Consider the following 81,633-nt stretch of genomic DNA (forward strand, 5'->3'; position numbering starts at 1 on the left):
ATGACATCATTGAGCGTCATCGCCATCGTTATGAAGTGAACAATTTGTTGTTGAAACGCATTGAAGATGCAGGTTTGCGTATTGCAGGCCGTTCAGTCGATAACAAATTGGTGGAAATCATTGAAAACCCTGCGCATCCATGGTTTGTGGCATGCCAGTTCCACCCGGAATTCACTTCAACGCCTCGCGATGGTCATCCGCTATTTGCTGGCTTTGTTGAAGCTGCTGGTAAATATCAGAAAGGCCAGTTGAAATAAGATATGGGGCAATAGGTTGGTTTTAAGCTGATGACTCTTAAGATAATTGTTTTTAGTTTCAATCTATTGCCCGGAATTTAACTTGTACTGAGGAAAACCTAATGTCCAAAATCGTTAAAGTGCTTGGCCGTGAAATCATCGACTCCCGTGGTAACCCAACTGTAGAAGCAGAAGTGCATCTGGAAGGGGGCTTTGTCGGTCTGTCTGCTGCTCCGTCAGGCGCATCAACGGGTTCTCGCGAAGCACTGGAACTGCGTGATGGCGATAAATCCCGCTTCATGGGTAAAGGTGTACTGAAAGCCATTGCTGCGGTTAACGGCCCAATTGCACAGGCTCTGGTTGGTCAGGATGCGAAAGATCAGGCTAACATCGATAAAATCATGATCGAGTTGGATGGTACTGAAAACAAATCTAACTTCGGTGCTAATGCGATTTTAGCCGTTTCCCTCGCGAACGCCAAAGCAGCGGCAGCAGCGAAAGGTATGCCTCTTTACGAGCACATTGCTGAGCTGAACGGCACTCCGGGTCAATTCTCTATGCCATTGCCAATGATGAATATCATCAACGGTGGTGAGCATGCTGACAACAACGTAGACATTCAAGAATTCATGATTCAGCCAGTGGGTGCAAGCACTCTGAAAGAGGCTGTGCGTATGGGTTCTGAAGTGTTCCACAATCTGGCAAAAGTGCTGAAAGCAAAAGGCATGAACACTGCGGTAGGTGATGAGGGAGGTTATGCGCCTAACCTGGAATCTAACGCAGCAGCGCTGGCAGCAATCAAAGAAGCGGTTGAAAAAGCAGGTTACGTACTGGGTAAAGATATTACTCTGGCTATGGACTGCGCAGCTTCTGAATTCTATAACGAAGAAACTGGCAATTATGAACTGAAAGGCGAAGGCAAGACTTTCACCTCTCAGGAATTTACCCATTATCTGGAAGATTTAACCAAAGAATACCCAATCGTTTCCATCGAAGATGGCCTGAACGAATCTGACTGGGAAGGTTTTGCTTACCAGACTAAAGTTATGGGTGACAAGATCCAATTGGTTGGTGACGATCTGTTTGTAACCAACACTAAGATCCTGAAAGAAGGTATCGAAAAAGGTATTGCAAACTCCATCCTGATCAAATTCAACCAGATTGGTTCTTTGACTGAAACTCTGGCTGCAATCAAGATGGCAAAAGATGCAGGTTACACCGCAGTTATTTCTCACCGTTCTGGTGAAACTGAAGATGCAACCATTGCTGATTTAGCAGTAGGTACCGCCGCGGGTCAAATCAAAACTGGTTCTATGAGCCGTTCTGACCGTGTTGCTAAATACAACCAGCTGATCCGTATCGAAGAAGCATTGGGTAACCGTGCACCTTTCAACGGTCTGAGAGAAGTAAAAGGTCAGGCATAATTGCTGGCTGATTTCGGTAAAAAATAAATTTTATTTATGTTTAGGCGAAAGGGTTTAAACCCTTTCGCCTTTTAGCAAAAGAAAATTTTATTTTTCCTGATAGCTATCGATACAATTACAACGCTAAAATGTGACATAACAACAGAAATTGAGTCTATTTTTTGAACGGTTACTCGATAATTAGTCAAATCCCGCGTAATAGATCCCAAAATCACACAACTCGTATTTTCTTCCTTGTTGATACTCCTTATTATTTCACATGTAATGTAATTCTTTAACATTTATGGCAATGATTCATCAATTATTCTTTTTACATTACAGAGTCATGTATCATTGTTTTATGGAGTCTTCATGGACGCTTCTGAATCTTTAACCCCAGCGATTGGGCCTACTCTCTCAAATAAAAGAGGCTTAATTATTCTTGCGCTGGATATCATCTTGCTTATAGCGCTGCTTAAGTTTTTGCCTTATGGCGAAAAAGCAAATGCAGGCTTGGCATTGATGGCATTTGTTGGTGTGTTATGGCTGACCGAAGCTATTCACGTCACGATTACTGCACTGTGTATTCCGATTCTGGCTGTAGGAATGGGATTGATGAATACCGGTGACGCACTGGAATCTTTTGCAAACCCGATTATCTTTTTGTTCTTCGGTGGCTTTGCACTGGCAACGGCGTTACATATCCAAGGTCTGGACAGATTGATCGCTAACCGCCTGTTGATGATTGCCCGTGGGCGTTTATCTGTGGCGGTATTGCTGATATTTGGTATCACTGCATTACTTTCCATGTGGATCAGCAATACAGCGACTGCCGCAATGATGCTGCCATTGATTCTCGGTATTCTGGCTAATCTGGATGTTCGTTCTGAGCGTAATACTTTTGTATTCGTCCTGTTAGGCGTGGCATATAGTGCCAGTATTGGTGGCTTGGGTACCTTAGTAGGAAGCCCGCCAAATGCCATCGCAGCGGCGCAATTGGGCATGGATTTCTTTACATGGATGAAATACGGTGTGCCGATGGTGATCATTCTACTGCCTGTCATGGTTGGGGTGATGTACTTCATGCTGCGTCCAAATCTGAACCACAAATTTGATTTGAAATTGGAACAGTTGGAATGGAATAGTAACCGCTTGATTACCATGGTTATTTTCCTGTTAACCGTCGTGTGCTGGATTTCCAGTTCATTGATCAGTGATGCACTGGGTGGCGTAAAAGATCTGGATACCGTTATTGCGGTCAGCGCCGCTATTCTGATTGGTATCACGGGGGTATCAACGTGGTCACAGATTCAAAACAACACTGAATGGGGCGTGCTGATGCTGTTCGGTGGTGGCCTGACACTGAGTGCGGTCTTGAAAAATTCCGGTGCCAGTGAAGTGATGGCGAATAGCATGGCGGCAACTTTTGGCACAAGCCCCTGGTTTGTTATTATCATCGCGATTGCAGCGTTTATTATTTTCCTGACAGAATTCACAAGTAACACCGCGAGTGCAGCGCTGCTTGTGCCTATTTTTGCCACAGTTGCAGAAGCGCTGGGAATGCCGGTCATGGTTTTGACCATGATCATTGGTATCGGAGCATCCTGTGCATTTATGCTGCCTGTAGCAACACCACCTAACGCGATTGTTTATGGCTCCGGCTATATCAAACAGGCAGAAATGGTCAGAGTCGGTATAGTGCTAAACGTGGCGTGTATTGCCATTATTTCTGCGGTTGCCTGGTTCTTCTGGCTGTAATAATTAAATAAATCATAAGAATCGCCACCTGTAAGGGTGGCGATTATTTTAATCTTCTTTGGTACTGATATAGATGTTTTTCACTTCGGTGTAAGCATCCAACATCATCTTGTGAGTTTCACGCCCAAGCCCTGATTTCTTATAGCCGCCGAAAGGTGTATGAGCAGGCAGTTCGTGATAAGTATTAATCCACATACGACCTGTCTTGACCGCTTTGGCGACGCGAAGAGCACGGTTAATGTCCTGAGTCCATACGGCACCCGCCAAACCATATTCGGAATCATTGGCCATTTCGATGACCTCTTCTTCATTGCTGAATGGAATGACACACAGCACCGGCCCAAAAATTTCTTCCTGAGCAACCCGCATTTTATTGGTGACATTGGTGAGAATAGTGGGGTGGATGAAGAATCCATCATCATATCCTTCACCTGTCATACGCTTTCCGCCAGTCAGAACGGTTGCCCCTTCCTGTTTAGCAAGATCGATGTAACCCAAAATGGTATTCATCTGTTCTTCACTGACCTGACTGCCCATCTCGGTTTCTGCCAGCATCGGATCGCCCACTTTGACTGATTCAAAGACCATTTTCAGCGATTTCAGGAACTCATCGTGAATATCTTTATGCAGGAACAGGCGGGCACCGGATTCACAGGCTTGTCCCTGATTCAACAAAATTGCGTAGGCAGCATGTTTGACTGCTTTTTTCATATTGGCATCAGGGAAGATGATATTGGCAGATTTACCACCTAATTCCAGTGTTGCTGGAACCAGTCTTTTCGCTGCTGCTGCGGCAACGTTGTAACCGACTTCTGTTGATCCGGTAAAGGCTACCTTGTCAATGCCTTCATGGTCAAGGATAGCCTGGCCGACGATTGAACCACGCCCCGTGACGATATTGACAACGCCCGCTGGCAGAACCTGATTCATTATGCGCCCCAGCTCAAGTAGCGTTATTGGGGTCAGGCTGGCAGGGTTGATAACAATAGTATTACCGGCTGCAAGGGCCGGAGCGAGTTTCCAAGCCGCCATTAATAATGGAAAATTCCATGGAATAATCTGCCCGACTACGCCAATAGGTTCTCTGATCACTAAGCTCAGGGTCTCATTATCGATAATATCACTGGTATCAGAATGAGCACGGATAACGCCGGCAAAATAGCGGAAATGATCAACGGAGAAAGGAATATCAAAATTACGGCATAGCGCCTGAGTCTTACCACCATCTAATGTTTCAAGGGTAATAAAACGCTCCGCTTCCGCTTCCAGTAGATCAGCGATTTTCAGCAACATGGATTGTCTTTCTGCGGCAGAGGTTTTACTCCATGCTGGCAGGGCTTTTCGGGCAGCTTTGACGGCAAGCTCGACATCTTCGGCGTTACCCGCAGCATATTCTGTGAGTAACTCACCGGTTGCCGGGTTATAACTTTTTAGCGTATTTTTTGAAACACTATCGACCCATTCTCCGTTAATCAACATCTTATAAGATTTAGCGGGTAACAGTTCTTTGGCAATATCATGTAATTTTTTCATTATCTTCTCCGGGTACTTTGGTTTTTTGTATGCTAGAACATAAGTTTTTAAGTTATTATAGGACTAACGCTTAATTTTTAACAAAATTGTATTGAAATATAAAACGATCGTGTCAATAAATGAGAGATATAAAATTTAATTCCTTGTTAAAACGATAAGTCAGTAAAAAAGGTGGCCTGATTTAATAAAATATCCTAAATATATTTCTGATAATAAGTGAAAATTACAGTTTCAAATATTAATTATTTGATTTATTTAAATGAGCAACTGTAATTATATGATTTTTCTAATTAAATTCTATATGAAATTATAATTTGTTTTTCTTGTGTGAACAGAGACAAAAGCCATCTGATTATTTGATGGCTTTTAGCATGATTTGTTGAGGTAGGATTATTTATATTTATTTTCTGAAGATGAATTTAATGCCATTTCTACAGATTTATTTACCTCGCCATTTAATACGTTATGAATTTTTTCTTCATCAAGCTGGGTAATGCTGTTTCAGAAGATGATGTTTCCAAAACTAACCACAATTCATCTTTGATATATTTAATTAGTCGGATGATAGAAAACCCATTATATTTGGCAACAGCACCCAAGATAATAAGCACAAAGAGTAATGATGTAATGTAAAAGGTTACAATCAGCATCATCTTGGAAGAAAATTATTTTGCTGTTACCCAGAAAACGCCACTGCCATCAAGTGCTGTGAATGTTTTATGCACATAAATATTGTCAGCGTGAGGATCGATGTCCTTGAAGAGATTAGGGTGTAACCATTTTGCAATGGCTTCTACGGCGATAATATTAAATGGAGTATCATAATATTGATGATAAATCGCCATGACGCGTTTTTCGCGATACGATTTCAAAACCTTCAGCTTGGAGCGCGAGAGCAATTTTTGAAAACGTTTCTCTGCTGTTGCCAGATCTCCTGTATAGCCCAACGGAACTGATTGGCTGTTTGAGTGCACTGTATCCCAATCTGCTACGGTCATCAGGTAATAATCGGGATTGCTGGTCAGCAATTGCTCCTCGTTAATTTTTCCACCCATGCCTGAAAACCACTTGCTGCCCATATTATCGCCACCCGCGGCAGCAACAAACTCCCCGAAATTATTGGTGGCAAAAGTATTGCAGCAATCTTCAGCACCTAACATACCGGCATGACGCTCAATAAAAATGCCGGGGAGCTGTTCTGGAGATAATGCCGCAATACGCTCATTAATCATAGATAAGCGATTTTCGTAAAACTGAATGAATTTATTGGCATTCTCTTCCTGCTTAAAAACTTTTCCTAGTAGTTTCATACTGGGGACTGTATTAGACAGGGGATTTTGGCGAAAATCGATGAAAATAACAGGGATACCCATTTTTTCTAATAAGTTAATGGTGTTGCTGCTATCCAGTTTGGATTTCAGGCCAATATCAAAAATAACCAGATCTGGCGAATAAGTCATGGCTTTTTCGACACTGAAATCACTGGTGTAAGGGTTAGGAAAGACCGGAATGTTCCTTAATTGAGGAAATTTCTTTTCGTAGGCAGTGGCAAGGTCAGGCGCTTTTTTCTCCAGTGCATTATCCCACGCAACAATGCCTTTAAGTGGCTCTGAGGGATGTAAAATATTTAGGGCGATAAGTACCCGGCTATCCGCCAGCATGGCTCGTTCAACAGGCGCATTGGCTGTGACTGTGCGACCAGCAACATCTTTGACTGTAATTTTTTCTGCCTGAGCATATAACGGTAATGATATGAATAATGCAGATAGAAAATATTTTATAGCGTTATGAATAGAAGGCATTTTTTCTCCTTTTGTCATAATTCATCTTCATTTTGACGCCAATTTTTGATGCCAATGATGAAGAGTTAATAAAGACAGCCCACTGGTATAACATAAAAACAGTGTCTGGATACTCATTGATTGGAATTTATTTATCGTTAATTCAGCAAGGTAATCAATAATGAAATTATGAATATCTCTGATTTAATAATAAAAATTTTTATTAGAACGACTTATTTGTTCACCATCTGCTATTATTACCCTATCGGTAATAGGTGGGGTTGAGCATGAAAAAATTGTTGGCAATTTGTTTATTGGGTGTTGCATTGGTGGGGTGTGATAATCAACTCAAAATTGATGGAACAAATGAAATAGCGGCAAAAATATCCATTGAGAAAATCAGAGATACTTTACCAGAAGATAAAAAATTACAATTTGATGATTCATTAAATATTACCATGATAAATAGTATCGACTTTGATGATTTGTTCAAGGATAACAAGAACGGGAATATCAAATATGGAGATATCCAAAAGTTAGAACAGCGATTTTATCAATCCCTTAATGGGAAAACGGCAGATCAGGTTATTGAAGAAGCAGAAAAAATTAAAGCGCATGGCGTGAACAGTAGATAATGATATTCGTAGCCCACTTATGGTGATATTGCGCAAGGTTGCTTAATAAGGTGCTCTGATTGCGGGGGCATCTGTTTATGTTGGTTTCAATAATATTAATTTTTCTCCACATTGCCGACAAACGTAGCAACTCTTTCCTTTAAGAACTTTGTTGTGTTGTCTTATTGTCAGCTCATGTTGCTGGCAGTGACAAGTGTAAGTGAATATTTTACTGCGGACAGAATTGACTGAAAATTGATGCGTCCGGTTAGCCGGAACTTTAAGCACGGTTTCCATAAGGAAACGCCACTCTTTTCCGTGTGGGACGACTTTGCCAAACTGATGATAAGCCAATAAATGGGCCAGTTCATGAGGGATCACTTGATCAATAAATGCTTGCTGATTTTCTATCAACAAAACTGGATTCAGTCGGATTTCCCAATCTTGCAACCGGGCGCTGCCTGCGATTGTGCCTCTCTGCCGATAGGTTACGCTGGGTTCAGGAAAAGATTTTTGCAGAAAATCACTTGCCAGTGCCAGCTTTTGTCTCATGGTACGCATAACAGCTTGCTGTAAGGAAAGGGGAACTCTGACGGATTTCATCACGGTTACATACTGTATTTTTGATATAAAATTGATTGTAACTGACTGACTAGTTATAAAAAAACCCGCAGAGTATTTGCGGGTTTTGTAGATTAGCAAAGAATTATTTCAATCCTGCCGCTGAACGCAGAATTTCTGCTTTATCTGTTGCTTCCCACGGGAATTGTTCACGACCAAAATGGCCGTATGCCGCAGTATCACGATAGATTGGGTGCAGAAGATCCAGCATCTTAATCAAACCGTAAGGGCGCAAATCAAAGAATTCACGTACTAACTGAGTCAACGTTGCTGCTGGCACTTTCTCTGTTCCGAATGTTTCTACCATGATGGATGTTGGTTCTGCAACACCGATGGCATAGGACACCTGGATCTCACAGCGATCAGCCAGACCAGCTGCAACAATATTTTTGGCAACATAACGTGCTGCATAGGCAGCGGAACGGTCAACTTTGGATGGATCTTTACCTGAGAATGCACCACCACCATGACGAGCCATACCACCGTAGGTATCTACGATGATCTTACGGCCAGTCAGACCACAGTCACCCATTGGCCCGCCAATAACGAAACGACCCGTTGGATTGATGAAATATTTGGTCATTGGAGTCAGCCATTCAGTTGGCAGTACAGGCTTGATAATTTCATCCATCACGGCTTCTTGCAGCACTTTTTGATCGATATTTTCGGCATGCTGGGTAGAAAGCACAACGGCATCAATACCGACGATTTTGCCGTTATCGTACTGGAATGTAACCTGACTTTTCGCATCAGGGCGTAGCCATGGCAGGGTGCCGTTTTTACGGACTTCAGCCTGACGCTCAACCAAACGGTGTGCATAAGTGATAGGTGCCGGCATGAAAACATCGGTTTCATTGGTCGCATAACCAAACATCAAACCCTGATCACCTGCACCTTGCTCCAGAGGATCTGCGCGATCAACACCCTGATTGATATCAGGGGATTGTTTACCAATTGCACTGATAACGGCGCATGAGCTGGCATCAAAACCCATATCTGAGCTGGTATAGCCGATTTCACGTACTGTACGGCGAGTAATTTCTTCGATATCAACCCAAGCACTGGTAGTGATTTCGCCACCCACCATGACCATGCCAGTTTTAACATAAGTTTCACAGGCAACACGTGCTTTAGGATCTTGTTCTAAGATTGCATCAAGGACGGCGTCGGAAATTTGATCGGCAATTTTGTCTGGATGTCCTTCTGAAACAGATTCAGAAGTAAAAAGATGTGTTGTCATTATATTTTATTACCTTAAATATAATCTTGGTTTAAGGGTGGATGTTTTACCATCTAGATGGCCATTTTAAGTTACTCTTGCTAAGGTTACCAGTCTTTTTAATTTTAAATATCTTTAATGGTGTGACATTTTAGTTCTCATGACTAAAAACTATGGGGTTGTTGAGACCCGTTTAAATAAATTTCATTTTGCAATTTTATTGGATTGAAGGTATAAACTGCGCGCGTAGCATAAGTCATTTTTGCACTTGAAGTTACGGGCGTTTGCAGGAGATGTACATGTGTCCTGCTTCTCAATTGAGAAACGGCTTGCCATAGGTGAGCTATGTGGGGTGAATGGGGTTATGAACCATTATCTGCTGATTATTAACGGCCAACAGTCACATTGTGCCATTGATGTATCCACATCTTGTTTCTTCCTTTCAGATATGAATTCATTTCGATGTTACCCGCAGTATATAAGCAAGCAGGCAATATCGAGTTGGCATCATGTAGTCACACAGTAAGTATATTGTTTAGTTTCTTCTAAACGTTCCTATAATTTTAGAGCATGCTGTTCCCTGACATTTTTTAATGCGCAAGATACGCACGATAAAATAGTGTCTTGGGTGATTGACTTTACAGGTGAAGGCAAACCTCGACTCCATGTAAGGAGACTGCCATGAATGATAATATCGCTCGCAAAATGCGACAGACCTATAACATCGCGTACTGGGGCGGCAGTTATTACTATGTCAATGATCTGGGCAATGTTAGTGTTTGTCCAAACCCTGATTTGCCGGAAGCTCAGATTGAGCTTGCCGATTTGGTGAAAAAAGTCCAGGAAGAAAAAAAACAGCTGCGCTTACCGGCGTTGTTTTGTTTTCCCCAGATTTTGCAACATCGTCTGCGTTCCATTAATGCAGCGTTCAGACGTGCGCGTGAATCTTACGGTTATAAGGGGGATTATTTTCTGGTGTATCCGATCAAGGTCAATCAGCATCGCCGTGTTATTGAAACACTGGCAAACGCTGATGAACCTGTTGGATTGGAGGCAGGCTCTAAAGCAGAATTAATGGCAGTGTTAGCTCATGCTGGTATGACAGGTACTGTAATTGTCTGTAATGGTTATAAGGATCGCGAATATATTCGTTTGGCATTGATCGGTGAAAAGCTGGGACACAAAGTGTATCTGGTTATTGAGAAGATGTCTGAGATTGAGATGGTGCTGGAAGAAGCCAAACGTCTCAATGTGATCCCCCGTTTGGGCGTTCGGGCGCGTTTGGCGTCTCAAGGTTCAGGTAAATGGCAGGCCAGCGGCGGTGAAAAATCCAAGTTTGGTTTGGCGGCGTCACAGGTATTGCAATTGGTTGAAACCCTGCGTTCAGCAGGTCGGTTGGACAGTTTACAACTACTGCATTTCCATTTAGGTTCCCAATTGGCAAATATCCGTGATGTGGCAACTGGTGTGCGTGAATCTGCCCGTTTTTATGTCGAGCTGTCTAAGCTGGGTGTTAATATTCAGTGCTTTGACGTTGGCGGTGGTTTGGGGGTTGATTATGAAGGCACACGCTCTCAGTCAGAATGTTCCGTTAACTACGGCCTGAATGAATACGCGAATAACGTTATTTGGGGAATTGGTGACGCATGTGAAGAGCATGGCTTGCCTCATCCAACCGTTATTACGGAATCCGGTCGCGCATTGACCGCCCACCATACGGTTTTGGTCTCTAATGTTATTGGGGTAGAGCATAATGAGTTTACCGAAACAACGCCGCCAGCCGAAGATGCCACACGCCCTCTGACCAGCCTGTGGGAAACATGGTTGGAAATGCAGTCTGACGGCAGCCGTCGTTCCCTGCGTGAGTGGCTGCATGACAGCCAGTTTGACCTGCACGAAGTTCATACCCAATATGCCCACGGTATGTTGAGTTTGTCGGAGCGGGCATGGGCAGAAGAACTGTATTTAAATATTTGCCGCCACATTCAGCAGGATCTTGATCCAAGCAACCGTGCTCATCGTCCGATCATTGATGAATTGCAAGAACGCATGGCAGATAAATTCTATGTGAATTTCTCGTTGTTCCAGTCAATGCCGGATGCCTGGGGAATTGATCAGTTATTCCCTGTACTGCCAATTGAAGGATTAGATAAGCCACTGGATCGTCGTGCTGTTCTGCTGGATATTACCTGTGACTCTGACGGTACGATTGATCATTATGTTGACGGCGATGGCGTGGCAACAACAATGCCAATGCCCGCTTACGATCCAGAAAATCCGCCATTGATTGGTTTCTTTATGGTTGGGGCGTATCAGGAAATTCTGGGTAACATGCATAATCTGTTTGGCGATACAGCAGCTATTGATGTTTATGTTGCAGAGAATGGTACGGTGACTTATCGGCAGAGTGAAGAAGGTGATTCTGTCGCCAATATGCTCCAATATGTCAAACTGGAGCCGCAGGTACTGTTGACCCACTTCCGTGATCAGGTGAAATCGGCCGATCTGGATGAAAATTTGCAGGAGCAATTCCTGCAAGAGTTTGAAAGTGGCCTGTATGGTTACACCTATTTGGAAGACGAGTAAGCTTGATTAGTTATTGAGCTTTTATAAATAGTCATTCTTAATCATGTGTTTTATGTAATGATTTTGAATGGCTATTTTTTCTCCTGATGGAGAACCTTATGGTATGCTGAAGGCGTGTTTAAAAATCGTAGCATAGATATAGATACCGGAGAGTTCTGTGTGGAGCAATCACTCTGATATATTATTCGCAATCGTATAAAAATAGAGGATAACATGACTCAATCTTTATTAATTTATATATTGGCTATAAAATCGTTATCCTCGACTGTTAAAATCATTTCAGAAAATGAAAAAGTTAATTTTTTAACAGATGAAACTTCTGCCATTGAAGATAAAGAAATTATTTATACATTTGATAACGGAGTAAGAGTGCTTTATCTGGAAGAGTCCGAAAAACTGGATAACGAATATATTGAACAATCATGTCAGGAGAAATGGATGAGTTATAAGGTATTAGATAGTAACGGATTGACAATTACTCCTCAAGAAAAAAATTTCTATAATATATGTCAGGAAAAATATTGGATTAAAAACCAGATGCTTGAAAATAGGGTGTCATAGCTTGTTTGTTGCAGTTATGTCAGATCCTCATCAGAAAATTTCCATTGATTTACCTTTGATGGTGGTAAAGAGATAGCGTCTTGAATCATTAAGTTGGATTCTGTCAAAGATATCCTTTTATCTCCAGCATTAATATTCCTTCCTCAACCCCTTTCGTATGCTTAAGGTAACCACCTGTCACCGTGTTTGGGTGAGTTTGTAACTTGTTCTTTATTCTGGAATTGGTTGCTATCTTCGCAAGTACCTTAAATGCCTGTTTAATATTTTGTGGGATGAACTTCTCAAAGTTGTGGCAAGCAGAAAACATGTCTAATACTATATGATTAGTCGTTAAACGGAAGATGTTTTGGGGATTTTTCTTGTTTGTACGTGAAAAGTGCGCATTTGTTTCTTTCGTTTTGGATTAATTGCTAACATTTTGTTTTATTTGAATTTAAAATGATAGCGTATTCGGAAGATTAATCTTCTGGCGTAAATAAGCCTCTGTACCACTTGTTATTGCCATCATTGAATATTGTCAATATTGGGTATCGATAACAGGCTGGTATGGGACTTTTGAGGATATATCATGAGTATTAGCTCCTTAGGAAACCAAATTGATAATTCTTTGGTTTCAAATGCCTTTGGCTTCCTGCGTTTTCCGTTGAACTTTCAACCCTATTCCAGTGATGCGGAATGGGTGATTACCGGCATTCCTTTTGATATGGCAACATCGGGACGTGCGGGTAGCCGCCACGGGCCGGCCGCCATTCGTCAGGTATCGACTAATCTGGCGTGGGAAAGCAGCCGTTGGCCGTGGAACTTTAACTTACGTAAGCGCCTGAATGTGGTGGATTGCGGGGATCTGGTATTTAACTTCGGTGATGCCCAGGATATGAGCAATAAGTTGCAGGCGCATGCTGAAAAGGCGCTGGCATCGGGTAAACGTATGCTGTCTTTCGGTGGTGATCATTTTGTCACTTTGCCACTGTTGCGTGCCCATGCGAAACACTTCGGCAAAATGGCGCTGATCCATTTTGATGCTCATACGGATACTTATCCAAATGGCAGCAAATTTGATCATGGTACGATGTTTTACCATGCACCCAATGAAGGGCTGATAGATCCTCATCATTCAGTACAAATCGGTATTCGTACTGAACATGATACTGATAACGGTTTCACGGTGCTGGATGCTGGTCAGGTTAATGATCGCGGTGTTGATAGTGTTGTTGAACAGATCAAAGCTGTGGTTGGTGATCTGCCAATTTATCTGACATTCGATATTGATTGCCTTGATCCGGCCTTTGCTCCGGGAACAGGAACGCCGGTGATTGGTGGATTGACATCAGATCGCGCATTGAAAATAGTGCGTGGCTTGCAGCCGCTGAATATCGTTGGCATGGATGTGGTGGAAGTAGCACCGGCTTATGATCAATCCGAAATTACGGCGCTGGCTGCTGCTACCATTGGATTGGAGCTGCTGTACTTGCAGGCTTCTAAGAAAAATGTTTAGTGTATTGAGCCAATAGATTATTTGTATCTATTGTAAACTGTTTTTGAAGGCTCACTTTGCATGTGGGCCTTTATTATTTAATTTTGTGATTAAATTTAACTCACAATATATGTCAGCACTTGCTGTCGGGGCATGAGAGCAAAATTTCCATTAAATTGCGAGCCAGTTTGATACTCATCAGATAATGTTTGCAGCAGTTGGATGCTCACAGAGCGGTCATTACAATTAATGGATGTAATTTCAGCCGCATGGAAATCAAAAAAGCGTTTGACATGGGGATGAAGTGCTTTAAAAAGGCTTTCTTTGATGGAGAACGCAAGGGTGAATGCCTGTTCAAAAGGCAATGCACATTCCTTTAGTAGTGTTACTTCGTTATTATTGATGATGCTGGATGAAACGCTTTCGACGATGTCTGATTTAATCTCTTGTTCGATATCCACACCGATTATCCGGTATTGATTACAGTGAGCGGCAAACGCAATAGCACAGTTGGTTGAGTGAGAAATGGAGCCACAAATATTGTCAGGCCAGATTGGGGAGCGGTCTTGGGCATTGGTTACCTGAAAATCAGGGTAACCCAAATTATTTAAAACTTGTCGGGTACAGTAGCGGGCTGCCAGATATTCCGCCCGCCGTTTATTAACTGCATTCTGTAATTTGGCCGGATAGGTAATTCCATATTCATCAAATAAGGCATCCCGATAGCAGGTCTGATCAAAATAGGTTTGCATGATTTGAATATCAGGATGTTCTGGCAGTATTCCTGTTTGTATTTCTTTGAAAAAACTATCATTTATGGTAGTGGCTTGGGCAGGGGTAAAAGTGATTTTTTTCATCATGGTTTTTTTATTGTTAACTGTAATTATCAGATAGTGGATCATTCGAAAATGGTTATTGCTTGATTTTGCCATATTCTAGTTTTAGTTCACTAATGCGCTGACTCTTTTTATACTCTGCCTTGTTATCATTTTTAAAAAAGAGGTTAATGTGGAAATATTAGTGACAGGTGGAATGGGATATATCGGTAGCCATACTTGTGTTCAAATGCTTGAAGCAGGAATGACGCCGATCATCATTGATAATCTGTGTAATGCCAATCGTGAAGTACTGGCGCGAATTGAGGCATTGACGGGTGTTCAGCCCCTGTTTTATGAAGGGGATATTCGTGATGAATCATTCCTTGATGCTATTTTCGCCCGCCATCAAATTCAGTCGGTTATTCACTTTGCCGGTTTGAAAGCTGTTGGTGAATCTGTCACTAAACCCATCGAATATTATGACAACAATGTCAATGGAACGCTGGTACTGGTGCGCAGCATGCACAAAGCAGGCGTAAAAAGCATCATTTTCAGTTCATCCGCAACGGTATATGGCGATCCTGATATCGTACCGATTACTGAACAATCTGCTGTAGGAAATACGACGAATCCTTATGGCACCAGCAAGTATATGGTGGAGCGCTGCTTGTCTGACCTTCATCATGCAGAAAATGATTGGTCTGTGGTGTTATTACGTTATTTCAATCCGGTTGGTGCTCATCCGTCAGGTACGATGGGAGAAGATCCCCAAGGTGTTCCGAACAACTTAATGCCTTATATTGCTCAGGTTGCGGTAGGCCGTCGGGAAAAACTGTCTGTTTATGGAAATGATTATCTGACTTCTGACGGTACAGGAGTGCGTGATTATATTCATGTGATGGATTTGGCTGACGGACATATTGCCGCACTCAATGCTGTTGGCAAGAAATCAGGCTTGCATATCTACAATCTGGGAACAGGAAAAGGCACGAGCGTACTGGAAATGGTAGAAGCTTTCAGCAATGCGTGTGGCAAACCCGTTCCTTATGAAATCTGTCCTCGTCGTCCGGGGGATATTGCCGAGTGTTGGTCAAGTCCAGAAAAAGCCGGGCGTGAATTGGGCTGGAAAGCAAATCGCACCATTGTGGAAATGACCGCAGATGCGTGGCGCTGGCAGTCCCAAAATCCCAATGGTTATAGTGTGAAATAACAAAAAAGTGTGAAATAACAAAAAATTCTGGCTCTCGGTGGTGTGGTGAAGATAAAGAGAATCCAATGATGCCAAAGATGCAGTTCAATCCCGTTGATTGTCCACATAGGCGATATAACCCGTTGACGGGGAAATGGATTATTGTCTCACCACACAGGGCTGGACGGCTGTGTCGTGGCATTGATCGCTCGCGGTAAAAGGAGAGTGCCAGCTTATCCAAGCAAAATTGAATGTTTGAAAACAGGTGGAATACCTAGTTTTAACTACAAAAAAGGAGTATGACTATGAGTTCTGATCTGCAACAAGCAACGCTATATCAACAAATGCTACAACAACAATGGACAGACGTTGATAATTATCTTAAGAAAACGCTGTTACCCCCATCTCCACATCTTGAACAGACACTTGAATACAATGCCAGCCAAGGGTTGCCAGCCATTGATGTTTCTGCGTTACAAGGGCAATTTTTGATGATGATGGTGCAAATAAGTGGCGCAAAACGTATTCTCGAAATTGGTACGTTAGGGGGATATAGTACTCAATGTATGGCACAAGCATTACCCGATGACGGCCTGCTGATCACACTGGAAAAAGATCCCAGAACAGCCGCAGTGGCTCAGCATAATATCGAACGTGCGCAACTTGACCATAAGATCAACATTATTGTGGGAGATGCCGCTGACACTTTGCAGAAACTGGATGCAGAAGCCTCCTTTGATTTGATTTTTATTGATGCTGATAAGCAGAGCAGTTTGTTATATCTCGATTGGGCAATCAAACTAAGCCATCCGGGAAGCGCTATCATCATGGATAATGTGATCCGTGAAGGTGAGATTTTGCATGAGCAGCGTAGTGAGCTTGTTGAGGGAGTGCGTCAGGCACTGGATAGTATGATTAACCGATCCGATGTCACTGTCACCGCCTTACAAACTGTAGGGGACAAAGGTTGGGATGGATTTGCATTATTACGGGTAAATGAACGGGTAAATACGGACAAAGAGCTTATCCAATAAATTTTTAAATTATGGCAATAATAGGTTACAAAAAGGATGGTTTAGTTTTAATAAACCATCCTTGATTTAATATTATGGCTTTTGAGTTTCTGTTTTATTTATCGGTGTGGATTTCCGGGCTGACTGGCACGCTTTACGCTCATCGGGTTCACGCTCTTGAATGATTTTCGCTGTTTCATCTACGGCGGGAAGGGAAAAGCCCATATCATCATAAGCACCAAAACCAATTAAACGATAACTGCTTAGTGGGGTATCCATTGGGACACGAAACTCTTTTTTCTCTTCCGGTGCCAATGACTGAAATGAATGTACTGCCAGTGCACCCGGTTCACATTTAGCATTAAGAGGCAAAACCGCCAGATAACCACCTGCCACAGGTTGGTCGCCTTTATTTTGCAGTGTACCGCCTACAAAAAATTTACCATTTGCGCCCAAGCCCATATGAAACAACAGATGTGCTTCTCCTTTTGCCCATAATGCAGGGGTGAACAAACTACCCGCTAATAACATTGCACTGTACGTATAACCACGCCATTTCATCTTTATGCTCCTATATAAGGTTCTCACATTTCCTGACGGAAATAGGTATTACAGTGGTTGGCAAAAAAATCAAGCAGTCAATAACCCTGCACATTGATTTAACATGTTTCGCATTGATAACGGCCATTTCTGAAATGCCATGTAGATCGGTTTCGTTAGCGTAAATTCCATTTTTGAATATAGTAAATTCCATTTTTGAATATAAAGGTGCTTGGTCTATACCTCTTAAGGTGTTTATCTATCAATATAGAATTAGTTAATTACCTTTTGTTATATGTAGTTTGTATTTATTCTTTCAAATTAATTGCTATGCGGCGTTATTCTTCCCCACTCTGAAAGTTTTTATTCGCAAATTGTACCGATTATCAAGAGGCTAATATGGCAGCACCACGTTCGGTTCTTGAACTTATAGGGAATACACCGTTACTCGAACTTACACATCTGGATACAGGTCCATGCCAGTTGTTTATTAAGCTGGAAAACCAAAATCCAGGTGGTTCGATTAAAGATCGTGTTGCGCTTTCAATGATTGAGCAGGCCGAAAAGCAGGGGTTATTGAAGCCGGGAGGCACTATCATTGAGGCTACGGCGGGGAATACTGGTATCGGTCTGGCATTAGTCGCTGCGATGAAAGGCTATAAATTGATTTTAGTCGTGCCTGATAAGATGAGCAGGGAAAAAATTTATCACCTGCGTGCTCTGGGAACGGATGTGCGCCTGACTCGCTCTGATGTGGGAAAAGGGCATCCTGAGTATTATCAGGATTACGCGCTGCGCCTATCGAAAGAAATCAGCGGAGCTTATTATATCGATCAATTCAATAATCCTGCGAATTCATCCGCTCATGTTGCAACGACCGGCCCTGAAATCTGGCAGCAGATGGAACAAAATGTCGATGCTGTAGTCGTTGGTGTCGGTTCCGGTGGTACGCTGGGAGGCCTGAGCCAGTATTTTAAGGAAGTCTCTCCTCAGACTGAGTTTGTCCTTGCCGATCCTAAAGGCTCCATTCTTGTCGATTATGTTGAACATGGTCATTATAACGAAGCCGGCAGTTGGTTTGTGGAAGGTATTGGGGAGGATTTTGTCCCACCTCTTGGCGATTTTTCTATGGTTAATTATGCCTATAGCATTACTGATGCAGAGGCATTTTCTAGTGCGCGGGATTTATTACTGACAGAAGGCATTTTGGCCGGCTCCTCTTCGGGGACATTGCTGGCTGCGGCACTGCGCTATTGTCGTGCTCAGACAACGCCGAAACGCGTGGTCACGCTTGCTTGTGACAGCGGTAATAAATATTTGTCTAAGATGTTTAATGATTACTGGTTATTGGAGCAGGGCTTACGATCACAGCCAAAAGAAAATAACTTAAGTGATTACATCACCTATCGTTACCGGGATGGTGCGACGGTTTCAGTTTCACCGCAAGATACTTTGCAAATTGCTTATGGCCGTATGCGCCTTTATGACATCTCACAGTTACCCGTAATCGAAAACGAACAGGTCGTTGGTATTATTGATGAATGGGATCTCATGAATACGATTCAGGCCAATTTCCACAACTTCTCTCTGCCTGTGACTCAAGCAATGACCAGCCAGATTCAGACACTTCATAAAAAAGCATCATTGGAGCAGTTAATTGCTACTTTTGATGCCGGTCATGTGGCTTTGATTGTTGATGATGGCAATCAATTCCTCGGCCTTGTAACTCGTACTGATGTGCTGAATACATGGCGTCAACAACTCAATTGAATTCTTTCAGGAATAAATTAATGACTAAGTTTGATAAGGCTAAGCTTAATAAGACCAAGGTTAACAAAATTAAATTTGATACAAAAAGCGTTCATGCTGGCTATGTACCTGATCATACAGGAGCAGTAATGCCAGCAATCTACGCCACCTCGACTTATGCTCAACCCGCACCTGGCGAGCATACAGGATATGAGTATTCCCGCAGTGGGAACCCGACACGTCATGCGTTGGAAAATGCAATTGCTGAGTTGGAGAATGGCACTCGTGGTTATGCTTTTGGTTCGGGTCTGGCCGCTAGTTCGACCATTCTGGAATTGCTGGATAAAGATAGCCATATCATTGCGGTGGATGATCTTTATGGCGGTACTTATCGACTGCTGGAGAAAGTGCGTCGCCGGACGGCGGGTTTACAGGTCACTTACGTTGAAGCAGGAAATACCGCGGCTCTGGAAGCTGCGATTCAGCCCGATACTAAAATGATTTGGGTGGAAACGCCGACCAATCCATTGCTGAAATTGGCTGATTTGGCCGCTATTGCACAGATTGCCCAGCGCCACAATATTATCAGTGTTGCGGACAATACCTTCGCTTCCCCTTATATTCATCGTCCGCTTGATTTAGGGTTTGATATCGTTGTTCACTCGGCAACCAAATACCTTAATGGTCATTCTGATGTTGTCGCTGGCCTTGCTGTGGTAGGGAACAACGCTGAATTGGCGGAGCAGGTCGCTTTCCTGCAAAATTCCATTGGTGGCATTCTTGACCCATTCAGCAGTTTCCTTGTCCTGCGTGGTATTCGGACATTGGCGTTGCGTATGGAACGCCATATTGCCAGTGCAGAGAAGATTGCTCATTGGTTGGAACAGCAGCCGCAAGTTGAAAAAGTATACTATCCGGGCCTGATTTCCCATCCTCAGCATGAACTGGCAAAACGTCAGATGCGTGGCTTTGGCGGTATGATTTCCATTGTACTGAAAGGGGGTGAAGATTATACGCGTCAGGTCATTAAAGAATTGCAATTATTCACATTGGCGGAAAGTCTGGGTGGCGTGGAAAGCCTTGTTGGTCAGCCATTCACTATGACCCACGCATCTATTCCGTTGGAAAAACGTCTGGCAGCAGGTATCACGCCACAGTTGATCCGCATTTCAGTGGGCATTGAGAATGCTGATGATTTGATTGCGGATTTATCTCAGGCGTTTGAAAATGCGAGTCTTTAACAGACGGTAAAAATAATATAATAAAAAACATTATGCCAAACGATATCTTTTCGTTTGGCATTTTTTTGTCTGATTAATTTATAGAGGGATCTCTTAAAAGTCGCATTTCATTTATGTGGAAAAATATCAATCTTGATAATTACTGATCTCGCATTGAGAATAAGATATATTTAATCTCAATCAGGAATATATACTCAATCGTTGACAGACGGCATGTAAAACTTCAGCTTGAAAGAGGGTATATGGTTAAGGGTATTAAAAGAGGGTAATCAATTATGGCGATTCTAGATATACTGACAATTCCGGATGAAAGGCTAAGACAAAAATGTGTCGATGTTACTGATTTTGACAAAGTTCAGACGTTAATTGATGACATGTTGGAGACGATGTACAACACCAATAATGGTATTGGTTTGGCAGCGCCACAGGTGGGTCGGAAAGAAGCTGTTTTGATTATCGATCTTTCGCCAAACCGTGATCAACCGTTGGTTTTGATCAACCCCAGGGTTGTTGAAAAAGAACGTCGTGTGTTGAATCAGGAAGGCTGTCTGTCGATACCGGGGTATTACGCAGATGTCGAACGGTTTGAAAGAGTGAAAGTAGAAGCATTCGATCGGCATGGTAAATCGGTTACAGTAGAGAGCGAAGATTTTTTATCGATTGTGATGCAGCATGAAATCGATCACTTACATGGCATTCTTTTCATCGATTATTTATCCCCCTTGAAGAGACAAATGGCGCTGAAAAAAGTAAAAAAATATCTCAATAGCAGGAAAAGCTAACAAATAGAGAATAAAAAAATAGGTGATTATTTCTTAATGGCATCGTATTTTTTCCTATTTTGGGATATCTCATTGTTATTCGATTGACTAATGATAAATATACGTAAAAAATCTTAAAATTCAGTTAACGGATAGAATTTAAATGATTTGATGTTAATGATATAGGCAGGGGAATAATTGTGACCGGAACAGGTGATATTGCATATTATCAACAACCTAATTTTTCCATTGAACTGAGTCTGATAGATACAACGGATGCTAAAGAGGGGACTTATTTGATGATACTGGATGCAGAGGGCATTAGAAATGCCCGGGTGCCCTCAGTTAAAGTTGGTGGTGAAATCGAATATGTTAATATTCCATCAACTGCCAGCAGCAACAAGGTTGTGTGTGCTATTTATATCAAAGATAAGGGTAATAGCAGTTACCCACTGGTTGGCACTATTTATCTTAACTATCATCCACTATCAGAACTTGTTGATATTACTACAGTAAAGATTTCTCCAGAATCTCAATTAGGCTTAAATGTAGATAGAGTGGATCGCACCAAGTTTAATTTTAAACTGAAAGCAAAATAGAGAATTCAGGGGCTTTCCAGCGGGTGGTCAGTCAAAAGGCCACCAAATGATTGCATGATTTATTTGTTATGTACCGTGGGATGAAACGATTTGGCTGTCTGTTTGCGGGTTCATCGCAATTTTCGGCAAGTGAGACTTGCGAAGGTGATTGCCATTTGGCGGGTGTGGTGCACCGACTGCCAAGCGGTGCCACTGACACCGCTACAATCTGTACAGAACTTATTATTTCTTGTCTGCTGCAATACGATCACGAACGTGTTGAGCACGCTCTTTTGAAGGCGGGTGTGAATCAAACATGCTGCTTTCACCACTGCCCAGTTTAGCCAGTTTCTCGAAGCTGGTTGCTAAACCTTCAGTGTTGAGATTGCGTTTTTTCAGCAGATCATAAGATAAGTCATCAGCCTGACTTTCCTGATGCTGCGAGAACTGCGAGTTGATCAGTTTTTCACCCAGTGCTGCAAGCTGAGAATCGCTCAGCTGTGCGGCTACACCACCGGCTGATGCAGCTGCGGTACGTGCAGCAACTGTAGCATAAGCAACCTGCATTGCTTTACGGGTGTGGCCCAGTGCAACGTGACCCATTTCATGGCCCAGAACGCCTTCGACTTCATTGTCGTTCATCATGTCCATCAGACCGCTGTATACACGCACACAACCGTTAGCCATTGCCCATGCGTTCACATCATTAGTCAGATAAACTTTATAGTTAACTGGTGTACCGTTAATTTCGTTACCTAATGCTTTGGCGATTTTATTCAGACGCTTAGTGTATTGGCTGGATGCTGGTGCAACTTTATTCTGTGCATCCATATCCTTACATGCTTGGTCAGATAACTGTTTGACATCAGAATCACTTAGTGTCGCCGCCTGGAATAATTGCATTCCGGAGTGAGCCAGCATTCCCTGATCAATATTCTTACAACCTGTCAGAATTACAGCAGAAACAGCTACTGCAACAAGAGTTTTAATTTTCATAATGTTTTTTTTCCTTTGCAATACATGCAACTATAGTATTTTAAGAGCGTTAAAAGACTATGGATTCTGCTAAAAATAACAACAGGAATAAACTCTAATATTTATGATTATGTGAATTTGGTAACATTTTTAAAAAATAATCAAATCATAAGTAAAATAATTTAGTTTAAATTTTTTTAACAAAAATTACTCCCTACAACACGATTACTATGATCAACTACTGCTGCAACGTGCAGGTCTTTATGTGTATCGACAGTAAAGAGACAAGCCGTCAGGCCCTTCCTGAGTCACGCGTACTGTAAGGAGAGTCCTTTTGGCGTATTCTTGTCACCGACAGATCAAAGGCAGGATACGATTTTGGTCAATCACCGTATGGGTCAGGAAACGGAAAAAATGCCATGCACCAGAAAAATAGATTAAAAAGATCTTCGATCTATAGCATCTGACAGAGGTATTTTTATTGTCACCATAATAGAGACCCCGTTAATTCTTCTGCCAGTTCACCTGATGATGGTGTAGATAAATATCTCACAATATTAAATTGTGAATTTCTTCGGTATTACAAGAAAAAATGGCGAGCCAATAATGGTGCCGTAAAATTTTTCTTTAAATAAAAACCTCTGGGGAGTGTCATGATGGGCTGACCATATTCTCCTATTGCTTCTGTCAGTGCCCGGCTATTAGCTGCTTTGGGGCGCAATTGTAGTACTTCACCATGACGGGCAGTAATGCTCTCAACTTTACCCAATACAATGAGATCCATGAGTTCCTCCCAATCGTGTCGCAGTAACTCTTCTTCGGTGGCATTCGGGCTCCAAAGTAACGGAGAACCCACGCGGCGTTCCGAAAGTGGAATGCTTCTTTCCCCCTCAACAGGTATCCACAAAACACGGGATAACTTACGTCTGACATGACAGTTTTCCCATGTAATACCACTGTTACCTGTTAAAGGCGCAACGCAGACAAAGGTTGTTTCCAATGGGAAGCCTTTGCTATCCACAGGGATCGTTTTTAGTTCGATACCGATATGTTCAAAATCCTGTTCAGGTTTACTGCCCGCACTTGCACCTAAATAATATTCAAGCAACATACCGACCCAGCCTTTATCACGTTTTAAATCAGGAGGAATGGGGAGTTTTGCCTGTGCAGCAAGTTCACCCATAGAGAAACCTGCCAGAGAACGGGCGCGATCGAATAATTGTTGTTCGTTTTCAGGTGATGCCGGAGGTGTAAAGTACATGTTATAAACTATATTTTTGACTGGTTAAAAAATGCTCTTGTTGATTATTGGCGATCATTGATAGCCCATCATTATAATGATTGTTTTGATAATAGCATGATATAGAAGATCTTTTAATTTATGTTCTCTGCATTAAAAAGAGACTTGTTATGATTGTTCACCTATTCCCAGTGATAATAAACAGGATCTTACACTATGTTATCCACAGATTTATGGGATAAGTGGTAAAAAGTGAGATCACTGGTTTGATTTACAGCGCTAATGAATGATGTTTTCTACAAAAATAGGCGATTTTTGTTTAACTAAAAGGCATATCCTGTGGATAAATTCACCATTGATTGATATTTGCTCAGTGTGAGCAAATATGAAAACTTTAATGTGTGACATACCTTATAAAAAGGGGCATAAAATGTATTAACATAATGAAAAATAATGGGTATTTATTGACGCTTATTGAGCGTTAGAAAACAGGCAATAAAAGTATACCCGCTTTACCCCTCACTTTTTCACATACATATCCACAGAAAAAGTGAATAAAATGGTTCTTGTCAGACAATAAATGTTTATAACTTTAGCTTTTCCTGTGAATTATCCTTCTGGGGGCGTAAACCACGCAGATTTAAAATCAAACCAGCCAAAGGTATTCATTTTTACCCCTCTCATGCTGCGTTGGCCTTGTAATTCGAGCCAATGATGGAATAGAGGATGCAGCCAATGTTGATCAATCATGTTTTCACACCACTCTTCGACAGATAAACCGTTTTTTCTCCATTAAAGATGGAAAGCATAAAAAAGTCTGGGGCACTTTGCTCAATTAGCAATAGAATGAGCAACTAAACATATTTATCAGACATCTCATCATGAAAGCCTATGTCGTGAAAGTCGCCCTTCGGGGTATCAGTCCTATGGTCTGGCGTCGCTTCAGGCTATCAGGCGAGACTTCTTTAGCGGCTTTTCACTATCTCATTCAGATCACTCAGGGATGGCAGAATGATCAACTGCATCAATTCCATATTTATGGTTTATGGCAAAAATTACGGCATTTCCTATTCCGGCGGGATTGCGTTTCCGGATAACCCTTACAAAATCACGCTGGATGACTTTGAATTTGATGTCGGTGATCGTTTTACTTATGAGTACAACTTTTCCGAGAACTGGCTGCACGATATCCGTATTGAAGCTATTCTTCATGCCGATGAAACGGCAACGGTCAAAGATATTCGTTCATTGATTGAGGTGATTAAGGATATTTATCACAGGCGTTATGCGATGAGTTGGAAGCGGAAGGGATCACGTTAATCACAAATGTCCGCAGTAATGTGAAAGCCAAAGCGTTATCCCTTTGGGATAAGTTGGTGTTACGAAGGCGATTTCTGATAGAGACAGTCATCGATCAACTCAAAAATATTTCTCAGATAGAGCATTTGAGGCATCGCAGTCAGCTCGGTTTTCTACTGGAAATCGCTGCTGGTCTCATTGCTTATACATTCCAACCTAAAAAACCGAGCTTGAATTTACGGGAGGCTGATATTGCTATTCTTAAACGAAGCTGAGGTTAATATAATAACGTCGTTCATCACTCTCTGATTTTCCCTGCTCTTCACGCAAGGATTCCACCACCGCGATGCCCCCCTGTATTTGCCACTGAGGATGCCGTTCCCGCAACCAATCGATATCGTTAATCAGCCACAACTGACGCTGTTCGATACGACCATGATCGCTCTCCATGCTCTGGCTCTTGGTGTGAGAAATCCCCGTAAACTCTTTCGTCAATTGGGTATCTAAAAAGAGTTTGATATTGTCATGAAACTCGCCCTGATTGCCTTTTAACGCCAGCACATAATCGGCCTTCCTCTCAACAATCTGGTCAGAGATTTTATACTGGCAGCCCATCGTGTCAATCGTGACAGTAGCACTTTCAATATCCAGCAAGACTAGCAATTTGGGGAACGCGGTAATTTCGTTCGATGTATCCGAGACTTTCACCTGACCAAAGCAGAGTTGATTCGCGACTGACCAAGCACTGACCAGGTGGAGGGTCGGCGTACCATTGGCTTTGTCGAGCGTTCTCTACAACGTTTTGCCATCCAACGCGATAATGTCATTGGATATTTTGGCTAAGCTGTTCACCCATTGGGCAAAAGCGTGCCCAAATTCTTGGGGGACAAGTCGGTTTATCACATCGTTAAAGGTATCATGGCTGGGGATGCCATTAGGAAGATCCAGAAATTGCCGAAACCAGTCTTCTTTGGATTTACCGTACTCTTCAATGGCATTGAAGCCTTCACAACCACAGATCACGACACAAATCGCGATGGTCAGAATATCGATGAGAGCATACTGTTTAGTCCGGCTAACACGCGGATCAGTGAGGTGTCCAAAGGCATTGCTGAGGGTCGTTGCTTACATGACAGTTTCTACAGTTATCATTGACAGCGTACTGATGATAAATCATAAACGACGACCAATCCTATTCTTATATACGAATACACTCAGTTAATCACGTTGGTCAATTTAGACCCGTTTGCCCTGGTAGCCAGACAATAATAAACGCCAGTGCCAGCATACTGGCGTAATTTCGCTCAAGCTTGTCGTATTTTGTTGCTATAGCATGAAAATGTTTTATTCTGGCAAACGTATTTTCCACTAAATGTCGGTAACGGTATAAACATGTATCAATCTTATTATCGGGTTTTCGGTTGTTTTTCCTGTAGGGAATAACTGGCGTTGCACCTTCATGTTCGATGGCATCCCTGAAGACTTCGCTATCGTAGCCCTTAATCTGCAATGACAAAATCCGAGGCGGGGGATTGCGCGACCAGACTTTCTGCATGGATGATATCATGAGTTTGACCACCCGAAAGCTCAAAATGCACAGGCAAACCGTAACTGTCTACAGACAAATGGATTTTGGTTGAGAGTCCTCCACAACTTTTGCCGATGGCTTCATCTTTCTCTGACGCCGCCCCTGAACTAGGCTGATGGGCACGTACAATACCGTCGTCAATGAGGCTGGATAACCAATTGAAAATAAAATGCAAAGCGCCATTGTTTGACCACGCATTAAAACGTTGAAAGGTGCTATTCCATTTCCCAAATTCGGGGAGGGGGGCAGATCGCGCCACGGAATTCCGGTTCTCATGTGATAAAGAATGCCTTCAAGGGTCTGGCGATGTGTAGTTTTATGGTAAACAAGTCCAGTCTGTTACATAAAGGCAGATAGCTTATTCCATTGTGTATCTGTTAACATAGTCTGCGGCATGATGGTGAGGTTGGGTTATTTTTTGGCGAAAACAATTATACCTAGTCATCATGCTGTTCAATAATCCTTCGCAAAACATCAACACGTCCTAGTGCTGAGAAAATTTCTTACGGCTGTAGGACTAAGTACCAGAATGTCACGCAGGCAATAATTGTAAAATAGTTGGTATTGTGACCAGTGCAATAAGCAGAGAAATGATAATGGAAAAAGAAATAACTTCCTGTTTAAAACCATATTTATTAGCAAAAACATAAACTCCTGCTCCGATAGGCTGTGCAGCCATGACAATCGCGGTAATTAGCCAAATATTATTTACCTGCTGCATACCAAATAGATAGTAAGCACAGATAAACGTAATCAACGGCTGTATCCCTAGTTTGAGTAACAACATCGGCATAGCCAGTTTTAACGTCTTTCCGTTGATATGCTCTTTGGCCTTCAGCCGAGATAATCCCAACCCCAAAGCGAACAGTGCTGTTGGACCTGCGGCATTACCAAGAAATTCAGCAAATGTTTGCAAAAACATCGGAACGGGAATGCCGAAACAAACAAAAATCAATCCCGCAATCACTGAGATAGTTAAAGGATTACTCAATGTCGTCTTTAATGCCCCAACGAGACTTTGATTAATGGATATTCTTCCAGCCGATTGGTGAGTAGAAAAAATATCGTAAGTAATGATAACAGCCATGATAGCAGGAATGTTATGCAAAATTGTTGCAATAGCAGCAGGAAGCGCAGCAGACTCACCATAAACCGAAATCAGTATTGGAACCCCCATATACCCAGTTGTACCATAACATGCACCCATACTCAGTATCGATGATTGTGGCAAACCAATCCCCATGACTTTTGCCATCAACATTCCCAAAACATACACGACACAAATACCAGCAAGAGTAGCAGCAATAAAACCCCACTGTTGCAATTCACTAATTTCTGCACGAGCAATAGCAAGAAACAATAAGGCAGGGAGTGCAATATAGAGTACATAATCATTGATCAACTTATCGGAAAGCCCACTATCAGGACGCAAACGTCCAAAGCAATACCCAATAAATATAACCAGAAATATTGGTGCAACTATCATAAACATTTAAAGCCAACCTCATATTAGTTTAATATATGGTGACATACTCCCCCAGATTTAACTGGGGGGATATGTTATTTTAAGAACTCCCTAGTATATTTTCCAACAGAAGATGTATATAAAACATCTGTAGCATAGAACTGCTCTAACTGATTTCTAATTTGCTCAAATTCCTTTTCTTTTCTTGAGTAAATTTCAACCAGAATGCTATCAAATCTTTCTTTTACTTGCTGAACAAGACTAGGATCATTCGCAGCATCAAGCAACCCTTCATCAGACATGATTTTTTGTAATGTTGCATCATGTAATCCTATGCTGTTCAAAAAATAAGGTATATCACGAGCAGCGCCAAGGAATGAAGGAATATTAGCTACTCCCATATTTTCTTGCTCAACAATATGCCCACTGACTGGTTTATACAAATCAGGAATAGATAAAAATGTACGTTCAGTCAATCGTGCCGCATCTAATACAAGAGAACTATCAAGATATTTATCCTTAATAGAAATTGATTTCTCTTTGAAAATAAAATTTAGAATTTCAATTGCGGGCAACCCAGATCTATTTCCAGTACCAGCAAATCCTCCTTCAATTAAATTGAAGCCGTTATAAATAGATACTAACGCATTTTGTAGTCCCAAACCTCTATCATTATGGGCATGCAGGCAAAAATTGACCAAAGGGTAATCATGGCGTAGGTTAGCAGCCAGTATAGCCATTGCTTCAGGGTATATCGTTCCTAATGAATCATTAATTCGAACTACATTGATATCCATATGTAGTGTTCGATCAATCTCTTTTATTATTTTTTCATAAGATACTTCATCTACTCCTGAACTAAAATTGTTTAGCAAACTCACTCTAAAATTTGTAAAACCATAGCCACGAAGCTCTTCAGTTGCTCTTTCAAATGTTTTTTCATCTGATTTATGCGAAACCATTCCAAAACTGATAGTTACATATTTTTTAAATTCATCAGGAAAATATTTAAATTGCTTCATAAGAGGTTCATGACAATTTAATAACATGATAAACGAAAATTTAGCATCAGATGGGAGTTTATTTTTATGAACAAGCTGCTTTATAACAGAGGCTAAATCTGTTGGATCTTTTGGACCAGAGCCAAAAACAATGTCTCTTACCCCAGTTTCAAATATAGTCGATATTAAGGGGATTTTTCTATCTGTTTGAACCGAAAAAGGACACCTTTCAGAGCCTTCTCTCAGTGTTTCATCCAAAATGCCATCAATATTAAAATTTGAGAATCGTGGTTTATGATTCTTAGGTAATGTCAATAAGGCCATATCGTAACCTCTTTTTTTAATTTATTTTATTTTTATTAAAAAATATTCAGCTCAACAATGTTGCCAAAGTGTTCTTTTTTTGTTAAATGAATAATTTCTTTCTTATCATTGAATTTATCAATAATAGTGACAAGGGCGGTGCTATGAAGCAGGGGACTAGTACTAATCATTTCAATGGACGCAGTATTACTCTTGAGCAACTACGTGCCTTTGTGTTTGTTGCTACACATGGAGGATTTGCTAAAGCTGGCGAAGAATTGGGGAGAACACAATCTACACTCAGCTTCAGTATTAAACGGCTTGAAGATGATATTGGTTGCCGTTTAATCGATAGGCGTCAGGGGCATATTATTGGGTTAACTGATGAGGGGAAGCAGCTTTTACCTGCTGCAAAGGAAATTCTTTCCCGTATGACGCAAGCGTTACAATTAGTGAAAAAATTCCAATTGAGAAGCAAAATTGCGCTCGGTGTACCTAATGATTTCAGTATTACAAAACTGCACAAAGCAATTTCTTGGTATCTTACTGCACATCCTGAATTAAAAATAGAGATCACTGCTGCTTCATCGCTTACACTTTCTGCTCTACTGGAAAAACAACAATTAGATATGGCGATAACAAAAGAAATAGCAGGAAGACCGATTAACACCAATGATAAAAGTATTTTACTCGTTGAACCATTGCACTGGGTTGCCTCAGAGGCCTTAAATTTCAGCGAACTCCAAGAAATTCCTCTGGTTATTTTTCCCAAGGGTTGTGTTATCCGCCAATACGCAACAAAAATGCTGGATCATGTGAACAAACCGTACTTCTTTTCGTATGTCAGTTCTTCCTTTGAGGACATAAGAAGTGCAATATCACATGGTTTGGGAATTGGGTTACTACCACGCAGTGCATTAACCGATGACCAATGCGTACTATCCACCAAACATGGAGTTCCTAGTGCTCCAGCCATTCAGCTTATTTTACATGTTGCAGATCAAAGTGATTTGCACACACATTTTGCTGATTATCTACGCCTCTCATTATCAGACTAATGACAGTATAAGTATCGAATAAAGCTCCTCCTGTCCACACACAAGCCGTTGCTCTCGATTTTTCTTAAGCACAACAGTTTTCCTCGCCCCGCTTCTGCATGCCATTGTAACCAGCCCGCTTGCTGCATGTTATTCAATAAGGAACGGATGTGACGACGTGAGCAATGAAGAATATCCGCCAGTGATTGCAAGGTGGTTTCAGTTTTTTTGCCTTGATAATGTTGCCATAATCGGATGAATTGTTGTTGTAAGCGAGAGGTCGGCATAAAAGGGGAACTCCACTGATTTTTTCATCAATTTTTGTTTCCTTATATTAAGCCGATAATGAACAGGAATTAAAGTAGTTCAGGAGAGAGGATTTCTCTCACTGACTCCCGGTTTTTTTGAGTAATGGTATTTTTACCAGCCAGTAAGTTATCTTACTGGCTCTTTTCATTAAACTCACTCGGTGATATAGCGTGCAACGATATCACCCATTTCATCGGTACTGACTGTTTTGCCATTACCGGCTAAGTCTGCGGTACGATAACCTTGCTCCAAAGCATGATTGATAGCTTGTTCAATGGCATCTGCTGCTTCATTGTGCCCAAGGCTATAACGCAGTAGCAGGGCTACGGATAATATTTGTGCAATCGGATTGGCAATGTTTTTGCCCGCAATATCAGGAGCTGAACCGCCGGCAGGTTCATATAAACCAAAACCTTTTTCATTCAGGCTGGCAGAAGGCAGCATTCCCATTGAGCCGGTGATCATGGCACATTCATCGGATAAAATATCGCCAAAAATATTGGAGCACAACAGAACGTCAAACTGAGCAGGATCTTTGATCAACTGCATGGTGGCGTTATCGATGTACATATGGCTGATTTCAACGTCAGGATAATCTTTGGCGATTTCACTGACAACTTCACGCCATAATACGGAACTTTGCAAAACATTTGCTTTATCAATCGATGTCACTTTATGGCGGCGCTGGCGGGCAGATTCAAAAGCAATGCGGGCGATCCGTTCTATCTCGAAACGGTGATAGATCTCAGTATCAAAAGCACGTTCATATTTTCCTTCGCCTTCACGTCCTTTTGGCAGCCCGAAATAGATACCGCCAGTCAGTTCACGGACACATAATATATCAAAGCCTTTTGCAGCGATATCATGGCGAAGCGGACAAAATGATGCTAACGCCGAATATAAACGGGCTGGCCTTAAGTTACTGAATAATTTGAAATGTTTTCGTAATGGCAATAATGCGCCACGTTCTGGTTGCTCGGTGGGAGGCAAATGCTCCCATTGAGGGCCACCGACGGAACCAAATAAGATCGCATCCGCTTTTTCGCAACCTGCAATGGTTTCTTTAGGCAAAGGACAACCATGGCGATCAATGGCTATCCCTCCTACATCATATTCACCGGTTGTGATACGAATATTGAAGCGGTTACGGATCGCGTCCAACACTTTATAGGCTTGTTTCATTACTTCGGGGCCAATGCCGTCACCGGGCAAAACAGCAATGTGGTACTGAGTAACCCCTTGCTTGCCAGAAATGGCATGGTTTGAAATAGATTGGCTTGAAGACATGATTATGCAGTTTCCTTTGTGTTGTTATCCTGAGAATTGTTCTGGCTGTAATTTTGCGTATGGTTTTGGGATATACGTTGTTTTTCCTTTTCTACTTGTTCTGCCTGCCAGATGCTATTCAGCACGTGGATCATGGCTCTGGCAGAAGATTCAATGATATCGGTTTCCAATCCCATTCCGTGAAAACGACGGCCAAAGCACTCCACAATAATATCAACCTGACCAAGGGCATCTTCCCCCTGTCCTTTACCGGATAATTGATAGGAGATTAATTTAAGTGGATAACCTGTAATTCGGCTGATGGCCTGATAAATAGCATCAACGGTACCGTTACCGGTAGAGGCTTCAGATTTGATTTCATCTCCGCAGGCCAGGCGCACGGTGGCAGTAGGCACTACGTTGGTGCCGGACTGGATGCTGAAATAATCCAGACGGTAATGTTCATGTTCTTGCTGTTGCTGGTTGATGTATACCAATGCTTCCAAATCGTAATCAAACACTTGTCCTTTTTTATCTGCCAATTTCAAGAACGCTTGATATAAAGCATCCAGATCATAGTCATGTTCCTGATAACCCATTTCGGTCATGCGGTGTTTCACTGCGGCACGACCAGAGCGTGAAGTCAGGTTTAACTGGGTATCTTTCAGGCCAATGGACTCTGGCGTCATGATTTCGTAAGTTTCGCGGTTCTTCAGGACGCCGTCTTGATGAATGCCGGATGAGTGAGCAAAGGCATTACTGCCAACAACGGCTTTATGCGCGGGGATCGGCGTATTGCAGATTTGGCTAACCAATTGGCTGGTACGGTAGATTTCCTTGTGGTTGATATTAGTGTGAACCCCCAACATTTTCTGGCGTGTTTTGATTGTCATGATCACTTCTTCCAGTGAACAGTTTCCGGCGCGTTCCCCCAATCCGTTGATGGTACCTTCTATCTGTCGCGCACCGGCCTGAACAGCGGTAATTGAGTTAGCCACAGACATACCTAAATCGTCATGGCAATGGACAGAAATAATCGCCTTATCAATATTGGGTACACGATCAAATAAGGTGCTGATAATACCGCCGAACTGGTACGGAGTTGTGTAACCAACGGTGTCGGGGATGTTGACAGTGGTTGCGCCAGCTTTGATTGCCTGCTCGACAATCCGGCACAAATTGTCGATATTTGTACGGCCGGCATCTTCACAGGAGAACTCAATATCATCAGTGTACTTGCGCGCTCGTTTTATTGAGCGGACAGCCATTTCGACAACATCATCAAAGGTTCTTTTCAGTTTGTGTTCGACATGCAGACTGGAGGTAGCCAGCACCATGTGTAAGCGGAAGGCTTCTGCAACTTTCAGGGCTTCGGCAGCAACATCAATATCATTATCAACGCAGCGGGATAAAGCACAGATACGGCTGTTTTTGATTTCACGAGCGATGGTTTGAACTGATTCAAAATCCCCGGGGGAAGAAACTGGAAAACCGGCCTCAATGATATCGACTCCCAGCCTTTCCAGTGCGTAAGCGATTTGCAGTTTTTCTTTCACACTCAAGCTGGCTTGTAATGCCTGCTCCCCATCACGCAGTGTGGTATCGAAGATAATAACTTGCTGGCTCATGTTGTGCTCCTGTCAAATAGGCGATGATGTTTTATTCTTGTACGTCGTCCAGGTAAAAAAAAACCCGCGCCATGCGCGGGTTTTTTGTTTCTGGTGGAGGTTAACTTAACTTTTACCTGCACCCACCAGCATACCGCGCACATTGAAGGCGATAAGTAGTAGGCTTAGTAGGTGAATGGAAAGAATCATGTAAGTTAACCTTTATAAATTTGTTAATTGGGTTTTAACTGTCAGTTTATTTATAGATACGTTATCTGAAAAACAATGTCAAGCATGATAAGCATGAATTCAGCGTTAAATATGTTCATCATTGGTTTTTTATTGAACACGATTTGGATTTGGTGACTATTTTTTACATTTTTAGCGATGTTTTTATCTATTTTTCATATCTATATATGGAGTAAAATCCGGCACTGATGGATGATAGAATGTGTAGTCTGTTATTTTAACCTGTCGTTTTTACGTGGTTTTTAATACGATCGTTTAAATATGGCGGTATAAAAATGGATATGCACTGATGGATTTGAAGGAACAAAGATAAGATGGATTTTAGCTATAGTGTTTCTAGGTATAGTGTTTCTAGGTATAGTATTTTTAGGTATAGTGTTTTTAGATACAGTGTTTCTAGATTAATAAATCATAACCATATAGAATATTAATAAATTGTGTCTCGATATATTAGAAGAACTAATTTCTGATTAATACTTTGGATTATTTTCCTGATAGAAAATATTAATAGAGAGTTCTGATAACTAGTTGGAATACAGTCATTTTATTATGAATTTGTTTCTGCTCTTCATTCTGTCATTATTGGCTGCTCGTTTCGAAAGTAAGTCGTTAGTGTAAGTTGAGTTATTTCTATTCATATATAACGCATTAATATTCATGCTTATAAAAATATTACGGCTACGTAGATAAGAAGGCATTGGTTGTGCTTATTTACTTTTTGTACAAGGACGAATCTCAATTTACTTTCCAACAAATTGGGATAATTGATCTTATTAATTGGTAAGGCGGTTTGAATGTCAAAATGTTGCATTCAGAAATCGTCAGTATTCCATTATTTAATGAGATCACTGCTATAAGTTTAGTGGAGTGAAATAATGACTGAATACAACTTAGTAACTACAGGAAAAAAAGAATCATGCGATGTCCAATTGCGCAGTGTAGATCTCAATTTGCTTACTGTTTTTGATGCTGTAATGCAAATGCAGAATATCACACGTGCAGCTCAGGCATTAGGAATGTCACAACCGGCTGTCAGTAATGCAGTAGCACGTTTGAAGACCATGTTTGATGATGAATTATTTGTTCGTTATGGGCGGGGTATTCAGCCAACGGCCAGAGCAAAACAGCTCTTCGGGCCACTCAGACAGGCACTTCAAATCGTTCATAATGAATTACCCGGAGTGGGGTTTGATCCTGATAATAGCACAAGGATATTTAACCTCTCTATTTGTAGCCCGCTTGATATTCGTCTGGCTGCTCAAATTGTCGGACAAATAAAAAAACATTCTTCGAATATTGAAGTTGTCATTAAAACACAAATTAGTGGTGATATTGAAAAGCAATTAAAATATCAGGAAATAGAATTCGTAATCAGTTATACCCAATTAGAATCCCCTGATTTTCATAATTATCCTTTGTTTAATGATGAATTGGTTTTGGCAGTTTCCAATCATCACCCCAGAATTGGAAAACGAATTACCCAGCAGCAATTGCAGGAAGAAAGACATGCTATTGTTGCATTGGAGAATGCAGATTCATTCAGCAAGCCTTACTATGAGAGCAAAGAATTATTGCGTTCTGTTTCTTATCAGGGAACGGATCTAAATAGTGTTCTTAATATTGTATCCCAGACTTATTTAGTCGCTATCGTACCAAAATGGATGGTCGAGCATTACTCTGAACAGCTAAATATCTGTTCCGTCCCTTTGCCTAATGGTCGAATTTCTCGCCCTTGCTATTTGATATGGCATGGTTCAACAGATCGAGATAAAGGCCACCAGTGGATGAAATCATTACTGAGCCATCTTGGCGAACGGGAATAAAATAAAAGTATGAAGAGCCCTGTTCTGGTCATGATGACTGGCATAGGGCTCTTAGTCTTTTGACTCTTCTTACGACATTTATCTCTGTTTATCTGTAGTTATTCGACAAATCCTGCAAGTATTTTCTCCTTCAGAGGAAGAAGATATTTAAAATACACTTTCCCCTTTTACTAGGAATAGGTAGACTGCGTTGAAATAGCTAACATCTGTAAGCTGAAAAGTAGGCAGCATGCTTGCTGAGTACGCAGAATGAAAATATTTATACAGGAATATATTGTGATAAAAGACTCTCTGCATTCCTATCACTTGGTTAACCGATTACAGCAACAAGCCAATGAATCTCCAGAAAAAATTGCATTTCGACAATGGTCGTCATCAGAGCAGCTCGAAATGAGTTGGCGTGAAGTCGAGTGTACAACGAAATCCGTGGCAAGGGCGTTGCTGTCATTGGGGGTGGAAGTGCAGGGAAAAGTCGGCATTTTTGCGCAAAACTGTATGGCGTGGTCATTGGCTGATTTGGCTATCCTTCAGCTCAGGGCTGTGACAGTACCGCTTTATGCAACCAGTACCTGTGAGCAAGCGGCATTTATTCTCAATGATGCGGGCGCGAAGATACTGTTTGTGGGTGGACAGGAGCAATATGATATTGCGATGCCATTGATTGAATTGTGCCCCGAACTTTCTCATCTTATTGTTATGGATGGGTCTGTGGATTTAAAGGGGTGCCCACAAGCAATATATTTATCAGCTTTCATTGACAATGACCACGCACAATATCAGCCAGAACTTGATAGCCGTATTGCTGATCAGGATTTGGATGATCTTTTCACCCTAATCTATACCTCTGGTACAACGGGGGAACCAAAGGGAGTCATGTTGGATTATCGCAATATTGCTTCTCAGCTTTACTTGCATGACCAAAGACTGACCTTGACGAAACAGGATGTGTCCCTCTGTTTTTTACCGTTGTCCCATATCTTCGAACGGGCATGGAGCTATTATGTCATGCATACCGGAGCCCTGAACGTCTATTTGACTGATACAAATCTTGTCCGTGAGGCAATGGTTGATGTGCGTCCAACGGTCATGTGTTCTGTTCCCCGTTTTTATGAAAAAGTACATGGCGCAATCTTGGGGAAAGTTTCTCAGGCTCCTGTTTTGCGCAGGATGATTTTTAATTGGGCATTAAAGCGTGGCGAAAACCACTGGATGCGTCAGCAACAGAACAAAAAAGGTTGCCCATTTACGCGTTGCAGTTATCAATTGGCTGACAAACTGGTGTTGAGCAAGCTCCGTAATCTGTTAGGCGGGAGAGTTCGTTTCCTGCCAGTGGCGGGGGCACGGCTTGATGATGTCATCACCCGTTTCTTTCTGTCTATTGGTCTCAATATCAAATATGGCTACGGTATGACAGAAACCTGTGCAACGGTGTCTTGCTGGGAAGAAAAGAATTATCTTTTGGGCTCAATTGGTACGCCATTACCCGGTGTTGAAGTTCGTATCAGTACGGAGAGCGAGATCCAAGTGCGCGGGCCTATTGTGATGAAGGGGTATTTCAACCGTCCAGAGGAAACTGTGCGTGCTTTTACTGAAGATGGTTGGCTGAAGACCGGCGATGCGGGTGGATTGGATGATAATGGTAATTTGTTTATCACCGAACGCCTGAAAGACTTGATGAAAACATCAACAGGAAAATATATCGCCCCACAAATGATTGAAGGCATGTTGGGTCAGGATCGCTTTATTGAGCATGTCGCGGTTATTGCTGATGCCCGCCAGTTTGTTTCTGCCCTGATTGTTCCCAGTTATGAAGCCATTGAAGAATATGCAAAATCTATCAACCTTCATTATCGCGATCGCCTTGAATTACTGCGGAATCATCAAGTTATTGAGTTGTTTGAACAGCGTTTGAAAGATATGCAGAAAAATATTGTCAAATTTCATCAGGTCAAACGGTTTATTCTTTTGCCTGAAACCTTCTCCATGGAAAAAGGAGAATTAACGCCGACATTGAAATTACGCCGCAAGATTATCTCACAGCGTTATCAGAGTGAAATTGAATCCATGTATCGGGATTGATGGCAGGAAAAATCCGGGCTCTTATTAAAAAAATGTTTTTAATATGTGAATTGATGTTTGCTAACACTTGTGTCTGACGTTATGTTAGTTCACTTGACGCTATAAAATAGCGCTAGGCAATGATTCATTTTATATAAATAACAAATGGGATAAATAAGGCTATTTCACAGTAGCCTTATGAAGTGCCAATTATTAATAACTTGCAAACAGATAACTTGCAAACAGAGCCTGGAGGCAAACTCGATGGAGATGTTGTCAGGAGCCGAAATGGTCGTGAGATCGTTAATCGATCAGGGCGTTGAACATGTGTTCGGTTATCCGGGCGGGGCTGTATTGGATATTTACGATGCCCTGCATACGGTGGGAGGCATTGAACATATTCTGGTTCGTCATGAACAGGGTGCTGTTCATATGGCTGATGGATATACCCGTTCTACGGGAAAAGTCGGGGTTGTTTTGGTGACTTCCGGGCCAGGAGCAACGAATGCCATCACAGGAATTGCAACGGCATACATGGATTCAATTCCTATGGTCATTCTATCAGGTCAAGTCGCCAGTTCCCTGATAGGCAATGATGCTTTTCAAGAATGCGATATGGTGGGAATTTCCCGTCCCATAGTGAAACATAGCTTTCTGGTGAAAAAAGCGGAAGATATTCCAAGTACGATTAAAAAAGCTTTTTATTTGGCAGCAAGTGGCCGGCCCGGGCCAGTTGTTATCGATTTCCCTAAAGATACCGTCAATCCTGCGTTGAAATTTCAGTATGTGTATCCTGAAACAATCAAGATGCGTTCTTACAACCCTACCATTCAGGGACACAAGGGGCAGATCAAGCGTGTATTGAAAACCCTGCTGAGTGCGAAAAAGCCTGTGATTTATGTTGGTGGGGGAGCCATCAATTCAGAATGTTCTGCGGAGTTATTGACGCTTGCTGAGCGTCTTCACATTCCGGTTGTGAGTTCGCTCATGGGGTTGGGGGCGTTTCCTGCGACCCATCGGCAAAGTTTGGGCATGTTGGGAATGCACGGTACTTTCGAAGCCAATAAAGCAATGCACAATTCTGATGTGATTTTTGCGATAGGGGTGCGCTTTGATGATCGTACAACCAATAACCTGGAAAAATATTGTCCAGAAGCAACGATACTGCATATTGATATCGACCCGACTTCAATTTCGAAAACGGTGACGGCAGATATCCCTATCGTTGGGGATGCGAAACAGGTGCTCAGGCAGATGCTGGAGATGTTAAATTCCTTTGAAGATACCCAAGACCCTGATGCCCTGAAAGATTGGTGGCTTTCTATAGAACAGTGGCGTAGCCGCAAATGCCTTGATTACGATCGCTCCACAGCGAAGATTAAACCACAGGCGGTGATAGAAGCCCTTTACCGTCTCACTGAAGGGAAAGCGTATCTGGCATCCGATGTTGGTCAGCATCAGATGTTTGCTGCCCTGCATTATCCATTTGATAAGCCGAGGCATTGGATCAATTCAGGGGGCTTAGGGACAATGGGATTTGGCCTGCCTGCTGCCCTTGGCGTGAAGTTGGCAAAACCTGATGCAACAGTCGTGTGTGTGACAGGGGACGGCAGTATTCAGATGAATATTCAGGAATTGTCCACCGCCTTGCAATATGGTTTGCCTGTGCTGGTTCTGAACTTGAACAACCGTTTTCTGGGAATGGTAAAACAGTGGCAGGACATGATATACGCAGGTCGTCACTCTCAATCCTATATGGAATCCCTGCCTGATTTTGTCAAACTGGCAGAGGCTTATGGTCATATTGGCATTTCCATTCAAACTTACGATGAACTGGAAACGAAACTGGCTCAGGCTCTGCATGAAGTCACTGAAAATCAACGTCTGGTTTTCGTGGATGTTACCGTTGATGAAACTGAACATGTTTATCCAATGCAGATCCGTGGTGGAGCAATGGATGAAATGTGGTTAAGCAAAACAGAGAGGACCTGATCATGCGCCGGATTTTGTCTGTATTACTTGAAAACGAATCGGGAGCATTATCCCGCGTGGTGGGGCTATTTTCTCAACGGGGTTATAACATTGAAAGCCTGACAGTAGCGCCGACTGAAGATCCAACATTATCCCGCATGACTATTCAGACCAAAGGTGATGCCAAGGTACTGGAACAAATCGAGAAGCAGTTGCACAAACTGGTGGATGTGCTGCGGGTCAATGACCTGACAGCAGGGCCCCATGTTGAGCGTGAAATTATGTTGGTGAAATTACAAGCCAGCGGGGATGGGCGGGAAGAGATCAAGCGTAGCGCGGATATTTTTCGTGGGCAGATCGTTGATGTCACATCAACGCTTTATACCGTCCAATTAGCAGGGACGAGCGAAAAACTGGATGCTTTCCTTAATTCAGTAAGAGATATGGCTGAGATCGTGGAAGTGGTTCGCTCAGGTATTGTTGGCATCTCTCGCGGAGATAAAATTATGCGATGAAAAATCGTAATCTGCGGGGTAAAATACAGATATTCATTGAGCCCTATTGTAAAGTAGGGCTTTTTCATCATATTACTGAGGGGTTAATGTGAAACTGGATGAGATCGCCCGCTTAGCAGGTGTTTCACGTACTACGGCCAGTTATGTTATCAATGGTAAAGCCAAGCAGTATCGGGTTAGTGATAAAACAGTAGAAAAAGTGATGGCTGTGGTCAGGGAACACAATTACCATCCTAATGCTGTTGCTGCTGGCTTACGAGCCGGACGTACCCGTTCAATTGGTTTAGTCATACCCGATTTGGAAAATACGAGTTACACCCGTATTGCCAATTATCTTGAGCGTCAGGCACGACAGCGCGGATACCAGCTATTGATCGCATGTTCTGAAGATCAGCCTGATAATGAGATGCGTTGTGTTGAGCATCTTTTGCAACGTCAGGTTGATGCCATCATTGTTTCCACGGCCTTGCCTCCCGAACACCCTTTTTACCAGCGTTGGGCAAATCGCTCACTGCCGATCATTGCACTTGACCGTGCGCTGGATAGTGAACATTTTATCAGTGTGGTTGGTGATGACCTTGAAGATGCCAAAATGTTGGCACAGGAATTACGCCAATTCCCGGCAGAATCTGTTCTTTATTTAGGGGCATTGCCTGAATTATCGGTAAGTTTCTTGCGTGAACAAGGGTTCCGTGAAGCGTGGGAGAATGACCCACGGGAAGTGAACTATCTGTATGCAAATAGCTATGAGCGTGAAGCGGCGGCGGAAGTATTTGCTTCATGGTTAGAAACAAACCCAGTTCCTCAGGCGCTGTATACCACTTCGTTTGCTTTGCTTCAGGGCGTTATGGATACCATTCTCAAACGGAGCGGTCGTCTGCCGGATCAGTTAGTGATTGCGACATTTGGTGATCATGAGTTGCTCGATTTCCTTGAATGCCCTGTTTTGTCTGTGGCACAGCGTCATCGCGATGTTGCTGAATGCGCTTTGGGGCTGGTATTAGCGAGTTTAGATGAAAAACAGCGACCCGTTCCCGGAATAACCCGAATGCGTCGTCATTTATGTCGTCGCGGCAAGCTGAGCCGAAAAGCCTAATTGAGTACCCTCATTGAAGATGAGGGTACTGTTTGTCCTACAAAAATCATCGAAATACACTTTTTTCGTAATTTTAAGACTATTCTGACTAAAATTCCTCTAAACATAATTTTATGACAACTAAAAACGATAATATGTTATTTAAAATGATCGGATGAATAATTCGCCATTTAAACCATGTGATTTATATGGTTTACTTTTGTTCTGCAATGGCTTTTTTTATTTGATTGATATTTAATTGTTTTTACTCCTTTAGGAAATATTGAATTTCATAATGTTATTATTTTTTATACTACTATAACTTAAATATATTTTTATTATTGATAGGTTTTCATTGATTAACAATTGGGCAACAATGAGGTATGAGTTGCATAAATTAATTTAAGTGGTAAGTATTTGCTCGAAACTTCACGCTAAAACAGACTCTCTACAGCTTTATTAATTTATTCAAAATTATCATAGTGTTATCTATTATTAATATAGCTAAATCTAAAAAATCCTTCTTTTTCTCTTCCAAATCTTTCTGTAAATCTAGCTAAAGCGCACGGGCTCTGGCTTGACAAGGTTTTCATACCATCCGTAAACTCTTAATTGTGGTGATTTGTGGGATAATGTGGAGATTTGGGCCATCAAGGGGTAACCTGAGTATGTTTCGTGGAGCAACACTGGTTAATCTCGATAGTAAAGGGCGGCTCACTGTACCAGCCCGATATAGGGAAACGCTGAATGAGGAATCAACAGGTCAAATGGTTTGTACCATTGATCTCCATCAGCCGTGCCTGTTGCTTTATACATTACCCGAATGGGAAATCATCGAAGAAAAGTTATCTCGCTTATCCAGCATGAATCCAGCCGAACGTCGCGTTCAACGTTTGTTATTGGGACACGCCAGTGAATGTCAAATGGACAGTGCAGGGCGTCTTTTATTAGCTAATACACTGCGTCAGCATGCAGGGCTAACAAAAGAGGTCATGCTGGTTGGGCAATTTAATAAATTTGAATTGTGGGACGAGCAAGTTTGGTATCAGCAAGTACAAAATGACATTGCGGCTGAGCAGTCTCCACAAGAACCTTTATCAGCAAGGCTACAGGATTTATCACTATAAACATGGCAAACAGTCATTTCAAACATACCAGTGTATTACTGGATGAAGCTGTCAATGGATTGAATCTTCAAGAAGATGGAATTTATATAGATGGAACATTTGGGCGTGGAGGGCATTCACGCCTGATTTTGTCAAAGCTGGGGCCTAATGGGCGCTTAATGGCAATTGATCGTGATCCACAAGCTATTGAAGCGTCAAAGGCGATTACTGACACGCGTTTTTCTATCACTCATGGGCCGTTTTCTGAATTGGCAACCTATGTAGAAGAAGCGGGTCTGGTTGGAAAAATTGATGGCGTATTGCTGGACTTAGGGGTTTCATCCCCACAGTTGGATGATCCTGAACGTGGTTTTTCATTTATGCGTGATGGGCCACTGGATATGCGGATGGATCCTACGCGTGGGCAGTCTGCCGCACAATGGTTGATGAAAGCAGAAGCAGATGACATCGCATGGGTACTGAAGACATTTGGTGAAGAGCGCTTTGCCAAACGTATTGCAAAAGCTATTGTGGCACGCAATCAGGAACAACCGATGACGCGTACCCGAGAGCTGGCAGAACTCATTGCTCAGGCAAGCCCAGTGAAGGAAAGGCATAAGCATCCGGCAACACGCAGCTTTCAGGCTATCAGGATTTACATTAACAGTGAACTGGAAGAGATAGAACGTGCATTGAATGGTGCATTGCGCGTTCTTGCACCACAGGGGCGATTATCTGTCATCAGTTTCCACTCGTTGGAAGATCGCATAGTGAAAAGCTTTATCCGGCAACACAGCCAGGGGCCACAGGTTCCAGCAGGTTTACCTCTCACAGAAGTGCAACTAAAAGCGTTGGGAGGCCGGAGTCTGAAATCCATTGGCAAAATGAAGCCCTCAGAGGATGAAGTGGCCACAAACCCAAGAGCGCGAAGCTCGGTTTTGCGATTTGCTGAAAAGGTGAGTGAATAATGGCAGGTGAGCGTCATGGATTAGTCGGGGTTATTGGCGGGGATATGATCCGCAATGCCAAAATCCCACTGATTTTGCTGGTGGCAGTTGTGATTTCAGCCATCAGTGTTGTGACGGTCACCCATCAAACCCGCTTATTGACTGCGGAGAAAGAGCGTCAAGTGATCCAGCTTGATGCTCAGGATATTGAATGGCGTAACCTGCTCCTTGAAGAGAATGCTCTGGGTGATCACAGTCGGGTTGAACGGATTGCGACTGAAAAATTGCAGATGCAACATGTTGATCCAAGTAAAGAAAACATTGTGATCACTCAATGAGTCCAGTTGACAACCAAAAGGTAGGCGATGAAAGCTGCACGCTCTTTAAAGTTGAAAAAGCAAGAAGATAAAGCAAGTTTTGTAAGCTGGCGTTTTGCCTTGCTGTGCGGGGGTATTGGGTTCGCTTTAATCGGGCTTTTGATTCGTGTTGCCTATTTGCAGATAATCAATCCTGACCGTTTGGTAAAAGAAGGTGATTCGCGCTCCCTGCGCGTCCAGGCTGTCCCGACCGCCCGTGGCATGATAAATGATCGCAATGGGCGCCCTCTTGCTGTTAGTGTGCCTGTTGATGCTGTTTGGGCTGACCCCAAAGAAGTATTTGAGAAAGGCGGTATCACAGATGATACCCGCTGGAAGGCGTTGGCTGATGCACTATCCATTCCGATTGAGCAACTAACCAGCAAAATCAGTGAATATCCCAATGGGCGCTTTGTTTACCTTGCCCGCCAAGTAAATACCTCCATCGGTGATTATGCCGAGAAATTGAAATTACCGGGCATCTATTTGCGTCAGGAGTCCCGTCGTTATTATCCGGCAGGGCAGGTGACCGCACATATTATTGGCGTGACCAACATTGATGGCACGGGAATTGAAGGCGTTGAGAAAAGCTTTGATAGTTGGCTGACCGGTATGCCGGGAAGCCGGACTGTGCGTAAAGATCGCACAGGCCGTGTTATTGAGGATATCGCATCTACGGATAGCCGGGCCGCCCATGATCTGATGCTTAGCATTGATGAACGTCTTCAAACCTTGGTGTATCGGGAACTGGCTAAAGCCGTCTCACTGAACAAAGCTGAATCCGGTACGGCTGTACTGGTCGATGTGAATACGGGTGAAGTACTGGCGATGGCCAATAGCCCATCTTACAACCCGAATAATTTGGCTGGAACACCGAAAGATGCAATGCGAAACCGCGCCATCACGGATATTTTCGAGCCCGGCTCTACGGTGAAACCACTGGTGGTAATGAGTGCACTGAACAGTGGGATTGTGAAAGAAAATACGGTGCTGGATACCAGACCATATCGATTAACGTATGGTTCGCGCGGGCACGAAATCAAAGACGTCGCCCCACGCCCTGAGTTAACCATTACCGGAATTTTACAGAAGTCGAGTAACGTTGGTGTTTCTAAACTGGCGTTAGCGATGCCTGCCTCGGAGCTGGTAAGTGTTTATTCACGCTTTGGGATGGGAAAACCGACCAATTTGGGGCTGGTCGGAGAAAGTAGTGGCTTATTTCCAACAAATAAACAACGGTGGTCAGATCTTGATAGGGCCACCTTTTCTTTCGGCTACGGGCTGATGGTAACGCCGTTACAGTTAGCGCGAGTCTACGCAACGATAGGCAGTTTGGGCGTTTATCGCCCACTGTCAATTACCAAAGTCGATCCACCCGTACCCGGAACGCGCGTATTTCCTGAACCTATCATGCGGACAGTGGTGCACATGATGGAGAGCGTAGCATTACCCGGTGGGGGTGGTGTACGGGCAGCGATAAAAGGTTATCGCATCGCAATTAAAACCGGTACGGCGAAAAAAGTCGGACCGGATGGCAAATATGTCAATAAATATATTTCTTATACCGCAGGGATTGCGCCTGCGAGTAATCCCCGGTTTGCACTGGTTGTGATCATCAATGATCCACAAGCAGGTAAATATTATGGTGGTGCGGTTTCGGCGCCCATCTTCGGAGCCATCATGAGTGGTGTTCTGCGTACGATGAACGTTGAGCCAGACGCATTACCTGTGGGTGATAAAAACGAATTTATGATTAATAAATAAAGAGGATTAAAGTGGCAGATCGTAATTTACGCGATTTATTGGCTCCATGGGGTGTTGATACACCGGAGCTTCCGCTGCGTGAAATGACATTGGACAGCCGTAAAGCGGCTGCCGGAGATCTGTTTGTTGCAATTCAAGGGCATCAAACAGATGGTCGAAAGTATATTCCTCAAGCCATCGCTCAAGGCGTTGCTGCGGTGATTGCAGAAGCGAAGGGAAAAGCGGATAACGGCACGATACAGACAGTGCACGGTGTACCGGTTATCTATTTGGATGATTTGAATAATAAATTGTCAGAACTGGCTGGTGAGTTTTACCAACATCACGGTAATAAGCTGACATTGGTAGGTGTTACCGGAACCAATGGAAAAACAACAACAACACAATTGCTGGCACAATGGAGCCAAGGGCTTGGAGAAACCAGTGCGGTGATGGGGACGGTAGGAAATGGTTTGTTGGGTATGGTTGTGCCCAGCGAAAATACTACGGGTTCTGCCGTTGATATTCAGCTTGATTTACAGCAGCTTATTAATCAGAGCGCCACTTTTGCTGCAATGGAAGTTTCTTCACATGGGTTGATTCAGGGAAGAGTGGCGGCATTGCCATTCCAGGCAGCCGTTTTTACTAATTTAAGCCGTGATCACCTTGATTATCATGGTGATATGGAAAGTTACGAAGATGCCAAATGGATGCTGTTCGGCAGCCATGATGTGAAACAGAAAATCATCAATGCAGATGATGATGTGGGACAGAAATGGTTGTCTCGCTTACCCGATGCGGTCGCAGTCACTATGGAAAGCCGCTTGCCGGAAAATTGGCAGGGGCGCTGGTTATCGGCCAATGCAGTCCATTATCACGACAAAGGTGCTTCTATTGCATTTACTTCAAGTTGGGGAAATGGAACGCTCAATAGCCCTCTAATGGGCGCATTCAATGTCAGTAACTTACTTTTAGCGCTCGCGACTTTGTTGTCATTGGAATATCCGCTGGAAAAATTGCTGGCAGCAGCATCTTGTCTGGAACCTGTTTGCGGGCGTATGGAAGTCTTTTCTGCGGCGGGTCGTCCTACTGTTGTTGTCGATTATGCTCATACACCAGATGCCTTGGAAAAAGCGCTGTCGGCAGCTCGTCTGCATTGTAAGGGACAACTCTGGTGCGTCTTTGGCTGTGGTGGTGATCGCGATAAAGGCAAACGTCCTCTGATGGGCGGTGTTGCAGAGCAAGGGGCTGATCGCGTGGTTGTGACAGATGATAATCCTCGCAGTGAAGAACCACAGGCCATTGTGGCAGATATTCTGGACGGATTTATCGATCCGGGTCGGGCAATGGCGATTCATGGGCGTGTTGAAGCTGTCACCAGCGCCATTATGCAAGCGACTGAAGAAGATGTTGTTCTTGTGGCAGGTAAAGGCCACGAAGATTATCAATTGGTCGGCAATCGTCGTTTGGATTATTCAGATCGCCTGACCGTTGCTCGTTTGTTGGGGGTAATCGCATGATCCCACTGACACTCCGGCAATTGGCACAAATAACAGGTGGAATGCTGTATCAGGTTACTGAACAGCAGGCAACCGATGTCAAGATTCATGCTGTGGAAACCGATAGCCGCAAAATTGTACGTGGTGGTTTGTTCATTGCTTTAAAAGGCGAGAAATTTGACGCTCACGATTTCGTTGCTGATGTAGCTCAATTCGGCGTAGGGGCGTTGCTGGTCAATCGTCGCTTTGATATTGACTGTCCTCAGGTGATTGTCGAAGACACACGCTTGGCGATGGGCAAACTGGCGGGCTGGGTTCGTCAACAAAGCAAAGCGCGGGTCGTAGCCCTGACAGGTTCGTCGGGCAAAACATCCGTTAAGGAAATGACAGCAGCGATTTTGCGACAATGCGGAAATACCCTTTATACAACGGGTAACTTCAATAATGACATTGGGGTGCCATTGACTTTATTCCGGCTCACCGATGAACACCAATTTGCCGTGATTGAACTGGGTGCTAACCATACCGGCGAAATTGCCTATACCACTGAGATGACGCGCCCTGAAAGTGCCCTGGTGAATAATCTGTTTTCTGCCCATCTGGAAGGTTTTGGTTCTTTGGAAGGGGTTGCAAAGGCAAAAGGTGAAATCTTTGAAGGCCTTGCTCCAACCGGAACAGCCATTATCAATCTGGATAGCCATGATTGGGAAAACTGGCAACACAGCATTAATGATCAGCAGACAGTATGGCGTTTCTCTGCTTCATCAATGGCAGGGGCTGACTTTTACGCAACGGATATTTCTGAACAGCCACTGGCAACATATTTTTGCCTTCATACCCCAATCGGCAAGACTGAACTGACATTGCCATTACCGGGGAAACACAATATTGCCAATGCACTGGCAGCCAGTGCTCTCGCCATTTCTGTTGGCGCATCTCTGGAGGATATTCGTGTCGGGTTATCAGGACTAAAAGCAGTTTCAGGTCGTTTATTCCCCATTCATCTTACAGAGGGGAAAGTAGTGTTGGATGACACCTATAACGCTAATCCCGGTTCAATGATTGCAGCAGCGAATGTGTTGTCGCAGATGCCTGATTATCGGGTCATGGTTGTCGGCGATATGGGAGAACTGGGAGAACAGGCGGTTCAGTGCCACCATGAAGTGGGAGAGGCCATAGCCTCTTCAAATATAAATAAAGTATTCAGTGTAGGGGTTCTTAGTACCCATATTAGTGACGCGAGTGGTCGAGGGCAGCATTTCGCGAACAAGGCTGATTTAGTTGCAGCGCTGCTTTCTTTACTGGAACAACACGAAATGATTTCCATATTAATTAAAGGTTCACGCAGTGCCGCAATGGAAGAGGTAGTGAACTCACTGAAGGAGAACTTCCAATGTTAGTTTGGCTGGCCGAATATTTAGTTAAATATCACTCAGGCTTTAACGTCTTTTCTTATCTGACGTTCAGAGCCATTGTTGGCTTGCTGACAGCATTATTCATTGCGTTATGGATGGGGCCAACCCTGATTGCTTATCTGCAAAAGCTACAGATTGGTCAGGTTGTGCGTAATGATGGCCCGGAATCCCACTTCAGTAAACGTGGAACACCAACGATGGGCGGCTTGCTGATTTTGTTCTCCATCGCTATCTCTGTTTTGTTATGGGCGCGTTTAGATAACCCTTATGTCTGGTGTGTACTGGTTGTGTTACTGGGCTATGGCATTGTTGGGTTTGTAGACGACTATCGTAAAGTGGTTCGCAAAGATACCAAGGGGTTAATTGCCCGTTGGAAATATTTCTGGCAATCCGTTTTAGCTTTGGGTGTGGCGTTTGCCATGTATAGCATCGGCAAAGATACGCCAGCAACGCAATTGGTCGTGCCATTCTTCAAGGAAGTCATGCCACAACTGGGATTGCTTTACATTTTGTTGAGCTATTTCGTGATAGTAGGCACCAGTAATGCGGTGAACCTGACTGATGGATTGGATGGTCTGGCTATCATGCCAACGGTGCTGGTTGCAGCCGGTTTCGCTTTGGTGGCATGGGCAACGGGTAACGTGAACTTTGCCAACTATCTGCATATACCTTACTTAAGTCACGCAGGCGAATTAGTGATTGTCTGTACCGCGATAGTGGGAGCCGGATTGGGCTTCTTGTGGTTCAACACCTACCCGGCGCAAGTGTTCATGGGAGATGTGGGTTCGCTGGCTTTGGGCGGAGCGTTGGGCACTATTGCGGTATTGCTGCGTCAGGAGTTCCTGTTGGTCATCATGGGGGGCGTATTTGTGGTGGAAACGCTCTCTGTCATTTTGCAGGTTGGCTCATTTAAGTTGCGTGGACAGCGCATTTTCCGCATGGCACCGATTCACCATCATTATGAATTGAAAGGCTGGCCAGAGCCGCGCGTTATCGTGCGTTTCTGGATTATTTCCTTGATGTTAGTACTGATTGGTCTGGCAACCCTTAAGGTACGTTAATCATGGCTAAGTTATTCATGACTGAATACAGAGGTAAAAAAGTCGTCATTGTCGGGTTAGGGCTGACAGGCCTTTCCTGTGTTGACTTTTTTATCACACGGGGTGTGACTCCGCGTGTAATGGATACCCGTATCGTACCACCGGGCAGCGATAAGCTGCCTGATGATGTTGAATGCCACACTGGCAGTTTAAATAAACAATGGCTGCTTGATGCTGACTTGATCGTTGCCAGTCCGGGAATCGCGTTGGCAACGCCTGAATTGCAGGCCGCAGCTGATGCTGGTGTTGAAATTGTTGGAGACATTGAGCTGTTTTGCCGTGAAGCCATAGCACCGATTGTTGCCATTACGGGCTCAAACGGAAAAAGCACAGTGACTACTCTGGTTGGTGAGATGGCAAAAGAAGCCGGGTGGCAGGTTGGTGTAGGGGGAAACATTGGTATCCCTGCTCTGGAATTACTGAAAAAACCTTGCCAGCTGTATGTATTGGAGCTTTCCAGCTTCCAGCTTGAAACGACTTACAGCCTGAAAGCCGCCGCCGCGACTGTACTGAATGTCACCGAAGACCATATGGTGCGCTATCCAAAAGGATTGTCACAGTATCGAGCGGCGAAATTGCGAATTTACGATCAGGCAAAAGTCTGTGTAGTGAATGAACAAGATGTTTTGACGTTGCCAGAGGCTGGCAAAGATAGCCGTTGTACCAGCTTTGGTGTGGACTGCGGGGATTATCAACTTGATAGTGCACATCAACAATTGGTGGTCAATCAGTCTCCCGTGTTGTCAACCCGTGAAATGCAGTTGGCTGGGCAACATAACTACACGAATGGGCTGGCGGCATTAGCTTTGGCGGATGCTGTCGGTATTCCTCGTGCGGCCAGCCTTCAGGCATTGCGGACTTACTCTGGGTTAGATCACCGTTTTCAGGTGATTCATATGAGAAATGGTGTTCGCTGGGTAAATGACTCTAAAGCAACCAATGTTGGCAGCACCCAAGCGGCACTCAGCGGATTGAGTTTGGAAGGTACGCTTTATCTTTTATTGGGCGGCGATGGAAAAGCGGCAGACTTTACTCTGCTGAAACCTTATATCGCAGGAAATAATATTCGTCTTTACTGTTTTGGCCGTGATGGGGATCAACTGGCGCAATTGCGTCCTGAAATCTCAATACTGACAGAAACAATGGAACAGGCGATGAGAGAAATTGCATCTAAGTTAGTTGTTGGCGATATGGTTCTGCTGTCACCCGCTTGCGCGAGTTTCGATCAGTTCAATGGTTTTGAACATCGTGGTCATGAATTTGCCCGTTTGGCAGAGGAGTTAGGCTGATGACCATTCCAGGCCTTGGTAAATTTAAAAATTGGTTGGCGGGAAATGTGGAAGCAGATACCACAGATATCGTCATGTATGATCGTACCCTGGTCTGGATGATATTGGGGCTGGCTGTTATCGGCTTTATCATGGTGACATCAGCCTCAATGCCAGTTGGTCAGCGTCTCGCTAAAGATCCCTTTATCTTCGCGCAACGCGATGCGATTTATTTGTTACTGTGCTTTTTATTATCCCTGGTCACGCTGCGCATTCCGATGGGTTTCTGGTTGCGTTACAGCAATGTCATGTTGCTATGCACAATTATGATGTTGGTTGTGGTGCTATTTGTCGGTAGCTCGGTCAATGGTGCGTCACGCTGGGTGGCAATTGGCCCGCTGCGTATTCAACCTGCCGAATTATCGAAACTATCGCTCTTTTGCTACCTCTCCAGTTATCTGGTCAGAAAGGTTGAGGAAGTAAGAAACAATTTCTGGGGGTTCTGCAAGCCAATGGGCGTCATGATTGCATTGGCGATTTTGCTGTTGGCACAGCCGGATTTAGGCACAGTGATTGTGTTGTTTGTTACAACATTAGCGCTGCTGTTTCTGGCAGGGGCAAAATTATGGCAGTTCCTTGCCATTATTGGCTGTGGAATATTTGCCGTATGCGTGCTGATTGTTGCTGAACCTTATCGTATGCGCAGGGTAACTTCTTTTCTGAATCCGTGGGAAGATCCGTTCGGCAGTGGTTATCAGTTAACCCAGTCACTAATGGCATTTGGTCGTGGAAGTTTCTTCGGGCAAGGGTTGGGAAATTCAGTCCAAAAATTGGAATACCTGCCAGAAGCCCATACTGACTTTATTTTCTCCATTCTGGCCGAAGAATTAGGTTATTTCGGTGTGGTTTTAGTGTTGGCAATGGTATTCTTCGTCGCTTTCCGCGCAATGATGATTGGTCGCAGGGCATTGCAGCTTAATCAACGGTTTTCAGGCTTTTTGGCTTGCGCAATCGGCGTATGGTTCAGCTTTCAGGCATTCATCAATGTTGGCGCAGCGGCAGGTATGCTGCCAACGAAAGGATTAACATTACCTCTAGTGAGTTACGGTGGTTCGAGTCTGATTGTCATGTCGACAGCTATCGTCTTGTTATTGCGAATTGATTATGAAGTGCGCCTGACAAAAGCACAGGCATTCGTAAGGAGCCCCAAATGAGTGGCAAAAACCGGCGTTTAATGGTGATGGCAGGTGGTACAGGCGGTCATGTGTTTCCGGGACTGGCTGTTGCCCACCATTTAAAAGAGCAAGGGTGGGATATTCGCTGGTTGGGAACGGCTGATCGCATGGAAGCTGATTTGGTTCCAAAACATGGCATTGATATTGAATTTATTCAAATCTCAGGATTGCGGGGCAAGGGAATCAAAGCACTACTGGCAGCCCCCATCAGAATTTTTAAAGCGATTCGGCAGGCAAAAGCGATTATGCGTCGTTACCAGCCGGACGTTGTACTGGGAATGGGAGGCTATGTCTCTGGCCCTGGTGGAATAGCCGCATGGTTATGTGGCATTCCCGTTGTTCTGCATGAACAAAACGGCATCGCAGGGCTGACTAATCGATGGTTAGCTAAAATTGCCAAAACGGTTTTACAGGCATTTCCGGGAGCCTTTTCTAAAGCGCCGGTTGTTGGTAACCCTGTACGGGAAGATGTACTGGCATTGCCCCTGCCTGCACAACGTTTGGTTGGGCGTGAAGGCCCCGTTCGGGTGCTGATTGTGGGTGGTAGCCAAGGCGCGAGAATTCTGAACCAGACTATGCCAGAAGTAGCCGCTCGCTTGGGCGATAAAGTCACATTATGGCATCAGGCTGGTAAGGGCGCACAGGAAGAAACACAGAAAAAATATGAAAATTTGGTTAAGTCTGAATTCAAAGTGACTGAATTTATTGATGATATGGCGCAGGCTTATGCGTGGGCAGATGTTGTGGTGTGTCGTTCAGGTGCTTTGACGGTTAGCGAAATCTCTGCCGCGGGCTTGCCTGCCATTTTTGTTCCATTCCAGCATAAAGATCGCCAGCAATATTGGAATGCCTTGCCATTGGAGAAAGTAGGGGCTGCAAAGATACTCGAACAGCCGGAGTTTACGGTCAATGCGGTGGCAGAATTGTTAACTCAGTGGCAACGCCCACAATTACTGGAAATGGCAGAAAAAGCGCGCTCAGTGGCTATCATTAATGCAACCGAACGGGTGTCAGCAGCGCTGATCGATGCTGTTGAAAATCATTCAGGCCGTTCTAAATAGAACGGTGAAGTAAACATAACGAGTGAAGATTAAAACGTGAATACACAACAATTGGCGAAATTAAGAGCTTCAGTGCCTGAAATGAGAAAAGTCAGGCATATCCACTTTGTTGGCATAGGGGGTGCTGGCATGGGTGGTATCGCCGAGGTGTTGGCTAATGAAGGTTATCAGATAAGTGGTTCTGATCTGGCGCCCAATCCTGTCACACAACAACTGATTGCACTGGGCGTAACTATTTATTTTAATCACCGCCCGGAAAACGTGCGGGATGCCAGTGTCGTCGTTGCATCCACAGCTATTCCTGCGGATAACCCAGAAATTATTGCGGCTCGTGAAGCGCGCATTCCAGTGATTCGCCGCGCCGAAATGCTGGCAGAGCTGATGCGTTACCGTCATGGCATTGCCATTGCAGGAACGCATGGAAAAACGACTACAACAGCCATGATTGCAGGTATTTATGCACAAGCGGGTCTTGATCCAACCTTTGTTAATGGTGGATTAGTGAAGGCCGCAGGCACACATGCCCGTTTAGGTAGCAGTCGTTACCTGATTGCAGAAGCTGATGAAAGTGATGCGTCATTTTTACACTTGCAACCCATGATGGCAGTGGTCACCAATATCGAAGCAGACCATATGGATACCTATCAGGGAGACTTCGAAAATCTGAAACAGACGTTTGTTAATTTCCTGCATAATCTGCCGTTTTATGGTCGGGCGGTGATGTGCATTGATGATCCTGTTGTAAAAGAACTCATTCCCCGGATTGGGCGTTATATCACAACCTACGGTTTTAGCGAGGAAGCGGACGTTCGTATTACTCACTATGAGCAGAAGGGAGCACAGGGATTCTTCACTATCAGCCGGCATGATTTGCCAGATCTGCATGTGGTGTTAAATGCACCGGGGTGTCACAACGCGTTGAATGCGACGGCTGCTGTAGCTGTAGCAACAGAAGAGGGCATCAATGATGCTGCTATTTTGGCGTCACTGGCAGAGTTTCAGGGAACCGGGCGTCGATTTGATTTTCTTGGAGAGTTTTCCCTCAAGCATATCAATGGGAAAGAAGGCAGTGTGATGTTGGTGGATGATTATGGTCATCATCCAACTGAAGTTGACGCTACGATTAAAGCTGCACGGGCTGGTTGGACGGATAAACGTATAGTGATGGTATTCCAGCCACATCGTTATTCAAGAACTCGTGATTTATATGATGATTTTGCCAATGTTCTGAATCAGGTAGATGTTTTATTAATGCTGGATGTATATGCAGCAGGTGAAACGCCTATTCCTGGGGCGGATAGCCGTTCGTTATGCCGTACTATCCGTAGCCGTGGAAAATTGGATCCGATTTTCGTGTCAGAACCTGAGCAAATTTCAGTTATGCTGTCACAATTAATAGAAAACAATGACTTAGTATTAGTACAGGGTGCCGGTAATATCGGTAAAATAGCGCGCAATCTGGCTGAAACAAAATTACAGCCATCTTTTAATGAGGGAGAACATCATGGTTGATAAAGTCGCCGTTCTGTTAGGTGGAACATCTGCTGAACGTGAGGTATCACTGCTATCAGGACACGCTGTTGTGGCAGGGCTGAAAGAAGCCGGTATTGACGCCCACTCAGTTGATACAAAAGACTTTGATGTGCTTAAACTCAAGGAAGAAGGATTCAGTAAAGTTTTTATCGCGCTACATGGTCGTGGTGGTGAAGATGGCACCCTGCAAGGTTTGTTGGAGTTTTTACAACTTCCTTATACCGGCAGTGGTGTTATGGCCTCTGCCTTGTCAATGGACAAACTGCGCACAAAACATCTATGGCAAGGGGCAAAACTGCCGGTTTCTCCTTATGTCGCAATTAATGCTCAAAAATTTGAACAAGTTAATGATTTTCAACTCAAAGAGTATGTTCAAGAATTAGGCCTGCCATTAATGGTTAAACCTAATCTGGAAGGTTCCAGTGTAGGGATGACTAAAGTGAATGACTATTCCGAATTGCGTGGCGCATTGGAATTGGCATTTCAGTACGACACGAATGTGTTGGTTGAGAAATGGTTGTTTGGGCCTGAATATACCGTGGGTTTTTTGGGGAATGACGCGCTTCCTTCTATCCGTATCCAAGTTCCGGATGTGTTTTATGACTACGATGCGAAATATATTTCCAACGAAACAAAATACTTCTGCCCAAGCGGCTTAAGTGCGGAAAAAGAGCTGGAGTTGACGGATATCGCCTCAAGGGCTTACAAAGCATTGGGATGTAGTGGTTGGGGACGAATCGATATTATGGACGATGGCAATGGTAACTTTTACCTGTTGGAAGCGAATACTTCCCCGGGCATGACCAGCCATAGTCTGGTACCCATTGCTGCGCGTCAGGCAGGACTCAATTTTTCTCAACTCGTAGCGAGAATTTTGGAATTGGCTGATTGATATGTCACAGGCAGCCCGGAATTTCCGGGAGCGGGAGAGCGAAGCTCAGAGAGCTCGTCCCAGTAATGGTTATTATCTGGTAGGGATTATCTTCTTCCTGATGGTGATTGGTATCATCATATGGGGAGGCTGGATGACCTTGGACTGGATGAAGGATTCGAACAGATTACCGCTCTCAAAACTGGTGTTGACTGGTGAACGCCATTACACCACGAATGATGATGTCAGGCAGGCTATTTTGTCTTTGGGGGCACCCAAGACATTTATGACTCAGGATGTCAACGTCATTCAAGAAAAGATTGAACAACTGCCATGGATTCGGCAGGTCACTGTACGTAAACAATGGCCTGATGAACTGAAAATACATCTGGTAGAATACGTTCCTTATGCGCGCTGGAATGACACCCAAATGCTGGATGCAGAAAGCCGGGTATTCAGCTTGCCGATGGAACGCAGTGCAAACGGGCAATACCCGATGCTACAGGGGCCAGAAGGCAGAGAAAAAGACGTATTGGATGAATACCGTATAATGGCGGCTTTGCTTGAAGGACACCAAATCAAATTGAAAACGGTGATCATGACAGCACGCAACTCCTGGCAGTTGATATTGGATAACGGTATCCGATTGGAGTTAGGAAATCGAGATAAAATGGAGCGAATGAAACGTTTTGTTGAACTTTATCCTGTGTTGCTGAAAAACACGGAAAAGCGCGTGGACTATGTTGACTTACGTTATGACAGCGGTGCTGCGGTAGGTTGGGCTCCTTTATTAACTGATACGCCGGTTTCAATGAACGGGCAAGAAAACAAACAGTGACTGGTAATAATACAGAAACAGGCAGAATAACGATGATCAAATCAACGGACAGAAAATTGGTAGTTGGTCTTGAAATCGGGACAGCAAAAGTATCTGCCCTGGTTGGTGAAATTCTGCCCGATGGTATGGTTAATATTATCGGAGTAGGAAGTTGCCCATCTCGCGGCATGGATAAAGGCGGTGTCAACGATCTTGAGTCGGTCGTTAAATGCGTACAGCGAGCCATTGATCAGGCTGAACTTATGGCAGATTGCCAAATCTCTTCAGTCTATCTGGCGCTTTCCGGCAAACATATCAGTTGCCAAAACGAAATTGGCATGGTGCCGATTTCGGATGAAGAAGTTACACAGGATGATGTGGACAGCGTTGTGCATACGGCCAAATCGGTTCGTGTTCGTGATGAACACCGTATTCTGCATGTGATCCCACAGGAATATGCGATTGACTATCAGGAAGGGATCAAAAATCCAGTCGGGCTATCCGGTGTGCGTATGCAGGCAAAAGTCCACTTGATTACCTGCCATAACGACATGGCGAAGAATATTGTAAAAGCTGTTGAACGTTGTGGTCTGAAAGTTGACCAACTTATTTTTGCCGGACTGGCAGCAAGTTATGCTGTGTTAACGGAAGATGAGCGTGAATTGGGAGTGTGTGTCGTTGATATTGGCGGCGGCACGATGGATATCGCTGTATACACTGGCGGTGCATTGCGTCATACCAAGGTTATTCCTTACGCAGGCAATGTGGTGACCAGTGATATCGCCTATGCGTTTGGTACTCCCCCAAGTGATGCGGAAACCATCAAGGTTCGCCATGGCTGCGCGTTGGGTTCAATAGTCAGCAAGGATGAGAGTGTAGAAGTCCCAAGTGTGGGAGGTCGTCCTCCCCGTAGTTTGCAACGTCAGACATTGTCTGAGGTAATAGAGCCTCGTTATACCGAACTGCTGAATTTAGTAAACGATGAAATCTTGCGATTGCAGGAGCAATTACGTCAGCAGGGCGTAAAACACCACCTGGCAGCAGGGATTGTCCTGACAGGCGGAGGAGCCCAGATTGATGGTCTTGCCGATTGTGCTCAGCGGGTATTCCATACCCAAGTGCGCATTGGCCGTCCCCTGAACATCACTGGGTTGACAGATTATGTGCAGGAGCCTTGCTACTCAACAGCAGTTGGGCTTCTGCATTATGGCAAAGAATCTCACCTTGGGGGAGATTCTGATGCCGATAAAAGAACGTCAGTGAGCGGCTGGTTTAAGAAAGTCAGTAACTGGCTGAGAAAAGAATTTTGATTTTTTATACAGAGGCTACGACAATGTCGCCGGCCTTGATATAAAGGCACAAAACGGAGAGAAATTATGTTTGAACCACTGGAATTAACCAACGACGCGGTGATTAAAGTCATCGGCGTCGGCGGCGGCGGCGGTAATGCTGTAGAGCACATGGTGCGTGAGCGTATTGAAGGTGTAGACTTCTTTGCGGTTAACACTGATGCTCAGGCGCTGCGTAAGACGGCTGTTGGTCAGACTATCCAGATTGGCAACGGCATTACGAAAGGATTGGGTGCTGGAGCAAACCCTGAGGTTGGCCGTACTGCTGCGGAAGAAGATCGCGAATCATTGCGTACCGCACTGGAAGGTGCTGACATGGTATTCATCGCCGCAGGCATGGGGGGGGGTACAGGAACCGGGGCGGCCCCTGTTGTGGCCGAAATTGCTAAAGAACTCGGCATCCTGACTGTTGCTGTTGTCACTAAGCCATTTAATTTTGAAGGCAAAAAACGTATGGCCTTCGCGGAACAAGGGATCACTGAACTGTCCAAACATGTGGATTCATTGATTACCATTCCAAATGATAAGTTACTGAAAGTTCTGGGTCGCGGTATTTCCCTGTTGGATGCGTTCGGTGCAGCCAATGACGTTCTGAAAGGAGCGGTACAGGGTATTGCCGAGCTGATTACCCGCCCGGGACTGATGAACGTTGACTTTGCCGACGTTCGTACCGTGATGTCTGAAATGGGTTACGCCATGATGGGATCTGGTATTGCACAAGGTGAAGATCGAGCGGAAGAAGCAGCAGAGATGGCTATCTCCAGCCCATTGCTGGAAGATATTGATCTTTCTGGTGCACGCGGCGTTCTGGTTAACATTACTGCGGGCTTTGACCTGCGACTGGATGAATTTGAAACGGTGGGTAACACAATCCGTGCATTTGCTTCTGATAATGCAACGGTAGTTATCGGTACGTCACTGGATCCAGATATGAACGATGAGTTGCGCGTTACTGTCGTGGCTACCGGTATCGGAATGGATAAACGTCCAGAAATTACGCTGGTGACCAACAACAAAGCGCCTCAGGCAAACACGATGGATCGCCGTTACCAGCAGATGCCTGGTGGCATTCCTTCGTTGTCTGATGAGAACAAACCGGCAGCTAAAGTCGTTAATGACCAGAGTACGCATACAAGCAAGGAGCCTGATTATCTGGACATTCCTGCATTTTTACGCAAGCAGGCTGATTGATTGCTAAAAAATTGGTTTCTCCGCTTTTTGTGCTAAACTATCCTGCCAGTCATGCTTTATAGTGATTGGCGGGATAAGTAACATTGCGAGATATAAATGATGATCAAACAAAGGACATTAAAACGTATTGTTCAAGCGACCGGCGTCGGTTTGCACACCGGTAAGAAAGTCACGCTGACAATGCGTCCAGCACCGGCTAATACCGGGGTCATCTATCGTCGTACTGACCTGAATCCTCCGGTAGATTTTCCGGCAAATGCTAAATCTGTACGCGATACCATGCTCTGCACTTGTCTGGTGAATGAGCATAATGTACGGATTTCAACCGTTGAGCATTTGAATGCTGCGTTGGCAGGGCTGGGGATCGATAACATCGTTGTTGAAGTCGATGCGCCAGAAATCCCGATTATGGATGGTAGCGCTAGCCCGTTCGTTTTCCTGCTATTGGATGCGGGTATTGAAGAGCTGAATGTCGCGAAAAAATTCGTGCGCATGAAAGAGAGCGTTCGTGTGGAAGAGGGCGATAAATGGGCTGAATTGTCGCCTTATCACGGTTTTAGTCTCGATTTTACCATTGACTTTAACCACCCCGCGATCGATTCCAGCTCACAACGTTATGCTCTGGATTTCTCAGCAGATTCATTTGTTCGCCAGATCAGTCGTGCGCGTACTTTCGGCTTCATGCGCGATATTGAGTACCTGCAATCTAAAGGATTGTGCCTTGGCGGCAGCTTCGATTGTGCGATTGTAGTAGATGATTATCGCGTACTCAATGAAGATGGGTTGCGCTTCGAAGATGAATTTGTGCGCCATAAAATGCTGGATGCAATCGGCGATCTGTTTATGTGTGGCTACAACATCATTGGCGCATTTACTGCGTTCAAATCAGGCCATGCTTTGAACAACAAACTGTTACAAACAGTTTTGGCGCAGGAAAGCGCTTGGGAGTTTGTCACATTTGAAGATGAAGCTGAAATGCCACTGGCTTTCCGTGCTCCATCATTAGTGTTGGCATAATGGCTAACGTGTGTATTGCTAGCATGTGTGTTGGTAACATGTGTCTTGGCAACATGTGTCTTGGTAAAGAGTGTTGAGAACATTCCGATGATGCACCAGTGGGTTATGTTATCTATTACGCTCCTTTCGCTGATGTTTTTTATTCAGCGTTAGCGCTTTTTCTTGGCTGTACTGGTACCCTCTCCGGCCAGCGCAGCCAATCGTTCCAATCTTCTTTTCAATTTCTCAGGGCTATGTTCAGCCAACATCATTAATGTTTTTGCGCTTTCATGAGTGAGCTGGCGCTTTGGTAATTCCTTATTATCATTATTGAATGCCTTTGTTGACGATCCTGAAAGACTCTGAGCATTATTATCACACTTAATCATTAATGATGGATTAATCCTGATGTCGATTGAGGATAAAGATGGTAGAATTTCGCTCCTTAGCGTAGAGAGCAAAACGGGGATTTCATAACGAAGCCGGGTCATCCAACTGGCATTTCCTGCTTCCAGTACCAGAATTTGTTTGCGATAATTGGCGACCCTGCACCATGGGTGTAATTGAGCAGGAAGCAAACTGAGAACGGCACGGTTGAGTTTCAATAATGCGATGGCATGTCTTTGAATAACTTGAAGCGGGCTTTTCCCGACAGTCGCCGCGTCTTCAAATAGCGTATCTAGTGATTGTGGGCGGCTATCTCGCATAATAAAGGCAGTTCCAGTATTTATTAATGAAGGATTAATGAGTATTTTAAATCTTTGGCGACAATTTGGTAGGCGTTATTTTTGGTCTCACCTTTTACTGGGCATGGTTGCTACAGGGATTGGTGTTCCTACTGTTTTTGCCGGAGTGACAGAAAGTCTTTCCCATACAAACACTTCCTCTACCCAAGAAAACCAAAATCAAGCCTTTTCCTCGTTTGAGCATTTGTTCCAATTACACTTATTTCAACTAAAAAGTGCTCAGCGTCAACCCTCGAATTATTTAAATTACTGGCAGCAACATGCTGTTCGTAATGTCATCCGTCAACTTTCTTTTGCTTTTTCGATTACGGAACCTGTTAAGTACGAAGCAGCAAAAGAAAGTACTCGGATTTCTTCTCCATCCATTTCTCCATCCATGCAGCAACTTATGCTGGATACGTTGTATGCCATGCTGACTCAGGCACCAATGCCATTTGATGAGGCTATCTCAGATGTTGCAATGATGAAAGTTGTGCGTCCTGATACCCATACTCCAGCACTCTGGGTAGCCAAAACGCAAGGCATCAGGGCAGGGCCGATATCCAATCAATTATCTTTGCTTTAATGTTTCTGTCTTGTTTTTCTTTTAATTAAGACAGTTTTTAGGAAATGATTGATTGGTTACAGAAGAAGTAGCCTTTTCTGAGATGTACTAATTATGCTGATTAAATTACTAACGAAAATTTTTGGTAGCCGTAATGATCGTACTTTGCGTCGCTTACGCAAAGTGGTTGATGTCATCAACCGTATGGAGCCGGATTTTGAAAAACTCTCTGATGAAGAACTGAAAGCGAAAACAGAGCAATTTCGTGCTCGTTTGAAAGAAGGAGAGTCACTGGATAAAATTCTGCCGGAAGCGTTTGCGACTGTGCGTGAAGCCAGTAAACGTGTATTTGGTATGCGTCACTTTGATGTGCAGTTGCTGGGCGGGATGGTATTGAATGAACGCTGCATAGCAGAGATGCGTACTGGTGAAGGTAAGACACTGACCGCAACATTGCCGGCTTATCTTAACGCCTTGAGCGGACGCGGTGTCCATGTTGTAACCGTGAACGACTATCTGGCACAACGTGACGCTGAAAATAATCGTCCACTGTTTGAATTTCTTGGACTGACAGTGGGCATTAACTTGCCTGGTATGCCAGCGCCAGCAAAACGAGAAGCCTATGCCGCTGACATTACTTACGGCACCAACAATGAGTATGGTTTCGATTATTTGCGCGACAACATGGCGTTCAGCCCAGAAGAGCGGGTCCAACGTAAATTGCATTATGCGCTGGTGGATGAGGTGGACTCCATTCTGATCGATGAAGCTCGCACCCCATTGATTATTTCCGGGCCTGCGGAGGATAGCTCTGAACTTTATATCAAAGTGGATAAGTTGATCCCGAAACTGATCCGTCAAGAAAAAGAGGATTCAGATACATTCCAGGGTGAAGGACACTTCTCTGTCGATGAAAAAACACGCCAAGTCAATTTGACAGAACGTGGTCTGGTACTGGTTGAAGAGTTATTGGTGGAAGCCAAATTGATGGAGGAAGGTGAATCCTTGTATTCTCCGACCAACATTATGCTCATGCACCATGTGACGGCTGCTCTGCGCGCCCATGCGTTGTTTACCCGTGATGTAGACTATATTGTCAAAGATGGTGAAGTCATCATTGTTGATGAACATACCGGGCGTACCATGCAAGGTCGTCGTTGGTCTGATGGCCTTCATCAGGCGGTGGAAGCCAAAGAGCGTGTTGAAATTCAGAATGAAAACCAGACACTGGCCTCGATCACATTCCAGAACTATTTCCGTATATATGAAAAACTGGCAGGAATGACGGGGACTGCCGATACAGAAGCCTTTGAATTTAGCTCCATTTATAAATTAGATACCATCGTCGTTCCAACAAACCGCCCGATGATCCGTCAGGATTTACCTGATCTGGTTTACATGACAGAAGCAGAAAAAATTGAGGCGATCATTGAAGATATCAAAGAACGTACAAGCCATGGTCAACCCGTTTTGGTGGGGACCATTTCAATTGAGAAATCAGAGCTTGTTTCTAATGCTCTCGCTAAAGCCGGTATTGTACATAACGTCTTGAACGCAAAATTCCATGCAATGGAAGCTGACATTATTGCTCAGGCAGGTCAGGCCAGCACGGTGACTATTGCGACTAACATGGCGGGGCGTGGTACCGATATCATGTTAGGCGGAAGCTGGCAGACAGAAATTGCCAAACTGGAAAATCCAACTGAAGCAGAAATCGAAAAAATCAAAGCAGCGTGGCAAGAGCGCCATGATGCGGTATTGGCTGCGGGTGGTTTACATATTGTTGGTACAGAGCGCCATGAATCCCGCCGTATTGATAACCAGTTACGTGGTCGTGCGGGACGTCAGGGAGACGCGGGTTCTTCGCGCTTCTATCTGTCAATGGAAGATTCTTTGATGCGCATTTTTGCTTCTGACCGCGTTACCGGCATGATGCGTAAACTTGGTATGCAGCCAGGGGAAGCAATTGAACACCCATGGGTGACTAAAGCAATTGCTAATGCTCAGCGTAAAGTTGAGAGCCGTAACTTCGATATCCGTAAGCAATTACTGGAATATGATGATGTTGCCAATGATCAGCGTCGAGCGATTTATGCCCAACGTAATGATTTGCTTGATGTAAGTGATGTTAGTGAAACTATTGCCAGCATTCGTGAGGATGTCTTCAAGGCCACGATTGATGCTTATATTCCACCACAATCACTGGAGGAAATGTGGGATGTTGAAGGATTGCAGGAACGTTTAGTCAACGATTTCGATCTGGAGCTGCCAATTAAAGAATGGTTGGATAAAGAACCTGAACTGCATGAAGAAACGCTGCGTGAGCGCATTCTGGAGAAAGCGATTGAGGTTTATAAACAGAAAGAAGAAATTGTCAATGCAGAAATGATGCGTAACTTTGAGAAAGGCATCATGTTGCAAACCTTGGATACATTGTGGAAAGAACACCTGGCAGCGATGGATTACCTGCGCCAAGGTATTCACCTGCGCGGTTATGCTCAGAAAGATCCAAAGCAGGAATACAAACGTGAATCTTTTGCCATGTTTTCCAATATGCTGGAATCACTGAAATATGAAGTGATCAGCACGTTGAGCAAAGTTCAAGTCAGAATGCCAGAAGAAGTTGAAGCGTTGGAGCAGCAGCGTCGTGAGGAAGCTGAACGTCTGGCAAGAAAGCAGCACCTGAGCCATGAAATTGAGCAGGGAGCGTTGATGTCAGAAGCTGAAGCTCAGATGGCAACAGGGGAGCGTAAAGTTGGCCGCAACGATCCATGCCCATGTGGTTCTGGCAAAAAATATAAACATTGTCACGGCCGCTTATAATTAAAACTAATTTTGCTAATGGCGCATCACCATTAGCAAAAAACAGCTCAAACCCTCGCTCAATAGAGTTGAGGGTTTTTATTATATTGACGATTAAATCGTCGCCTTTTCGTCACTCTTCAATACCAATTCCTGCATATTGCCTATATTTTCAATGAATTTATCGTCATGGGAAATAAGTACCATTGCGCCAGTATAATCATGCAATGCTTTTTGAAGTAATTCACGTGATTCAATATCCAGATGATTATCTGGTTCATCTAATAACAATAGGGCAGGTGCATATGGCCCACAGAACAGGCAAGCCAGCGCGACTTTAAGCTGTTCTCCTCCACTCAGATAGCCGACAGGCTTCAGAGCTTCTTCGCCACGAATACGTAATTGTGCCAATCGAGTACGGTAGCGATCTTCAGTCCAACCCGGTGACTGCCGTTGAAAGTTATATAGCGCAGATTGAGTTTTATCGAGAAACGAAAAATGTTGATCCATTAAGCGATACGAAGGTGTCATTCGGCAAGTGCCCTGTTTAGGCAAGTAATCCCCTGCCATCACCTTTAATAAGGTTGATTTTCCACTGCCGTTTTTGCCAACGACAGCAAGGCGTTCATCATTATTGATAGTCAGACTGATAGGAGATCCTGAACCAAAAGGTAAGATGACATCTTGTAAGTAAAGTAGGGGAGCGGTAGCCGTTTGTGGGGTTGCAACTACGATTGATAATGGGTCGATAATTTCCAGTTTCGTTCTGGCGTCTGTAGCGAGTGATGAGCTTCTTTGAATCCGTTCTTTGTGTTGTATTGCTTGCCGTGACAGCGTGGCTTCCGAGCGCCCAAGTTGACGATCAAGGAGGATTTGGGCTTGATTGGCATTTTCTCGTTTTTGTTTGCCTTGACTTTGCCTTTTACTGGTTTTTTCATGGTCCTTTTGCTTATCACGCAAAACTTGTTTCAGATTTTTTTGAGTTTGATCCACTTCGCGTTGAATACCGAGCCTCAGTTGTTCCTTACTTTCCAGCCAAGTTTCCCACCCACCGATACTACGAGATAACCCCAATCCGCCAAGTTCATAAACAATCGATACATGTTGTAAAAGTCGGGTATCATGGGTTACCAGCAAAATACCACCGCTGAAAGTTCCCAGCCATTGAGACAACCAAAGGCGCCCTTGCCGATCAAGGTGGTTACTTGGTTCATCCAGAATCATAAAACCAGCACCTTGCCGTTTTAGTGCTAATAGCCTGATCCGTGTTTGCTCACCACCGCTGAGGGAATCAAAAGGCTGATTTAATATGTTTGGATTGAGTTCACCTTCTGCAAGCAGAGATTCAGTCTGAAATTGCCAATCCCAGTGACCTTCCATAACATCAAAATCTGCGTCATCACCAACGCCTGCCAGAACGCGCTCATTGGCACTCATGATTTTGGTCAATCCCAACATATCGGCAGCATTACCAGAAAAAGATGCTAATCCCTGTGACAAATAGCCCACATCACAGAAATGTTTCACATTGCCTTCTGTGGGAGATGTCTGTTTTGCCAATATTGATGCCAGCCAGGATTTACCAATGCCATTACGCCCCACTAACGCGTGTTGCTCTGTATTTAAAAACATATCAATGCCAGAAAAGAGAGGCTTTGTTTCACCAGAAAACTGATAGGCAATTTGTCTTGCTTCGATTAATGATTGAACATCATTTTGCATAAACGGTGTTTCCTTAATCTTTAAAAGAGTCGTTTGAATCTATTTGTAGGCTAATTTCTTACACTGTTTGCAATTTGTTTTTACATGATAGGATTGATGTAGTGAGGTTGTGGGTAATAAAACGCGGTGAAAACCGGCTAAACATTGAATGAAATACAAGTTTGCGATTTAAGCTAATTTTAATGTAGTCTGCAAGAGATAATCACCTAAGTTAAATAATCAACAGCAAGAAAAGCGATTATGGAAAAAAAACATCTGCATATTGCAGCAGGTATCATTAAAAATAGCAATGATGAGATTTTTATCACGCAGCGTAGTGCTGATTCACATATGGGTGGTTTTTGGGAGTTTCCGGGGGGGAAACTTGAACAGGGAGAAACGCCTGAGCAGGCATTAATCAGAGAGCTAAAGGAAGAAGTTGGTATCACGGTAACTCATAGTGAAATAATGGATACCATCAAACATGATTTTCCTGACAGAAGAATCACGCTCTACTTTTTTCTGGTCGATGAATGGAAAGATGAGCCATTTGGTAAAGAAGGGCAACCTTCTCGCTGGGTTTTGCAATCAAAATTAATTGCTGATGAATTCCCCCCAGCAAACCGCAGTATTGTGGATTTACTGACGAAAGAGGGTTCGAATTAGCTCTTTATTGGTTAGAAGTTCATTAATTGGCTATTTGTTAGATATAGTATAGTCGGCCCATTATGCAGCAGCGCCAAATATCACTGGCGCTACTGCATTAGCTGTTATAACTGAAATAGCGCTCATAACCGAAGTTAGGCGATATTACTTATCCAGATTTGGATCTTCGCTCCAGTTATCATTCTCTGAGCTGTCGCTCTGGCTCGGTATTTTCTTTTCTTCGCTGGCCCATTCGCCTAAGTCGATTAATTGGCAACGTTTACTGCAAAATGGGCGGTACGGGCTAATTTCCCCCCATATTACCGTGTTGCCGCATGTAGGGCATTCGACAGTCAACACTTCAGACATCTTACTTTCTCCTGCTAAATTTGAATTCTATGTTAACAGCAGGCTAATTCAAATGACAAATGGGCAGGCACAACGCCATGTTCACTATCCATAGGCAAGAAACGGATGGCAAAACGTGTCTTGTAGCCAGAGACTTGTGGATAAACCAACGCACCCAACACAACATCTAGCTTTAATCTCAATAAATCTGCCTCATCAGCATTTCCCTGATAGAATCCATTGTGACTGGTTTTAGGCGTGAATGCCGCTGAATGGCGTATGAGTCCTAAAATGCTTTCCAGTGCTTGTTGTAATGGACGAAGGCTATCTAACCAGTTTTTTACGGATTCGTCCCTGACAGATTGGGGTAAATGCAGCCACAGATGCAGTGTTGGCAAATCAAAGCTGCAACATCCTCCGGGGATACTGAGTCGTTGGCGCACCAGACTGATAACGCGGTCTTCTTTGATGTATTGGCTCAGTCTTGGGGCTTGATTCAAAGCAATACTGCGTCCCTTAAGTTGTTCTGCCAGATTCTGGATCATTGCCGTATCAGCATTGGGAGCGCAGAGCCACTGTTTTAATTTTGCCTGCTGACGGTCGAGTTCTTTCAATAACTCAGAGCGAACTTCACCACGTTCTAAGATCTCAATTAATTCGGCAATTGTACGGAAAAACGCGAGGCTACTCGCCTGAGAATCCAGATGGCGTTGTTTTTCCAACTGTTGCAGTGAAGATTCAATCCTCAACCATGAACGCATTTTTTCATTGAGTGGATGTTCAAAAATAATAGTGGAGGTTGCATCACTCATTATGGTTTTCCTGTCTGACTGATTTTGCTAGTTTTAAATATCGTTGATGTAGTTCGACCACACGGGAAGTAATATTTTGCCCGTCGTTGTGGTTAATGATGACATCATCTGCCTTTTCCAGTCTGGCCTGACGGCTGGCTTGTGCAGCCAGAATATTTTCGACCTGCTCACGGTTCACGCCATCACGAGCTATCGTTCGGGTTATCTGTGTTTCTTCTGGGACATCAACAACTAAAATACGGTCTGCTAAATGCGTTAAATTATTTTCAATAAGTAGGGGAACTACCCAAATAACATAGGGCGCAGTAACTTGGTTCAGTTGTTTGCGTGTTTCTTTTTGTATCAGCGGATGTAAGAGTGCATTGATCCACTGCTTTTCTTTCGGGGCAGCAAAAATTTTTTGGCGCAGCAGGGCGCGGTTAAGGCTGCTATCGGCTAATAATATGTCGGGACCAAAGTGTTCTGTGATTGCCTGTAATGCGGGAGTGCCAGGAGCAACAACTTCTCTGGCAATAATATCAGCATCAACAAGAGGAACACCAAGGGATGAAAATACATTAGAGATAGTCGTTTTACCGCTACCAATTCCACCTGTGAGTGCAACAATATAAGCCATTCTATCCCTTAAAATATTTCTGATAGCATAATTAAATTGTAACCCAAGGGAGGCTTATGAGCTATAAACAAACGCGTATATCCCTCCCACCTTCCAAGTTGAATTGTTAAATACGCTTTTTTACAAGCCACATGATTCACTATATTAACTATGCCCCTTGGGATACGTTCTCTAACACCACGCTGTAACCTGAAATTCATTGTCTAATGCTTCTGCTTTTTGCTCCTGAGAAAAAATAACCTGATATGTAAATATATTGTTAAGATAATATTGTGCCTAATTGAAAAATAGGCAGGTACATGGCCAGCAATAATAAACCAACAATCAGTGCCATTATCAACATCAATAGAGGTTCAAGTAATTGAACTAAACTATCAGCGAGGTTGATGGATTTTTCCTGATACCATTTTGCAAGATTAAATAAAAATAACTCTAATTGCCCAGATTCTTCACCTATAGTGACAAACTGTTGACATAAAGAAGGGAAATACTTTGCGTTTTTTAAAGCATCACTCATTGGAATTCCTTGTTGGATTTGCCGATGTAAATATTTTATGCCAGTGATAAAAACAGGGTGGTGAGTGGCATTAAGTGCGCATTCCAGCCCCGTTGTGAGTGTTAACCCTGCTTTCTGGGTCATGAATAGAATATGGAATATTTGATTGGTTTGCTGGTAAATCGTGAGTTGCTTAAACAGGGGAAGTTTCAGCAGGAACATTTTTTCCTTTGTTTGCATGATGGGAAAGTGATGGCGTAACCACAGATAACCAATCAGTGATATCAATATTATTACTAACAATAGTACGCCATGCTGAATTAAGAAATCAGAACTTGATAAAACCCACTGAGTTAACAAAGGCAAAGTCGCATTAAATGAAGAATAAACATGTCGGAATTCCGGTAAGACAAAAACCAACATCAGGATGACTACGAGAATACTCACAAAAGCGACAATCAAAGGGTAACGATAAGCCTTTTGAATTTTCTTCCTTAACGTATCTTGCTGCTCCAGCCGATGAAGGATTAATTGACAGCAATTTTCAAGTTGGCCTGTCTGTTCTCCTACAGCAATAATCTGGCTGAATAAGGGAGGAAATAATTTTGGATAATATTCCAGTGTTGTGGAGAATGGCTCACCTTGGCTAATTTTCTGAATCATGTCTGTTAATACACATCGCCAAAGTGCATGTTTGCATTCTTGTAATAAGATAGCTAACCCCCGAAGTAGAGGAATTCCTGAGGTCAGTAATGAGCTTAACTGATGAATAAAATGTAGGCGATAAGCAACTTCCTTTTCACTGTAATGAATGACTTTTTTGCATTTAATCGAATAGGGTTGTAAATCGAGATAACTTAAGTGTTGAAATACACTTTTTTTGTTGTGGCCGATGCTTTCTCCCTTGGTAATTTTTCCTTTATTATTAATTGCTTGCCATTGGTAAATATATTCTATTTTCATACTGTCTCATGGCCTGTAATTTGATAAATCTCTTCAAGGGTGGTTATTCCTTTTTCCGCTAATGCCAACCCTGCTGAAAAAAGAGTTGAATCCTGTTGTGAGGCAAGTAAATGTGAAATGTTACTGCTTGCATGTTCAGACATCATTGCTTGCTGGAGTTCTGGTTTTATTTCGAGAAATTCATAAATAGCTGTTCTGCCGTAATAACCAGAAAAACAGTAGTCACAACCAACGGCATTCCACTTTCTGATAGAGACAAGTTGCTTTGCAGATAAGGGAAGAGTTTCTGTCTTACTGATAAGGTTGGGTATGATGGTGGACGTTAGGTCTTGCTGGCGGCAATGGGGGCAGAGTTTACGAACCAGTCGCTGTGCAATAATCAACTTCACGCATGACGCTGTTGTGTAGCCAGAAATTCCCAAATTTTGCAGGCGGGATAAAGTATCAATGGTGGAGTTGGTATGCAGTGTTGATAAAACCAAGTGCCCCGTTTGCGCTGCTTTCATTGATATTTCGGCAGTTTCATTATCACGAATCTCACCAACCATAATGATATCGGGATCTTGGCGTAATAATGCCCTGAGAACTTTGGCAAAATCCAGCCCAATCTTATTATTTACAGATGTTTGATTGATGCCGTTCAATGGAATTTCAACGGGATCTTCGACACTACAGATATTCTTTTTAGCTTGGTTTAAATATTGCAGGCAGCTATAGAGCGAGACAGTTTTTCCACTCCCCGTTGGACCGGTTACCAAAATCATTCCTTGTGGTAAATGGATCTTCTGTTTTAACAACTGTAACTGTGATTCAGGCATACCCAGTTGTTCCAGGGACAACTGGTGTATGGTATTTAAAATACGCAGAACTATTTTTTCCCCATGCAAGGTTGGTAGTGTTGATATGCGTATTGCATAGTTATTTGTATTATCGTTATTTGTATTATCGCTCCAATCAAATTGCCCATCCTGAGGTTGGCGTTTTTCGGCGATATTGAGTTTTGCCATGATTTTTAAACGGGCGGGAATACGGGTATTCATTTGAGCTGGTGGAGTGTGCATGTCATGTAATATGCCATCAACTCGGATGCGTATTTGATAACCACGTTGAGAAGGCTCAAAGTGAATATCTGAAGCCCTTTTTTGGATCGAGGTTAATATCGTTTGATTGATTAACTGAATAACAGGCGTATCTATATCCTCATCCTGAAAACCGTTTGTTTGCACCATATGATGATTGGAATAGCGATTATCCAGACTATCAATGCGATAAGATTTATCTCCATTATTTTCTGCGCAGTGATGCTCTTCTGATATGACGGGTTTTTCCTGCATCAGCAGTGATTCTATTTTTGCTTCTGGCCAGATGTCTATATTAACAATTAAGCCGGAAATAAAACGCAATGCAGCGATGAAATCCTCATTGGGTGATTTACTACAGGCAATAGTAATAGTTTGGGGGTCTTTTTTTATAATAATCGACTGGTGCCGTTGACATAATTCCTTGACTTCTCTTTCCATTAAGAGATTTTCCTTATTTATCATTAATTATATTCCTTTGATAGGTTAATTATTTAACCCGCTTATTTTAAAAAGGTTATTTTATGTTTTTAGAATTTTAAGGTTTCCTGACATTTTAGTTTTAATGATTCATTTTTAGACTCACAAATAGTATTCCATTGTGTGATACCTGTTTTCGTATCTTGAGTTGGTTTTAAAATGGCGTTAAGTCCGCTGAGATTTTGTTGCCCTACGACCGTTATTTCACCCTCTTTTACTGTGATAGTACTGACATAGCGACTATTGTGACCTGATGGGATGGACGCTTGTCCAGAATGGCAGTCCCTATAATTTTCAGTCTCAAAGCGACAAAGCTCCACGCCGGATTTATAAGGCACAAGAGCTTGCAACATATCGGTCAATGCTGCTTTCTGGATGTATCCCTGATAACTGGGAATACCAATTGCGCCGAGGATAGATATAATTGCCATAACAACCATCAATTCTATTAATGTAAATCCATGTTGATTCATTTTTCTTCCTTATGCTTATTTGTATTGGCTATCAAATTTGGTCGCAGATAAATGATAAATGCAGATATGAGTAAGCATGAAGTAAACAGCGGAAAACAAAATAGCTTTAGCTATATTTATGGAGTTGGTTTGAAAAAAATAATAATGTGTTACATTTTTTTGCAAAAAATTTTCGAACGTGATCGTAAATAAAAAACGCCATCAATCTTGGTCAATGGAAGGTGTTGACATGTTAAGCTGTTACACTTTAAGTAGTCACATGAGCTGTGAATTAAGATAATTGGCCGGAACAGCGTGATATTGAATTATTAAGGGAGAAGTAAAAGAATGAAACTGCATGAAGGGTGGATTGATATTGCAAGAAAAGTTATTTCTCCACATTGTGATCTGCGTCCAGAAGATGAAATTCCATCATTACTGGTTATTCATAACATTAGCTTACCTCCCGGAAAATTTGGTGGCCCTTATATTGATCAATTATTTATGGGGACACTGAACCCAAATGATGATCCTTTTTTTGATGAGATCAAACACCTGCGTGTTTCTGCCCACTGCCTAATCCGGCGCGATGGGGAAGTTGTTCAATATGTGCCTTTCAATAAAAGAGCTTGGCATGCTGGTGTTTCCTGCTACTGTGACCGTGAAAAATGCAATGATTTTTCGATAGGCATTGAGTTGGAAGGTACGGATTACGAGGAATTTACTGAAATTCAGTACATTAAACTGGCGAAAATCACCGGGTTACTTATCAGCCAATATCCTGATATCCACGATAATATTGTAGGACACAGTGATATTGCCCCGAGTAGAAAGACTGATCCAGGACCATATTTTTATTGGGATTACTATCGACAACTATTGAAGGAGTGAGTTGGATGACTCTCTTTATTCTACTGTTAATACTGGCATGGGAACGTGTTTTTAAAATGGGAGACCATTGGCAGTTGGAACGTTATTTATCCCCTCTTTTTGCCGGAATAAAATCACATTCATTGTGGGGCAGTTTGGTCATAACCTTACTGGTTGCCTTATTAACCTGGAAGCTTATTGATATTTCGAGTACTGTTGCTTTTGGTATTCCAGCGATTTTATTGAGTATTATCATTAGTTTGTTATGTATTGGCGCAGGAGGGTTACGTCATGACTATCGTGGATATCTTCAAGCAGTACGTCATGATGATTTCGAACAGCAGAATATTCATCTTACTCGTTTGATGATGATTCAGGGAACGCCGCCAGATACAACATCATCTAACACTGCAACTGTGTCCGATACCACGAAGGATGAACGATTACGTGAAATACAGAATGCCTTAATCTGGATAAATTTCCGTTATTATCTCGCACCGATTTTTTGGTTGATTGTGTGGGGAAAATTTGGCCCTGCCATTTTGATGGGTTACGGTTGCCTTAGAGCTTACCAAAGATGGTTAGCACAACATGCAACGGTGGTGCAGCGCGCGCAATCCGGGGTTGATGGCATACTGCATTGGTTGGATTGGCTTCCTGCACGCTTGGCAGGTATTGCCTATGCTTTGTTGGGGCATGGTGAGAAAGCCTTGCCAGCTTGGATCGCATCGCTCAGTGATTTTCGGACATCGCAATATAAGGTAGTCAGCCAACTGGCTCAATTTGCGCTCAGTAAAGCACCTCATCTTAACGCTGTAGAAACGCCAGTTGCTGCTGTCACGTTAGCTAAAAAAGCGACATTCACGATTGTGATTATTGTGGCATTGTTAACGATTTATGGAGCGTTAATTTAACCATAAATGATTTAATTGAACAGCTATATACCCTTTATTTTTCAAGTTGTTAATTCGTTGGTTAGGTTTACTTACCAAATTGCTATCACTTGAAATCTATAGGGTATATTGCTTAATAACTTATTGATAATTTCCAATAGCTTACAACAATTATGTGAAGGCTGTTGTTGTTAAAAAATATTGTTGTTAAGAAATATTGTTGTTAAGAAATGTTGTTGTAAGAAATATTGCAGGGGGAGTGTTGTAGATAAAAATGTTGTGGAGGCCAGTGATTCATTGGTTTTAAAGTTACCTATTCTATTTTGGATAGGTTGATTGATTTATGCGCTTTTACATAGGCTAGTGTTCTTTGACTATTTTAAAGTTGAATTTTAATTCGTTTTTATTGAATTTTTATCAAAATATTTTGATGCTATAACGCTTCAGTTTGCCTATTTATTACGTTTAAAAAACGTTAAATGGTCCTAAATTTTCCCGCCTTAAAATCCTTTTTAGTTATAATTTTCTAATAAAATTTAAAATAATTTGTTAAAATTTGCAGATTTTTATGATTTAGCTCAAGGTCTTTATAGACAGCTAGTGAATACTTTGTTACTTTAAGACCCTGTATTCTAAATTGGTATTACCAATTTACTTTACCCTCGTTAGCTAGGGCTTGGTCACTCAGGTTTAGTGACTAAGGTTGAGTTATTTGGGGCATGGTTTTAAAGCGGCATAGTCCGAAATAACATAGTCCGAAATAACATAGTCCGAAGCAACATTTACTCATTGAATGGCTTACAGCAGATATGGCCTATAGCAAGATTCGCCAACCAAAGTTATCAGATGTGATTGAGCAGCGTCTTGAACAGCTCATTCTTGAAGGCTCGCTACGCCCGGGAGAAAAACTGCTGCCTGAACGTGAACTGGCTAAGCAGTTTGAAGTATCACGTCCTTCTTTGCGCGAAGCCATTCAAAAACTGGAAGCCAAAGGCTTTCTTTTCCGTCGTCAAGGGGGAGGAACTTTCGTACAGAATAACCTGTGGCAAAGTTTCAGCGACCCGCTTGTCCAACTTATTGCAGAGAATCAAGAATCCCAGTTCGATCTCCTGGAAGCGCGTCATGCGTTAGAGGGTATTGCGGCTTACTATGCAGCCCTTAGGGGAACCGATGAAGATTTCAAGCGCATTGAGCAGAGCCACTTTGCTATTCAAGAAGCCCAACAAAGTGGGGATGTGAATGCGGAATCTGATGCTGTCCTGCAATATCAGCTTGTTGTCACGGAAGCTGCCCATAACGTGGTATTGCTGCATTTATTGCGCTGTATGATCCCAATGTTACAACAAAATATCAGACGCAATTTTGAATTCATCTATACCCGCAAGGAAATGTTGGCAGCCGTTAGTGGCCACAGGGCTCAGATTTTTCGCTCTATTATGGCGAGAGAGCCGGAGAAAGCCCGAGAGGCTTCTCATCGCCATTTGGCCTTTATTGAAGAAGTTTTATTGGATCTGACTCGTGAACATACTCGCCGTGAGCGTTCATTGAGGCGGCTCCAGCAACATCAGGAATAAGAGCCTGTCCCTTGGGGCGTCATTGACAAATCAAATTCCCGAATGGGATAGGTTCTAAACTTGACTGTACAGATTCTGACTGCTGCGTTTGTACAGTTCGTCAACTCTTTACCCAAGAGTTTTAGCGGCAACATATAGCAGGGCCTATCTTCCGGTCGTAACAGGCAGTTAGTCAAAAGGTATGACCAGAAGATAGGCTCCAACAACCATTAGAAATAGATAACAGATAAGGAATACACCATGTCAGATATTTTGAAAAATGACGTGGATCCGATCGAAACTCGCGATTGGTTACAGGCGATCGAATCGGTCATCCGTGAAGAAGGTGTTGAGCGTGCTCAGTTCCTGATTGATCAGGTTTTGAATGAAGCTCGTAAAGGTGGCGTTAACGTTGCTGCAGGTGCTGCAAGCCGTGATTACATCAACACTATTCCTGTTGAGGATGAGCCTGCTTACCCTGGCAACCTGGATTTGGAGCGCCGTATCCGCTCTGCTATTCGTTGGAATGCCGTGATGACCGTTTTGCGTGCATCCAAAAAAGATCTGGAACTGGGTGGTCACATGGCTTCATTCCAGTCTTCTGCTACTGTTTATGACGTGTGTTTCAACCACTTCTTCCGCGCTCGTAACGAAAATGATGGCGGTGACTTGGTTTACTTCCAGGGCCACATTTCTCCGGGCGTTTATGCACGTGCTTTCCTTGAAGGTCGTCTGACTGAAGAGCAGATGAATAACTTCCGTCAGGAAATCGGCGGTAATGGTCTGTCTTCTTACCCGCATCCTAAACTGATGCCTGATTTCTGGCAGTTCCCAACTGTTTCAATGGGTCTGGGACCAATCTCCGCTATTTATCAAGCGAAGTTCCTGAAATATCTGGAACACCGTGGCCTGAAAGATACCTCTAAACAAACCGTTTACGCTTTCTTGGGCGATGGTGAAATGGATGAACCAGAATCCAAAGGTGCGATCACTATCGCAACTCGTGAGAAACTGGATAACCTGGTATTTATCATCAACTGTAACTTGCAGCGTCTGGATGGCCCGGTAACAGGTAACGGCAAAATCGTTAATGAACTGGAAGGCATCTTCGACGGCGCCGGCTGGCAGGTACTGAAAGTCCTGTGGGGCGAGCGTTGGGATGCACTGCTGCGTAAAGATACCAGCGGTAAGCTGGTTCAATTGATGAACGAAACTCTGGACGGCGACTATCAGACATTCAAGTCTAAAGATGGCGCTTATGTTCGTGAGCACTTCTTCGGTCGTTACCCAGAAACTGCGGCATTGGTCAAAGATATGACTGATGACGAAATCTGGGCTTTGAACCGTGGTGGTCACGATCCTAAGAAAGTTTACGCTGCACTGAAAAAAGCGCAGGAAACTACAGGTAAACCAACTGTAATCCTGGCTCAGACCGTCAAAGGTTACGGTATGGGCGACACCGCTGAAGGTAAAAACATTGCTCACCAGGTTAAGAAAATGAACATGGACGGCGTGCGTCAGTTCCGTGATCGTTTCAGTATTCCTGTATCTGACGAGCAAGTTGAAAGCCTGCCATACGTGACTTTCGACAAAGATTCAGAAGAATCCAAATATCTGCATGAGCGTCGTAATTCACTGGGTGGTTACCTGCCAAGCCGTCGTGTTAACTTCGACGAAAAACTGGAAATTCCAGCTCTGGAAGACTTCAGCTCTCTGTTGGAAGAACAATCCAAAGAAATTTCTACCACCATCGCTTTTGTTCGTGCACTGAACATCATGCTGAAGAACAAGTCTATCAAAGATCGTCTGGTTCCAATCATTGCTGATGAAGCACGTACTTTCGGTATGGAAGGTCTGTTCCGTCAAATCGGTATCTACAGCCCGAATGGTCAGCAGTATACTCCGCAAGACCGTGAGCAGGTTGCATACTATAAAGAAGACGCTAAGGGTCAGATCCTGCAAGAAGGTATCAACGAACTGGGTGCTGCTTCATCTTGGCTGGCTGCTGCAACTTCTTACAGCACCAACAACCTGCCAATGATCCCGTTCTACATCTACTACTCCATGTTCGGATTCCAGCGTATTGGTGATCTGTGCTGGGCGGCTGGTGATCAGCAGGCTCGTGGTTTCTTGGTCGGTGGTACTTCTGGCCGTACAACTCTGAACGGCGAAGGTTTGCAGCATGAAGATGGTCACAGCCATATTCAGTCTCTGACTATTCCTAACTGTATCTCTTACGATCCAGCATTTGCTTATGAAGTGGCTGTTATCATGCATGATGGCTTGGAGCGTATGTATGGTGAGAAGCAAGAAAACATCTATTACTACATCACGACTCTGAACGAAAACTACCAGATGCCAGCAATGCCAGCAGGTGTTGAAGAAGGTATCCGTAAAGGTATCTACAAACTGGAAAGCCTGGAAGGCGCGAAAGGTACAGTTCAGTTGTTAGGTTCTGGTTCTATCCTGCGCCATGTTCGTGAAGCAGCGAAGATCCTGTCTGATGAATACGGTATCGGTTCTGATGTATACAGCGTAACGTCCTTCACTGAACTGGCTCGTGATGGTCAGGATTGTGAACGTTGGAACATGCTGCACCCATCAGAAGAACCTCGTGTTCCTTACATTGCTCAGATCATGAACGAAGCACCAGCTATTGCTTCTACTGACTACATGAAACTGTTTGCAGAGCAAGTACGTAACTTTGTTCCTGCAAGCGAATTCCGTGTATTAGGTACTGACGGTTTCGGTCGTTCTGATAGCCGTGAAAACCTGCGTCATCACTTTGAAGTTGATGCTTCTTACGTGGTTGTTGCGGCTCTGGGTGAATTGGCTAAACGTGGCGAAGTTGATGTGAAAGTGGTTGAAGAAGCCATCAAGAAATACAACATCAACCCAGAAAAAGCTAACCCACGTCTGGCATAAGAGGTCAAGATTAATGTCTATTGAAATTAACGTACCTGATATTGGTGCAGATGAAGTTGAAGTTACCGAGATTCTGGTAAACGTAGGTGATACGGTAGAAGCAGAACAGTCACTGATCACTGTTGAAGGCGATAAGGCTTCCATGGAAGTCCCATCTCCACAGGCGGGTGTAGTTAAAGAAATCAAAGTGGTGGTTGGTGATAAAGTTGAAACCGGCAAACTGATCATGATTTTTGAATCCGCAAATGGTGCAGCAGTTGCTGCACCTGCGCAACAGGAAGCAGCAGCTCCGGCTGCGGCACCAGCAGCGGTTGAAAGCAAAGAAGTGAATGTGCCTGATATCGGTGGTGACGAAGTTGAAGTTACCGAAATTATGGTAAAAGTAGGCGATACCATCACTGAAGAACAGTCTCTGATCACCGTTGAAGGTGACAAAGCGTCTATGGAAGTTCCTGCGCCATTCGCGGGTACTGTGAAAGAGATCAAGATTGCCGCTGGCGATAAAGTCAAAACCGGCTCTCTGATCATGGTATTCGAAGTTGCGGGTTCTGGTGCAGCACCTGTGGCGGCAGCGGCTCCGGCAGCAGCGCCTGCGGCATCTGCGGCGAAAGAGGTTAACGTACCAGATATCGGTGGTGACGAAGTTGAAGTTACCGAAATCATGGTTAAAGTGGGTGACACTATTGCTGAAGAACAGTCATTGATCACTGTTGAAGGCGATAAAGCGTCTATGGAAGTTCCTGCGCCATTCGCGGGGACTGTGAAAGAGATCAAGATTGCGACTGGCGATAAAGTCAAAACCGGTTCTCTGATCATGGTATTCGAAGTTGCAGGTGCAGCACCTGCGGTGGCAGCGGCTCCAGCTCCAGCGGCTGAACCTGCGAAAGCAGCGCCAGCGCCAGCAGCGAGCAAGCCAGCAGAAGGCAAAAACGAATTTGCAGAAAATGACGCTTACGTTCATGCAACTCCAGTGATCCGTCGTCTGGCGCGTGAATTTGGCGTAAATCTGGCTAAAGTAAAAGGCACCGGCCGTAAAGGTCGCATCCTGCGCGAAGACGTTCAGGCTTACGTGAAAGATGCGATTAAACGTGCAGAAGCGGCACCTGCTGCTGCGGGTGGTGGCTTGCCGGGCATGTTGCCTTGGCCGAAAGTTGATTTCAGCAAGTTTGGTGAAATCGAAGAAGTTGAAATGAGCCGCATCCAGAAAATCTCCGGTGCTAACCTGAGCCGTAACTGGGTCATGATCCCTCACGTTAACCTGTTCGATGAAGCGGATATCACTGAAGTTGAAGAATTCCGTAAACAGCAGAACAAAGAAGCTGAGAAGAAACAGCTGGGCGTGAAGATCACTCCGCTGGTATTCGTCATGAAAGCTGCTGCGAAAGCACTGGAAGCAATGCCTCGCTTTAACAGCTCCATTTCTGAAGATGGCCAAAAGCTGATCCTGAAAAAATATGTCAACATCGGTATTGCGGTTGATACGCCTAATGGTCTGGTTGTGCCAGTATTCAAAGATGTTAATAAGAAAGGCATCATGGAACTGTCAAGAGAACTGGCTGAAGTCTCCAAGAAAGCACGTGCTGGTAAGCTGACTGCTTCCGACATGCAGGGTGGCTGCTTCACTATCTCCAGCCTGGGTGGTATCGGTACTACCGGTTTTGCACCAATTGTGAATGCACCAGAAGTGGCAATCATGGGTCTGTCTCGTTCTTCCATGAAACCTGTCTGGAATGGCAAGGAATTCGTTCCTCGTCTGATTCTGCCTATGTCTCTGTCTTTCGACCACCGTGTGATCGACGGGGCAGATGGTGCGCGCTTCATCACTTATATTAATCAATTGATGAGCGATATCCGCCGTTTGGTGATGTAATGCAAAGGCCGGTGAATAACCGACCTAATAATGATTAGCGTGACAGATATTTTCTCCTTGCATCTGGCAGGTTGAGATTTCTGTCACGTTAACGCGCTTTTCAGGTTATTTACAATTCTGTAAACTGCTCGCGGTGTGTACGTCCCGGTGGAATATGGTTTTTTTTCGTCTGACCCGCCGGACAAACAATTAAGAGGTCATGATGAGTACTGAAATTAAAGCCCAGGTAGTGGTGCTTGGAGCAGGCCCTGCTGGGTATTCTGCTGCTTTCCGTTGTGCAGACTTAGGTTTGGAAACTGTTCTGGTTGAACGTTATTCCACTCTGGGTGGTGTTTGCCTTAACGTAGGTTGTATCCCATCCAAGGCGCTGCTTCATGTAGCAAAAGTGATTGAAGAAGCAAAAGCGCTGGCACAACACGGTATCGTGTTTGGTGAGCCACAAACTGATATCGATAAGATCCGTCTCTGGAAAGAAAAAGTCATTTCCCAGCTGACAGGTGGTCTGGGCGGCATGGCTAAAGGCCGTAAAGTTAACGTTGTTAACGGTGTTGGTAAATTTACTGGTGCTAACACTCTGGTAGTTGAAGGCGAAAACGGCGCAACAACGATTAATTTTGATAATGCCATTATCGCAGCGGGTTCACGCCCAATTCAGCTGCCATTCATTCCACATGATGATCCTCGCGTATGGGATTCTACCGATGCACTGGAACTGAAAACTGTTCCGGAACGCCTGCTGGTTATGGGTGGCGGTATTATCGGTCTGGAAATGGGTACTGTTTACCACGCTCTGGGTTCTCAGATCGACGTGGTTGAAATGTTCGATCAGGTGATCCCTGCTGCGGACAAAGACATTGTTAAAGTGTTCACTAAGCGTGTCAGCAAGAAATTTAACCTGATGCTGGAAACTAAAGTGACTGCGGTAGAAGCTAAAGAAGATGGCATCTACGTAACAATGGAAGGTAAGAAAGCTCCTGCGGAACCACAGCGCTATGACGCAGTTCTGGTTGCTATCGGCCGTGTACCAAACGGTAAGCTGCTGGATGCGGGTAAAGCGGGCGTTGAAGTTGATGAGCGTGGCTTTATCCATGTGGATAAACAAATGCGCACTAACGTGCCCCACATCTTCGCTATCGGTGATATCGTTGGTCAGCCAATGCTGGCGCACAAAGGTGTTCACGAAGGTCACGTTGCTGCTGAAGTTATTTCTGGTAAGAAACATTACTTCGATCCGAAAGTTATCCCATCCATCGCTTATACTGAGCCAGAAGTGGCATGGGTTGGTCTGACTGAGAAAGAAGCGAAAGAAAAAGGCATCAGCTACGAAACTGCAACTTTCCCATGGGCAGCATCTGGCCGTGCAATCGCATCTGACTGTTCAGATGGTATGACCAAGCTGATTTTCGATAAAGAGACTAACCGTATTATCGGTGGTGCTATTGTTGGTACTAACGGTGGTGAACTGCTGGGTGAAATCGGTCTGGCTATCGAAATGGGTTGTGATGCAGAAGATATCGCTCTGACTATTCACGCTCACCCAACACTGTATGAATCAATCGGTATGGCTGCGGAAATTTACGAAGGCAGCATTACTGACTTGCCAAACCCTAAGGCAAAGAAAAAGAAGTAATGTATTAGGTTTTGCATTATTTCTGCGGTGATAATAAGCGGCTTCCATATTGGGAGCCGTTTTAGTTTAGTGAATGATAAAGAAATAATAACTGTTGATTAAATCTAGAGTATCTGGCATCTCCAACTTGAGTGAGATTGGTGAGAGCGTCTTGTGAGCTGATATTGAGCCTGTCCACCATTTTGTGTAAGTGCCATTTCTTAGTAATGACCGTCAAGGCGATCACCAAACTCAATAATAAAACGACTCATTGCCATTCGCCAGT

The 81,633-nt window shown here is 43.6% G+C and carries 66 protein-coding genes and 7 pseudogenes (1 of these 73 cut by a window edge); 48 read left to right on the forward strand and 25 right to left on the reverse strand.

What is annotated here, in order from left to right; genetic code table 11:
* The 3 genes from pyrG to Xmir_RS05605 all read left to right on the forward strand — a co-directional run.
* A protein-coding gene (gene pyrG, locus Xmir_RS05595; protein WP_099113422.1) for a glutamine hydrolyzing CTP synthase crosses the window boundary here: on the forward strand, nt 1-257 show its 3' end. 1,381 nt of this gene lie to the left of the window's left edge; only the last 257 of its 1,638 coding nucleotides appear in the window; its start codon lies off the left edge, out of view; it ends in the stop codon at nt 255-257.
* A gap of 101 nt (nt 258-358) precedes the next feature.
* A complete protein-coding gene (eno, locus tag Xmir_RS05600; RefSeq protein WP_099113423.1) occupies nt 359-1,660 on the forward strand; it encodes a phosphopyruvate hydratase in 1,302 nt (433 codons plus the stop codon).
* A gap of 351 nt (nt 1,661-2,011) precedes the next feature.
* Nucleotides 2,012-3,397: an SLC13 family permease gene (locus tag Xmir_RS05605; RefSeq protein ID WP_099113424.1), complete on the forward strand. Its 1,386-nt coding sequence runs from the start codon at nt 2,012-2,014 to the stop codon at nt 3,395-3,397.
* Nucleotides 3,398-3,445: 48 nt separating this feature from the next.
* Here Xmir_RS05605 and Xmir_RS05610 read toward each other — a convergent pair whose 3' ends face one another.
* The 3 genes and pseudogenes from Xmir_RS05610 to Xmir_RS05620 all read right to left on the reverse strand — a co-directional run bounded on the left by Xmir_RS05610 (nt 3,446) and on the right by Xmir_RS05620 (nt 6,732).
* Nucleotides 3,446-4,930, reverse strand: a complete 1,485-nt coding sequence (locus Xmir_RS05610) for an aldehyde dehydrogenase family protein (RefSeq protein ID WP_099113425.1) — start codon at nt 4,928-4,930, stop codon at nt 3,446-3,448.
* 473 nt (nt 4,931-5,403) lie between these two features.
* Nucleotides 5,404-5,583: pseudogene (locus Xmir_RS05615) on the reverse strand (cation:dicarboxylate symporter family transporter); the annotation flags it as partial.
* A gap of 12 nt (nt 5,584-5,595) precedes the next feature.
* Nucleotides 5,596-6,732 (reverse strand): ABC transporter substrate-binding protein, encoded by a 1,137-nt coding sequence (locus Xmir_RS05620; RefSeq protein WP_099113426.1) that lies wholly within the window; start codon nt 6,730-6,732, stop codon nt 5,596-5,598.
* A gap of 266 nt (nt 6,733-6,998) precedes the next feature.
* On the opposite strand from Xmir_RS05620, the gene Xmir_RS05625 reads away from it, so the two are divergent.
* Nucleotides 6,999-7,346: a DUF6694 family lipoprotein gene (locus tag Xmir_RS05625; protein ID WP_099113427.1), complete on the forward strand. Its 348-nt coding sequence runs from the start codon at nt 6,999-7,001 to the stop codon at nt 7,344-7,346.
* Nucleotides 7,347-7,421: 75 nt separating this feature from the next.
* On the opposite strand, the gene Xmir_RS05630 is transcribed toward Xmir_RS05625, so the two are convergent.
* Together Xmir_RS05630 and metK are read right to left on the reverse strand one after the other, a co-directional pair.
* On the reverse strand, nt 7,422-7,928 hold the full coding sequence (locus tag Xmir_RS05630; RefSeq protein ID WP_099113428.1) for a SprT family zinc-dependent metalloprotease: 507 nt from the start codon (nt 7,926-7,928) through the stop codon (nt 7,422-7,424).
* A 103-nt stretch (nt 7,929-8,031) separates the two neighbouring features.
* A complete protein-coding gene (metK, locus tag Xmir_RS05635; RefSeq protein WP_099113429.1) occupies nt 8,032-9,186 on the reverse strand; it encodes a methionine adenosyltransferase in 1,155 nt (384 codons plus the stop codon).
* 660 nt (nt 9,187-9,846) lie between these two features.
* Here metK and speA point away from each other — a divergent pair.
* From speA to speB, 3 genes are all read left to right on the forward strand, one after another.
* Nucleotides 9,847-11,751, forward strand: a complete 1,905-nt coding sequence (gene speA, locus Xmir_RS05640) for a biosynthetic arginine decarboxylase (RefSeq protein WP_099113430.1) — start codon at nt 9,847-9,849, stop codon at nt 11,749-11,751.
* A gap of 213 nt (nt 11,752-11,964) precedes the next feature.
* Complete coding sequence (locus Xmir_RS05645; RefSeq protein WP_099113431.1) at nt 11,965-12,312, forward strand: hypothetical protein; 348 nt, start codon at nt 11,965-11,967, stop codon at nt 12,310-12,312.
* Nucleotides 12,313-12,880: 568 nt separating this feature from the next.
* Nucleotides 12,881-13,807: an agmatinase gene (gene speB / locus Xmir_RS05655; protein WP_099113433.1), complete on the forward strand. Its 927-nt coding sequence runs from the start codon at nt 12,881-12,883 to the stop codon at nt 13,805-13,807.
* A gap of 95 nt (nt 13,808-13,902) precedes the next feature.
* Here the strand turns inward: speB and Xmir_RS05660 are convergent, their stop codons facing one another.
* A complete protein-coding gene (locus tag Xmir_RS05660; protein WP_244170866.1) occupies nt 13,903-14,646 on the reverse strand; it encodes a 4'-phosphopantetheinyl transferase family protein in 744 nt (247 codons plus the stop codon).
* 148 nt (nt 14,647-14,794) lie between these two features.
* Here Xmir_RS05660 and galE point away from each other — a divergent pair, with 148 nt between their 5' ends.
* The 3 genes and pseudogenes from galE to Xmir_RS05670 all read left to right on the forward strand — a co-directional run bounded on the left by galE (nt 14,795) and on the right by Xmir_RS05670 (nt 16,827).
* Nucleotides 14,795-15,814: a UDP-glucose 4-epimerase GalE gene (gene galE / locus Xmir_RS05665; RefSeq protein ID WP_099113434.1), complete on the forward strand. Its 1,020-nt coding sequence runs from the start codon at nt 14,795-14,797 to the stop codon at nt 15,812-15,814.
* Between the two features lie 77 nt (nt 15,815-15,891).
* Nucleotides 15,892-15,993, forward strand: a pseudogene (locus Xmir_RS22710) (hypothetical protein); the annotation flags it as partial.
* Nucleotides 15,994-16,098: 105 nt separating this feature from the next.
* The gene (locus Xmir_RS05670) at nt 16,099-16,827 is read left to right on the forward strand and encodes an O-methyltransferase (protein WP_244170867.1); all 729 of its coding nucleotides are present in this window, start codon (nt 16,099-16,101) and stop codon (nt 16,825-16,827) included.
* Nucleotides 16,828-16,899: 72 nt separating this feature from the next.
* On the opposite strand, the gene Xmir_RS05675 is transcribed toward Xmir_RS05670, so the two are convergent.
* Nucleotides 16,900-17,367: a membrane-associated Zn-dependent protease 1 gene (locus Xmir_RS05675; RefSeq protein ID WP_099113435.1), complete on the reverse strand. Its 468-nt coding sequence runs from the start codon at nt 17,365-17,367 to the stop codon at nt 16,900-16,902.
* 378 nt (nt 17,368-17,745) lie between these two features.
* Between Xmir_RS05675 and Xmir_RS05680 the strand changes: the two genes are divergently transcribed.
* The 4 genes from Xmir_RS05680 to Xmir_RS05695 all read left to right on the forward strand — a co-directional run bounded on the left by Xmir_RS05680 (nt 17,746) and on the right by Xmir_RS05695 (nt 21,696).
* Entirely contained in the window at nt 17,746-19,116 is a 1,371-nt protein-coding gene (locus tag Xmir_RS05680) for a pyridoxal-phosphate dependent enzyme (protein ID WP_099113436.1), read from the forward strand.
* A gap of 20 nt (nt 19,117-19,136) precedes the next feature.
* The gene (locus tag Xmir_RS05685; protein ID WP_099113437.1) at nt 19,137-20,336 is read left to right on the forward strand and encodes a trans-sulfuration enzyme family protein; all 1,200 of its coding nucleotides are present in this window, start codon (nt 19,137-19,139) and stop codon (nt 20,334-20,336) included.
* Between the two features lie 275 nt (nt 20,337-20,611).
* Nucleotides 20,612-21,118, forward strand: a complete 507-nt coding sequence (gene def / locus Xmir_RS05690) for a peptide deformylase (RefSeq protein ID WP_099113438.1) — start codon at nt 20,612-20,614, stop codon at nt 21,116-21,118.
* A gap of 179 nt (nt 21,119-21,297) precedes the next feature.
* A complete protein-coding gene (locus Xmir_RS05695; RefSeq protein WP_099113439.1) occupies nt 21,298-21,696 on the forward strand; it encodes a hypothetical protein in 399 nt (132 codons plus the stop codon).
* A 222-nt stretch (nt 21,697-21,918) separates the two neighbouring features.
* On the opposite strand, the gene loiP is transcribed toward Xmir_RS05695, so the two are convergent.
* From loiP to Xmir_RS05710, 3 genes and pseudogenes are all read right to left on the reverse strand, one after another.
* A complete protein-coding gene (gene loiP / locus Xmir_RS05700; protein WP_099113440.1) occupies nt 21,919-22,671 on the reverse strand; it encodes a metalloprotease LoiP in 753 nt (250 codons plus the stop codon).
* A 559-nt stretch (nt 22,672-23,230) separates the two neighbouring features.
* Nucleotides 23,231-23,911 (reverse strand): DNA mismatch repair endonuclease MutH, encoded by a 681-nt coding sequence (mutH, locus tag Xmir_RS05705; RefSeq protein ID WP_099113441.1) that lies wholly within the window; start codon nt 23,909-23,911, stop codon nt 23,231-23,233.
* 588 nt (nt 23,912-24,499) lie between these two features.
* Nucleotides 24,500-24,682 (reverse strand): annotated as a pseudogene (locus Xmir_RS05710) (HTH-type transcriptional regulator SgrR); the annotation flags it as partial.
* A gap of 134 nt (nt 24,683-24,816) precedes the next feature.
* On the opposite strand from Xmir_RS05710, the gene Xmir_RS30015 reads away from it, so the two are divergent.
* The 3 genes and pseudogenes from Xmir_RS30015 to Xmir_RS05720 form a co-directional block, all read left to right on the forward strand.
* Nucleotides 24,817-24,987: an IS1096 element passenger TnpR family protein gene (locus Xmir_RS30015; protein ID WP_279627204.1), complete on the forward strand. Its 171-nt coding sequence runs from the start codon at nt 24,817-24,819 to the stop codon at nt 24,985-24,987.
* Complete coding sequence (locus Xmir_RS05715; RefSeq protein WP_422646037.1) at nt 24,929-25,210, forward strand: IS1096 element passenger TnpR family protein; 282 nt, start codon at nt 24,929-24,931, stop codon at nt 25,208-25,210. Before Xmir_RS30015 ends, Xmir_RS05715 begins: the two co-directional genes overlap by 59 nt.
* Nucleotides 25,156-25,464, forward strand: a pseudogene (locus Xmir_RS05720) (transposase); the annotation flags it as partial. The gene Xmir_RS05715 and the pseudogene Xmir_RS05720, both read left to right, overlap by 55 nt.
* Here Xmir_RS05720 and Xmir_RS28070 read toward each other — a convergent pair.
* From Xmir_RS28070 to Xmir_RS05745, 4 genes and pseudogenes are all read right to left on the reverse strand, one after another.
* Nucleotides 25,451-26,284: pseudogene (locus Xmir_RS28070) on the reverse strand (ISAs1 family transposase); the annotation flags it as partial. The pseudogenes Xmir_RS05720 and Xmir_RS28070 sit on opposite strands and share 14 nt — an antisense overlap.
* Nucleotides 26,285-26,420: 136 nt before the next feature.
* A pseudogene (locus Xmir_RS05735) lies at nt 26,421-27,173 on the reverse strand (IS5 family transposase).
* Nucleotides 27,174-27,309: 136 nt separating this feature from the next.
* Complete coding sequence (locus Xmir_RS05740; protein WP_099113445.1) at nt 27,310-28,269, reverse strand: AEC family transporter; 960 nt, start codon at nt 28,267-28,269, stop codon at nt 27,310-27,312.
* A gap of 68 nt (nt 28,270-28,337) precedes the next feature.
* Nucleotides 28,338-29,567, reverse strand: coding sequence for a beta/alpha barrel domain-containing protein (locus tag Xmir_RS05745; protein ID WP_099113446.1), 1,230 nt, complete (start codon nt 29,565-29,567; stop codon nt 28,338-28,340).
* 86 nt (nt 29,568-29,653) lie between these two features.
* Here Xmir_RS05745 and Xmir_RS05750 point away from each other — a divergent pair, with 86 nt between their 5' ends.
* The gene (locus Xmir_RS05750; RefSeq protein WP_208620392.1) at nt 29,654-30,604 is read left to right on the forward strand and encodes a LysR family transcriptional regulator; all 951 of its coding nucleotides are present in this window, start codon (nt 29,654-29,656) and stop codon (nt 30,602-30,604) included.
* Nucleotides 30,605-30,681: 77 nt separating this feature from the next.
* Here Xmir_RS05750 and Xmir_RS05755 read toward each other — a convergent pair.
* From Xmir_RS05755 to leuA, 3 genes and pseudogenes are all read right to left on the reverse strand, one after another.
* A pseudogene (locus Xmir_RS05755) lies at nt 30,682-30,870 on the reverse strand (SgrR family transcriptional regulator); the annotation flags it as partial.
* A 175-nt stretch (nt 30,871-31,045) separates the two neighbouring features.
* Nucleotides 31,046-32,179, reverse strand: coding sequence for a 3-isopropylmalate dehydrogenase (gene leuB, locus Xmir_RS05760; RefSeq protein WP_099113447.1), 1,134 nt, complete (start codon nt 32,177-32,179; stop codon nt 31,046-31,048).
* A gap of 2 nt (nt 32,180-32,181) precedes the next feature.
* Entirely contained in the window at nt 32,182-33,786 is a 1,605-nt protein-coding gene (leuA, locus tag Xmir_RS05765) for a 2-isopropylmalate synthase (protein ID WP_099113448.1), read from the reverse strand.
* Nucleotides 33,787-34,889: 1,103 nt separating this feature from the next.
* Between leuA and leuO the strand changes: the two genes are divergently transcribed.
* From leuO to lpxC, 21 genes are all read left to right on the forward strand, one after another.
* Nucleotides 34,890-35,837: a transcriptional regulator LeuO gene (leuO, locus tag Xmir_RS05770; RefSeq protein WP_099113449.1), complete on the forward strand. Its 948-nt coding sequence runs from the start codon at nt 34,890-34,892 to the stop codon at nt 35,835-35,837.
* A gap of 249 nt (nt 35,838-36,086) precedes the next feature.
* Nucleotides 36,087-37,916, forward strand: a complete 1,830-nt coding sequence (locus Xmir_RS05775; RefSeq protein WP_208620393.1) for an AMP-dependent synthetase/ligase — start codon at nt 36,087-36,089, stop codon at nt 37,914-37,916.
* A gap of 243 nt (nt 37,917-38,159) precedes the next feature.
* The gene (ilvI, locus tag Xmir_RS05780; protein WP_099113451.1) at nt 38,160-39,887 is read left to right on the forward strand and encodes an acetolactate synthase 3 large subunit; all 1,728 of its coding nucleotides are present in this window, start codon (nt 38,160-38,162) and stop codon (nt 39,885-39,887) included.
* Nucleotides 39,888-39,889: 2 nt separating this feature from the next.
* Nucleotides 39,890-40,381, forward strand: coding sequence for an acetolactate synthase small subunit (gene ilvN, locus Xmir_RS05785; RefSeq protein WP_167385946.1), 492 nt, complete (start codon nt 39,890-39,892; stop codon nt 40,379-40,381).
* Between the two features lie 88 nt (nt 40,382-40,469).
* Nucleotides 40,470-41,477: a catabolite repressor/activator gene (gene cra / locus Xmir_RS05790; RefSeq protein ID WP_047963069.1), complete on the forward strand. Its 1,008-nt coding sequence runs from the start codon at nt 40,470-40,472 to the stop codon at nt 41,475-41,477.
* A gap of 647 nt (nt 41,478-42,124) precedes the next feature.
* A complete protein-coding gene (mraZ, locus tag Xmir_RS05795) occupies nt 42,125-42,583 on the forward strand; it encodes a division/cell wall cluster transcriptional repressor MraZ (protein ID WP_099113452.1) in 459 nt (152 codons plus the stop codon).
* A gap of 2 nt (nt 42,584-42,585) precedes the next feature.
* Nucleotides 42,586-43,530, forward strand: a complete 945-nt coding sequence (gene rsmH / locus Xmir_RS05800) for a 16S rRNA (cytosine(1402)-N(4))-methyltransferase RsmH (RefSeq protein ID WP_099113453.1) — start codon at nt 42,586-42,588, stop codon at nt 43,528-43,530.
* Nucleotides 43,527-43,847 (forward strand): cell division protein FtsL, encoded by a 321-nt coding sequence (gene ftsL / locus Xmir_RS05805; protein ID WP_099113454.1) that lies wholly within the window; start codon nt 43,527-43,529, stop codon nt 43,845-43,847. Before rsmH ends, ftsL begins: the two co-directional genes overlap by 4 nt.
* Before the next feature lie 27 nt (nt 43,848-43,874).
* Nucleotides 43,875-45,629, forward strand: a complete 1,755-nt coding sequence (locus tag Xmir_RS05810) for a peptidoglycan glycosyltransferase FtsI (protein WP_099113455.1) — start codon at nt 43,875-43,877, stop codon at nt 45,627-45,629.
* An 11-nt stretch (nt 45,630-45,640) separates the two neighbouring features.
* Entirely contained in the window at nt 45,641-47,128 is a 1,488-nt protein-coding gene (murE, locus tag Xmir_RS05815; RefSeq protein WP_099113456.1) for a UDP-N-acetylmuramoyl-L-alanyl-D-glutamate--2,6-diaminopimelate ligase, read from the forward strand.
* Nucleotides 47,125-48,507 carry a UDP-N-acetylmuramoyl-tripeptide--D-alanyl-D-alanine ligase gene (gene murF, locus Xmir_RS05820; RefSeq protein WP_099113457.1) on the forward strand — a complete coding sequence of 461 codons (1,383 nt, stop codon included), beginning with the start codon at nt 47,125-47,127 and terminating at the stop codon, nt 48,505-48,507. The genes murE and murF overlap by 4 nt, the downstream gene beginning before the upstream one ends.
* Nucleotides 48,501-49,583 (forward strand): phospho-N-acetylmuramoyl-pentapeptide-transferase, encoded by a 1,083-nt coding sequence (mraY, locus tag Xmir_RS05825; RefSeq protein WP_099113458.1) that lies wholly within the window; start codon nt 48,501-48,503, stop codon nt 49,581-49,583. The genes murF and mraY overlap by 7 nt, the downstream gene beginning before the upstream one ends.
* 17 nt (nt 49,584-49,600) lie before the next feature.
* Complete coding sequence (gene murD, locus Xmir_RS05830) at nt 49,601-50,911, forward strand: UDP-N-acetylmuramoyl-L-alanine--D-glutamate ligase (RefSeq protein ID WP_099113557.1); 1,311 nt, start codon at nt 49,601-49,603, stop codon at nt 50,909-50,911.
* Entirely contained in the window at nt 50,911-52,104 is a 1,194-nt protein-coding gene (ftsW, locus tag Xmir_RS05835; RefSeq protein ID WP_099113459.1) for a cell division protein FtsW, read from the forward strand. Before murD ends, ftsW begins: the two co-directional genes overlap by 1 nt.
* Nucleotides 52,101-53,186 carry an undecaprenyldiphospho-muramoylpentapeptide beta-N-acetylglucosaminyltransferase gene (murG, locus tag Xmir_RS05840; protein ID WP_099113460.1) on the forward strand — a complete coding sequence of 362 codons (1,086 nt, stop codon included), beginning with the start codon at nt 52,101-52,103 and terminating at the stop codon, nt 53,184-53,186. Before ftsW ends, murG begins: the two co-directional genes overlap by 4 nt.
* Before the next feature lie 36 nt (nt 53,187-53,222).
* A complete protein-coding gene (gene murC, locus Xmir_RS05845; RefSeq protein ID WP_099113461.1) occupies nt 53,223-54,698 on the forward strand; it encodes a UDP-N-acetylmuramate--L-alanine ligase in 1,476 nt (491 codons plus the stop codon).
* A complete protein-coding gene (locus Xmir_RS05850; protein WP_099113462.1) occupies nt 54,691-55,611 on the forward strand; it encodes a D-alanine--D-alanine ligase in 921 nt (306 codons plus the stop codon). Before murC ends, Xmir_RS05850 begins: the two co-directional genes overlap by 8 nt.
* A 1-nt stretch (nt 55,612) precedes the next feature.
* Entirely contained in the window at nt 55,613-56,428 is an 816-nt protein-coding gene (ftsQ, locus tag Xmir_RS05855) for a cell division protein FtsQ (protein WP_099113463.1), read from the forward strand.
* A gap of 32 nt (nt 56,429-56,460) precedes the next feature.
* On the forward strand, nt 56,461-57,717 hold the full coding sequence (gene ftsA / locus Xmir_RS05860; protein ID WP_099113464.1) for a cell division protein FtsA: 1,257 nt from the start codon (nt 56,461-56,463) through the stop codon (nt 57,715-57,717).
* 66 nt (nt 57,718-57,783) lie between these two features.
* A complete protein-coding gene (gene ftsZ / locus Xmir_RS05865) occupies nt 57,784-58,947 on the forward strand; it encodes a cell division protein FtsZ (protein ID WP_099113465.1) in 1,164 nt (387 codons plus the stop codon).
* Between the two features lie 99 nt (nt 58,948-59,046).
* Entirely contained in the window at nt 59,047-59,964 is a 918-nt protein-coding gene (gene lpxC, locus Xmir_RS05870) for a UDP-3-O-acyl-N-acetylglucosamine deacetylase (protein ID WP_099113466.1), read from the forward strand.
* Nucleotides 59,965-60,113: 149 nt separating this feature from the next.
* On the opposite strand, the gene Xmir_RS05875 is transcribed toward lpxC, so the two are convergent.
* Complete coding sequence (locus Xmir_RS05875; protein WP_099113467.1) at nt 60,114-60,650, reverse strand: DUF721 domain-containing protein; 537 nt, start codon at nt 60,648-60,650, stop codon at nt 60,114-60,116.
* Nucleotides 60,651-60,687: 37 nt separating this feature from the next.
* Between Xmir_RS05875 and secM the strand changes: the two genes are divergently transcribed.
* Nucleotides 60,688-61,254 (forward strand): secA translation cis-regulator SecM, encoded by a 567-nt coding sequence (gene secM, locus Xmir_RS05880; RefSeq protein WP_099113468.1) that lies wholly within the window; start codon nt 60,688-60,690, stop codon nt 61,252-61,254.
* Nucleotides 61,255-61,347: 93 nt separating this feature from the next.
* Nucleotides 61,348-64,056, forward strand: a complete 2,709-nt coding sequence (secA, locus tag Xmir_RS05885) for a preprotein translocase subunit SecA (protein ID WP_099113469.1) — start codon at nt 61,348-61,350, stop codon at nt 64,054-64,056.
* 93 nt (nt 64,057-64,149) lie between these two features.
* On the opposite strand, the gene Xmir_RS05890 is transcribed toward secA, so the two are convergent.
* Nucleotides 64,150-65,757 carry an ATP-binding cassette domain-containing protein gene (locus Xmir_RS05890; protein ID WP_099113470.1) on the reverse strand — a complete coding sequence of 536 codons (1,608 nt, stop codon included), beginning with the start codon at nt 65,755-65,757 and terminating at the stop codon, nt 64,150-64,152.
* Nucleotides 65,758-65,997: 240 nt separating this feature from the next.
* Here Xmir_RS05890 and mutT point away from each other — a divergent pair, with 240 nt between their 5' ends.
* Nucleotides 65,998-66,402, forward strand: coding sequence for an 8-oxo-dGTP diphosphatase MutT (gene mutT / locus Xmir_RS05895; protein ID WP_099113471.1), 405 nt, complete (start codon nt 65,998-66,000; stop codon nt 66,400-66,402).
* Between the two features lie 144 nt (nt 66,403-66,546).
* Here the strand turns inward: mutT and yacG are convergent, their stop codons facing one another.
* From yacG to ppdD, 6 genes are all read right to left on the reverse strand, one after another.
* On the reverse strand, nt 66,547-66,750 hold the full coding sequence (gene yacG / locus Xmir_RS05900) for a DNA gyrase inhibitor YacG (protein WP_047963090.1): 204 nt from the start codon (nt 66,748-66,750) through the stop codon (nt 66,547-66,549).
* Between the two features lie 32 nt (nt 66,751-66,782).
* Nucleotides 66,783-67,541, reverse strand: coding sequence for a cell division protein ZapD (zapD, locus tag Xmir_RS05905; RefSeq protein ID WP_099113472.1), 759 nt, complete (start codon nt 67,539-67,541; stop codon nt 66,783-66,785).
* On the reverse strand, nt 67,534-68,157 hold the full coding sequence (gene coaE / locus Xmir_RS05910) for a dephospho-CoA kinase (RefSeq protein WP_099113473.1): 624 nt from the start codon (nt 68,155-68,157) through the stop codon (nt 67,534-67,536). Before coaE ends, zapD begins: the two co-directional genes overlap by 8 nt.
* Nucleotides 68,158-68,416: 259 nt before the next feature.
* Nucleotides 68,417-69,616, reverse strand: coding sequence for a protein transport protein HofC (gene hofC, locus Xmir_RS05915; protein WP_099113474.1), 1,200 nt, complete (start codon nt 69,614-69,616; stop codon nt 68,417-68,419).
* Nucleotides 69,613-71,160 carry a type II secretion system protein GspE gene (gene gspE / locus Xmir_RS05920; protein WP_099113475.1) on the reverse strand — a complete coding sequence of 516 codons (1,548 nt, stop codon included), beginning with the start codon at nt 71,158-71,160 and terminating at the stop codon, nt 69,613-69,615. Before gspE ends, hofC begins: the two co-directional genes overlap by 4 nt.
* A gap of 65 nt (nt 71,161-71,225) precedes the next feature.
* Nucleotides 71,226-71,648, reverse strand: a complete 423-nt coding sequence (ppdD, locus tag Xmir_RS05925; protein ID WP_099113476.1) for a prepilin peptidase-dependent pilin — start codon at nt 71,646-71,648, stop codon at nt 71,226-71,228.
* Nucleotides 71,649-71,975: 327 nt separating this feature from the next.
* Between ppdD and ampD the strand changes: the two genes are divergently transcribed.
* The 6 genes from ampD (at nt 71,976) to lpdA (ending at nt 81,368) form a co-directional block, all read left to right on the forward strand.
* A complete protein-coding gene (gene ampD, locus Xmir_RS05930) occupies nt 71,976-72,518 on the forward strand; it encodes a 1,6-anhydro-N-acetylmuramyl-L-alanine amidase AmpD (RefSeq protein WP_099113477.1) in 543 nt (180 codons plus the stop codon).
* Between the two features lie 5 nt (nt 72,519-72,523).
* Nucleotides 72,524-73,411, forward strand: coding sequence for a beta-lactamase regulator AmpE (ampE, locus tag Xmir_RS05935; protein WP_099113478.1), 888 nt, complete (start codon nt 72,524-72,526; stop codon nt 73,409-73,411).
* A gap of 788 nt (nt 73,412-74,199) precedes the next feature.
* The gene (gene pdhR / locus Xmir_RS05940) at nt 74,200-74,964 is read left to right on the forward strand and encodes a pyruvate dehydrogenase complex transcriptional repressor PdhR (protein ID WP_099113479.1); all 765 of its coding nucleotides are present in this window, start codon (nt 74,200-74,202) and stop codon (nt 74,962-74,964) included.
* A 240-nt stretch (nt 74,965-75,204) separates the two neighbouring features.
* Nucleotides 75,205-77,868: a pyruvate dehydrogenase (acetyl-transferring), homodimeric type gene (gene aceE, locus Xmir_RS05945; protein WP_099113480.1), complete on the forward strand. Its 2,664-nt coding sequence runs from the start codon at nt 75,205-75,207 to the stop codon at nt 77,866-77,868.
* Nucleotides 77,869-77,881: 13 nt separating this feature from the next.
* Nucleotides 77,882-79,738 carry a pyruvate dehydrogenase complex dihydrolipoyllysine-residue acetyltransferase gene (gene aceF / locus Xmir_RS05950; RefSeq protein WP_099113481.1) on the forward strand — a complete coding sequence of 619 codons (1,857 nt, stop codon included), beginning with the start codon at nt 77,882-77,884 and terminating at the stop codon, nt 79,736-79,738.
* Between the two features lie 202 nt (nt 79,739-79,940).
* Nucleotides 79,941-81,368, forward strand: coding sequence for a dihydrolipoyl dehydrogenase (gene lpdA, locus Xmir_RS05955; RefSeq protein ID WP_099113482.1), 1,428 nt, complete (start codon nt 79,941-79,943; stop codon nt 81,366-81,368).
* The last annotated feature ends 265 nt before the right edge of the window (nt 81,369-81,633 follow it).

Source organism: Xenorhabdus miraniensis, from assembly GCF_002632615.1.

Bases quoted from the DNA above. Each gene is read 5' to 3' on its own strand.
- eno (WP_099113423.1), top strand. From the start codon at position 359: ATGTCCAAAATCGTTAAAGTGCTTGGCCGTGAAATCATCGACTCCCGT.
- Xmir_RS05605 (WP_099113424.1), top strand. From the start codon at position 2,012: ATGGACGCTTCTGAATCTTTAACCCCAGCGATTGGGCCTACTCTCTCA.
- Xmir_RS05610 (WP_099113425.1), bottom strand. From the start codon at position 4,930: ATGAAAAAATTACATGATATTGCCAAAGAACTGTTACCCGCTAAATCT.
- Xmir_RS05620 (WP_099113426.1), bottom strand. From the start codon at position 6,732: ATGCCTTCTATTCATAACGCTATAAAATATTTTCTATCTGCATTATTC.
- Xmir_RS05625 (WP_099113427.1), top strand. From the start codon at position 6,999: ATGAAAAAATTGTTGGCAATTTGTTTATTGGGTGTTGCATTGGTGGGG.
- Xmir_RS05630 (WP_099113428.1), bottom strand. From the start codon at position 7,928: ATGAAATCCGTCAGAGTTCCCCTTTCCTTACAGCAAGCTGTTATGCGT.
- metK (WP_099113429.1), bottom strand. From the start codon at position 9,186: ATGACAACACATCTTTTTACTTCTGAATCTGTTTCAGAAGGACATCCA.
- speA (WP_099113430.1), top strand. From the start codon at position 9,847: ATGAATGATAATATCGCTCGCAAAATGCGACAGACCTATAACATCGCG.
- Xmir_RS05645 (WP_099113431.1), top strand. From the start codon at position 11,965: ATGACTCAATCTTTATTAATTTATATATTGGCTATAAAATCGTTATCC.
- speB (WP_099113433.1), top strand. From the start codon at position 12,881: ATGAGTATTAGCTCCTTAGGAAACCAAATTGATAATTCTTTGGTTTCA.
- Xmir_RS05660 (WP_244170866.1), bottom strand. From the start codon at position 14,646: ATGATGAAAAAAATCACTTTTACCCCTGCCCAAGCCACTACCATAAAT.
- Xmir_RS05670 (WP_244170867.1), top strand. From the start codon at position 16,099: ATGAGTTCTGATCTGCAACAAGCAACGCTATATCAACAAATGCTACAA.
- Xmir_RS05675 (WP_099113435.1), bottom strand. From the start codon at position 17,367: ATGAAATGGCGTGGTTATACGTACAGTGCAATGTTATTAGCGGGTAGT.
- Xmir_RS05680 (WP_099113436.1), top strand. From the start codon at position 17,746: ATGGCAGCACCACGTTCGGTTCTTGAACTTATAGGGAATACACCGTTA.
- Xmir_RS05685 (WP_099113437.1), top strand. From the start codon at position 19,137: ATGACTAAGTTTGATAAGGCTAAGCTTAATAAGACCAAGGTTAACAAA.
- def (WP_099113438.1), top strand. From the start codon at position 20,612: ATGGCGATTCTAGATATACTGACAATTCCGGATGAAAGGCTAAGACAA.
- loiP (WP_099113440.1), bottom strand. From the start codon at position 22,671: ATGAAAATTAAAACTCTTGTTGCAGTAGCTGTTTCTGCTGTAATTCTG.
- mutH (WP_099113441.1), bottom strand. From the start codon at position 23,911: ATGTACTTTACACCTCCGGCATCACCTGAAAACGAACAACAATTATTC.
- Xmir_RS30015 (WP_279627204.1), top strand. From the start codon at position 24,817: ATGGTCTGGCGTCGCTTCAGGCTATCAGGCGAGACTTCTTTAGCGGCT.
- Xmir_RS05715 (WP_422646037.1), top strand. From the start codon at position 24,929: ATGGTTTATGGCAAAAATTACGGCATTTCCTATTCCGGCGGGATTGCG.
- Xmir_RS05740 (WP_099113445.1), bottom strand. From the start codon at position 28,269: ATGTTTATGATAGTTGCACCAATATTTCTGGTTATATTTATTGGGTAT.
- Xmir_RS05745 (WP_099113446.1), bottom strand. From the start codon at position 29,567: ATGGCCTTATTGACATTACCTAAGAATCATAAACCACGATTCTCAAAT.
- Xmir_RS05750 (WP_208620392.1), top strand. From the start codon at position 29,654: ATGAATAATTTCTTTCTTATCATTGAATTTATCAATAATAGTGACAAG.
- leuB (WP_099113447.1), bottom strand. From the start codon at position 32,179: ATGTCTTCAAGCCAATCTATTTCAAACCATGCCATTTCTGGCAAGCAA.
- leuA (WP_099113448.1), bottom strand. From the start codon at position 33,786: ATGAGCCAGCAAGTTATTATCTTCGATACCACACTGCGTGATGGGGAG.
- leuO (WP_099113449.1), top strand. From the start codon at position 34,890: ATGACTGAATACAACTTAGTAACTACAGGAAAAAAAGAATCATGCGAT.
- Xmir_RS05775 (WP_208620393.1), top strand. From the start codon at position 36,087: ATGAAAATATTTATACAGGAATATATTGTGATAAAAGACTCTCTGCAT.
- ilvI (WP_099113451.1), top strand. From the start codon at position 38,160: ATGGAGATGTTGTCAGGAGCCGAAATGGTCGTGAGATCGTTAATCGAT.
- ilvN (WP_167385946.1), top strand. From the start codon at position 39,890: ATGCGCCGGATTTTGTCTGTATTACTTGAAAACGAATCGGGAGCATTA.
- mraZ (WP_099113452.1), top strand. From the start codon at position 42,125: ATGTTTCGTGGAGCAACACTGGTTAATCTCGATAGTAAAGGGCGGCTC.
- rsmH (WP_099113453.1), top strand. From the start codon at position 42,586: ATGGCAAACAGTCATTTCAAACATACCAGTGTATTACTGGATGAAGCT.
- Xmir_RS05810 (WP_099113455.1), top strand. From the start codon at position 43,875: ATGAAAGCTGCACGCTCTTTAAAGTTGAAAAAGCAAGAAGATAAAGCA.
- murF (WP_099113457.1), top strand. From the start codon at position 47,125: ATGATCCCACTGACACTCCGGCAATTGGCACAAATAACAGGTGGAATG.
- mraY (WP_099113458.1), top strand. From the start codon at position 48,501: ATGTTAGTTTGGCTGGCCGAATATTTAGTTAAATATCACTCAGGCTTT.
- murD (WP_099113557.1), top strand. From the start codon at position 49,601: ATGACTGAATACAGAGGTAAAAAAGTCGTCATTGTCGGGTTAGGGCTG.
- ftsW (WP_099113459.1), top strand. From the start codon at position 50,911: ATGACCATTCCAGGCCTTGGTAAATTTAAAAATTGGTTGGCGGGAAAT.
- murG (WP_099113460.1), top strand. From the start codon at position 52,101: ATGAGTGGCAAAAACCGGCGTTTAATGGTGATGGCAGGTGGTACAGGC.
- Xmir_RS05850 (WP_099113462.1), top strand. From the start codon at position 54,691: ATGGTTGATAAAGTCGCCGTTCTGTTAGGTGGAACATCTGCTGAACGT.
- ftsQ (WP_099113463.1), top strand. From the start codon at position 55,613: ATGTCACAGGCAGCCCGGAATTTCCGGGAGCGGGAGAGCGAAGCTCAG.
- ftsA (WP_099113464.1), top strand. From the start codon at position 56,461: ATGATCAAATCAACGGACAGAAAATTGGTAGTTGGTCTTGAAATCGGG.
- ftsZ (WP_099113465.1), top strand. From the start codon at position 57,784: ATGTTTGAACCACTGGAATTAACCAACGACGCGGTGATTAAAGTCATC.
- lpxC (WP_099113466.1), top strand. From the start codon at position 59,047: ATGATCAAACAAAGGACATTAAAACGTATTGTTCAAGCGACCGGCGTC.
- Xmir_RS05875 (WP_099113467.1), bottom strand. From the start codon at position 60,650: ATGCGAGATAGCCGCCCACAATCACTAGATACGCTATTTGAAGACGCG.
- secM (WP_099113468.1), top strand. From the start codon at position 60,688: ATGAGTATTTTAAATCTTTGGCGACAATTTGGTAGGCGTTATTTTTGG.
- secA (WP_099113469.1), top strand. From the start codon at position 61,348: ATGCTGATTAAATTACTAACGAAAATTTTTGGTAGCCGTAATGATCGT.
- Xmir_RS05890 (WP_099113470.1), bottom strand. From the start codon at position 65,757: ATGCAAAATGATGTTCAATCATTAATCGAAGCAAGACAAATTGCCTAT.
- mutT (WP_099113471.1), top strand. From the start codon at position 65,998: ATGGAAAAAAAACATCTGCATATTGCAGCAGGTATCATTAAAAATAGC.
- yacG (WP_047963090.1), bottom strand. From the start codon at position 66,750: ATGTCTGAAGTGTTGACTGTCGAATGCCCTACATGCGGCAACACGGTA.
- zapD (WP_099113472.1), bottom strand. From the start codon at position 67,541: ATGAGTGATGCAACCTCCACTATTATTTTTGAACATCCACTCAATGAA.
- coaE (WP_099113473.1), bottom strand. From the start codon at position 68,157: ATGGCTTATATTGTTGCACTCACAGGTGGAATTGGTAGCGGTAAAACG.
- hofC (WP_099113474.1), bottom strand. From the start codon at position 69,616: ATGAAAATAGAATATATTTACCAATGGCAAGCAATTAATAATAAAGGA.
- gspE (WP_099113475.1), bottom strand. From the start codon at position 71,160: ATGATAAATAAGGAAAATCTCTTAATGGAAAGAGAAGTCAAGGAATTA.
- ppdD (WP_099113476.1), bottom strand. From the start codon at position 71,648: ATGAATCAACATGGATTTACATTAATAGAATTGATGGTTGTTATGGCA.
- ampD (WP_099113477.1), top strand. From the start codon at position 71,976: ATGAAACTGCATGAAGGGTGGATTGATATTGCAAGAAAAGTTATTTCT.
- ampE (WP_099113478.1), top strand. From the start codon at position 72,524: ATGACTCTCTTTATTCTACTGTTAATACTGGCATGGGAACGTGTTTTT.
- pdhR (WP_099113479.1), top strand. From the start codon at position 74,200: ATGGCCTATAGCAAGATTCGCCAACCAAAGTTATCAGATGTGATTGAG.
- aceE (WP_099113480.1), top strand. From the start codon at position 75,205: ATGTCAGATATTTTGAAAAATGACGTGGATCCGATCGAAACTCGCGAT.
- aceF (WP_099113481.1), top strand. From the start codon at position 77,882: ATGTCTATTGAAATTAACGTACCTGATATTGGTGCAGATGAAGTTGAA.
- lpdA (WP_099113482.1), top strand. From the start codon at position 79,941: ATGAGTACTGAAATTAAAGCCCAGGTAGTGGTGCTTGGAGCAGGCCCT.